Origin of the sequence: Klebsiella sp. P1927, assembly GCF_018204675.1 — a bacterium.
Classification (GTDB): domain Bacteria; phylum Pseudomonadota; class Gammaproteobacteria; order Enterobacterales; family Enterobacteriaceae; genus Klebsiella; species Klebsiella pneumoniae.
Window position 1 is genome coordinate 4,300,107 of sequence record NZ_CP073377.1, and the last position, 114,463, is coordinate 4,414,569.

General features: G+C 57.6%; 107 protein-coding genes, 3 tRNA genes, 1 pseudogene and 1 other annotated feature (2 of these 112 only partly in view). Of the genes and pseudogenes, 44 read left to right on the forward strand and 67 right to left on the reverse strand.

The features are described from left to right. The 5 genes from araA to rluA all read left to right on the forward strand — a co-directional run. Nucleotides 1-763, forward strand: partial view of an L-arabinose isomerase gene (gene araA / locus KB892_RS21560; protein WP_002888357.1) — the 3' portion only. 740 nt of this gene lie to the left of the window's left edge; the window shows 763 of its 1,503 coding nt (coding positions 741-1,503); its start codon lies off the left edge, out of view; it ends in the stop codon at nt 761-763. Between the two features lie 137 nt (nt 764-900). After that, nucleotides 901-1,596, forward strand: coding sequence for an L-ribulose-5-phosphate 4-epimerase (gene araD / locus KB892_RS21565; RefSeq protein ID WP_002888353.1), 696 nt, complete (start codon nt 901-903; stop codon nt 1,594-1,596). A 175-nt stretch (nt 1,597-1,771) separates the two neighbouring features. Further along, a complete protein-coding gene (polB, locus tag KB892_RS21570) occupies nt 1,772-4,129 on the forward strand; it encodes a DNA polymerase II (protein WP_002888349.1) in 2,358 nt (785 codons plus the stop codon). 187 nt (nt 4,130-4,316) lie between these two features. Continuing rightward, on the forward strand, nt 4,317-7,223 hold the full coding sequence (gene rapA, locus KB892_RS21575; RefSeq protein WP_004151368.1) for an RNA polymerase-associated protein RapA: 2,907 nt from the start codon (nt 4,317-4,319) through the stop codon (nt 7,221-7,223). Between the two features lie 12 nt (nt 7,224-7,235). Continuing rightward, entirely contained in the window at nt 7,236-7,895 is a 660-nt protein-coding gene (rluA, locus tag KB892_RS21580) for a bifunctional tRNA pseudouridine(32) synthase/23S rRNA pseudouridine(746) synthase RluA (RefSeq protein WP_002888348.1), read from the forward strand. A gap of 74 nt (nt 7,896-7,969) precedes the next feature. Here the strand turns inward: rluA and citX are convergent, their stop codons facing one another. Continuing rightward, nucleotides 7,970-8,509: a citrate lyase holo-[acyl-carrier protein] synthase gene (gene citX, locus KB892_RS21585; protein ID WP_002888347.1), complete on the reverse strand. Its 540-nt coding sequence runs from the start codon at nt 8,507-8,509 to the stop codon at nt 7,970-7,972. A gap of 179 nt (nt 8,510-8,688) precedes the next feature. Then, nucleotides 8,689-10,053 (reverse strand): 2-hydroxycarboxylate transporter family protein, encoded by a 1,365-nt coding sequence (locus tag KB892_RS21590; RefSeq protein ID WP_002888345.1) that lies wholly within the window; start codon nt 10,051-10,053, stop codon nt 8,689-8,691. Nucleotides 10,054-10,377: 324 nt separating this feature from the next. Between KB892_RS21590 and KB892_RS21595 the strand changes: the two genes are divergently transcribed. Both KB892_RS21595 and KB892_RS21600 read left to right on the forward strand, forming a co-directional pair. Continuing rightward, complete coding sequence (locus KB892_RS21595) at nt 10,378-12,003, forward strand: ATP-binding protein (RefSeq protein ID WP_002888340.1); 1,626 nt, start codon at nt 10,378-10,380, stop codon at nt 12,001-12,003. Then, on the forward strand, nt 11,993-12,691 hold the full coding sequence (locus KB892_RS21600; protein ID WP_002888337.1) for a response regulator: 699 nt from the start codon (nt 11,993-11,995) through the stop codon (nt 12,689-12,691). The genes KB892_RS21595 and KB892_RS21600 overlap by 11 nt, the downstream gene beginning before the upstream one ends. A gap of 32 nt (nt 12,692-12,723) precedes the next feature. Here the strand turns inward: KB892_RS21600 and djlA are convergent, their stop codons facing one another. Then, nucleotides 12,724-13,551 carry a co-chaperone DjlA gene (gene djlA / locus KB892_RS21605; protein WP_002888332.1) on the reverse strand — a complete coding sequence of 276 codons (828 nt, stop codon included), beginning with the start codon at nt 13,549-13,551 and terminating at the stop codon, nt 12,724-12,726. Nucleotides 13,552-13,794: 243 nt separating this feature from the next. Between djlA and lptD the strand changes: the two genes are divergently transcribed. From lptD to apaH, 6 genes are read left to right on the forward strand one after another with little or no spacing between them, the layout of a single operon-like run. Next, nucleotides 13,795-16,143 carry an LPS assembly protein LptD gene (gene lptD / locus KB892_RS21610; RefSeq protein ID WP_004147026.1) on the forward strand — a complete coding sequence of 783 codons (2,349 nt, stop codon included), beginning with the start codon at nt 13,795-13,797 and terminating at the stop codon, nt 16,141-16,143. A gap of 54 nt (nt 16,144-16,197) precedes the next feature. Beyond that, on the forward strand, nt 16,198-17,484 hold the full coding sequence (surA, locus tag KB892_RS21615) for a peptidylprolyl isomerase SurA (RefSeq protein WP_002888329.1): 1,287 nt from the start codon (nt 16,198-16,200) through the stop codon (nt 17,482-17,484). 5 nt (nt 17,485-17,489) lie between these two features. Beyond that, nucleotides 17,490-18,479 (forward strand): 4-hydroxythreonine-4-phosphate dehydrogenase PdxA, encoded by a 990-nt coding sequence (gene pdxA / locus KB892_RS21620; RefSeq protein ID WP_002888327.1) that lies wholly within the window; start codon nt 17,490-17,492, stop codon nt 18,477-18,479. Next, entirely contained in the window at nt 18,476-19,297 is an 822-nt protein-coding gene (gene rsmA, locus KB892_RS21625; protein ID WP_002888324.1) for a 16S rRNA (adenine(1518)-N(6)/adenine(1519)-N(6))-dimethyltransferase RsmA, read from the forward strand. Before pdxA ends, rsmA begins: the two co-directional genes overlap by 4 nt. Before the next feature lie 2 nt (nt 19,298-19,299). Continuing rightward, entirely contained in the window at nt 19,300-19,677 is a 378-nt protein-coding gene (gene apaG / locus KB892_RS21630) for a Co2+/Mg2+ efflux protein ApaG (RefSeq protein ID WP_002888323.1), read from the forward strand. A 4-nt stretch (nt 19,678-19,681) separates the two neighbouring features. Then, nucleotides 19,682-20,530 carry a bis(5'-nucleosyl)-tetraphosphatase (symmetrical) ApaH gene (gene apaH / locus KB892_RS21635; RefSeq protein WP_002888321.1) on the forward strand — a complete coding sequence of 283 codons (849 nt, stop codon included), beginning with the start codon at nt 19,682-19,684 and terminating at the stop codon, nt 20,528-20,530. 255 nt (nt 20,531-20,785) lie between these two features. Here the strand turns inward: apaH and folA are convergent, their stop codons facing one another. The 12 genes from folA to citC all read right to left on the reverse strand — a co-directional run bounded on the left by folA (nt 20,786) and on the right by citC (nt 34,945). After that, entirely contained in the window at nt 20,786-21,265 is a 480-nt protein-coding gene (gene folA, locus KB892_RS21640; RefSeq protein ID WP_002888320.1) for a type 3 dihydrofolate reductase, read from the reverse strand. Nucleotides 21,266-21,438: 173 nt separating this feature from the next. Continuing rightward, a complete protein-coding gene (gene kefC / locus KB892_RS21645) occupies nt 21,439-23,304 on the reverse strand; it encodes a glutathione-regulated potassium-efflux system protein KefC (RefSeq protein ID WP_004145992.1) in 1,866 nt (621 codons plus the stop codon). Then, entirely contained in the window at nt 23,297-23,830 is a 534-nt protein-coding gene (gene kefF, locus KB892_RS21650; protein WP_002888068.1) for a glutathione-regulated potassium-efflux system oxidoreductase KefF, read from the reverse strand. Before kefF ends, kefC begins: the two co-directional genes overlap by 8 nt. Nucleotides 23,831-23,961: 131 nt before the next feature. Beyond that, nucleotides 23,962-24,195, reverse strand: a complete 234-nt coding sequence (locus KB892_RS21655) for a YgdI/YgdR family lipoprotein (protein ID WP_002888059.1) — start codon at nt 24,193-24,195, stop codon at nt 23,962-23,964. Between the two features lie 169 nt (nt 24,196-24,364). Continuing rightward, the gene (gene carB / locus KB892_RS21660) at nt 24,365-27,589 is read right to left on the reverse strand and encodes a carbamoyl-phosphate synthase large subunit (protein ID WP_002888056.1); all 3,225 of its coding nucleotides are present in this window, start codon (nt 27,587-27,589) and stop codon (nt 24,365-24,367) included. 17 nt (nt 27,590-27,606) lie between these two features. Continuing rightward, nucleotides 27,607-28,755 carry a glutamine-hydrolyzing carbamoyl-phosphate synthase small subunit gene (gene carA, locus KB892_RS21665; protein WP_002888051.1) on the reverse strand — a complete coding sequence of 383 codons (1,149 nt, stop codon included), beginning with the start codon at nt 28,753-28,755 and terminating at the stop codon, nt 27,607-27,609. A gap of 457 nt (nt 28,756-29,212) precedes the next feature. After that, nucleotides 29,213-30,034: a 4-hydroxy-tetrahydrodipicolinate reductase gene (gene dapB / locus KB892_RS21670; protein ID WP_004151369.1), complete on the reverse strand. Its 822-nt coding sequence runs from the start codon at nt 30,032-30,034 to the stop codon at nt 29,213-29,215. A gap of 228 nt (nt 30,035-30,262) precedes the next feature. Then, nucleotides 30,263-31,171, reverse strand: a complete 909-nt coding sequence (gene citG / locus KB892_RS21675; RefSeq protein ID WP_004151370.1) for a triphosphoribosyl-dephospho-CoA synthase CitG — start codon at nt 31,169-31,171, stop codon at nt 30,263-30,265. Between the two features lie 18 nt (nt 31,172-31,189). Next, nucleotides 31,190-32,716, reverse strand: coding sequence for a citrate lyase subunit alpha (gene citF, locus KB892_RS21680; protein ID WP_004151371.1), 1,527 nt, complete (start codon nt 32,714-32,716; stop codon nt 31,190-31,192). Nucleotides 32,717-32,726: 10 nt separating this feature from the next. Beyond that, nucleotides 32,727-33,596 carry a citrate (pro-3S)-lyase subunit beta gene (gene citE / locus KB892_RS21685; RefSeq protein WP_004151372.1) on the reverse strand — a complete coding sequence of 290 codons (870 nt, stop codon included), beginning with the start codon at nt 33,594-33,596 and terminating at the stop codon, nt 32,727-32,729. Next, nucleotides 33,593-33,886 (reverse strand): citrate lyase acyl carrier protein, encoded by a 294-nt coding sequence (gene citD, locus KB892_RS21690; protein ID WP_004151373.1) that lies wholly within the window; start codon nt 33,884-33,886, stop codon nt 33,593-33,595. The genes citE and citD overlap by 4 nt, the downstream gene beginning before the upstream one ends. A 30-nt stretch (nt 33,887-33,916) precedes the next feature. Next, entirely contained in the window at nt 33,917-34,945 is a 1,029-nt protein-coding gene (gene citC, locus KB892_RS21695) for a [citrate (pro-3S)-lyase] ligase (protein ID WP_004151374.1), read from the reverse strand. Between the two features lie 256 nt (nt 34,946-35,201). Between citC and citS the strand changes: the two genes are divergently transcribed. From citS to KB892_RS21725, 6 genes are all read left to right on the forward strand, one after another. Further along, nucleotides 35,202-36,542 (forward strand): citrate/sodium symporter CitS, encoded by a 1,341-nt coding sequence (gene citS / locus KB892_RS21700; protein ID WP_004151375.1) that lies wholly within the window; start codon nt 35,202-35,204, stop codon nt 36,540-36,542. 146 nt (nt 36,543-36,688) lie between these two features. Further along, entirely contained in the window at nt 36,689-36,940 is a 252-nt protein-coding gene (locus KB892_RS21705; protein WP_004151376.1) for an oxaloacetate decarboxylase subunit gamma, read from the forward strand. Between the two features lie 15 nt (nt 36,941-36,955). After that, nucleotides 36,956-38,740, forward strand: coding sequence for a sodium-extruding oxaloacetate decarboxylase subunit alpha (oadA, locus tag KB892_RS21710; protein ID WP_004151377.1), 1,785 nt, complete (start codon nt 36,956-36,958; stop codon nt 38,738-38,740). A 15-nt stretch (nt 38,741-38,755) separates the two neighbouring features. Further along, entirely contained in the window at nt 38,756-40,057 is a 1,302-nt protein-coding gene (locus tag KB892_RS21715) for an oxaloacetate decarboxylase subunit beta (protein WP_004151378.1), read from the forward strand. A 171-nt stretch (nt 40,058-40,228) separates the two neighbouring features. Then, nucleotides 40,229-41,857, forward strand: coding sequence for a citrate sensor histidine kinase CitA (locus tag KB892_RS21720; RefSeq protein ID WP_004151379.1), 1,629 nt, complete (start codon nt 40,229-40,231; stop codon nt 41,855-41,857). Beyond that, on the forward strand, nt 41,850-42,554 hold the full coding sequence (locus KB892_RS21725; protein ID WP_002887992.1) for a citrate response regulator transcription factor CitB: 705 nt from the start codon (nt 41,850-41,852) through the stop codon (nt 42,552-42,554). The genes KB892_RS21720 and KB892_RS21725 overlap by 8 nt, the downstream gene beginning before the upstream one ends. 5 nt (nt 42,555-42,559) lie before the next feature. On the opposite strand, the gene KB892_RS21730 is transcribed toward KB892_RS21725, so the two are convergent. Beyond that, on the reverse strand, nt 42,560-43,189 hold the full coding sequence (locus KB892_RS21730) for an alanyl-tRNA editing protein (RefSeq protein ID WP_002887990.1): 630 nt from the start codon (nt 43,187-43,189) through the stop codon (nt 42,560-42,562). A gap of 92 nt (nt 43,190-43,281) precedes the next feature. Here KB892_RS21730 and KB892_RS21735 point away from each other — a divergent pair, with 92 nt between their 5' ends. Further along, nucleotides 43,282-44,211, forward strand: a complete 930-nt coding sequence (locus KB892_RS21735) for a LysR family transcriptional regulator (RefSeq protein ID WP_002887987.1) — start codon at nt 43,282-43,284, stop codon at nt 44,209-44,211. On the opposite strand, the gene KB892_RS21740 is transcribed toward KB892_RS21735, so the two are convergent. The 8 genes and pseudogenes from KB892_RS21740 to KB892_RS31690 form a co-directional block, all read right to left on the reverse strand. Further along, nucleotides 44,159-44,524 carry a DUF805 domain-containing protein gene (locus KB892_RS21740; RefSeq protein ID WP_002887984.1) on the reverse strand — a complete coding sequence of 122 codons (366 nt, stop codon included), beginning with the start codon at nt 44,522-44,524 and terminating at the stop codon, nt 44,159-44,161. The genes KB892_RS21735 and KB892_RS21740 overlap by 53 nt on opposite strands. A 30-nt stretch (nt 44,525-44,554) precedes the next feature. Further along, nucleotides 44,555-45,469, reverse strand: coding sequence for a ribonucleoside hydrolase RihC (gene rihC / locus KB892_RS21745; protein WP_002887981.1), 915 nt, complete (start codon nt 45,467-45,469; stop codon nt 44,555-44,557). Between the two features lie 66 nt (nt 45,470-45,535). Continuing rightward, a complete protein-coding gene (gene ispH, locus KB892_RS21750) occupies nt 45,536-46,486 on the reverse strand; it encodes a 4-hydroxy-3-methylbut-2-enyl diphosphate reductase (protein WP_002887979.1) in 951 nt (316 codons plus the stop codon). Nucleotide 46,487: 1 nt separating this feature from the next. Then, a complete protein-coding gene (gene fkpB, locus KB892_RS21755; RefSeq protein WP_002887976.1) occupies nt 46,488-46,937 on the reverse strand; it encodes an FKBP-type peptidyl-prolyl cis-trans isomerase in 450 nt (149 codons plus the stop codon). A gap of 115 nt (nt 46,938-47,052) precedes the next feature. Next, the gene (gene lspA, locus KB892_RS21760; RefSeq protein WP_002887973.1) at nt 47,053-47,553 is read right to left on the reverse strand and encodes a signal peptidase II; all 501 of its coding nucleotides are present in this window, start codon (nt 47,551-47,553) and stop codon (nt 47,053-47,055) included. Next, on the reverse strand, nt 47,553-50,369 hold the full coding sequence (gene ileS / locus KB892_RS21765) for an isoleucine--tRNA ligase (protein ID WP_002887972.1): 2,817 nt from the start codon (nt 50,367-50,369) through the stop codon (nt 47,553-47,555). Before ileS ends, lspA begins: the two co-directional genes overlap by 1 nt. Nucleotides 50,370-50,412: 43 nt before the next feature. Next, a complete protein-coding gene (gene ribF / locus KB892_RS21770) occupies nt 50,413-51,351 on the reverse strand; it encodes a bifunctional riboflavin kinase/FAD synthetase (protein WP_002887969.1) in 939 nt (312 codons plus the stop codon). A gap of 7 nt (nt 51,352-51,358) precedes the next feature. After that, nucleotides 51,359-51,564: pseudogene (locus tag KB892_RS31690) on the reverse strand (DUF2575 domain-containing protein); the annotation flags it as partial. A 116-nt stretch (nt 51,565-51,680) separates the two neighbouring features. Here KB892_RS31690 and rpsT point away from each other — a divergent pair. Then, nucleotides 51,681-51,944 carry a 30S ribosomal protein S20 gene (gene rpsT / locus KB892_RS21775; RefSeq protein ID WP_002887965.1) on the forward strand — a complete coding sequence of 88 codons (264 nt, stop codon included), beginning with the start codon at nt 51,681-51,683 and terminating at the stop codon, nt 51,942-51,944. A gap of 119 nt (nt 51,945-52,063) precedes the next feature. On the opposite strand, the gene nhaR is transcribed toward rpsT, so the two are convergent. From nhaR to dnaK, 4 genes are all read right to left on the reverse strand, one after another. Next, nucleotides 52,064-52,960 (reverse strand): transcriptional activator NhaR, encoded by an 897-nt coding sequence (nhaR, locus tag KB892_RS21780; protein WP_002887961.1) that lies wholly within the window; start codon nt 52,958-52,960, stop codon nt 52,064-52,066. Nucleotides 52,961-53,014: 54 nt separating this feature from the next. Then, nucleotides 53,015-54,190 (reverse strand): Na+/H+ antiporter NhaA, encoded by a 1,176-nt coding sequence (gene nhaA, locus KB892_RS21785; RefSeq protein WP_002887958.1) that lies wholly within the window; start codon nt 54,188-54,190, stop codon nt 53,015-53,017. Between the two features lie 177 nt (nt 54,191-54,367). Further along, nucleotides 54,368-55,501 carry a molecular chaperone DnaJ gene (dnaJ, locus tag KB892_RS21790; RefSeq protein ID WP_002887955.1) on the reverse strand — a complete coding sequence of 378 codons (1,134 nt, stop codon included), beginning with the start codon at nt 55,499-55,501 and terminating at the stop codon, nt 54,368-54,370. Between the two features lie 87 nt (nt 55,502-55,588). Next, complete coding sequence (gene dnaK / locus KB892_RS21795; RefSeq protein WP_004146997.1) at nt 55,589-57,505, reverse strand: molecular chaperone DnaK; 1,917 nt, start codon at nt 57,503-57,505, stop codon at nt 55,589-55,591. A gap of 385 nt (nt 57,506-57,890) precedes the next feature. On the opposite strand from dnaK, the gene KB892_RS21800 reads away from it, so the two are divergent. The 3 genes from KB892_RS21800 (at nt 57,891) to satP (ending at nt 59,703) form a co-directional block, all read left to right on the forward strand. After that, on the forward strand, nt 57,891-58,295 hold the full coding sequence (locus tag KB892_RS21800) for a DUF2541 family protein (RefSeq protein ID WP_002887909.1): 405 nt from the start codon (nt 57,891-57,893) through the stop codon (nt 58,293-58,295). A 27-nt stretch (nt 58,296-58,322) separates the two neighbouring features. Then, a complete protein-coding gene (gene msyB / locus KB892_RS21805) occupies nt 58,323-59,048 on the forward strand; it encodes an acidic protein MsyB (RefSeq protein WP_002887906.1) in 726 nt (241 codons plus the stop codon). A gap of 88 nt (nt 59,049-59,136) precedes the next feature. Then, nucleotides 59,137-59,703 carry an acetate uptake transporter gene (gene satP, locus KB892_RS21810; RefSeq protein ID WP_002887905.1) on the forward strand — a complete coding sequence of 189 codons (567 nt, stop codon included), beginning with the start codon at nt 59,137-59,139 and terminating at the stop codon, nt 59,701-59,703. Between the two features lie 62 nt (nt 59,704-59,765). On the opposite strand, the gene KB892_RS21815 is transcribed toward satP, so the two are convergent. The 3 genes from KB892_RS21815 to tal all read right to left on the reverse strand — a co-directional run bounded on the left by KB892_RS21815 (nt 59,766) and on the right by tal (nt 62,830). Next, the gene (locus tag KB892_RS21815; protein WP_002887901.1) at nt 59,766-61,070 is read right to left on the reverse strand and encodes an MFS transporter; all 1,305 of its coding nucleotides are present in this window, start codon (nt 61,068-61,070) and stop codon (nt 59,766-59,768) included. A 119-nt stretch (nt 61,071-61,189) separates the two neighbouring features. Then, the gene (gene mog, locus KB892_RS21820; RefSeq protein ID WP_002887898.1) at nt 61,190-61,777 is read right to left on the reverse strand and encodes a molybdopterin adenylyltransferase; all 588 of its coding nucleotides are present in this window, start codon (nt 61,775-61,777) and stop codon (nt 61,190-61,192) included. Nucleotides 61,778-61,876: 99 nt separating this feature from the next. Continuing rightward, the gene (gene tal, locus KB892_RS21825) at nt 61,877-62,830 is read right to left on the reverse strand and encodes a transaldolase (RefSeq protein ID WP_002887897.1); all 954 of its coding nucleotides are present in this window, start codon (nt 62,828-62,830) and stop codon (nt 61,877-61,879) included. 202 nt (nt 62,831-63,032) lie between these two features. On the opposite strand from tal, the gene KB892_RS21830 reads away from it, so the two are divergent. Both KB892_RS21830 and yaaA read left to right on the forward strand, forming a co-directional pair. Continuing rightward, on the forward strand, nt 63,033-64,463 hold the full coding sequence (locus KB892_RS21830) for an alanine/glycine:cation symporter family protein (protein WP_002887871.1): 1,431 nt from the start codon (nt 63,033-63,035) through the stop codon (nt 64,461-64,463). Between the two features lie 77 nt (nt 64,464-64,540). Then, on the forward strand, nt 64,541-65,314 hold the full coding sequence (yaaA, locus tag KB892_RS21835) for a peroxide stress protein YaaA (protein WP_002887869.1): 774 nt from the start codon (nt 64,541-64,543) through the stop codon (nt 65,312-65,314). A 68-nt stretch (nt 65,315-65,382) separates the two neighbouring features. Here yaaA and KB892_RS21840 read toward each other — a convergent pair whose 3' ends face one another. The 7 genes from KB892_RS21840 to yjjY form a co-directional block, all read right to left on the reverse strand. After that, nucleotides 65,383-65,760: a hypothetical protein gene (locus tag KB892_RS21840; protein WP_002887866.1), complete on the reverse strand. Its 378-nt coding sequence runs from the start codon at nt 65,758-65,760 to the stop codon at nt 65,383-65,385. Nucleotides 65,761-66,075: 315 nt separating this feature from the next. Further along, nucleotides 66,076-67,356, reverse strand: a complete 1,281-nt coding sequence (gene thrC / locus KB892_RS21845) for a threonine synthase (RefSeq protein WP_002887863.1) — start codon at nt 67,354-67,356, stop codon at nt 66,076-66,078. Between the two features lie 3 nt (nt 67,357-67,359). Continuing rightward, the gene (gene thrB / locus KB892_RS21850; protein ID WP_002887853.1) at nt 67,360-68,289 is read right to left on the reverse strand and encodes a homoserine kinase; all 930 of its coding nucleotides are present in this window, start codon (nt 68,287-68,289) and stop codon (nt 67,360-67,362) included. 1 nt (nt 68,290) lies between these two features. After that, nucleotides 68,291-70,753, reverse strand: a complete 2,463-nt coding sequence (gene thrA, locus KB892_RS21855) for a bifunctional aspartate kinase/homoserine dehydrogenase I (RefSeq protein WP_002887848.1) — start codon at nt 70,751-70,753, stop codon at nt 68,291-68,293. 25 nt (nt 70,754-70,778) lie between these two features. Next, nucleotides 70,779-70,896: a sequence feature (Thr leader region), on the reverse strand. Beyond that, complete coding sequence (gene thrL / locus KB892_RS21860) at nt 70,835-70,903, reverse strand: thr operon leader peptide (RefSeq protein WP_004222578.1); 69 nt, start codon at nt 70,901-70,903, stop codon at nt 70,835-70,837. (Overlaps the previous feature by 62 nt.) A 211-nt stretch (nt 70,904-71,114) precedes the next feature. Then, entirely contained in the window at nt 71,115-71,801 is a 687-nt protein-coding gene (locus KB892_RS21865; protein WP_002887846.1) for a tRNA/rRNA methyltransferase, read from the reverse strand. Nucleotides 71,802-72,197: 396 nt separating this feature from the next. After that, nucleotides 72,198-72,338 carry a YjjY family protein gene (gene yjjY, locus KB892_RS21870; protein ID WP_004146984.1) on the reverse strand — a complete coding sequence of 47 codons (141 nt, stop codon included), beginning with the start codon at nt 72,336-72,338 and terminating at the stop codon, nt 72,198-72,200. A gap of 95 nt (nt 72,339-72,433) precedes the next feature. Here yjjY and arcA point away from each other — a divergent pair, with 95 nt between their 5' ends. Then, nucleotides 72,434-73,150 (forward strand): two-component system response regulator ArcA, encoded by a 717-nt coding sequence (gene arcA, locus KB892_RS21875; protein WP_002887843.1) that lies wholly within the window; start codon nt 72,434-72,436, stop codon nt 73,148-73,150. 62 nt (nt 73,151-73,212) lie between these two features. Here arcA and creD read toward each other — a convergent pair whose 3' ends face one another. Genes creD through creA form a run of 4 tightly spaced genes read right to left on the reverse strand, consistent with a single transcriptional unit; the run spans nt 73,213 to nt 77,231 of the window. After that, entirely contained in the window at nt 73,213-74,571 is a 1,359-nt protein-coding gene (gene creD, locus KB892_RS21880; RefSeq protein ID WP_002887826.1) for a cell envelope integrity protein CreD, read from the reverse strand. A 60-nt stretch (nt 74,572-74,631) separates the two neighbouring features. Next, the gene (creC, locus tag KB892_RS21885; RefSeq protein WP_002887823.1) at nt 74,632-76,056 is read right to left on the reverse strand and encodes a two-component system sensor histidine kinase CreC; all 1,425 of its coding nucleotides are present in this window, start codon (nt 76,054-76,056) and stop codon (nt 74,632-74,634) included. After that, a complete protein-coding gene (creB, locus tag KB892_RS21890; protein ID WP_002887820.1) occupies nt 76,056-76,745 on the reverse strand; it encodes a two-component system response regulator CreB in 690 nt (229 codons plus the stop codon). The genes creC and creB overlap by 1 nt, the downstream gene beginning before the upstream one ends. 12 nt (nt 76,746-76,757) lie before the next feature. Continuing rightward, nucleotides 76,758-77,231, reverse strand: coding sequence for a protein CreA (gene creA, locus KB892_RS21895; protein WP_002887814.1), 474 nt, complete (start codon nt 77,229-77,231; stop codon nt 76,758-76,760). 209 nt (nt 77,232-77,440) lie between these two features. Here creA and robA point away from each other — a divergent pair, with 209 nt between their 5' ends. After that, on the forward strand, nt 77,441-78,310 hold the full coding sequence (robA, locus tag KB892_RS21900) for an MDR efflux pump AcrAB transcriptional activator RobA (RefSeq protein ID WP_002887812.1): 870 nt from the start codon (nt 77,441-77,443) through the stop codon (nt 78,308-78,310). Here the strand turns inward: robA and gpmB are convergent. Further along, a complete protein-coding gene (gpmB, locus tag KB892_RS21905) occupies nt 78,307-78,954 on the reverse strand; it encodes a 2,3-diphosphoglycerate-dependent phosphoglycerate mutase GpmB (protein WP_002887811.1) in 648 nt (215 codons plus the stop codon). The genes robA and gpmB overlap by 4 nt on opposite strands. Nucleotides 78,955-79,067: 113 nt before the next feature. On the opposite strand from gpmB, the gene yjjX reads away from it, so the two are divergent. After that, nucleotides 79,068-79,583, forward strand: coding sequence for an inosine/xanthosine triphosphatase (yjjX, locus tag KB892_RS21910; protein WP_002887810.1), 516 nt, complete (start codon nt 79,068-79,070; stop codon nt 79,581-79,583). On the opposite strand, the gene trpR is transcribed toward yjjX, so the two are convergent. After that, on the reverse strand, nt 79,570-79,899 hold the full coding sequence (trpR, locus tag KB892_RS21915) for a trp operon repressor (RefSeq protein ID WP_002887809.1): 330 nt from the start codon (nt 79,897-79,899) through the stop codon (nt 79,570-79,572). The two genes, yjjX and trpR, sit on opposite strands and share 14 nt — an antisense overlap. An 88-nt stretch (nt 79,900-79,987) precedes the next feature. Next, nucleotides 79,988-81,925: a murein transglycosylase gene (sltY, locus tag KB892_RS21920; protein ID WP_002887806.1), complete on the reverse strand. Its 1,938-nt coding sequence runs from the start codon at nt 81,923-81,925 to the stop codon at nt 79,988-79,990. A 228-nt stretch (nt 81,926-82,153) separates the two neighbouring features. Between sltY and ettA the strand changes: the two genes are divergently transcribed. Continuing rightward, nucleotides 82,154-83,821 (forward strand): energy-dependent translational throttle protein EttA, encoded by a 1,668-nt coding sequence (gene ettA, locus KB892_RS21925; protein WP_002887805.1) that lies wholly within the window; start codon nt 82,154-82,156, stop codon nt 83,819-83,821. A 93-nt stretch (nt 83,822-83,914) separates the two neighbouring features. Here ettA and nadR read toward each other — a convergent pair whose 3' ends face one another. Genes nadR through serB form a run of 3 tightly spaced genes read right to left on the reverse strand, consistent with a single transcriptional unit; the run spans nt 83,915 to nt 87,532 of the window. Then, entirely contained in the window at nt 83,915-85,147 is a 1,233-nt protein-coding gene (gene nadR, locus KB892_RS21930) for a multifunctional transcriptional regulator/nicotinamide-nucleotide adenylyltransferase/ribosylnicotinamide kinase NadR (RefSeq protein WP_002887802.1), read from the reverse strand. Between the two features lie 21 nt (nt 85,148-85,168). Then, a complete protein-coding gene (gene radA, locus KB892_RS21935) occupies nt 85,169-86,551 on the reverse strand; it encodes a DNA repair protein RadA (RefSeq protein ID WP_002887800.1) in 1,383 nt (460 codons plus the stop codon). Between the two features lie 9 nt (nt 86,552-86,560). Further along, entirely contained in the window at nt 86,561-87,532 is a 972-nt protein-coding gene (serB, locus tag KB892_RS21940) for a phosphoserine phosphatase (RefSeq protein WP_002887797.1), read from the reverse strand. 104 nt (nt 87,533-87,636) lie between these two features. Here serB and KB892_RS21945 point away from each other — a divergent pair, with 104 nt between their 5' ends. Both KB892_RS21945 and lplA read left to right on the forward strand, forming a co-directional pair. Next, entirely contained in the window at nt 87,637-88,284 is a 648-nt protein-coding gene (locus KB892_RS21945; protein ID WP_002887794.1) for a YtjB family periplasmic protein, read from the forward strand. After that, nucleotides 88,284-89,300: a lipoate--protein ligase LplA gene (gene lplA / locus KB892_RS21950; protein ID WP_002887791.1), complete on the forward strand. Its 1,017-nt coding sequence runs from the start codon at nt 88,284-88,286 to the stop codon at nt 89,298-89,300. The genes KB892_RS21945 and lplA overlap by 1 nt, the downstream gene beginning before the upstream one ends. A gap of 80 nt (nt 89,301-89,380) precedes the next feature. Here the strand turns inward: lplA and deoD are convergent, their stop codons facing one another. From deoD to KB892_RS22015, 13 genes are all read right to left on the reverse strand, one after another. Next, on the reverse strand, nt 89,381-90,100 hold the full coding sequence (deoD, locus tag KB892_RS21955) for a purine-nucleoside phosphorylase (protein WP_002887789.1): 720 nt from the start codon (nt 90,098-90,100) through the stop codon (nt 89,381-89,383). Nucleotides 90,101-90,202: 102 nt separating this feature from the next. Further along, nucleotides 90,203-91,426, reverse strand: coding sequence for a phosphopentomutase (gene deoB, locus KB892_RS21960; protein ID WP_004151380.1), 1,224 nt, complete (start codon nt 91,424-91,426; stop codon nt 90,203-90,205). Nucleotides 91,427-91,478: 52 nt separating this feature from the next. After that, the gene (deoA, locus tag KB892_RS21965; RefSeq protein ID WP_002887787.1) at nt 91,479-92,801 is read right to left on the reverse strand and encodes a thymidine phosphorylase; all 1,323 of its coding nucleotides are present in this window, start codon (nt 92,799-92,801) and stop codon (nt 91,479-91,481) included. 113 nt (nt 92,802-92,914) lie between these two features. Beyond that, entirely contained in the window at nt 92,915-93,694 is a 780-nt protein-coding gene (gene deoC, locus KB892_RS21970; RefSeq protein ID WP_002887784.1) for a deoxyribose-phosphate aldolase, read from the reverse strand. A 416-nt stretch (nt 93,695-94,110) separates the two neighbouring features. Beyond that, nucleotides 94,111-95,388: a NupC/NupG family nucleoside CNT transporter gene (locus tag KB892_RS21975; protein WP_002887781.1), complete on the reverse strand. Its 1,278-nt coding sequence runs from the start codon at nt 95,386-95,388 to the stop codon at nt 94,111-94,113. A 130-nt stretch (nt 95,389-95,518) separates the two neighbouring features. Further along, nucleotides 95,519-96,313 (reverse strand): metal-dependent hydrolase, encoded by a 795-nt coding sequence (locus KB892_RS21980; RefSeq protein ID WP_002887780.1) that lies wholly within the window; start codon nt 96,311-96,313, stop codon nt 95,519-95,521. Next, nucleotides 96,310-97,383 carry a patatin-like phospholipase family protein gene (locus tag KB892_RS21985; protein ID WP_004146038.1) on the reverse strand — a complete coding sequence of 358 codons (1,074 nt, stop codon included), beginning with the start codon at nt 97,381-97,383 and terminating at the stop codon, nt 96,310-96,312. The genes KB892_RS21980 and KB892_RS21985 overlap by 4 nt, the downstream gene beginning before the upstream one ends. A gap of 153 nt (nt 97,384-97,536) precedes the next feature. Continuing rightward, nucleotides 97,537-97,698 carry a DUF1328 domain-containing protein gene (locus KB892_RS21990; RefSeq protein ID WP_002887716.1) on the reverse strand — a complete coding sequence of 54 codons (162 nt, stop codon included), beginning with the start codon at nt 97,696-97,698 and terminating at the stop codon, nt 97,537-97,539. 129 nt (nt 97,699-97,827) lie between these two features. After that, nucleotides 97,828-98,448, reverse strand: a complete 621-nt coding sequence (gene osmY, locus KB892_RS21995; protein ID WP_004146042.1) for a molecular chaperone OsmY — start codon at nt 98,446-98,448, stop codon at nt 97,828-97,830. 219 nt (nt 98,449-98,667) lie between these two features. Further along, on the reverse strand, nt 98,668-100,257 hold the full coding sequence (gene prfC / locus KB892_RS22000; RefSeq protein ID WP_002887711.1) for a peptide chain release factor 3: 1,590 nt from the start codon (nt 100,255-100,257) through the stop codon (nt 98,668-98,670). A 90-nt stretch (nt 100,258-100,347) separates the two neighbouring features. Further along, complete coding sequence (gene yjjG / locus KB892_RS22005) at nt 100,348-101,025, reverse strand: pyrimidine 5'-nucleotidase (protein ID WP_002887708.1); 678 nt, start codon at nt 101,023-101,025, stop codon at nt 100,348-100,350. Nucleotides 101,026-101,039: 14 nt separating this feature from the next. After that, nucleotides 101,040-101,486: a ribosomal protein S18-alanine N-acetyltransferase gene (gene rimI / locus KB892_RS22010; RefSeq protein ID WP_002887706.1), complete on the reverse strand. Its 447-nt coding sequence runs from the start codon at nt 101,484-101,486 to the stop codon at nt 101,040-101,042. Then, nucleotides 101,455-101,868: a DNA polymerase III subunit psi gene (locus tag KB892_RS22015; RefSeq protein WP_002887701.1), complete on the reverse strand. Its 414-nt coding sequence runs from the start codon at nt 101,866-101,868 to the stop codon at nt 101,455-101,457. The genes rimI and KB892_RS22015 overlap by 32 nt, the downstream gene beginning before the upstream one ends. Before the next feature lie 102 nt (nt 101,869-101,970). On the opposite strand from KB892_RS22015, the gene rsmC reads away from it, so the two are divergent. From rsmC to KB892_RS22035, 4 genes are all read left to right on the forward strand, one after another. After that, on the forward strand, nt 101,971-102,999 hold the full coding sequence (gene rsmC / locus KB892_RS22020; RefSeq protein ID WP_004177499.1) for a 16S rRNA (guanine(1207)-N(2))-methyltransferase RsmC: 1,029 nt from the start codon (nt 101,971-101,973) through the stop codon (nt 102,997-102,999). A gap of 171 nt (nt 103,000-103,170) precedes the next feature. Continuing rightward, nucleotides 103,171-103,257 (forward strand) — tRNA-Leu (locus tag KB892_RS22025). A 28-nt stretch (nt 103,258-103,285) separates the two neighbouring features. Further along, nucleotides 103,286-103,372 (forward strand) — tRNA-Leu (locus KB892_RS22030). A gap of 31 nt (nt 103,373-103,403) precedes the next feature. After that, nucleotides 103,404-103,490 (forward strand) — tRNA-Leu (locus tag KB892_RS22035). Between the two features lie 21 nt (nt 103,491-103,511). Here the strand turns inward: KB892_RS22035 and KB892_RS22040 are convergent. Continuing rightward, nucleotides 103,512-103,751 carry a DUF1435 domain-containing protein gene (locus KB892_RS22040; RefSeq protein WP_002887654.1) on the reverse strand — a complete coding sequence of 80 codons (240 nt, stop codon included), beginning with the start codon at nt 103,749-103,751 and terminating at the stop codon, nt 103,512-103,514. A 70-nt stretch (nt 103,752-103,821) separates the two neighbouring features. Here KB892_RS22040 and KB892_RS22045 point away from each other — a divergent pair, with 70 nt between their 5' ends. The 3 genes from KB892_RS22045 to fhuF all read left to right on the forward strand — a co-directional run bounded on the left by KB892_RS22045 (nt 103,822) and on the right by fhuF (nt 105,957). Then, entirely contained in the window at nt 103,822-103,992 is a 171-nt protein-coding gene (locus tag KB892_RS22045; RefSeq protein WP_004221147.1) for a hypothetical protein, read from the forward strand. Between the two features lie 23 nt (nt 103,993-104,015). Further along, nucleotides 104,016-105,062: a GGDEF domain-containing protein gene (locus KB892_RS22050; protein WP_002887653.1), complete on the forward strand. Its 1,047-nt coding sequence runs from the start codon at nt 104,016-104,018 to the stop codon at nt 105,060-105,062. 106 nt (nt 105,063-105,168) lie between these two features. Continuing rightward, nucleotides 105,169-105,957 (forward strand): siderophore-iron reductase FhuF, encoded by a 789-nt coding sequence (fhuF, locus tag KB892_RS22055; protein ID WP_002887652.1) that lies wholly within the window; start codon nt 105,169-105,171, stop codon nt 105,955-105,957. A gap of 49 nt (nt 105,958-106,006) precedes the next feature. Here the strand turns inward: fhuF and KB892_RS22060 are convergent, their stop codons facing one another. Continuing rightward, a complete protein-coding gene (locus KB892_RS22060; RefSeq protein ID WP_002887650.1) occupies nt 106,007-107,350 on the reverse strand; it encodes a PTS cellobiose transporter subunit IIC in 1,344 nt (447 codons plus the stop codon). A 338-nt stretch (nt 107,351-107,688) separates the two neighbouring features. Here KB892_RS22060 and KB892_RS22065 point away from each other — a divergent pair, with 338 nt between their 5' ends. Beyond that, nucleotides 107,689-108,147: a YbaK/EbsC family protein gene (locus KB892_RS22065; RefSeq protein ID WP_004151383.1), complete on the forward strand. Its 459-nt coding sequence runs from the start codon at nt 107,689-107,691 to the stop codon at nt 108,145-108,147. Nucleotides 108,148-108,152: 5 nt separating this feature from the next. Here the strand turns inward: KB892_RS22065 and bglJ are convergent, their stop codons facing one another. The 4 genes from bglJ to pobA form a co-directional block, all read right to left on the reverse strand. Further along, nucleotides 108,153-108,827 (reverse strand): DNA-binding transcriptional activator BglJ, encoded by a 675-nt coding sequence (gene bglJ, locus KB892_RS22070; RefSeq protein ID WP_002887647.1) that lies wholly within the window; start codon nt 108,825-108,827, stop codon nt 108,153-108,155. Beyond that, a complete protein-coding gene (locus KB892_RS22075) occupies nt 108,788-109,510 on the reverse strand; it encodes a helix-turn-helix transcriptional regulator (protein WP_002887645.1) in 723 nt (240 codons plus the stop codon). The genes bglJ and KB892_RS22075 overlap by 40 nt, the downstream gene beginning before the upstream one ends. Nucleotides 109,511-109,775: 265 nt before the next feature. After that, on the reverse strand, nt 109,776-110,657 hold the full coding sequence (locus KB892_RS22080; RefSeq protein ID WP_002887643.1) for a helix-turn-helix domain-containing protein: 882 nt from the start codon (nt 110,655-110,657) through the stop codon (nt 109,776-109,778). Between the two features lie 16 nt (nt 110,658-110,673). Next, on the reverse strand, nt 110,674-111,858 hold the full coding sequence (gene pobA / locus KB892_RS22085) for a 4-hydroxybenzoate 3-monooxygenase (RefSeq protein ID WP_004151384.1): 1,185 nt from the start codon (nt 111,856-111,858) through the stop codon (nt 110,674-110,676). Between the two features lie 279 nt (nt 111,859-112,137). On the opposite strand from pobA, the gene KB892_RS22090 reads away from it, so the two are divergent. From KB892_RS22090 to dnaC, 4 genes are all read left to right on the forward strand, one after another. Continuing rightward, on the forward strand, nt 112,138-112,914 hold the full coding sequence (locus KB892_RS22090) for a threonine/serine exporter family protein (RefSeq protein WP_002887636.1): 777 nt from the start codon (nt 112,138-112,140) through the stop codon (nt 112,912-112,914). After that, entirely contained in the window at nt 112,905-113,378 is a 474-nt protein-coding gene (locus tag KB892_RS22095; protein ID WP_002887631.1) for a threonine/serine exporter, read from the forward strand. The genes KB892_RS22090 and KB892_RS22095 overlap by 10 nt, the downstream gene beginning before the upstream one ends. A gap of 102 nt (nt 113,379-113,480) precedes the next feature. Then, nucleotides 113,481-114,020, forward strand: a complete 540-nt coding sequence (gene dnaT, locus KB892_RS22100) for a primosomal protein DnaT (protein ID WP_002887624.1) — start codon at nt 113,481-113,483, stop codon at nt 114,018-114,020. Nucleotides 114,021-114,022: 2 nt separating this feature from the next. Further along, nucleotides 114,023-114,463, forward strand: partial view of a DNA replication protein DnaC gene (gene dnaC / locus KB892_RS22105; RefSeq protein WP_002887623.1) — the 5' portion only. The gene runs 297 nt beyond the window's last position; only the first 441 of its 738 coding nucleotides appear in the window; its start codon is at nt 114,023-114,025; its stop codon lies off the right edge, out of view.

Consider the following 114,463-nt stretch of genomic DNA (forward strand, 5'->3'; position numbering starts at 1 on the left):
CGAGAAGCGCCAGAACGTGCTGGACGCCGCGCGCATTGAGCTGGGGATGAAACGCTTCCTCGAACAGGGCGGTTTCCACGCCTTTACCACCACCTTTGAAGATCTCCACGGCCTGAAACAGCTCCCGGGTCTCGCCGTACAGCGCCTGATGCAGCAGGGCTACGGCTTTGCCGGCGAGGGCGACTGGAAAACCGCCGCTCTGCTTCGCATCATGAAGGTGATGTCAACTGGTCTGCAGGGCGGCACCTCCTTTATGGAGGATTACACCTACCACTTCGACAATGGTAACGATCTGGTGCTCGGCTCGCACATGCTGGAAGTGTGCCCGACGATCGCCACCGTCGAGAAACCGATCCTCGACGTTCAGCCGCTGGGCATCGGCGGCAAAGCGGATCCAGCGCGCCTGATCTTCAATACTCAAACCGGCCCGGCGATCGTCGCCAGCCTGATCGACCTGGGAGACCGCTTCCGTCTGCTGGTCAATACCATCGAAACCGTCCCAACGCCGCACGATCTGCCGAAGCTGCCGGTGGCCAACGCCCTGTGGAAAGCGCAGCCGGATCTGCGTACCGCGTCGGAAGCCTGGATCATCGCCGGCGGCGCGCACCATACCGTCTTCAGCCATGCGCTGAACCTCGACGATATGCGCCAGTTCGCCGAGCTGCATGATATCGAGCTGACCGTCATTGACAACGATACCCGTCTGCCGTCCTTCAAGGACGCGCTGCGCTGGAATGAAGTGTATTACGGTTCAAAACGCTAAGAGGCTGTCCCCTCACCCTTCCCCTCTCCCCGTTGGGGAGAGGGGACCGACCGGGCGCCATGCCGCCTTTCTCCCTCTCCCGCCGGGAGAGGGTCGGGGTGAGGGATACCCGACTCGCCTGCTATTCGGAGCACACTATGTTAGAAGATCTTAAACGCCAGGTGCTGGAAGCTAACCTGGCCCTGCCAAAGCATAATCTGGTGACCTTAACCTGGGGCAACGTCAGCGCCGTCGACCGCGAGAAAGGGGTGTTCGTGATCAAACCCTCCGGCGTGGATTACCGCGTGATGACCGCCGACGATATGGTGGTGGTCAGTCTGGAGAGCGGCGAAGTGGTAGAGGGTAATAAAAAGCCCTCGTCGGATACCCCGACCCATCGCCTGCTGTATCAGGCTTTCCCGACGCTGGGCGGCATTGTGCATACCCATTCGCGCCACGCCACCATCTGGGCGCAGGCCGGGCAATCTATTCCCGCGACCGGCACTACCCATGCCGACTACTTTTATGGCCCGGTGCCCTGCACCCGGTTAATGACCGATGCGGAGATCAACGGCGACTATGAGTGGGAAACCGGCAACGTGATTGTCGAAACCTTCCGCCAGCAGGGAATCGACCCGGCGCAGATGCCCGGCGTGCTGGTCCATTCCCACGGCCCGTTCGCCTGGGGCAAGAACGCCGAAGACGCGGTGCATAACGCCATCGTGCTGGAAGAGATCGCCTATATGGGGATTTTCTGCCGCCAGCTGGCGCCGCAGCTGCCGGCTATGCAGCAAACCCTGCTGGATAAGCACTATCTGCGTAAGCACGGGGCCAAAGCCTACTACGGCCAATAATCACCCTGCTCGCGCTGCGCTTAGCAGGGCCAGGGCTCTGCGCCATCTGGTAGCCTGGATAAGGCACAAGCCGCAATCCGGGGCAACATTAGCGCCGAACACCTGTATAAAACCCCAGCACCCTTCATGAAACCAGGCTATAATCAGGCCTGGTTTTTTATCGGCGAGAATACCCGTGACCCAGCCACGAGCAGGATTTTTACTCACCCGTCACTGGCGGGACACTCCGCAGGGCACCGAGCTCTCCTTCTGGCTGGCCACCGACGACGGTCCGCTGCAGGTCACCCTCCCGCCGCAGGAGTCCGTCGCCTTTATTCCCGAAGCGCAGCGGGCGCAGGCTGAACGGCTGCTGCAGGGGGAGAAAGGGCTCCGCTTCGCCCCGCTGGCCCTGAAAGATTTCCACCGTCAGCCGATTGTTGGCCTCTACTGCCGCGCCCATCGCCAGTTGATGCGTCTGGAGAAGATGCTCCGCGACAGCGGCGTCACCGTTTACGAAGGCGATATCCGCCCGCCGGAGCGCTATCTGATGGAGCGCTTTATCACCGCCCCGGTGTGGGTGGAAGGCGAAACGCGCGGCTCGCAGCTGGTCAACGCACGCATGAAGCCGAACCCTGACTATCGTCCGCCACTGAAATGGGTGTCGCTGGATATCGAAACCAGCCGCCACGGCGAGCTGTACTGCATCGGTCTGGAAGGCTGCGGCCAGCGGGTGGTCTACATGCTGGGCCCCGAACCGGAAACGCCGCCAGACGTCGACTTCGAGCTGGTCTTCATCGCCAGCCGTCCCCTGCTGCTGGAAAAGCTCAACGCCTGGTTTGCCGAACACGACCCCGACGTGCTGATCGGCTGGAACGTAGTGCAGTTCGATCTGCGCGTTCTGCAAAAGCACGCCGAACGCTATCGCATCCCGCTGCGGCTCGGCCGCGGCAACAGCGAGCTGGAGTGGCGTGAGCACGGCTTTAAGAACGGCGTCTTTTTCGCCCAGGCCAACGGGCGGCTGATTATCGACGGCATCGACGCGCTAAAATCGGCGTTCTGGAATTTCTCCTCCTTTTCGCTGGAGGCGGTGGCCCGCGAGCTGCTGGGAGAAGGCAAAGCCATCGACAACCCATGGGATCGGATGGATGAGATCGATCGCCGCTTTCATGAAGACAAACCGGCGCTGGCCATCTATAACCTGCAGGATTGCGAGCTGGTGACGCGGATCTTCCACAAAACGGAGATCATGCCGTTTTTGCTCGAACGGGCGACGGTCAACGGTCTGCCCGCCGACCGCCACGGCGGCTCGGTCGCCGCCTTCAGCCATCTCTATTTCCCGCGCATGCACCGCCTGGGCTACGTGGCGCCGAATCTCGGCGACGTACCGCCGCAGGCGAGCCCCGGCGGCTACGTTATGGACTCCCGCCCCGGCCTGTATGACTCGGTGCTGGTGCTGGACTATAAAAGCCTGTATCCGTCGATTATTCGTACCTTTTTAATCGATCCGGTCGGCCTGATTGAAGGGCTGGCGCAACCCGATGACCAGCACAGTATCGAGGGCTTCCTCGGCGCCCGCTTCTCGCGAGATAAGCACTGCCTGCCGGGGATTGTCAGCCAGATCTGGCACGGCCGGGATGAAGCCAAACGCCAGCACAATAAGCCGCTCTCTCAGGCGCTGAAGATCATTATGAACGCCTTTTACGGCGTGCTGGGGACCAGCGCCTGCCGCTTCTTCGACCCGCGTCTCGCCTCGTCGATCACCATGCGCGGCCATGCGATCATGCGCCAGACCAAAGCGTTAATTGAAGCCAAAGGCTATGACGTTATCTACGGCGATACCGACTCCACCTTCGTCTGGCTGAAGCGCCCGCACAGCGAAGCCCAGGCGGCGGAGATCGGCCGCGAGCTGGTCAGCCATGTCAACGCCTGGTGGGCGCAGGAGCTTAGCAAAAGCCAGCTTACCAGCGCCCTGGAGCTGGAGTATGAAACCCACTTCTGCCGCTTTTTAATGCCGACGATCCGCGGCGCCGATACCGGCAGCAAGAAGCGCTATGCCGGGATGATTCAGGAGGGCGATGCCCAGCGCATGGTGTTTAAGGGTCTGGAAACGGTGCGTACCGACTGGACGCCGCTGGCCCAGCAGTTTCAACAGGAGTTATACCTGCGCATCTTCCGCAACCAGCCGTATCAGGATTATGTGCGGGAGACTATCGCCAGGCTGATGAACGGCGAGCTCGACGAACAGCTGGTTTATCGCAAACGCCTGCGCCGGCCGCTGGCGGAGTATCAGCGCAACGTACCGCCGCACGTGCGCGCCGCCCGGCTTGCCGATGAACACAACCTGAAGCTTGGGCGGGCGCAGCAGTATCAGCAGCGCGGCACCATCAAATACGTCTGGACCACCAGCGGCCCGGAGCCGGTGGATTACCAGCAGTCGCCGCTCGATTACGATCACTATTTAACAAAGCAGTTGCAGCCGGTGGCGGAAGGGATCCTGCCCTTCGTCAACGATGACTTTGCTACAATAGTGACAGGACAGTTGGGGCTATTTTGATTTTTTGTCACCCATTCCACGGGCACGAAAGCCTAAAAATGAAGCGTGAGGAGAACGTGACGAACGTTCTGCCATCCAGTAATATAGCGCCCTTTCCATTCCTGGCCCCAATTTTGACGCATCTCCGATTGTTCATGGAGATGATCAACTATTGCCTGCAATTAAAGAACTAAAGAGCCGAACATATATGCCTTTTACACTTGGTCAACGCTGGATTAGCGACACAGAGAGCGAACTAGGATTAGGGACGGTGGTAGCGCTGGATGCGCGCATGGTCACTCTCCTTTTCCCCGCCATCGGCGAAAACCGTCTGTACTCTCGCAACGATTCCCCGATCACCCGCGTAATGTTTAACCCGGGCGACACCATCACCAGCCATGAAGGCTGGCAGCTCCACGTTGACAAAGTGAATGAAGAGAACGGGCTGCTGTCCTACACTGGCACCCGCCTGGACACCCAGGAAGCGAACGTCACCCTGCGTGAAGTGCTGCTCGACAGCAAACTAGTATTCAGCAAACCGCAGGACCGCCTGTTCGCCGGCCAAATCGACCGCATGGATCGCTTTGCCCTGCGCTACCGCGCGCGCAAGTTCCAGAGCGAACAGTACCGCATGCCGTGGAGCGGCCTGCGCGGCCAGCGCACCAGCCTGATCCCGCACCAGCTGCATATTGCCCACGATGTGGGCCGTCGTCACGCGCCGCGCGTCCTGCTGGCCGATGAAGTGGGCTTAGGTAAGACCATTGAAGCCGGGATGATCCTGCACCAGCAGCTGCTCTCCGGCGCCGCCGAGCGCGTGCTGATCGTGGTCCCGGAAACCCTCCAGCACCAGTGGCTGGTGGAGATGCTGCGCCGTTTCAACCTGCGTTTCTCGCTGTTCGACGACGAGCGCTACGCCGAAGCGCAGCACGATGCCTACAATCCGTTCGAAACCGAACAGCTGGTGATCTGCTCTTTAGACTTCGTGCGTCGCAGCAAGCAGCGCCTGGAGCACCTGTGCGACGCCGAGTGGGACCTGATGGTGGTCGACGAAGCGCACCACCTGGTGTGGAGCGAAGAGGCGCCGAGCCGTGAATATCAGGCTATTGAACAGCTGGCTGAGCGCGTGCCGGGTATCCTGCTGCTGACCGCGACGCCGGAACAGCTGGGAATGGAGAGCCATTTTGCGCGCCTGCGTCTGTTGGATCCGAACCGCTTCCACGATTTTGAACAGTTTGTCGAAGAACAGCAGAACTACCGTCCGGTGGCCGACGCCGTCGCGCTGCTGCTGGCGGGCAACAAGCTGAGCGATAGCGAACTCAATACCCTGGGCGATCTGATCGGCGAGCAGGATATCGAGCCGCTGCTGCAGGCCGCCAACAGCGATCGCGAAGATGCCCAGGCCGCGCGCCAGGAGCTGATCTCGATGCTGATGGACCGCCACGGCACCAGCCGCGTGCTGTTCCGTAATACCCGTAACGGCGTCAAAGGTTTCCCGAAACGCGAGCTGCACACCATTCGTCTGCCGCTGCCGACCCAGTACCAGACGGCCATCAAAGTGTCCGGCATTATGGGCGCGCGCAAAACCGCGGAAGAGCGCGCGCGCGACATGCTCTATCCGGAGCAGATCTATCAGGAATTTGAAGGTGATACCGGTACCTGGTGGAACTTCGACCCGCGCGTCGAGTGGCTGATGGGCTACCTGACCAGCCATCGCTCGCAGAAGGTGCTGGTAATCTGCGCTAAGGCCGCCACCGCCCTGCAGCTGGAGCAGGTGCTGCGCGAGCGCGAAGGCATCCGCGCCGCGGTGTTCCATGAAGGGATGTCGATTATCGAACGCGACCGCGCCGCGGCGTGGTTTGCTGAAGAAGACACCGGCGCCCAGGTGCTGCTGTGCTCCGAGATCGGCTCCGAAGGACGCAACTTCCAGTTCGCCAGCAACCTGGTGATGTTCGACCTGCCGTTTAACCCGGATCTGCTGGAGCAGCGTATCGGTCGTCTCGACCGTATCGGCCAGGCGCACGATATCCAGATCCACGTTCCGTACCTGGAAAAAACCGCGCAGTCGGTGCTGGTGCGCTGGTATCACGAAGGGCTCGACGCCTTCGAACATACCTGCCCGACCGGTCGCACCGTCTACGACAGCGTGCACGATGAACTGATCAACTATCTTGCGGCGCCGGAATCCATCGACGGCTTTGACGATCTGATCAAATCCTGCCGCCAACAGCATGATGCCCTGAAGGCGCAGCTGGAGCAGGGCCGCGACCGTCTGCTGGAGATCCACTCCAACGGCGGCGAGAAAGCCCAGGCCCTGGCGGAGAGCATCGAAGAGCAGGATGACGACACCAGCCTGATCGCTTTCTCGATGAACCTGTTCGATATCGTCGGCATCAACCAGGACGACCGCGGTGAAAACCTGATCGTCCTCACCCCTTCCGACCATATGCTGGTGCCGGATTTCCCGGGCCTGCCGGAAGACGGTTGCACCATCACCTTCGAACGTGACGTGGCGCTGTCGCGTGAAGATGCGCAATTTATTACCTGGGAACACCCGCTGATACGCAACGGTCTGGACCTGATCCTTTCCGGCGATACCGGCAGCAGCACCATTTCCCTGCTGAAGAACAAGGCGCTGCCGGTCGGCACCCTGCTGCTGGAGCTGATCTATGTCGTCGAAGCGCAGGCGCCGAAGCAGTTGCAGCTCAACCGCTTCCTGCCGGCGACCCCGGTTCGCATGCTGCTGGATAAAAACGGCAACAACCTCGCCGCGCAGGTGGAGTTCGAAAGCTTCAACCGCCAGCTGAGCGCGGTCAACCGCCATACCGGTAGCAAGCTGGTCAACGCGGTGCAGCAGGACGTTCACGCGATTCTGCAGCAGGGTGAAGCGCAGATCGCCAAAGCGGCGCAGGGGCTGATCGACGCGGCGCGTAACGAAGCCGATGAAAAGCTGACGGCGGAGCTGTCGCGTCTGGAAGCGCTGAAGGCGGTGAACCCGAACATCCGTGACGACGAACTGGCGGGGATCGAAAGCAACCGTCAGCAGGTGATGGATGCGCTGGCGCAGGCCGGATGGCGTCTGGACGCGCTGCGTCTGATCGTCGTCACTCACCAGTAACGGAACGCGAACATGGCGATGGAAAACTACAATCCGCCGCAGGATCCCTGGCTGGTGATCCTGTATCAGGATGAGCACATCATGGTGGTCAACAAGCCGAGCGGCTTGTTGTCCGTCCCCGGTCGTCTTGAGGAGCATAAAGACAGCGTGATGACGCGCATTCAGCGCGACTTCCCGCAGGCCGAATCGGTGCATCGCCTGGATATGGCCACCAGCGGCGTGATTGTGGTGGCGCTGAATAAAGCCGCCGAGCGTGAACTGAAGCGTCAGTTCCGCGAGCGCGAGCCGAAGAAGCAGTACGTCGCCCGCGTCTGGGGCCATCCGCAGCCGGCGGAAGGCCTCGTGGATTTACCGCTGATTTGCGACTGGCCGAACCGGCCAAAGCAGAAGGTGTGCTATGAAACCGGCAAAGCGGCGCAAACCGAATATGAGGTGCTGGAGTACGCAGAAGATAACACCGCCCGCGTGCGCCTGAAGCCGATTACCGGACGGTCGCACCAGCTGCGCGTGCATATGCTGGCGCTGGGGCATCCGATCCTTGGCGACCGCTTCTATGCCACGCCGGAGGCGCTGGCGATGGCCCCGCGCCTGCTGCTGCACGCCGAGACGCTCACCATCACCCATCCTGCCTACGGCAACGCGATGACCTTTCGCGCGCCGATCGACTTTTAACGCTCATACTTCGAGTTGCATGCGGGTTGGCTGCGTGCAACTCGGATTAGTGAGGATACAGAAAACAATCCCGATTAATCGCGGGCGAACCACGCGTCAATCATCTGCTCAACGCGGGCGACGACGAGATCGGTGTCGTGACGACGGCTGCGCGCACAGGCGTGCGCCGGCTCATCGCACAGCAGGCAGCGGCGCTGCGATTCGCCCAGCGACTGGCGTCCCACCAGCCCGTTCTGCGGACAGATTACATCGATATCCCACAGGCGTCCCAGCGGATGGCTCTGCTCCAGCGTACTGCACATCGCTTTGATTTCGCTGGCCGGATGCGCTACGCACCACAGCGCTTCTGGCCCGGTCGGCAGCCATAGCACCTGACGATCCAGCGTTTGCCAGCGGTGCTTCCACAGCAGCTGATCGCAGGCCTGGAGGGCAACGCCCATCATATTGCGATAGCGAATGCTGTCCTTCACCGCCCCCGGGGTCACCAGGGTCAGGGAAATAACAGGCTGCTGATAATGGGCCAACCAGTCGGCCTGGCGGGCTGCACGCTGCTCTTTCGCCGCCAGCAATGCGTCGATGCTGACGCCCGCCTGGGCGGGAGTATCCACTGACATTAATTCCTCTCCTACATATGATAAATACGACAGCGCCTGGACTGTCATGATGATGGTTGCGATAGCCGATCGCGCGCTGATTGTAACGCTAAATGCGGAGCATTTAGGATACAGAACGCAGATATTTTCGGCGTTCTGTAGCGGAAAATAGCAGATTTATCGCTGAGCGTAGCGTTATATCACGCCAGATAGTGGCTGAGGAACAGCAACCCCAGCGAGACATTTATCGCCCCGCCGATGCGGGTAGCGATCTGCGCGAACGGCATCAGGCTCATGCGGTTGCCGGCGGTCAGGATCGCCACATCGCCGGTGCCGCCCTGCCCGCTCTGGCAACAGGAAACAATCGCCACATCGATCGGGTGCATCCCTATCTTTTTACCAACCAGGAAACCGGTCGCCACCAGCGCGGAGACGGTACTGACGATCACCAGCAGGTTGGTTAAAGTGAAGGCGTTTACCAGTTCCTGCCACGGGGTGATCGCCACGCCGACGGCAAAGAGGATCGGGTAGGTGACCGCGGTGCGGAAGAATTTATACACCATCTGCGACCCCTCCTGCAGACGCGGAGACACCACGTTAGCCAGCTTTAACAGCACCGCGAGGAACAGCATGCCTACCGGCGCCGGCAGACCAATCAGTTTGTGGCCGAGCATCCCCATCATATACAGCAGTACCGCCAGCAGCGCGCCGGAGGCGAGGGTCCCAACGTCGGTCTTACCGCTCACGCCTTCGCTCTCGCTGAGGCTGCGGGTTTCATGGCTGCGGTTCGGCATCAGTTGCCCTTCGCCGGTCAGATGCGGGAAGCGCTTGCCGAGCTGGTTGAGGCAGCCGGAGATGACGATCGCCGTCAGGCTGCCAAGCATCACCATCGGCAATACCCGGCCCAGGGCCACGCCCTGCTCCATATGCATCAGCGCGGCATAACCCATTGACAGCGGAATCGCCCCCTCTCCCACGCCGCCGGCCATAATCGGCAGCACGATAAAGAAGAATACCTGGAACGGCTCCATGCCCAGCAGCGTGCCGACGCCGATGCCCACCAGCATGCCGACCACTTCGCCGCACAGCATCGGGAAGAAGATCTTCAGAAAGCCCTGAATCAGCGTGGTGCGGTTCATACTCATGATGCTGCCGACAATGATGCAGCAGATATAGAGATAGAGGATGTTAGTGGATTTATAGAATTTGGTCGTGGATTCAATAACCACGTCAGGCAGCAGACCATAGTGGACCAGCGCGGAAGGAATAAAGGTGGCGCAGATCGCCGCCGCACCGAGTTTCCCCAGCACCGGGAGGCGTTTACCAAACTCGCCGCAGGCGAAGCCAAAGAAAGCCAGGGTGGCCACCATCACCACGATATCGCTCGGCAGTTTGCCGCCAAGGCAGTCGAGGGCAATCAGTCCTCCGGCCAGCAGAAACAGCGGCAGCGGGACGATCCCCACCTTCCAGTTATCCATAATATGCCACCAGCGCTGCTTGAGCGTGGTTTTCGGCGTATCGATCGGTTCAAGGGTTGCAGAGAATGCATTGTCTGTGGTGCTCATAAATTCAGCCCTGTCGTTATTATTCATTTTCAGCGTAAAGGGACAGCGGCGTCGTTAATGTGAAGCTTCCCAGATTAAAAAAGAAGTTTTAATGGTCACTATGGTTTTTATGGTTTTTATTCGCTGAACTGCCCGGGAGTGATATATCTCTGATTTATGACTGTGGTTTTTATGGTTTTTATTTCCCGCCGGCCGCCTATTTCCGCCGCGACCGCTGGCGGCAGCCCGCGCCTGCGCCGCTGATCACAACTTTCCCTTAACATTTACGTCACGTGACAGAAAAATGATAGAGTGCCGCTATGGTTAATACGTCGTCCGGGGCCTATGAAATTATCTTTTCAATATAAGCTGTTTATTTCTCTGGTCGCTTTTTTCTCGGTCCTTTTTATCGCGCTGGGCATTTATTATTATTTTGACGCCAGCCGCCAGCTTTATCAGGAGATGAGCGCCCGGGCCAAAATACAGGCCGAAGAGATAGCCCTGATGCCGAATTTACGTCAACAGGTCAGCCGGCACGACCCACAGGCGATTCAGGCGTTTATGCAGCAAATCGCCGCCCATAGCGACGCCAGCTTTATCGTCATCGGCGACCGTCAGGGAGTTCATCTGTTTCATTCCGTCCATCCGGAGTGGGTTGGCACCCGACTGGTCGGCGGCGACAACCAGGCGGTACTGGAAGGGAAATCCATCACCACCATTCGCAAAGGCGGCCTCGGGGTCTCGCTGCGCAGCAAAACGCCCATCGTTGATGACGCAGGGCGAGTGATCGGTATTGTCTCCGTCGGCTACCTCACCAGCTATCTCGACAGCATTACTCTGACTAAAGTGATCAATATTTTTATCGCCGCCGTCCTGCTGCTCATCGCCCTGTTTATCTTCTCCTGGTACTTTACCCGCAGTATCAAGAAGCAGATTTTTTCGCTCGAGCCGCGGGAAATTGGCCTGCTGGTTCGCCAGCAAAAGGCGATGATGGAGTCGATCTTTGAGGGGGTGATCGTCATCGATCGCCAGCGGCGTATTGAGGTGATAAACCATGCCGCCCGCAGCCTGCTGGGGCTCAGCCAGCCCGCCCGCCAGCTGCGCGGTCAGTCGATCGACAGCGTCATTTCGCCGCAGCCCTTTTTCGCCAGCGGCGACATGCTCGAACGCGATACCCACGATGAGCTATGCCGCTTCAACCAGTTGACCGTGCTCGCCAGTCGGGTGCGCATTATGCTGGAGAATACCCTGCAGGGCTGGGTGATCACATTCCGTGACCGCAATGAAATCAATGCCCTCACCGCCCAGCTGAGCCAGGTGAAGCGCTATGTCGACAATCTGCGCATCATGCGCCACGAGCAGCTCAACCGGATGACTACCCTCTCCGGCCTGCTGCATATGGGCCATTATGACGAAGCGATCCGCTATATTCAGGCCCAGTCGGAACATGCTCAGGAGCTACTGGATTTTATCTCCTCGCACTTCCACTCGCCGACGCTATGCGGTCTGCTGCTCGGCAAAGCCACCCGCGCCCGCGAAAAAGGCGTGGCGCTGAGCTTCGACCCGGCCTGCCGCATCGACCGCCCCCTGCCGTCACTAATGGAATCCGAGCTGATCTCCATCATCGGCAACCTGCTGGATAACGCCATCGAAGCCACGCAGCGTGCCGAGCTGCCGCATGAGCCGGTTGAAGTCCTGATCCAGCTCAACGCCCGGGAGTTGATTATCGAAGTGGCCGACCGCGGCGTCGGCATCCGCCCCGATATCCGCGAGCGCATTTTTGAACGCGGCGTCACCACCAAAACCCGTGGCGATCACGGCATTGGTCTGTATCTTATTGAACATTATGTCACTCAGGCGGGCGGCACCATCGAAGTCGCCGATAACGCGCCGCGGGGAACGATCTTCACCCTATTTATCCCGGCCGACGCGCACGCCTGTCCGCAACCGGAGGCCCACGATGCATCATGACCTGGTCGATGTGCTAATCATTGAAGATGAGAGCGAACTGGCGCGCCTGCACGCCGAGCTTGTGCAAAAACACCCGCGACTGCGGCTGGCAGGCATGGCGGCCTCCCTCGCCCAGGCGCGGCAGCTGCTTCACGCCACGCCGCCGCAGCTGGTGCTGCTGGATAACTATTTACCGGACGGCAAAGGCGTCACGCTGATGACCGACCCGGCGCTGGCGACCAGCCAATGCTCGGTGATCTTTATCACCGCCGCCAGCGATATGGAAACCTGCAGCCAGGCCATCCGCAACGGCGCCTTCGACTATATCCTTAAGCCGGTATCATGGAAGCGGCTGAGCCAGTCGCTGGAGCGCTTTATCCAGTTCTACGATCAGCAACGAGAGTGGAAAATCGTCGATCAGCAAAACGTCGATTCCCTCTATCAACTGCAGGCGAAGAACTATCGCGTGGATAGCGGCAGCAAGGGGATTGAAGAGAAAACGCTGGCGCTGGTGCAGGGACTGTTTAGCGACCGGGAAGCGCACTGTTTTTCCGTTGATGAAGTGGTCAGCGCCGCCGGGCTCAGCAAAACCACCGCCCGTCGCTATCTGGAGCACGGCGTTGAGACCGGTTTTCTGGAAGTGGAGATGCTGTACGGAAAAATTGGCCATCCGCGGCGGCTGTATCGCCGCGCTAAGGTCAAAAGTTAAAACCCCTCGCCGGACGGGAGGGGCTGGAAACGTCAGAAGCCGCGCTGCTCTTTGATCAGCTCCCAGGCCTTCTGGATCTCCTGGGCCTTCTGTTTGGCCATCTCCATCATCTCCGGCGGCAGACCTTTCGCTACCAGCTTGTCCGGATGATGTTCGTTCATCAGCTTGCGATAGGCGCGCTTCACCGTCGCCGCGTCGTCGGTCGGTTTTACTCCCAGCACATTGCAGGCATCTTCGAGGGTCGGCCCACGCTGCGCCTGCTGCCAGCCGGCGTTGCCGCCATGCTGGCCATAAGAGCGCTGCTGCGAACCGCCGCCAAACTGGGCGCCGCCCTGCATCATCCGCAGGAATTGATCGAACTGGGCGCGGGAGATGCCGAGCTCGTCGGCAATGACGAACAGCACTTCCCGTTCGTTAGGATGCAGTTCGCCATCAGCGAACGCCGCCTGCAGCTGAATTTCCAGAAACATCCGAATCAGATCGAAACGGCCAAAGCAGACGCTGCGCAGCTGACGCATTTTCTCGCGCAGGGGATAGTTGTCGGCCTTACCGTCGCGAAACGCCTGCTGCGCCGCGGTGCGCGAGGCGCCATGCAGGTTCATGCGATCCATTAGCACATTGGCGACATGAATATCCGCTTCGGTAACGCGGCCCTTGGATTTGGTCAGGTGCCCCATCACTTCGAAGGTGGTGGAAAAGAAGAGCGACTGACGCTCCTGCTGATTGGCGAAGAGATTTAACCGGCGGCTGCGCGCCCGGTCAAACATATGGCCGACCAGAAAGCCAAGCACCACGCCCCAGAACCCACCACCCATCAGCAAAGCCACTGCCACGCCAATCACTTTACCCAAATACTGCATAGACTCCCCAACTGTTTATCGCCGTTAAGCTCGAATATGACCGCACGTTACCCGGCACTCGCGCCTCGGTCAATTGTGGGACATAGCCTATAATTTGCTTTATCATACTCGTCATTCAACAGGGTGCCTAACGCTCGGGCTCGAAACGGGCAGGATTAACACTAGCGTGATAATGTTGAGTAAGTTAGGCTCTGACCGTTTGCAAGCCGCTGTCACAAGATGATGGAACAATAAATACAACGTATGAAAAAACGTATTCCCAGCCTCCTGGCTACGATGATTGCCAGCGCCTTGTATAGCCAACAAGGCCTCGCTGCCGATCTCGCAACGCAATGTATGCTTGGCGTGCCAAGCTATGATCGTCCGCTCGTGGAAGGTCGTCCTGGCGATCTGCCGGTGACGATTAACGCCGATCATGCGAAGGGCAACTACCCGGACAACGCCGTCTTTACCGGCAACGTCGATATTAACCAGGGGAATAGTCGCCTCCGCGCCGACGAAGTTCAGCTGCACCAGCAGCAGGCCGCGGGCCAGGCGCAGCCGGTGCGCACGGTGGACGCGCTGGGCAACGTGCATTACGACGATAACCAGGTGATCCTCAAAGGGCCAAAAGCCTGGTCGAATCTGAATACCAAAGATACCAACGTCTGGCAGGGCGATTATCAAATGGTCGGACGCCAGGGACGCGGCACCGCCGACCTGATGAAACAGCGCGGTGAAAACCGCTATACCATTCTCGAAAACGGCAGCTTTACCTCCTGTCTGCCGGGCTCCGACACCTGGAGCGTCGTCGGCAGCGAAGTTATCCACGATCGCGAAGAGCAGGTTGCCGAGATCTGGAACGCCCGCTTCAAGCTTGGCTCTGTGCCGATTTTCTATAGCCCCTACCTGCAGCTGCCGGTGGGCGATAAGCGTCGTTCAGGCTTCCTGATCCCGAACGCGAAATACAGCACCAAAAACGGCGTGGAATTCTCCCTGCCGTACTACTGGAACATCGCGCCAAACTTCGATGCCACCATTACTCCGCACTATATGAACAAACGCGGCGGCGTGATGTGGGAAAACGAGTTCCGCTATCTGACCCAGCTCGGCAGCGGCTTAACTGAATTCGACTACCTGCCGTCGGATAAAGTCTACGAAGACGACCACTCGAGCGACAGCAACAGCCGCCGCTGGCTGTTCTACTGGAACCACTCAGGGGTTATCGATCAGGTATGGCGTCTGAACGCTGACTACACCAAGGTCAGCGATCCTGACTACTTCAACGACTTCAGCTCGAAATATGGTTCCAGTACCGATGGCTATGCGACGCAGAAATTCAGCGCCGGTTACGTCAACCAGAACTTTGACGCCACGGTATCGACCAAACAGTTCCAGGTCTTTGACCGCGAATCGAGCAACTCCTATTCGGCTGAGCCGCAGCTCGACGTCAACTACTACCAGAATGATGTCGGTCCGTTCGATACCCATCTCTATGGACAGGTTGCCCATTTTGTTAACTCGAATAACAACATGCCGGAAGCGACCCGCGTTCACTTCGAACCGACGATCAACCTGCCGCTGTCCAACGGTTGGGGCAGTCTGAATACCGAAGCCAAGCTGCTGGCGACTCACTACCAGCAGAGCAACCTCGATAAGTACAATGCCGCCAACGGCACTGACTATAAAGAGTCCGTCAGCCGCGTAATGCCGCAGTTTAAAGTCGACGGCAAAATGGTCTTTGAACGCGACCTGCAGGAGGGATTCACCCAAACGCTGGAACCGCGCGTGCAGTATCTGTACGTGCCGTACCGCGATCAGAGTGAAATCGGCAACTACGACTCCACGCTGTTGCAGTCGGATTACACCGGTCTGTTCCGCGACCGTACCTATAGCGGTCTGGACCGCATCGCGTCGGCTAATCAGGTCACCACCGGGCTCACCTCGCGCGTGTATGATGCCGCCGCGGTGGAACGTTTTAATATTTCCGTTGGTCAAATCTACTATTTCACCGAGTCACGCACCGGTGATGACAACATCAACTGGGAGAACAACGATACCACGGGTTCACTGGTCTGGGCCGGCGATACCTACTGGCGCATTGCCGATGAATGGGGTCTGCGCGGAGGGATCCAGTACGATACGCGTCTGGATAACGTTGCCACTGGTAACGGCACCATTGAATACCGTCGCGATGAGAACCGCTTAGTTCAGCTTAACTATCGTTACGCCAGCCCGGAATATATTCAGGCCACGCTGCCGTCATATTCCACCGCGGCACAATATAAACAGGGTATTTCGCAGGTGGGGATGACCGCCAGTTGGCCGATTGTCGATCGCTGGTCCGTGGTCGGGGCCTACTACTACGATACTAATACCCGGAAAGCAGCAAACCAGATGTTGGGTGTGCAGTATAACTCCTGCTGCTACGCCATCCGTCTTGGCTACGAACGTAAAGTCAACGGCTGGAACAGCAACGACAACGGCGGCGAGAGCAAATACGATAACACCTTCGGAATCAATATCGAATTGCGCGGTCTGAGCTCTAACTACGGCCTCGGCACCCAGCAGATGCTGCGCTCGAACATTTTACCGTACCAGAGCTCCCTGTGATGCGGCTGGTTTACAACATCATCCGCATTTGCGGTTAATCGAAATGGAAAAAGTATGAAGAACTGGAAAACGCTGCTTCTCGGTATCGCCATGATCGCGAATACCAGTTTCGCTGCCCCCCAGGTGGTCGATAAAGTAGCGGCCGTCGTCAATAATGGCGTCGTGCTGGAAAGCGACGTCGATGGTTTGATGCAATCGGTTAAGCTCAATGCTGGTCAGGCTGGCCAACAGCTGCCGGATGACGCCACCCTGCGCCATCAAATCCTCGAAAGACTGATCATGGACCAGATCGTGTTACAGATGGGGCAGAAGATGGGCGTGAAGATCTCTGACGACCAGCTCGATCAGGCTATCGCCAACATCGCCAAACAAAATAATATGACCTTGGATCAGATGCGCAGCCGTCTGGCCTATGAAGGCATCAACTACAACACCTACCGTAACCAGATCCGTAAAGAGATGCTGATTTCGGAAGTGCGTAACAATGAAGTGCGTCGTCGCATCACCGTGCTGCCGCAGGAAGTGGAAGCGCTGGCGAAACAGATCGGCGACCAGAACGACGCCAGCACCGAGCTCAACCTGAGCCACATCCTGATCCCGCTGCCGGAGAACCCGACCTCTGATGAAGTCGCCGCGGCCCAGGAGCAAGCAAACTCCATCGTTGAGCAGGCGCGCAACGGCGCCAACTTCGGCAAACTGGCGATCACCTACTCCGCTGACCAACAGGCGCTGAAGGGTGGCCAGATGGGCTGGGGCCGTATCCAGGAGCTGCCGGGCATTTTCGCTCAGGCGTTAAGCACGGCGAAGAAAGGGGATATCGTCGGTCCGATTCGTTCCGGCGTTGGTTTCCACATTCTGAAAGTCAACGACCTGCGCGGTGGTACCCAGAATATCTCCGTTACCGAGGTTCACGCCCGTCATATTCTGCTGAAACCGTCGCCGATCATGAACGACGCCCAGGCTCAGGCTAAGCTGGAACAGATCGCAGCCGAGATTAAGAGCGGGAAAATCACGTTTGCTCAAGCGGCGAAAACCTATTCGGAAGATCCGGGCTCGGCAAACCAGGGCGGTGATTTAGGCTGGGCCACGCCGGACATCTTTGACCCGGCGTTCCGCGATGCGCTGATGCGTCTGAACAAAGGGCAGACCAGCGGACCGGTGCACTCTTCCTTTGGCTGGCATCTGATCGAACTGCTGGATAGCCGTCAGGTCGACAGAACCGACGCCGCGCAGAAAGATCGTGCTTACCGCATGCTGATGAACCGCAAATTCTCTGAAGAAGCGGCAACCTGGATGCAGGAACAGCGCGCCAGTGCGTATGTTAAAATTCTGAGCAACTAATATCGATGCCTGAAACCCGTAAAGTTGTTATCACTCCCGGCGAACCCGCCGGGATTGGCCCTGACCTGGTCGTGCAGCTTGCCCAGCGCGACTGGCCAGTTGAGCTGGTGATTTGCGCCGATGGCGCCCTGTTAACTGACCGAGCCAAGCGGCTCGGTCTTCCTTTATCTCTCCTCCCTTACGATCCCGCGCAACCTCCTGTTCCTCAGCGCGCCGGTACCCTGACGCTGCTGAACGTGCCGCTAAACGTCCCGGCGGAGCCCGGCGTGCTGAATGTGCAAAACGGCGCCTACGTAGTGGAGACGCTGGCGCGCGCCTGCGACGGCTGCCTTAGCGGCGAGTTTGCGGCGTTAGTGACCGGCCCGGTGCATAAAGGCAACATCAACGACGCCGGTATCGCCTTTACCGGTCATACCGAGTTCTTTGAAGAGCGCGCGAAGGCCAGCAAAGTGGTGATGATGTTGGCGACCGAGGAGCTGCGGGTGGCGCTGGTCACCACCCATCTGCCGTTGAAAGCCATCAGCGAAGCGATTACCCCCGAGCTACTGCGCGAGATCATCACCATTCTCGATCACGACCTGCGCACGAAATTTGGCATTGCCCAGCCGCATGTGCTGGTTTGCGGGCTTAACCCGCACGCTGGCGAAGGCGGCCATATGGGAACAGAAGAGATAGACACCATCATTCCGGTGCTGGAAGAGATGCGCGCAAAGGGGATGAACCTCAGCGGTCCGCTGCCGGCAGACACCCTCTTTCAGCCGAAATATCTTGATCATGCCGATGCGGTACTCGCGATGTACCACGATCAGGGCCTGCCCGTGCTAAAATACCAGGGCTTTGGCCGCGGCGTGAACATTACGCTCGGTTTACCTTTTATTCGTACCTCCGTCGACCACGGCACCGCACTGGAATTAGCGGGCCAGGGAAAAGCGGACGTCGGCAGTTTTATCACGGCGCTTAATCTCGCCATCAAAATGATTGTTAATACCCAATGAATAATCGAGTCCATCAGGGCCATTTAGCCCGTAAACGCTTCGGGCAGAACTTCCTCAACGATCAGTTTGTGATCGACAGCATCGTCTCGGCGATTAACCCGCAGAAAGGCCAGGCGATGGTTGAAATCGGCCCCGGCCTGGCGGCCCTGACCGAGCCGGTCGGCGAACGCCTTGACCAGCTGACCGTCATCGAACTGGACCGCGATCTGGCGGCTCGCCTGCAGACGCATCCGTTCCTCGGTCCAAAGCTGACCATCTATCAGCAGGATGCGATGACCATGAACTTTGGCGAACTGGCGGAGAAAATGGGCCAGCCGCTGCGCGTCTTCGGCAACCTGCCGTACAATATCTCGACCCCGCTGATGTTCCATCTGTTCAGCTATACTGATGCCATTGCCGATATGCACTTTATGCTGCAGAAGGAAGTAGTGAATCGTCTGGTTGCCGGACCGAACAGTAAGGCGTATGGTCGGTTAAGCGTGATGGCGCAATATTATTGCCAGGTGATCCCGGTACTCGAAGTGCCGCCGAGCGCGTTTACCCCGCCGCCTAAGGTCGACTCCGCGGTGGTACGCCTGGTGCCGCACAGCACCATGCCGTATCCGGTCAAAGAGATCCGGGTGCTGAGCCGCATCACCACCGAAGCGTTCAACCAGCGCCGCAAGACTATCCGCAACAGTCTCGGCAATCTGTTCAGCGTGGAAGTGCTGACCGAGCTGGGCATCGACCCGGCCATGCGCGCCGAAAATATTTCCGTGGCGCAGTACTGCCTGATGGCCAACTGGCTGTCTGACAATCTGCCAACGAAGGAGAGCTAACCATGATTCATTCGCCCCGGGTGTGTGTCCAGGTACAGAGCGTCTATATCGAATCGCAGTCTTCCCCGGAAGAAGAGCGCTACGTCTTCGCTTACACCGTCACCATTCGCAACCTGGGGCGGAGTCAGGTTCAGCTGCTTGGCCGCTACTGGCTCATCACTAACGGCCACGGTCGTGAGACTGAAGTTCAGGGTGAAGGGGTGGTCGGCGAGCAACCGCATATTCCCGCCGGCGGTGAATATCAATATACCAGCGGCGCAGTGATTGAAACGCCGCTGGGAACCATGCAGGGTCATTATGAGATGATCGATATCGACGGCGCGCCGTTCCGTATTGAGATCCCTGTTTTCCGTCTCGCAGTTCCAACGCTCATTCATTAAAACAATGTCAACATACCTTATTGGCGACGTTCACGGTTGCTACGATGAACTGATCGCATTATTAGCGCAGGTTGAATTCGATCCGCGGAGAGATACGCTGTGGCTGACCGGCGATCTGGTGGCCCGAGGCCCGGGATCGCTGGAGGTCCTGCGCTATGTCAAATCTCTGGGCGACAGCGTACGACTGGTGCTGGGCAACCATGACTTACACCTGCTGGCGGTCTTTGCCGGTATCAGCCGCAACAAGCCGAAGGATCGTCTGAAACCACTGCTGGAAGCGCCGGATGCCGATGAGCTGCTCAACTGGCTGCGTCGCCAGCCGCTGCTGCAGGTGGATGAAGAGAAAAAGCTGGTGATGGCCCACGCCGGCATTACCCCGCAGTGGGATCTGGAGACCGCCCAGCAGTGCGCGCGCGATGTTGAAGCAGTGCTCTCCAGCGACTCCTATCCTTTCTTCCTCGATGCCATGTACGGCGACATGCCGAACCACTGGAGCAACGAGCTGAGCGGCCTGGCGCGCCTGCGCTTTATCTCTAACGCCTTTACCCGCATGCGCTACTGTTTCCCGAACGGCCAGCTGGATATGTATTCGAAGGAAGCGCCCGAGGACGCCCCGGCGCCGCTGAAGCCGTGGTTTGCCATTCCCGGCCCGGTCAGCAATGCCTACAGCATTGCCTTTGGCCACTGGGCTTCGCTGGAGGGACGCGGCACGCCGGAGGGGATTTACGCCCTGGATACCGGCTGCTGCTGGGGCGGGGAACTCACCTGCCTGCGCTGGGAAGATAAGCAGTACTTCACCCAGCCGTCAAACCGGCAGAAAAGCCTCGACGAAGGCGAAGCCGTCGCGTCCTGACTCTTCCCGGATAGCGGCGCGTTGCGCCTTATCCGGGCTACCTGCGGCGTCGTTTTGTCGGGTGGCGGCTAACGCCTTACCCGACCTACGTTTATGTGCTATTTGTCGCCCCGGGGAGCGCTTCAGAAAGAAGACGAAGCCCGCGACGGGAAACATGACGAGATACTGAGTGCGCCATCGTCGCGCAATTCATGCAAAAGAAAACCCCGGTCACGCCAGACGCGACCGGGGTTTTTTTATCGCTATCCTGCCCGCTTAACGGCGTTCGAGGATCTCAAAGCAGTAGCTATGGGAGTTCTGCGCGTCGGCGTCATGAAACTCGCTGAACACCGACTCCCATTCGTCCGGATCGTAATCCGGGAAATGGGTATCGCCTTCCACTTCCGCATCAATATGGGTCAAGTAGAGCTTCTGCGCTTTCGGCAGGAACTGCTCATACACCCGGCCGCCGCCGATCACCATAATCTCTTCCACATCGCCGCAGGCGGCAATTGCTTCTTCTACGGAGGAGACCCACTGCACGCGATCGTCGCTGCCGGGTTTGCTGCTGATCACGATATTTTTACGCCCCGGCAATGGGCGCCCAATGGATTCCCAGGTCAGACGCCCCATCACCACCGGCTTATTTAACGTGTTGCGTTTGAACCAGGCGAGATCGGCAGGCAGGTTCCATGGCATGGCGTTTTCCATACCAATGACGCGATCTACCGCTAACGCCGCAATCAGACTGATCATTCATTCATTCCCGAGTGCAAAAAATTGTCGCCACTATACGGAAAGCGTACAACTTCGTCGACTGGCCGGAGGGTAAAGAATAAGAAAATTTTCTGATTTGCTGGCAAGCCCACGTTCACACCGTGGGCCGCCAGAAGAGGATCCAAACGAAAACAAAATGTTACTGGTCAGCCTCAGGCTGAGGGCTTATTTTCCGGCTCATCGGCAATATCCCCGGTGTGCCTGCCCTCTTCCGTACCCTGCCAGCCATGACGCTGCACCAGCGACAGATGATGACGATCTTCGTTGATGATGCCGGTCAGCATATCGCTGGTCCGCTTGAAGACCGCCACCCGCGACGCGGCATCGTTTTCCGCCATCGCCACCATCTCTTCGACCATCTGCAGGTTGAATCGACGGAACAGATCGGCCCGCTCGCGCGCTTCATAGGCGCCGAGCCCCAGCGCCTCCAGCGTCATTCGGCCGGACTTCAGCGCCGCCTCGAAGGTTTCACGCTCCGGGGCCTCGACGCCAGCCTGGCGCAGCTGAATGTAATGATCGACATCGCGGGCGCGGGAGATGATCTGCAGATGCGGAAAATGCTCTTTTACCCTCGCCACCAGCTCCAGGCTGACGTGCGGATCGTCAATGGCATTGATCAGCACTTCCGCCTTTTCGGCCCCGGCCGACTCCAGCAGATCGACCCGGGTGGCATCGCCGTAGAAAACCTTCATATCAAATTTGCGCAGGGTATCGACATGGTCCGGGTCATGATCGAGGATCACCATCTTCACCCCGCTCGAGAGCAGCAATCGCCCGGCAATCTGCCCGAAGCGGCCAAAGCCGGCGACAATCACCCGCGGCTGCTCTTCATCAATCTCGTCAGCATCACGCGCCTGGCCGCTGGACGATTTCTCCAGACGGGTCAGCAGCACCAGCAGAATGGGGGTTGCCGCCATCGACAGGGCCACCGCCAGGGTCAACGCTTTTGCCCATTCGCCGTCCAGTACATCCGCCATCCGCGCGGCGCCAAACACCACAAACGCGAACTCACTCCCCTGCCCCAGCAGCACCGCAAACCAGCGGCGCTGGGCGCGCGGTACGCCAAGCGGCCTGGCGATAAGCCACAGCATCAGCATTTTTATCGCCAGGAAACCGACCAGCAAAATCACAATACGCAGCGGATGGGTGACCAGGGTGCCGAAATCAATCGACATGCCGACGCCGATAAAGAACAGCCCCAACAGCAGTCCTTTAAACGGCTCAATATCACTCTCCAGCGCATGACGATATTCGGAGCTGGCCAGCAGCACCCCGGCGAGAAACGCCCCCATCGCCATCGACAGCCCCACCTCTTCCAGCAATAAGCCAAAGCCGAAGACCAGGAACAGGGCCACGGCGCTGAACACTTCGCGCAGGCCGGAACGGGCGACAAAGCGCAGCAGCGGCCGGGTCAGATAGCGCCCAAGGACCACCACCAGCGCCAGCGCTGCGGCCACTTTCAGCGCGGAGAGGGCAAAAGCCATCAGCGAGGTGGCGCCGCCGCTGGCCGCCAGCAGCGGGATCATCGCCACCAGCGGGATCGCGGCGATATCCTGGAACAGCAGCACCGCGAAGGCGCTCCGCCCCATCTGCGACACCGTCAGATTGCGCTCATTCATCGCCTGCATAGCAATGGCTGTGGAAGAAAGCGCCAGAGTCATACCAATCAGCTCGGCCACCTGCCAGCGCAGGCCCAGCAGCATGCAGAACAGGCCGATCAACACCCCGCAGGCCACCATCTGCAGTGCGCCGCCGCCAAACACCGAGGCGCGCAGCTTCCATAAGCGCTGCGGATCGAGCTCCAGACCAATGACGAACAACATCAGCACCACGCCAATCTCGGCAAAGTGCAGAATCGCCTCGGCATCGGTCACCAGCCGCAGCGCCCACGGGCCGATAATACAGCCGGCGATGAGATAGCCCAGCACTGACCCCAGCCCCAGACGGACGGCGATGGGCACAATCAGCGCCGCGGCGCCGAGGTAAATCAACGCCTGTATCAGCGTATGGCTATCCATTCTGGTGTGCCTCCTGCCAGTCGATTAAGCGTTGACGATAGCGGCGGGCCTGCGCCTGCAGCGTTTCATCATCGCAGATAAAGGTGCAGTGCATAGCGAACGGCGGCAGCCATTTCATCCCGCAGTAAAGCGCAGTTGCCTGCAGAGGCTGCGCCAGCACCGGGAAACCGGGAAACGAACCGATATCAAAGTGGCTTTCACCGCCGCCGGTAGTGACCGCCCACATCAGCGATTTACCGCGCAGGGCAATACCGTTGTGACCATAGGCCCAGCCGTGCGACAGCACCTTGTCCATCCACAGCTTGAGCAGCGGCGGTACGCTATACCACTGCATAGGATGCTGCCAGATAACCAGATCGGCACGGGCCAGCGCCGCCTGCTCGGCGGCGACATCGATATTAAAGTCGGGATAGAGTTGATAGAGGGAGCGTATCTCTACGCCTTCAAGCGTCCCTGCCTGTTCAAGCATTCGCTTATTCGCATGAGAATGCTGCGGATAAGGATGCGCATAAATTATCAGAATCATTGATTGGCCTGCGTTTGCTCTTGTCGTAATCAGCAAGAGTGTAGACAGTTAAGCGAACCGCTTACAATGATAACTGTGATTTATGTCGCGATGGCTTACGCAACGCGCGCCCTGAGGGTTAACGTCAGGCCTTAGTTATCCAGCTCGTCCATGGACTTCACCTGGTCGCGGTTAATCTGCTCCACGCGGCCGGTTTCGGCATTTTTGTATGAGACAAGGCCGGTGTCATCATCCACCTGCGGTTTGCCGCTGGTGACAATGGTCTTGCCGTCGGTGGTTTTGATCGACTGATTCGATGAGCAGCCGGCCACGAACATGATTGCCGTCGCTGCCAGTGCGGATGCCACCAGAATATTGTTCCGCATTGTATCCTCCTGTCTTTTCATCAATAGGTATCGTTATGGTGCTAACTATAGTTAGCCTGACCCGACAGGGGGTTAAAAGCAGAACTCTCTGAAGATGGCTGCGGCCCAAAAAAATAGGCTGACGATGTCGTCAGCCCAGGATTGTTGCTATCCGGCCAGGCCGGGAAGCTTATTTAGTGATTTGCGCGTGCATTTCCTGAACCGAAATCACCTTCTCGGTGGCGTCAGCGTTCAGCGCCATCGCGGTGGCAAAGCCGCCGTTCAGGGTGGTGTCGTAATGCACTTTGTACTGCAGCGCGCTGCGGCGAATCAGCTTGGAGTCTTCAATCGCCTGGCGACCTGCGGTGGTGTTGATGATGTAGGTATATTCGCCATTCTTGATGCGGTCCTGAATGTGCGGACGACCTTCATGCACCTTGTTCACCAGACGCGGGTTAATGCCCGCTTCACCCAGCACAATCGCCGTACCGTGAGTCGCATCCAGCTCGAAGCCAAACTTCAGCAGCTTCGCCGCCAGGTCAACCACGCGCTCTTTATCGCCTTCGCGGACGGAGAGCAGCGCGCGACCCTGTTTCTTCATGGTCGAGTTGCTGCCCAGCTGCGCTTTGGCGAACGCTTCGGCAAAGGTGCGGCCGACGCCCATCACTTCCCCGGTGGAGCGCATTTCTGGCCCTAACAGCGGGTCAACGCCCGGGAATTTATTGAACGGCAGGACCACCTCTTTCACCGAGTAGTACGGCGGGATGATCTCTTTGGTCACGCCCTGCTGCGCAAGAGTCTTACCGGCCATCACGCGCGCCGCCACTTTCGCCAGCGGGACGCCGGTGGCTTTGGAGACGAACGGTACGGTACGCGCCGCACGCGGGTTGACCTCAATCAGATAAACTTCGTTATCTTTCACCGCGAACTGGACGTTCATCAGGCCGCGAACCTGCAGCTCGAAGGCCAGCTTCTGCACCTGCTCGCGCATTACATCCTGAATCTCTTTGCTCAGGGTGTAGGCCGGCAGGGAACAGGCGGAGTCGCCGGAGTGGACGCCTGCCTGCTCGATATGCTCCATGATGCCGCCAATCAGCACCATTTCGCCATCGCAGATGGCATCGACATCCACTTCAATCGCATCGTCGAGGAAGCGATCCAGCAGCACCGGCGCGTCGTTGGAGACGCTGACCGCGGTCTGGAAGTAGCGGCGCAGATCCTGCTCGTCATAGACGATCTCCATCGCCCGGCCGCCGAGCACATAAGACGGACGCACCACCAGCGGGTAGCCAATCTCTTTCGCTTTCTCTACCGCCTGCTCAATGGCGGTGACGGTGGCGTTCGCCGGCTGCTTCAGCTTCAGACGGTCAACCGCGTGCTGGAAGCGCTCACGGTCTTCCGCCCGGTCGATAGCGTCCGGACTGGTACCGATAACCGGCACGCCGGCAGCTTCCAGGGCACGAGCCAGTTTCAGCGGGGTCTGGCCGCCGTACTGGACGATAACGCCTTTTGGCTTCTCGATGCGCACGATTTCCAGCACGTCTTCCAGGGTCACCGGCTCAAAATACAGACGGTCGGAGGTGTCGTAGTCGGTAGAGACGGTTTCCGGGTTACAGTTGACCATGATGGTCTCGTAACCGTCCTCGCGCAGCGCCAGCGAGGCGTGTACGCAGCAGTAGTCGAATTCGATACCCTGACCGATACGGTTCGGGCCGCCGCCGAGGACCATGATTTTATCGCGGTCAACGGACGGGTTGGACTCACACTCTTCTTCATAAGTGGAGTACATGTAGGCGGTATCGGTAGCAAATTCCGCAGCGCAGGTGTCCACGCGCTTGTAGACCGGGTGCAGGTCATACTGGTCGCGCAGCTTGCGGATTTCCGCTTCCCGCACGCCCGCCAGCTTCGCCAGACGCGCATCGGCAAAGCCTTTACGCTTCAGGGTGCGCAGGAAGTCAGCGTCGAGGCCGTTGATGCCCACTTCCGCCACTTTCTCTTCCAGACGGACCAGCTCTTCAATCTGTACCAGGAACCAGCGGTCGATGTTGGTCAGGTTGAAGACGCCGTCAACCGAGAGGCCCGCGCGGAACGCGTCAGCGATATACCAGATACGCTCAGCGCCGGCATCTTTCAGCTCGCGGCGGATTTTGGTCAGCGCTTCCGGGTCGTCGAGGCTCACTTTCGGGTCGAAGCCGGTAGCGCCCACTTCCAGACCGCGCAGCGCTTTCTGCAAGGATTCCTGCTGGGTACGGCCAATCGCCATCACTTCGCCGACAGACTTCATCTGGGTGGTCAGACGGTCGTTGGCGCCGGCGAATTTTTCGAAGTTAAAGCGTGGGATTTTAGTGACCACGTAGTCAATGGACGGTTCAAAGGAAGCCGGGGTGCGGCCGCCGGTGATGTCGTTCATCAGCTCGTCAAGGGTATAACCTACCGCCAGCTTGGCTGCCACTTTAGCAATCGGGAAGCCGGTGGCCTTAGAGGCCAGCGCCGAGGAGCGGGAGACGCGCGGGTTCATTTCGATAACGATCAGGCGACCGTTTTTCGGGTTGACCGCGAACTGCACGTTAGAGCCGCCGGTTTCGACGCCGATTTCACGCAGCACCGCCATCGAGGCGTTACGCATGATCTGGTACTCTTTGTCGGTCAGGGTCTGCGCCGGGGCAACGGTGATGGAGTCACCGGTGTGGATCCCCATGGCGTCGAAGTTTTCGATGGAGCAGACGATGATGCAGTTATCGTTCTTATCGCGCACCACTTCCATCTCGTACTCTTTCCAGCCGATCAGCGATTCATCGATCAGCAGTTCGTTGGTCGGAGAGAGATCCAGGCCGCGTTCACAAATTTCTTCGAACTCTTCGCGGTTATAGGCGATACCGCCGCCGGTGCCGCCCATGGTGAAGGACGGACGGATGATGCACGGGAAACCAACGTCGGCGGCAACCGCCAGCGCCTCTTCCATCGTGTGGGCGATACCAGAGCGCGCGGTGTCGAGGCCGATTTTTTTCATTGCGATATCGAAACGGCGACGGTCTTCGGCTTTATCAATCGCATCGGCGGTGGCGCCAATCATGGTCACGCCGAATTCAGCCAGGACCCCCTGACGCTCCAGCTCGAGCGCGCAGTTCAGCGCCGTCTGGCCGCCCATGGTCGGCAGCACCGCATCCGGGCGCTCTTTTTCGATGATTTTACGCACCACTTCCCAGTGAATCGGCTCGATGTAGGTGGCATCGGCCATTTCCGGGTCGGTCATGATGGTCGCCGGGTTAGAGTTCACCAGGATAACGCGGTAGCCCTCTTCGCGCAGCGCTTTACAGGCCTGGGCGCCGGAGTAGTCAAACTCACACGCCTGACCGATAACAATCGGGCCCGCGCCCAGAATCAGGATACTTTTTATGTCTGTACGTTTTGGCATTGCTCTTTTACTCCTGATTATTTCGCGGACTGACGGTAGAGCTCAATTAACTCGATAAAGTGGTCGAACAGCGGCGCGGCATCGTGCGGCCCCGGGCTCGCTTCAGGGTGCCCCTGGAAGCTGAACGCCGGTTTGTCGGTACGATGGATCCCCTGCAGGGTGCCATCGAACAGCGACTTATGGGTCACGCGCAGGTTGGCCGGCAGCGTCGCCTCATCTACGGCGAAACCGTGGTTCTGGGCAGTGATCATCACCACGTTGTTATCAATATCTTTCACCGGGTGGTTGCCGCCGTGGTGGCCGAACTTCATCTTAATGGTCTTGGCACCGCTCGCCAGCGCCAGTAGCTGATGGCCAAGGCAGATGCCGAATACCGGAATATCGGTCTCAAGGAATTTTTCAATCGCCTCGATAGCGTAATCGCACGGCGCCGGGTCGCCAGGGCCGTTGGAGAGGAAGATACCGTCCGGATTGAGCGCCAGCACGTCCGCGGCGGAGGCCTTCGCCGGCACCACCGTCAGGCGGCAGCCGCGGTCAACCAGCATTCGCAGGATGTTGCGTTTCGCGCCGAAGTCATATGCCACAACGTGGAACGGCAGCTCGCTTTCCGCTTTCGCTTCCGGCAGGTCGCCCGCCAGGGTCCAGCTACCTTGCGTCCAGCTATAGGTTTCTGCGGTGGTCACTTCCTTCGCCAAGTCCATGCCGTTCAGGCCCGGGAACGCTTTCGCTTTTTCCAGCGCCAGCTGGGCATCCGGGCTGTCGCCCGCGATGATGCAGCCGTTCTGCGCCCCTTTCTCACGCAGCAGACGCGTCAGCTTGCGGGTATCGATATCGGCAATCGCCACGATGTTATGGCGCTTCAGATAAGAAGAGAGGTCTTCAGTACTGCGGAAGTTGCTGGCAATCAGCGGCAGGTCGCGAATAACCAGACCCTGCGCATGTACCTGAGAAGATTCTTCATCGGCGGCGTTGGTGCCGACATTACCAATATGAGGATAAGTAAGAGTGACGATTTGGCGGGAATAGGAAGGATCAGTGAGGATTTCTTGATAACCGGTCATTGAAGTATTGAAAACGACTTCCCCAACCGCCGTGCCGGTTGCCCCGATGGCCCGACCGTGAAACTGGGTTCCGTCTTCCAGAACCAATAGCGCTGACTTAATCAAAACATCCTCCAGAGAATATCCACTCACTTTATTTGCATATTAATTCATAAACACGATCTGAATCAATGCAAATCTGTTGCCCGCAGATTTTTGGCAAACGGCGGCATTCTGGAGAGATGTCGGATAAAAGTCAACTTAAAGCGGAGATTTTTAATGTCATTTTACGCCACTGGTGCGTAACCCGTGATTTTTACGCCAAAAAGATCAATAAACCTGGCTGAGAAAACGCTTGCGGATGTGGAAGAGTGTAAAACAGAGCGATGCTCGGCAAAAAAGTGGACCAAATGGTCAAAATTTACATTTCATTCACTAAAAAACACGCTAATATTGTATTTTTTACGCATTACACTTAAAACATACGCCATAATTCGCAAAAATAAAAAAGGGCAACAAAATATTGCCCTCTGCATCAATAACTTATTGATAGCAATAACCACATCACGATGGGTAATAATCGTTATAAACTATTCAGATCCAGCACATCACGCATATCAAACAGGCCATTTTTCTTGCCTTTCAGCCACAATGCTGAACGAACAGCGCCATTTGCAAAGGTCATGCGGCTGGACGCTTTATGGGTGATTTCAATACGCTCACCGATGTCAGCAAACATTGCCGTATGCTCCCCGACGATATCCCCCGCGCGAACGGTCGCGAAGCCGATGGTGCCCGGGACGCGTTCGCCAGTGTAGCCTTCACGACTGTAGACCGCGCAGTCCTTGAGATCTTTGTTCAATGCCCCGGCGATCGCTTCGCCCATCGCCAGCGCGGTGCCTGACGGCGCATCCACTTTATGCCGGTGGTGCGCTTCGATAATTTCGATGTCGGTATAGTCGCCCATCACCTTTGCCGCCTTCTCCAGCAGCTTCAACAGGACGTTGACGCCAACGCTAAAGTTAGCGGCGAAGACAATGGCAATGTCCTGCGCGGCATCGCGAATCGCCTGTTTGCCAGCGTCGTCAAAACCGGTGGTGCCGATGACCATCCCTTTGCCGTGCTCGCGGCAAAACGCCAGATGGTTCAGCGTGCCTTCCGGGCGGGTAAAATCGATCAACACGTCGAAATCATCTTTTACCGCCGCCAGGCTGCTCTGCACCGCGACGCCCGCTTTGCCGGCGCCCGCCAGCTCGCCGGCGTCGCTGCCCACCAGGCTTGACCCTTCGCGCTCCAGCGCCGCGCCCAGCGCCACGCCTTCCATCTGCAATGCAGCCTGAATTAACTGGCGTCCCATCCGGCCGCCCGCGCCGGCGATGGCCACGCGGATTTGTGCATCATGCATAGCTATTCTCTTTTGTTAACATTACGTAAATTGTTTTCAGAGTAACCAGCCCGTCAGCGGGCCGCTACTCAAAAACGCCGATAATTAGAAATTTATGACAAACGGCGGACGATATCAGTAAAAACTATACGATTGTGCCGCGATTCCGTGTTTACCGGATGACAACCGGGAAGGCTAATGATGGTGCCTTCGCCCGTACAGTGCGGGCGAAGGCGGTTTTGCAGTGGGTTACAGCGGGAAAAGCGCGCCGGCGGGAAACGCGGATAAAAACCAGGTCACCGCCAACAGATCGGCGCTGCCGCCAGGGCTGAGATGGCGGGCAATCAGCTCATCGTCAAACTGTCGCAGCGCCTCCAGCCCGCCGTCCGCCAGCACGCCGCCCTGCCACAGCAGTCGCTGCGCCTCCTGCTGGACAAAGTTCAGCCCGGCAAGCCCGCCGCGCGAGACCAGGTTGGTGTCATCATTCCACGCCATCAGATGCAGCAGGGTTTGCAGTAGCGCCAGATTACTGTCGCCGGTCTCTTCCATCATGCGGGTAAAGACTGGCATGGCCTGGGTACGCACCGTCAGGAAACCGCTCTCCGCCTCGCCGCGGGCCCCGGAGAGACCATAGCGTAGAAAATGAGCCTCGCCTTTACTGAGCCGTTCCCCGCCAGCAGAAGACAACTCCTGCATAACCATGCCGCGACAGAAGCGCGCCACCTGGTCGCAAAGCCGGTGCTGCTCTATCGGCTCACCTTTCGACACCAGCCTGCCCGCCGCCGCGCTGAGCAGGCCAAAAGCGAAGATCGCCCCGCGATGGGTATTCACCCCGCCGGTGGCCTCCAGCATATCGTTCTCACAGGCCATCCCTACCGGGCGCAGCATCATCAATACATGCTCCGGCGCGACCGCCGCAGTATCGTGGCCCATGATGAAAAATTTCTCCATCCACGGAGCCACCACCGCGGTGCTGGCCTCAAACGAGGCCAGATCCATATCCCAGTGCGCGCCAGCGTTACGAATATCCACCAACCCGGGCTTTGGGGTCAGGCGAACTTCGGTCAACAGCGCGCGCTCTACCGCGCTGACCACCTCTTCGGCACTCAGTGGCTTCACGCGCCGCACACGCGCAGGATTAATTAACACGTCGCTCATGGCCTTTCCCCTCTGCGTTTAGTCGCTGTTTTTCACCTGATGAATCACATCGATGACCGAACCGTCGCGATAGCGCACCACCGCCACCACCCGATCGGTGAATTCGATCGGCTGCGGCTTGCCAGTCAACAGCTCAGCACGCTGCTGCAGTTCCTCAATGGTCATCAGCGGAATGCCTGCGCTGCGCAAATTGTCGATCAGGTCCTGACGTGCCGGGTTGACCGCAATGCCGTGGTCAGTGACCAGCACATCCACGCTGGCCCCCGGCGTGACGCGGGTCAGCACCTTTTCCACGACGCAGGGAATACGGCCGCGAACTAACGGCGCGGTAATAATGGTCAAATCCGCACCGGCGGCGGTATCGCTATGGCCACCGGACGCCCCGCGCAGCACACCGTTAGAACCGGTCATCACGTTAACGTTAAAGTCGATATCAATTTCCAGCGCGCTGAGCATCACCACGTTTAAGCGCTCGCAGGAGGCGCCTTTGGAGCCCGGGCTGGCATACTGATTGGTGGAGATCTCGACATGGTTCGGGTTCTGCGCCAGCGAACGCGCCGCGTCGCCATCGAAGGACTGGGTATCGAGCAGCGTTTTGATCAACCCTTTTTCGTGCAAATCGACCATCGTCCCGGTGATACCGCCGAGGCCGAAGCTGGCGGTAATGCCGTTACGGCGCATTTTATCTTCAAGGAAGCGAGTTACTGCCAGCGAGGCGCCGCCGGTACCGGTCTGCAGCGAGAAACCCTCTTTAAAGTAACCGGAGTGCTCAACGACTTTCGCCGCCTGGCGGGCAATCAGCAGCTCGCGCGGGTTGCTGGTCAGACGGATGGCACCCGCGGTAATTTTTTGCGGATCGCCGACTTCATCTACCTGGACTATCAGATCCACCTGATCCTGGGCAATACTGGCCGGATAGTTAGGATAATCCACCCACTCTTCGGTCAGCAGCACCACGCATTTAGCGTGCTCGGCATCGACGCGCGCGTAGCCCAGCGAACCGCAGCGTGATTTACCGCTAAAGCCGTTGGCGTTGCCAAACTCATCGCAGCAAGGAACGCCGAGAAACGCGACATCAATCGACAGCTCGCCGCTTTGAATCAGCTGTACGCGACCGCCGTGGGAGTGGATCTGCACCGGGTTTTCCATTAAACCGGCGGAGATCTCCTCGCCCAACTTGCCGCGCAGGCCGGAGGTGTAGATCTGGCGGATCACGCCATTTTTAATATGCTCGATCAGCGGCCAGTGGGCGTCGATCAGCGAACTGGATGCCAGGGTGAGATCGCGAAAACCCATTTCCGCCAGCTTCGCCACTACCATATTGACGACTTTGTCACCGCCGCGAAACGCGTGGTGAAACGAGATGGTCATGCCGTTTTGCAGGCTGGAGCGACGGATTGCCGTTTCCAGCGAATCGCAGATTTTGCGCTGGCGCTTTTCGCTCTCACTCGCCAGCCAGGGACTTTTCGCCGTTACGCCGGCATAAGGTGTCAGTCCATTCGGCATCACGTACTGCTGATTAAGCATTGCTACTGTCTCTTTCATCTTATTCCCCTTAATCACGAATACCGGAAGCCGAGAGCGCCACCACTTTGCGAGCATGGTCGATAATCGGTCCATCGATCATCTTGCCGTTCAGCGATACCACACCCAGACCTCGCGTTTCGGCTTCTTCCGCCGCGGCAATCACTTCCAGCGCGTGATCGACCTCTTTGCGCGTTGGGGCATAGACCTGATGCAGGAGTTCAATTTGTCGTGGGTTAACCAACGATTTGCCGTTAAAGCCGAGGTTTTTGGCCAGATTCGCTTCCGCCAGGAAGCCCTCTTCATTATTGATATCCGACCACACCACGTCATAGGCGGCGATGCCGGCAACGCGGGCGGCATGCAGTACAGCGCAGCGGGCGTAGAACAGTTCAGTACCGTCGCCGCGGGAGGTGCCCATATCCATCACGTAATCGAAGGCCGCCAGCGCGATCGCCGCCAGACGCGGGCTGGCACGGGCGATTTCCACCGCGTTCACCACGCCCAGCGCCGACTCGATCGCCGCCATTAACTTGGTGCTGCCCACTTCCCGGCCGCACTCGCGTTCAATCCGCTCAACATGCGCTTCCAGCTCATGGATATCTTCTTTGCTGTCGGTTTTCGGCAGACGCACCATATCCACGCCCGCGCGGACTACCGCTTCAAGGTCGGCAAGACCGAACGGCGTATTCAGCGGGTTAATGCGCACCACGGTTTCGATATCCTGATACAGTGGATGCTGCAGCGCCTGATACACCAGCAGACGAGCGGTATCTTTCTCGCGCAGCGAAACGGCATCTTCCAGGTCGAACATCACCGCATCAGCGCCGTAGACGAATGACGTGCTTAACATGGCGGCATTGGCGCCAGGGATGAACAACATACTGCGACGTGGTTTCATAGCTGGCTCCATTGTAATTGGGTCTGTTGCGCCGCGCGCAGCGCCGCGGCCTGTACGCGAGCTCGCAAAACACATTCCAGCGCGCCTTTATCATCGACCACCACGTTGGCCTGTTTCACGCCAAGCTGAGCCAGCGTTTCTCTCACTACCTGCTCAATCGCAGCGCCAAACTGTTGTTTCACAATGCTGTCGATTTCCAGCTGAATGCCCGGCTGCGCCGCCGGTCCAATCCTGACCATCACATCGCTGGACTCCAGCGTGCCGGCCAGGGCGTCAATCTTCATTTCCATAGGGGAAAATCCTTAGTTAGGGCATAAAAATCAGGCGGTTTGATGTTCGCTCTCCGCCAGTTGCATCAGAAAAGAGAGGGTCCCCGGCGGCACCAGCGCCGCGACCGCCTGCCAGTTGCGCTGTCGATAGAGTTCGCGCACTCGGGAGGCCGACACGGGTCCACCATTTTTTTCGATTCGCGCAAGCTCAACTACTTCAATGGGCGGCGCGTCGCCTGGCGCTTCCAGTAGTGACTTCATGCGCTGGTTGTAATTACGGGTCAGGGGACACAGCGGCTCGGTGCCGACAAAGCGTTGGGTAATCTGCAGCGCCGGGGCCAGGCGCTCGCGGAAGAGCTGCAGGTCAATCTGGCTGTGGCAGTCATCAACCACCCCCTGCTCTTTCAGGAAATAGCCGGGGAACGTCGCCCGCGAGATCAGATACGCCGAACCGGGATGCAGCGTCACCTTATCGATGCCGGTAATCCCCTGTTCAATGAGTTTGAAGCGATCGTGATAGGAAAAGCAGGACGCATCTTCTTTGACCACAAACAGATGCAGCCAGTCGCACTGGCTGGCCGCCTGTTCTACCAACCAGCGGTGGCCGAGGGTGAAGGGATTGGCATTCATCACGATAGCGCCGATTTTTCTTCCCGGCTGACGGTACATCGCCAGCTGTCGGCAGTAACGAGTCAGCCGTTCGCGGCTATTTTCCATTAGCACGGCGCGGTCGCCCGCCTGGGCTATCGGCCAGAAGCCGGCGCCGGAAAATAACGCGGCATTGCAAGGTTTAGTGAACAAAAACAGTTCGCTGCGCCCCAGCTCATAGGCCAGCGTCAGGAGCTCGGTCAGTAATTTAAGGCTCAGCCCCTCCCCCTGCAGCGAGGGATCGATGGCGATGCATTTCAGCACATTGCCGGCGATAGCACCGCAGCCGACCAGCCGCTGCTGATACTCGGCGATAATCGCCATTTCGCAGTCGGCCTCTAACGACAGTTGATGCTGGCGGAGAAACCGATCGATCGCCTCTCGCCGCGGTTTATCTTTTAATAGCTGAACGCGTTTTAATATCAGTGTCATTTTTTAGCGCTTCGTCATTTCAAAACGAACTGTATTTCGCCAGCGTTCGGCTATGGATTCTTGTATTTAAGTCACAGTTTTTCTCGTGGCTTAATTGGCTTTATGGTTTTTATGTTGTTAATTAATTCAGAATCATAAAAACAATTAAATTAATAAAAAACACGAGTATTCAGTGAAGATAATCACACCTTACCCCTGGGTCTATTTATTACTATGCGCCGGTCTTACTACTCCATCAATAAACAGGGTAACGTTTATGACTAACATGAGTCAGGCTCCGGCGACGGAGAAAAAGGGCGTTAGCGATCTGCTGGGATTTAAAATCTTCGGCATGCCGCTCCCCCTTTACGCATTTGCGTTAATTACACTATTACTTTCACATTTTTATAACGCATTACCCACCGATATCGTCGGCGGCTTTGCCATCATGTTTATTATCGGCGCTATATTCGGGGAAATTGGCAAGCGCCTGCCAATATTCAACAAATATATCGGTGGCGCTCCGGTGATGATTTTCCTGGTGGCGGCTTATTTTGTCTATGCCGGTATTTTTACGCAGAAAGAAATCGATGCTATCAGCAACGTTATGGATAAGAGTAACTTCCTTAACTTATTCATCGCGGTATTAATTACCGGAGCAATTCTGTCGGTAAACCGCCGCCTGCTGCTGAAATCACTGCTCGGCTATATTCCAACTATCCTGATGGGCATTGTCGGCGCGTCTATTTTTGGCATCGCTATCGGCCTGGTGTTCGGTATTCCAGTGGATCGCATCATGATGCTGTACGTCCTGCCGATCATGGGCGGCGGCAACGGCGCGGGCGCGGTCCCCTTGTCGGAGATTTACCACTCCGTCACCGGTCGTTCTCGCGAAGAGTATTACTCAACCGCTATCGCTATTCTGACCATCGCTAACATCTTCGCCATCGTCTTTGCCGCCGTCCTCGATATCATCGGCAAAAAACACACCTGGCTGAGCGGCGAAGGGGAACTGGTGCGTAAAGCCTCGTTCAAAGTGGAAGAAGATGAGAAAGCGGGACAAATCACCCATCGCGAAACCGCCGTCGGTCTGGTGCTGTCCACTACCTGCTTCCTGCTGGCCTACGTCGTGGCGAAGAAAATTCTGCCCAGCATTGGCGGTGTGGCTATTCACTATTTCGCGTGGATGGTGCTGATCGTCGCCGCGCTGAACGCCTCCGGGCTGTGCTCACCGGAAATCAAAGCCGGTGCTAAACGCTTGTCTGATTTCTTCTCCAAACAGCTGCTGTGGGTGCTGATGGTCGGGGTCGGCGTCTGCTACACCGACCTACAGGAAATTATCAACGCCATCACCTTCGCTAACGTTGTTATCGCCGCCATTATCGTTATCGGTGCGGTGCTCGGCGCGGCGATCGGTGGCTGGCTGATGGGCTTCTTCCCAATAGAATCGGCCATCACTGCAGGCCTGTGTATGGCCAACCGCGGCGGCTCCGGCGACCTGGAAGTTCTCTCTGCCTGTAACCGTATGAACCTTATCTCTTATGCGCAAATCTCCTCCCGTTTGGGCGGCGGTATTGTGCTGGTCATCGCCAGCATCGTGTTCGGCATGATGATTTAACCCATACGCACGATGGCACGTTGAACTGACAGGTGAAGAACGAATCAGGGTCCCATCCCGGGAGCGGCAGAGGGAAATCCACCCTGCTCCTTAGCCAGAAACCTTGTCAGACAGCGCGTCATCGTGCCCCTATTTGAGATGTATAAATGACTGACAATGCCGTCCTGTTAGGCGAAGGCTTCACCCTGATGTGTCTCGGCATGGGCTTTGTGCTGGTGTTCCTGCTGCTGCTCATTTTCGCCATCCGGGGAATGTCCCTCGCCGTCAACCGCCTGTTTCCTGAGCCGCCTGCCGCCCCCAAACCGGCGCCGGCCGCCGTCGCGCCCGCCGACGATTTCGCCCGCCTGAAGCCGGCGATTGTCGCCGCCATTCACCACCATCGCCGTCTTCACCCTTAATTCACGGAGGAATTCATGACCGTTGCCATTACCGATGTCGTCCTGCGCGACGCCCACCAGTCCCTGTTCGCCACCCGTCTGCGTCTCGACGATATGCTGCCCGTTGCCGCTCAGCTGGACGACGTCGGCTACCGCTCGCTGGAGTGCTGGGGCGGCGCCACCTTTGACGCCTGCATCCGCTTCCTCGGCGAGGACCCGTGGGTCCGCCTGCGCGAGCTGAAAAAGGCGATGCCCAAGACCCCGCTGCAGATGCTGCTCCGCGGCCAGAACCTGCTCGGCTACCGCCACTACGCCGACGACGTGGTGGAGCGCTTCGTCGAGCGCGCCGTCAAAAACGGCATGGACGTCTTCCGCGTCTTCGATGCCATGAACGACCCGCGCAACATGCAGCCCGCCCTGCAGGCGGTCCGCCGCCACGGCGCCCACGCCCAGGGTACGCTTTCGTACACCACCAGCCCGGCGCACACCCTGCAGACCTGGCTCGACCTCACCGAACAGCTGCTGGAGACCGGCGTTGACTCCGTCGCCATCAAGGACATGTCCGGCATTCTGACGCCGCATGCCGCCTTTGAGCTGGTCAGCGAAATCAAGAAGCGCTATGACGTCACCCTGCACCTGCACTGCCACGCCACCACCGGGATGGCGGAGATGGCGCTGCTGAAGGCCATTGAAGCCGGGGTCGACGGCGTGGATACGGCGATTTCGTCCATGAGCGCCACCTATGGCCACCCGGCCACCGAAGCGCTGGTGGCCACCCTCGCCGGCACGCCGTACGACACCGGCCTCGATATCCACAGGCTGGAGAGCATCGCCGCCTACTTCCGCGAGGTGCGCAAAAAATACCACGCCTTCGAAGGCCAGCTGAAGGGCACCGACAGCCGTATCCTCGTCGCCCAGGTGCCGGGCGGGATGCTCACCAACCTTGAAGGCCAGCTGAAGCAGCAGAGCGCCGCCCACCGTCTGGATGAAGTACTGGCGGAAATCCCCCGCGTGCGCGAGGACCTCGGCTTCATCCCGCTGGTGACCCCGACCTCGCAGATTGTCGGCACCCAGGCGGTGCTCAACGTGCTGGGCGGCGAGCGCTACAAAACCATCGCGAAGGAGACCGCCGGTATCCTGAAAGGCGAGTACGGCCGCACCCCGGCCCCGGTGAACGCCGCCCTGCAGGCGCGGGTGCTCGACGGCGCCGACCCGGTGACCTGCCGCCCGGCCGACCTGCTGAAGCCGGAGCTGGCGCAGCTGGAAGCGGATGTGAAACGCCAGGCACAGGAGAAGGGCATCACGCTTGCCGAAAACGCCATCGACGACGTGCTCACCGTGGCGCTGTTCCCGCAACCCGGCCTGAAGTTCCTCGAAAACCGCCACAACCCGGCGGCCTTTGAGCCGGTACCGCAGGCGGAAGCCGCGCAGCCAGTGGCAAAAGCAGAAAAACCTGCCGCCTCCGGCGTCTACACCGTGGAGGTGGAAGGCAAAGCCTTTGTGGTCAAAGTCAGCGACGGCGGTGACGTCAGCCAGCTGACGGCGGCTGCTCCGGCTCCTGCTCCTGCTCCTGCCTCTGCACCCGCCGCTGCCGCCCCGGCCGGCGCCGGTACCCCGGTGACCGCCCCGCTGGCGGGCACTATCTGGAAGGTGCTGGCCAGCGAAGGCCAGACGGTGGCCGCAGGCGAAGTGCTGCTGATTCTGGAAGCCATGAAGATGGAAACCGAAATCCGCGCCGCGCAGGCCGGGACCGTGCGCGGTATCGCGGTGAAAGCCGGTGACGCGGTGGCGGTCGGCGACACCCTGATGACTCTGGCGTAAGGACGAGGAGCGGAAATGGAAAGTCTGAACGCCCTGATCCAGGGCATGGGGCTGATGCACCTCGGCGCCGGCCAGGCGGTGATGCTGCTGGTCAGCCTGCTGCTGCTCTGGCTGGCGATTGCGAAGAAGTTCGAGCCGTTACTGCTGCTGCCGATTGGCTTCGGCGGCCTGCTCTCCAATATTCCGGAGGCCGGGCTGGCGCTCACCGCCCTGGAGAGCCTGCTGGCCCACCACGACCCGGCGCAGCTGGCGGTGATTGCCGCGAAGCTCCACTGCGCGCCGGACGTCCACGCCATTAAGGCGGCGCTGGCCCTGGCCCTGCCGTCGGTGCAGGGGCAGATGGAGAGCCTCGCGGTGGACATGGGCTACTCCGCCGGGGTGCTGGCCATCTTCTATAAGGTGGCGATTGGCTCGGGCATCGCGCCGCTGGTCATCTTTATGGGCGTCGGAGCGATGACCGATTTCGGCCCGCTGCTGGCTAACCCGCGCACCCTGCTGCTGGGGGCGGCGGCGCAGTTCGGGATCTTCGCCACCGTGCTCGGGGCGCTGACGCTGAACTACTTCGGCATCATCAGCTTCACCCTGCCGCAGGCGGCGGCCATCGGCATCATCGGCGGCGCCGACGGCCCGACGGCGATTTACCTGTCGGGCAAGCTGGCGCCGGAGCTGCTGGGGGCCATCGCGGTGGCGGCGTACTCCTATATGGCGCTGGTGCCGCTGATCCAGCCGCCGATCATGAAGGCGCTGACCACGGATAAGGAGCGGAAGATCCGCATGGTGCAGCTGCGCACGGTGAGTAAGCGGGAGAAGATCCTCTTCCCGGCGGTGCTGTTGCTGCTGGTGGCGCTCCTGCTGCCGGACGCCGCGCCGCTGCTGGGGATGTTCTGCTTCGGCAACCTGATGCGCGAGAGCGGCGTGGTGGAGCGGCTGAGCGATACGGTGCAGAACGCGCTGATCAACATCGTCACCATCTTCCTCGGGCTGTCGGTGGGGGCCAAGCTGGTGGCGGACAAGTTCCTGCAGCCGCAGACGCTGGGGATCCTGGTGCTGGGGGTGATCGCCTTCTGCGTGGGGACCGCCGCCGGGGTGCTGATGGCGAAGCTGATGAACGTGTTCAGCCGGCACAAAATCAACCCGCTGATCGGCTCGGCGGGGGTGTCGGCGGTGCCGATGGCGGCGCGGGTGTCGAACAAGGTGGGTCTGGAAGCGGACGGGCAGAACTTCCTGCTGATGCACGCGATGGGCCCGAACGTGGCGGGGGTGATCGGCTCGGCGATCGCCGCCGGGGTGATGCTCAAGTACGTGCTGGCGATGTAGGCCGACATCCTTCCCGGAGGTGTGGCTGTCGCCCCACCTCCGGGCTGATTTGATACCCACTCTTGGCATGACGGGGCCGGGCACATGTCTGAAATTTTCTGTTCTGTGCTCCACCTGTCGGCGCCGGGGGCGCAAAACGGGGAGAATAACAATTTAATGTCTATCTACCCAATGTATACCCGAAAAATCACCCACTGGTTTGCCAGGCGATCGTTTCAGAATCGCATCTTCCTGCTGATCTTATTCACCTCGACGATCGTCATGCTGGCGATGTCATGGTATCTGACAGACATTACCGAGGAGCGTCTGCATTATCAGGTCGGGCAACGGGCGCTGATTCAGGCGATGCAGATTTCGGCGATGCCGGAGCTGGTGGAGGCAGTGCAGAAACGCGATCTCGCCAGAATCAAAGCCCTTATCGACCCCATGCGTTCGTTCTCCGACGCCACCTACATCACCGTCGGTGATGCCAGCGGCCAGCGCCTCTATCACGTCAATCCTGATGAAATCGGCAAATCGATGGAAGGCGGCGATAGCGATGAGGCGTTGATAAACGCTAAAAGCTACGTGTCAGTGCGCAAAGGCTCGCTGGGATCGTCGCTGCGCGGTAAATCGCCGATTCAGGACGCAACCGGCAAGGTGATCGGCATTGTGTCGGTAGGCTATACCATTGAGCAACTGGAAAACTGGCTCAGCCTGCAGATAAGTTCGCTGCTGATCCCGATGGCCATCATGTTACTGCTTCTGCTCTTTTGCGCCCGCCGCTTCTCACTGCATATCAAAAAACAGATGCTCAATATGGAACCCCAGCAGCTGTCACAGCTGTTGATCCAGCAAAGCGTGCTGTTTGAATCGGTGTTCGAAGGGCTTATCGCCATCGACTCCGATTATAAAATCACTGCGATTAATCAGACTGCGCGTCGCCTGCTCAATTTGAGTCAGCCGGAACCGACGCTTATCGGCAAACGGATCAGCAGCGTTATCTCGCAGGAGGTCTTCTTCTACGATGCGCCACAGACCAATAAAAAAGACGAGATCGTTACCTTCAATCAGATCAAAGTGATCGCCAGCCGGATGGCGGTGATCTTAAACAATGAGCCACAGGGCTGGGTGATCAGCTTTCGCAGCAAAGACGATATCAACACCCTTAGCCTGCAGCTTAGCCAGGTACAACAATATGCCGATAACCTGCGCGCCGTACAGCATGAGCATCGCAATCTGATCTCCACTATCGCCGGTCTGCTGTTTCTTAAACGCTATAACCAAGCGCTGGAACTGATCCAACAGCAGTCGGAAAGTCACCAGAAGGTGATCGATTTTATTGCACGCAATTTCCAGGACAACCACCTGGCCGGGCTGTTGATCGGCAAATATTACCGGGCCAAAGAGCTTGGACTTGAGCTGATTTTCGATCCGGCCTGCTTCGTTGATAGATTACCTACCGCCCTTTCGCACAACGAATGGATCTCGATCGTGGGGAATCTACTTGATAACGCCTACAATGCCAGCCTGCGTCAACCGCAGGGTTCAAAACAGATCGAATGCCTGATCAACAGTGATGGCCAGGAGGTGATCATTGAGATCGCCGACCAGGGATGCGGCATTGACGAGGCGCTGCGCGATCGGATCTTCGAGCGCGGCGTCACCAGCAGCGCCAGCAAAGATCATGGTATCGGACTCTGGCTAGTACGCAGCTACGTGGAACAAGCAGGCGGCAGTATCGTCGTCGAAAATAATATTCCTTTTGGCACCATTTTTACGCTTTATATCCCCCTGACCCGAGATGAACATCATGGATAGCATCACTACTCTTATTGTTGAAGACGAACCTATGCTGGCGGAGATCCTGGTGGATAACATTAAACAGTTTCCCCGGTTCGACGTCATTGGTATTGCGGATAAGCTTGAGAGCGCCAGGAAACAGCTCAGACTGTATCAACCGCAGCTGATCCTGCTGGATAATTTTTTACCCGACGGCAAAGGTATCGATCTGATCCGCCATGCAGTCAGTACACATTACAAGGGACGGATTATCTTTATTACCGCGGATAATCACATGGAAACCATCAGCGAAGCGCTGCGTCTTGGGGTGTTTGATTACCTGATTAAGCCGGTGCACTATCAGCGCCTGCAGCACACGCTGGAGCGCTTTGCCCGCTATCGAAGCTCGCTGCGCTCCAGTGAACAGGCCAGCCAGCTCCATGTCGACGCGCTGTTTAATATTCAGGCCCGGGAACAAACGGAACCCGCCAGCGCACCACTGCGCGGGATCGATGAAAGCACCTTTCAGCGCGTGCTCCAGCTGTTTGCCGACCCGACGGTGGTGCATACCGCCGACTCGCTGGCCCGTATCCTCGGCAGCAGCAAAACCACCGCTCGCCGTTATCTGGAACAAGGAGTGAAGAACGACTTTCTGGAAGCGGAAATCAGCTACGGCAAGGTTGGCCGACCTGAGCGTATCTATCACGGCAAGCAGACCTATCCTGAGCAGAGATAAAACGCTTACGCCAGGGTGTAGCTGACCACCAGCTGCCCCTTCTTCATCTTAATCTGACTAATGACAATGTCGCCCAGCTCCGCCAGACGGGCGACGTGGGTGCCTCCGCAGGGATAGGCTGGCAGCTCGCCGAATCCCACCTTGCGCATGCCATCAGCGAACGTCACCTGACGCGGTAAGTCCTGCGCCTGCCATGCCTTCACTAGCGCCAGTAGCGCACTGGCGTCCGGCAGCGCGGCGCTATTCCTGCTGGCAAAGGTTATCCGCCCTTCGCCGGGCCAGTGGTGCGCTTTCACCGGTTGCCAGCCAAGCTGTTCGCCCGCCAGGCCAAGCAGGTGGCCGGCAGAATGCAGACGAGCATGCAGCTGTCTCGCGGAGGCATCAATTTTCATCTCCACTTCACCGAGGGGAAGGGGTTGCGACAGAATATGCAGCACCCTTTCGCCGCGCACAACCACCGTCTCAACCACCTGCCCGGCAATCCATCCACGGTCCGCCGGTTGACCGCCCCCTTGCGGGTGAAACAGCGTCCGATCCAGTTCGATGGCGTAACGGCCATCCGCTTCTGCAGTGCAGGCAATGATCTGGGCGCGCCCGTCGGTAGCATCGCTGGTGTAATAAACCCGTTCAGTCATAGTGATTCTCCTCTCTGTCCGCCCAGTATATTATTAATGCCGACAGCGATAATCCCACCACCCGCCAATGCACTCTTGCTCCGGGAGCACAAATGAATCTGAACCTCCTGCCCGACCTCGCTCTTTTCGTTCAGATAGTCGACCAGGGCAGCTTCTCCGCCGTCGCCCGCCAGAACGGCATTACCCCTTCAGCCGTTAGCCGCAGCGTTTCACGGCTGGAGCGAGAGATGGGCTGCAAACTGCTGCAGCGTACCACCCGCAAGCTGCGTCTTAGCGATGCCGGGGAAACGATATATCAGCATGCCCAGCAGATGCTGGAAGCGGCGCGACAGGCAATGGATTCCGCAGGCAGTCGCCAAACGGTCGCCCAGGGAAAGCTGACGCTCAGCGTCCCGAAAGCCGTCGGCCGCTTTGTGATCCACCCGCTGATGATGGCGTTTTTCCACCGCTACCCGCAGGTGGACGTCTGCCTGCGGCTGGAAGATCGCCCTCTCGATTTTATCGATGACGGTATTGATCTGGCGCTACGCATCACCGATACCCCCTCCCCCGGCCTGCATGGCAAACCGCTGATGCCAATCAGGCACGTTATCTGCGCCACTGAGGCCTATTTACAGCAGCACGGTACGCCGTACACGCCGCAGGATCTGCGCGCGCATAGCTGCATTAGCCTTGGCGAAACGCCCGCCGATGCTCGCTGGAAGTTCCGTCGGGAAGGCAAAACAGAAACGGTGCAAACCTACGGGCGGTACGCCGCCAACCATACCGCCGTACGCCTCGACGCGGTCAGACAGCATTTAGGGATCGGCAGCCTGCCGCTGTTCACCGCCCGTGAGGCGCTGGCGAACGGCGACATCGTGCAGGTGTTGCCCGAGTGGGAATTTATCAGCAGCTACTCAGGCGACCTGTGGCTACTGTGGGCGGGAGATAAGCATATGCCCGCCAGGATGCGGGCGATGATCGATTATCTCAGCGAGACGGTGCCGGCGCTGAGCGCAGGCAGCACAGAGCCAGCGAAATAATTGCAAACCACGGAATGATAACCCCCAACACAAACCAGATCCCGGAGCGGCCGATATCATGCATCCGCCGGCAGCCTACAGCCAGCAGGGGGATCGCCATCAACAGCAGCCAGAGCGCGGCAAAGGGAATGACAACAAAACTGAGGATGCCGTATTGAGGGTTAACGCTGGTTGCCAGACACCAGGCCGCCAGCGGCGCGGTGGCGATCAATACATTGGTGAGAAAAAACGTCCAGAACTGCCGTCGACTGGCGCGTCCGCTAAAGTTAAAGGTCTCTTTCCAGCCGCTCAAATACGCCTGTCCATAGGTCATTGCTTCTCTCCTTGAAAATCGAGTGATATATCACGGCGCCAGGGCAATCACCTCCGCCGCCCAGCGCTGAAACCCTTCGACGTCGATATCCAGCGCCACCTGGGCGTTCGCCGGCTGGCCCAGTCGTCCTTCGATATCCACCACCGTGGTGCCGGCGGTCCAGGTCCCCTGCGTCTCCACCGCCACAAAGCACGGCTGGAGAGTGAACAGTTCCGGGCGGGCCAGCCACGCAATAGCGCACAAGTCGTGCATGCGCAGACCGCTGCTCATGCTGCCGCTGCGATAGTGGCTAAACAGCGCATGGAGCATTTTACCGGTCTGGTTCAGCGTCGGCAGCGTCGCCAGATAATCCGCCGCCAGCAGCGCCCGGTTGGTGACGTCCAGCCCGCACATCACAATCTCCAGCCCGCTGTGGAACACTTTCGCGGCGGCTTCCGGGTCGATAGCGATATTGAATTCCGCATTCGGCGTGAAGTTGCCGCGGCCCGCCGAGCCGCCCATGATCACCAGCCGGCGAATATTAAACACGCATTCCGGGTACTGGGTCAGCAGCAGCGCTATATTGGTCAGCGGGCCAATCGCCACCAGGGTGATCGGCTCGGCAGCATGCATAAGCGCATCACGGATCGCCTGGAAGGCCGGCTTCGCCAGCGGTTGACGTTGATGCTCAACAAAGTCATACCCCTCCATGCCGGATTCGCCATGCACCGAGGCGGCGTCGCGCAACGGACGCACCAGCGGCATCGACGCCCCCTGCGCCAGCGGTACATCGGCATTCCAGAAATGCAGCAATTGCAGCGCGTTACGGGTCGTCTTCTCCACCGAGACATTGCCCGCTACGGTGGTCATCAACTGCAGATCCAGCTCAGGCGCGAACAGCGCCGCGGCAATGGCGGCGGCATCGTCGATGCCCGGATCGGTATCAAGAATGATTGGTAAGCGCATGGTTTCTCCCTAAAAAAATGCCAGACGTTAAGTCTGGCATCTTCTCATACTGCTGGAGGAAAGAACTTACTCTACTTCACGGACATCCACACGCAGCTCTTTCGGCACTTCAAAGACGATATTCTCTTCCCGGCCTTCCAGCGGCACGGCTTCGCCGCCGCCCAGCTCCTGCAGGCGGGTAATGACGTTCTGCACCAGAATATCCGGCGCCGACGCGCCCGCCGTCACGCCGACGCAGGCCGCATCCTTGACCCACGCTTCCTGGATATCGGAGGCGTCGTCAATCAGGTAAGCCGCCTTACCCATCCGCTGCGCCAGCTCGGCGAGGCGGTTAGAGTTGGAGGAGTTTTTCGACCCGACCACCAGCACTACGTCAGCCTGCTCCGCCAGCGCGCGCACGGCTTCCTGACGGTTAGTGGTGGCATAGCAAATGTCGTCTTTGCGCGGGCCGACGATTTTCGGAAAACGCGCGCGCAGGGCGTCAATCACATCCGAGGTATCGTCGACGGAGAGCGTGGTCTGGGTCATAAACGACAGCCGGGCGTCATTTTTCACTTCCAGCTTCAGCACGTCTTCCGGCGACTCGACCAGGTACATCCCCCCTTGCGGGTTGTTGTACTGTCCCATGGTGCCTTCGACTTCCGGATGGCCGGCATGGCCAATCAGAATCGACTCTTCGCCGCGGCGGCTGGCGCGGGCGACTTCCATATGGACTTTGGTCACCAGCGGACAGGTGGCATCGAACACCGTCAGGTCGCGGCTCTTCGCTTCGTTGCGTACCGCCTGCGACACGCCGTGGGCGGAGAAAATCAGGATCGCGCCGTCCGGCACTTCGCTGATCTGTTCGATAAAAATGGCGCCACGCTTGCGCAGGCTATCCACCACATAGCGGTTGTGCACCACTTCATGACGAACATAGATCGGTGCGCCATACAGCGTCAGCGCGTTTTCTACAATGCTGATAGCGCGGTCAACGCCAGCGCAAAAACCGCGCGGGTTAGCCAACAGGATCTGCATGTTACTCCTCCAGCGCCGGATCGATCTCCAGCACTTCAATATCAAAATGAACAGTGCGCCCGGCCAGCGGATGGTTGAAGTCAACGGTGATGGAATCGCCGTTCACTTCGCGGATCACGCCAGGCATTTCGCTGCCATCCATTGCGGTAAAGAGCATAATCGCGCCGATCTCCGGCTCGCCAGCGTCGATAAACTCGCGGCGAGAGAAATACTGAATCAGGTCCGGGCTGGGTACGCCAAAGGCGGCGTCAGGCTCCAGCGAAAAGGCCTTTTTCTCCCCCTCTTTCAAACCGAGAAGCTGTTGCTCCAGCCCTTCAGACAAAGAGGTGTCGCCGAGGCGAAACAGCGCCGGTTTGCCGTTGCTGCGGGTGGACTCGGCAGTGGAGCCGTCGTCCAGTTTCAGAGTGAAGTGCACCAGTACCGCGCTGTTGCTCTGTACGGATTTAGACATGCAAATTGCTCGCTTGTTTAGGTCACCTGGTGCCCGGCGGCATTACGCTTACCGGGCCTACGGGAGCCAAAAATTCTGTAGGCCGGGTAAGCGTCACGTCACCCGGCATTGAGATTTACGCCTGCTCTTTCACAGTCGGTTTCGGCAGGAAGCCTTCCAGCACAATCAGCGCTGCGCCGATGCAGATCGCGCTATCGGCGAGGTTGAAGGTGGCAAAATGCCAGTCGCCGACGTAGAAGTCGATCATATCGACCACAAAGCCATGCCACAGGCGATCGAACAAGTTGCCCAGCGCGCCGCCGATAATCAGCGCGTAGGCAATATTGTTCAGCTTTTGCGTCGCCTTCGAACGGTACATCAGCACCGTCAGCACCACGCAAATGCCGATCGCGATCCCGGAAAAGAACCAGCGCTGCCAGCCGCCGCTGTCGGCGAGGAAGCTAAAGGCCGCGCCATAGTTGCGGGCATAATGCAGATTAAGCGACGGGAACAGCGGAACCGTCTCCCCCAGAGCGAAGTTCTGGAGGATCAGGAATTTGCTGCCCAGATCGATAATCAGCACGGCTACGACCACCCACAGCCAGCGTAGCCCCGTTGAACAGATCGATTTACTCATCAGGCGAATTTACGTTGCTCGCCGTCACCGGCGACGTTGCTCACACAGCGTCCGCAGATTTCCGCGTGTTCCGCCACCTTGCCGATATCGGTGGTGTAATGCCAGCAGCGCGGGCATTTCTCACCTTCAGCTTTACTCAATGCGACTTTCAGCCCTTTGAGCAGTTCGCTTTGCTGCGCATCAGCGGACGCGCTCGCATAGTCTGCGACGTTCGCCCCGGAGGTCAACAGGACAAATCGCAATTCATCGCCCAGCGCATTGAGCTTAGCCGCCAGATCGGCATCAGCATACAGCGTGACTGCCGCTTCCAGCGAGCCGCCGACTTTCTTATCCGCACGCGCCTGCTCGATCACCTTGTTGACTTCGCCACGCACCTTCAGCAGCTCATCCCAGAAATCGTCGTTCATCGCTTCGTCGTCGGCCAGGCCGAACAGACCTTCATACCACTCGCCGGTGAAGACATATTTCTCACGCTCGCCCGGCAGATAGCCCCAGATTTCATCTGCGGTGAAGGACATGATCGGCGCCATCCAGCGCACCAGCGCTTCCACGATATGGAACAGCGCGGTCTGACAGCTGCGACGCGCCACGCTGTCCGCCTTGGCGGTGTACTGGCGGTCTTTGATGATGTCGAGGTAGAACGAGCCCATCTCGATGGAGCAGAAGCGCATCAGGCGCTGCACCACTTCATGGAAGTCGTAGGATTCGTAGGCTTTCAGGATATCTTCCTGTGCCGCCTGCGCGCAGCCGACCGCCCAGCGGTCCAGCACCACCATCTCTTCCGGTTTAACCATGTCTTTCACCGGATCGAAACCGTTAAGGTTCGCCAGCAGGAAGCGCGCGGTGTTACGGATACGACGATAGCTGTCCGCAGCGCGTTTGAGGATCTCGTCAGAGACCGCCATTTCGCCGGTGTAGTCGGTGGAAGCCACCCACAGGCGCAGGATATCGGCGCCGAGCTTGTTCATCACGTCCTGCGGGCTAACGGTGTTGCCGATAGACTTGGACATTTTGCGGCCCTGACCGTCGACGGTGAAGCCGTGGGTCAGTACCTGACGATATGGCGCTTTGCCTTTCATCGCCGTGGAAATCATCAGCGAGGACATGAACCAGCCGCGATGCTGGTCAGAACCTTCCAGATACATATCGGCGGCGTGACCGGCGAATTCCGGACGCACGTCAACCACGGAAGAGTGGGTCGACCCGGAGTCAAACCAGACGTCGAGGGTATCAGGCACTTTCTCGTAGCTGTCGGCGTCATCGCCAAGAATGTCGCGGGAATCGAGATCCCACCACGCTTGGATGCCGTCAACTTCAACGCGTTTTGCCACTTCTTCCATCAGCTCAAGGGTACGCGGGTGCAGTTCATGGGTTTCTTTATGCACGAACAGCGACATCGGCACGCCCCAGGTGCGCTGACGGGAGATACACCAGTCAGGGCGGTTAGCGACCATCGATTCGATACGCGCCTGGCCCCAGTCCGGGATCCACTGCACGCCTTTGATCTCTTTCAGCGACTGCGCGCGCAGGCCTTTCTGATCCATGCTCACGAACCACTGCGGAGTGGCGCGGAAGATGATCGGCGACTTGTGGCGCCAGCAGCATGGATAGCTGTGCTGCAGTTTCTCAACGTGTAACAGCGCGCCACGCTCACGCAGCATCTCAACGATGATGTCATTGGCTTTGAAAACATTAATGCCGTCCAGGGACGGCCAGGTGCCAGGCAGGTAAGCGCCGTCCGGGCCAACCGGGTTGGCGATTTCCAGACCGTATTTCTGGCTGATGGTGTAGTCGTCCGGACCGTGGCCGCCAGCGGTATGCACCGCACCGGTACCGGCATCCAGCGTCACGTGGTCGCCAAGGATCGCCGGCACGTCGAAATCGAGGAACGGATGCTTAAAGCGCATCAGCTCAAGCTCAGAACCTTGTACCGCCGCCAGAATAGTGTAGTCCGTCGCGCCAACGCGCTTCATTACGCTCTCAACCAGGTCTTTCGCCAGGATCAGCGCCTGGCCGTCAACCTGCACCAGCGCATAGTCGAACTCAGGAGACAGAGAGATAGCGCGGTTGGCCGGCAGGGTCCACGGCGTGGTGGTCCAGATAACCAGCGACACCGGACCGTTGACGTCGGCTACGCCGAATTTCGCCAGTACCGCGGCTTTGTCTACCGCGTGGAACGCGACATCGATAGACGGAGAGGTTTTGTCGTAATACTCCACTTCCGCTTCCGCCAGCGCGGAACGGCAGTCTACGCACCAGTGCACCGGTTTGGCGCCTTTATGCAGGTGGCCATTACCGATGATTTTGCCCAGCGCGCGGATGATGTTGGCTTCGGTTTTGAAGTCCATGGTCAGGTACGGATGCGACCAGTCGCCCAGCACGCCGAGACGGATAAAGTCTTTACGCTGGCCATCGATCTGCTCGGCGGCATATTCGCGGCACTTAGCGCGGAATTCGGCAGCGGTAAATTTCTCACCCGGCTTGCCGTATTCCTGCTCCACTTTCAGCTCGATCGGCAGACCGTGGCAGTCCCAGCCCGGAACGTAAGGCGAGTCATAGCCCGTCAGTCCTTTGGACTTAACGATAATGTCTTTCAGAATCTTGTTTACCGAGTGACCAATATGAATGCTGCCATTCGCATAAGGAGGGCCATCATGCAGAATGAAGGTTTTTTTGCCTTTTTTGGCTGCACGAATGATGCCGTACAGGTCATCATCGGTCCAACGCGCCAGCATTCCCGGTTCGCGTTTGGCGAGGTCGCCACGCATAGGGAACCCTGTTTCCGGCAAATTCAGGGTCGATTTATAGTCACTCATCAGATTCTCGGTTCCGTATTTCGGTTTGATAAACACCAGTGGCTCAGGCCTGGCTGGTCAGCCCAAATAATTCGCGGGCCGTTAACTCATCACGTGCGATTTGCGCCTTCAGCTCGTCCAGCGACGCAAACCGCTGCTCGTTACGTATCTTTTTACGCAGTATTACATTGATATGGCGACCGTAGAGGTCCATTACAACGTCCAACAGATGTACTTCGAGCTGCTGACGCACGCCCGCAACCGTTGGACGGGTGCCAATATTGGCGACGCCCGCTATCGGTTTGTCGCCCAGCCCTGTCACTTCTACCGCATAGACCCCTTTAACCGGGGAAACCTGACGACGCAGCGGTAAGTTCGCCGTCGGAAAACCTATGGTTCGGCCTAGTTCATCACCATGCACGACGCGTCCGGAGATGCTAAACGGATGGCCGAGCAGCGTCTCCGCCAGCAGGAGATCGTCATCGGCCAGCGCCTGGCGTACCGCCGTGCTGCTGATTCGCACCCCGCCTTCGCAGAAGGTTTGAGTGCTGGTGACGTCGAAGCCATATTCCGCCCCCGCCTTTTGTAATAACAAGAAATCCCCCTGGCGACCAGCGCCAAAGCGGAAATCGTCACCAACGGCGAGGAACTGCACGCCCAGGCGACGCACCAGCAGTTCACTGATAAAATCCTGCGCGGTTAGCGCGGCGAACCGGCGGTCAAAGCGAACGCACAATACATAGTCAACCCCGCTTTCAGCCAGATAGCCCAGCTTTTCACGCAGGCGGGTCAATCGCGCCGGGGCTTTATCAGCGGCAAAGAGCTCCAGCGGCTGGGGTTCAAAAATCATCACCACGACCGGTAAACCGCGCTGGCGGCCCTCTTCGCGCAACCGCTGCAGCAGCGCCTGATGCCCACGATGCACGCCGTCGAAATTACCAATGGTCAGCACGCACCCGTGCGGGGCCTGACTGAGATTATGTATGCCGCGTATCAGCTTCATGTCTGGCTCAAAACAGTGAAAATCGTCCGAGTATACCTTGTACAACTGTCAACGTTAACCAGCGATTGCACCTCGGCAACGAAAGTTCTCAGGAATTCATTCACTCAGCGCGAGAAAGCGGGAAAACTGGCCGCGCCCGGCGATTTTTATGGTGGAAAAGCTGTATTCGCCTGCAACAAGCTGGTAGAATCTTGCGCCATCACTACGTAATGAAGCGCTGTGGTGTTAAACGGCGCTTATTTGCACAAATCCATTGACAAAAGAAGGCTAAACGGGCATATTCCTCGGCCTTTGAATTGTCCATATAGAACACATTTGGGAGTTGGACCTTGGCTAATATCAAATCAGCTAAGAAGCGCGCCGTTCAGTCTGAAAAGGCTCGCAAGCACAACGCAAGCCGTCGCTCTATGATGCGTACTTTCATCAAGAAAGTATACGCAGCTATCGAAGCTGGCGACAAAGCTGCTGCACAGAAAGCATTTAACGAAATGCAACCGATCGTGGACCGTCAGGCTGCTAAAGGTCTGATCCACAAAAACAAAGCTGCGCGTCATAAAGCAAACCTGACTGCACAGATCAACAAACTGGCTTAATCGCCTGCTTGCTGAACTTTGTTAAAGAAACCCGCGAAAGCGGGTTTTTTTATGCCTATCATCTTCCCCCGGTAGCGCACGCTGGCGCGATCTGAGCCACGCCAGCCCACGCCTTCCGGCTATCGGGGTTCGGTGAACAGCGACGAATAATCGCGATTACAGATACGCTGTACCGCCGGGTGCTGAATCATTCGTTCAGCGAAAATAGCGTGATATTCCTCCATCACGCTATCCATACGGCCAATTTCGACAATCGATTCATCATGGTAGAAATCATGCGCGTAGAGCGTCGGCGCGACAAATATCGCATTATGTGCGGCGCCGAAGGCTTTCATGAGCGCCGCGTCGTCAAACTCGCCGAGGATCTCCACCTTCAGGCCCTGCACGTTAATCCAGTTCAGCAGCTTACGTCCCAGCATCGATCGCCGACCGGGGATCAGCAGCCGCCGCTCTTCGAGGCAGGCCGGGAACGGCTTCGTCGGCGCCGGATTCATGCACCAGAAGCTGACGCTGCACTCGCCGATCTTCACCGAAAATAGCCCTTCCTGCTGCGTCGAGTCGATCGGGCAGTCAGAGATAATCATGTCGAGCTTATGCTGGCTCAGCTGCTCCAGCAGCAGCTCATGAGTGGATTCAAAACAGCGCAGATGAATCTGCTCGCTCTCAACGACGGCGGCATCCAGCACGCCGCTGACCAGCCGTTTCGAGAGCGCATCGGCCACGCCGACGTCAAACAGCAGGTTCGACTCTTTGCGATAGTTGACGATGTCGAGCATCTCCTGGCTGAGGGTAAACATCCTGTCGGCATAGCGAAAAACCAGCTCCCCCAGCTCGCTCGGCTCAAGCCCCCTTCCCTTTCGCTTAAATAATTTCCCCTGCAGGCGCTCCTCCAGGGCTTTGATCTGCCCGGTAATGGTCTGCGGCGTCAGAAACAGCGCCTCCGCCGCGCCCACGACGGACCCTTCTTTATACACGTGCCAGAAGTAGTACAGATGATTGTAGTTAATATGTGACATGCTTCTCTCCCTGATAATGTCCAGGAGAGCCTGGCGGGCTCTCCTGCAGAAAGGTTATACCGCGAGGCGAGTATCCGTCACGCGCTGACGCAGTATGAGGTAGCCGACGACCGCTGATAGCACTGAGCCGATCAGAATGCCAAGCTTGGCCCAGTTGATCAACGCGGGATCCACGCTGCCAAAGGCCAGGGTGGCGATGAAAATCGACATCGTAAAGCCAATCCCGCACAGGATCCCCACCGCCATAATTTGCTTGCAGGTGGTTCCCTCCGGCAGCGAAGCCCACTTCAGCTTCAGGGCCAGCCAGCAGAACAGGCTAATCCCCAGCGGCTTACCGATAAACAGGCCAGCCATAATGCCCAGCGGCAGGAGCGACGTCAGCCCGGCAAGGGTGACCCCCTGCAGTGAGACCCCCGCGTTCGCGAAGGCAAACAGCGGCAGGATCATAAACGCCACCCACGGGTGCAGGACATGCTCAAGCGCTTTGGCCGGCGACTTGCCATGCTTTTCTTCGAGCGGGATCATAAAGCCGACAATCACCCCGGCAAGGGTTGCGTGAACGCCAGACTTCAGCACCGCCGTCCACAGCACCGCGCCAACCAGAATATAGATCCCGGTACGCCGCACGCCGCTCAGATTCAGGGCCACCAGCACCGCGATCGCCGCCGCCGCCACGCCCAGCGAGAGCATGGACAGGTCGTGGGTATAAAACAGCGCGATAATCACGATAGCCCCGAGGTCATCAATAATCGCCAGCGCCATCAGGAAAATCTTCAGCGCCGTCGGGACCCGGCTACCTAACAGCGCCAGCACGCCGAGGGCAAAGGCAATATCCGTCGCCGCCGGGATCGCCCACCCTTCTCTGGCGACAGGATCCTGGGCGTTAAAGGCCAGGTAGACCAGCGCCGGGACGATCATCCCGCCCAGCGCGGCTATCACCGGGAAGACCGCCTGACGGCGGCTCGCCAGCGAGCCCTGAATCAGCTCACGTTTGACCTCCAGGCCAATCAGCAAAAAGAACACCGCCATCAGGGCATCATTGATCCATAACAGCATGTTCTTGTTGATCTCCAGCGCGCCCACACGCAGCTGTACTGGCGTATCAAGGAAGGAGTGATACAGACCGCTGGTCACGCTGGTATTGGCCATCACCATCGCCAGCGCGGCGGCGATAATTAAGACAATGCCGCCGGAAGCATCGCTACTAAAGAATCGTTGCAGATGTTTCACTTTTACTTTCATCCTGTTGGTGAATAACTCGATAAAAGCATAATACACATACTGATAACTCGAAAAAATCAGATTTAAGTTGCGCTAATATTCGCTTTTTACGAGTTAAAGGGGAGTTCTAAGGCGAAAAAAAGCCCGGGCAGCAAAGGCCCGGGCCGGATATCAACAAAGGCGGAATTAGCGGGTCAGGTCGTCGAAGAACTTCTTCACGCCGTCAAAGAAGCTTTTCGAACGCGGGCTGTTGTTTTCCCCGGTCGGACCGCCGAAGCTCTCCTGCAGCTCTTTCAGCAGCTGCTTCTGCTTCTCATTCAGCCCCACCGGCGTCTCCACCACCACGCGGCACAGCAGATCGCCCTGCGCGCCGCCGCGAACGGATTTCACGCCTTTTCCACGCATGCGGAACAGCTTGCCGGTCTGGGTTTCACCTGGAATTTTCAGGTTCACGCGGCCGTCGAGCGTTGGGACCTCGATCTCACCGCCCAGCGCCGCCATGGTGAAGTTGATCGGAACTTCGCAGTACAGGTTATTGCCTTCACGCTCAAAGATAGCGTGCTGCTTCACCTGAACCTGAACGTACAGATCGCCTGCCGGCGCGCCATGTTCGCCGGCCTCGCCTTCGCCCGCCAGACGGATCCGGTCACCGGTATCCACGCCCGCCGGAATTTTAACCGACAGGGTTTTGGTTTTTTCTACGCGGCCATGGCCATGACATTTATTGCAAGGATCTTTAATTAGCGTACCGCGTCCCTGGCAGTGCGGACAGGTCTGCTGTACCGCAAAAAAGCCCTGGCGCATCTGCACCTGGCCCGCGCCATGACAGGTCGGACAGGTCTGCGGTTTGCTGCCGGCCTTGGCGCCGCTGCCGTGGCAGACGTCGCACTCTTCCAGCGTCGGAATACGGATCTCTTTAGTGACGCCGCGCACCGCTTCTTCCAGCGTCAGCTCCATGTTGTAACGGAGATCGGCGCCGCGTGCCGCGCGCTGACGACCACGTCCGCCACCAAAGATATCGCCGAAAACATCGCCAAAGATATCGCTGAAGTCGGCACCGCCGCCAAAACCGCCGCCGCCGCCCATGCCGCCCTGTTCGAAGGCCGCGTGGCCGTACTGATCGTAGGCCGCACGCTTCTGGGCATCAGTCAGGATTTCATACGCTTCTTTGATTTCTTTAAATTTGGCTTCAGCCTCTTTATCACCCTGGTTGCGGTCCGGGTGATATTTCATGGCCAGGCGCTTATAAGCCTTTTTGATTTCACGCTCTTCCGCTGTTTTGGAAACGCCTAAAATCTCGTAGTAATCTTGCTTTGCCATCGGTGTTTTTCAGCCCCTTAACATGCGTGCACGGGCGGAGAGGAAACCTCTTCGCCCGTGCCAGTGTTTTACCCGTTCAAAGGGCGATTATTTTTTATCTTTCACTTCTTCGAACTCAGCGTCGACAACATCGTCGTCTTTCGCGTTGCTCGCCTGAGCGTCAGCGGAACCCGCCTGCTGCTGAGCGTGCTGCTGCTGAGCAATTTCCATCAGCTTCTGAGAAGCCTGCGCCAGCGCCTGCATTTTCGCTTCGATATCCGCTTTGTCTTCGCCTTTCAGAGAAGATTCCAGCGCGGTCAGCGCAGACTCAATGGCAGTTTTGTCGTCAGCCGGCAGTTTATCGCCTGCTTCTTCAACCTGCTTACGAGTGCTGTGCAGCAGATGGTCGCCCTGGTTGCGGGTCTGTACCAGCTCTTCGAACTTACGGTCAGATTCGGCGTTAGCTTCTGCTTCGCGAACCATTTTCTGAATTTCTTCTTCATTCAGACCGGAAGACGCTTTGATGGTGATCTTCTGCTCTTTACCGCTGTTTTTGTCTTTCGCGGAGACGTGCAGGATACCGTCAGCATCGATGTCGAAGGTCACTTCGATCTGCGGCATGCCGCGCGGCGCCGGGTTAATACCATCCAGGTTGAACTGACCCAGAGATTTGTTATCAGACGCGCGTTTACGCTCACCCTGCAGCACATGGATGGTTACCGCAGACTGGTTGTCTTCAGCGGTAGAGAACACCTGGCTGTGCTTGGTCGGGATGGTGGTGTTTTTGCTGATAAGCGCAGTCATCACGCCGCCCATGGTTTCGATACCCAGCGACAGCGGGGTTACGTCGAGCAGCAGAACGTCTTTCACATCGCCAGTCAGTACACCGCCCTGAACGGCAGCACCGATCGCCACGGCTTCATCCGGGTTAACGTCTTTACGCGGTTCTTTACCAAAGAACTCGGCCACTTTCTTCTGCACCATCGGCATACGAGTCTGACCACCAACGAGGATCACGTCGTTGATATCGGAAACGGACAGACCGGCATCCTGCAGAGCGACTTTCAGCGGCTCGATGGAACGGTTAACCAGGTCTTCTACCAGGCTTTCCAGTTTCGCGCGAGTCACTTTGATGTTCATGTGTTTCGGACCGGTCGCGTCTGCAGTGATGTACGGCAGGTTAACGTCGGTCTGCTGAGCAGAAGACAGTTCAATCTTCGCTTTCTCAGCGGCTTCTTTCAGGCGCTGCATGGCCAGCGGGTCGTTGCGCAGGTCAATCCCCTGATCTTTCTTGAACTCATCAACGAGGTAGTTGATCAGACGAGTATCGAAGTCTTCGCCGCCCAGGTGGGTATCACCGTTGGTCGCCAGAACTTCAAAGGTTTTTTCGCCATCAACTTCGTCGATTTCGATAATCGAGATATCGAAAGTACCACCACCGAGGTCGTAAACCGCGATAGTACGGTTGCCCACTTCTTTATCCAGACCGTAAGCCAGCGCGGCCGCGGTTGGTTCGTTGATGATACGTTTAACTTCCAGACCGGCGATACGGCCGGCATCTTTGGTTGCCTGACGCTGCGCATCGTTAAAGTAAGCCGGTACGGTGATAACCGCTTCAGTTACCGGTTCACCCAGGTAATCTTCAGCCGTTTTCTTCATTTTCTTCAGCACTTCAGCAGAGATCTGCGGCGGTGCAGTTTTGGTGCCTTTCACATCCAGCCATGCGTCGCCATTGTCTGCGGCAACAATTTTGTATGGCATGATAGAAACGTCACGCTGAACTTCTTCGTCCTGGAAGCGGCGGCCAATCAGGCGTTTAATCGCAAACAGGGTGTTTTGCGGGTTTGTCACTGCCTGACGTTTAGCCGGCTGACCAACCAGAGTTTCACCATCCTGGGTATAGGCAATGATAGAAGGCGTGGTGCGATCGCCTTCGGCGTTCTCCAGCACGCGTGCAGTAGTGCCATCCATAATCGCTACACAAGAGTTGGTAGTACCCAGGTCGATACCAATAATTTTACCCATCTAAACGTCTCCACTAAAAATTCGATCAACATGTGGTTGTGAACCTGTAATAAGGGCGAAACGTGCGGTTTCAACTGCCCAGACATCATTTTTTTTCAGGTTCTTCACTGCGGTTGACTACAAGATGGGGTCGCCCACTCCGGCATCAAGGGGCAAGCATAAAAATTTTTTGCCTCGGATTCGCACAGGGCTACGGATGACTTGCCGAACAAGGTTGTTGGATGGCAAAAACGACGGCGAAATATACATACAAAAAACGGATTAAAATAGGAAATACATTCATAATATCATTGACATAACCCGCAATACTTGCGCGCTAAAAGCCCCGTTTTCGCAGTGATAAACTTCCCCGCCATCGCACTTCGCTTATTCAGGGGACAAATTAATGAAATCGCTATACCGGCTTTCCGTAGGGCTTATCCTCGGCGTGTCATTTATCACCTCGGCGGCCGCTAACGACCATAAAATTCTCGGCGTGATAGCTATGCCGCGCAATGAAACCAACGACCTGACGCTGACGCTCCCCGTCTGCCGGGTGGTCAAACGCATTCAGCTCAGCGCCGACCGCGGCGATGTACAACTCTCCGGGGCGACGGTCTACTTTAAGGCCAGCCGCGGCGCCAGCCACACGCTGAACGTCCCCGCCGGGATCAAAGAGGGCAGCACCACCGGCTGGATCAACATCAATAGCGATAACGACAACAAACGTTGCGTGAAGAAGATCGCCTTCTCCGGCCACACGGTGCACTCCTCAGATATGGCATCACTGAAAATTATCGGCGATGACTAATGTCGCCCCTGCCCGAGAGAAAACGTTATGCATATTAATTACCTGGAGGATGACGATCTCGCCTTTCTGCCTGAGTGCAGCGAGGCGCATCTGGAAGCCTTTACCCGCATTCTGACCCACGGGGAAAATGGCAAACCCCGTCTCTCCAGCACGCTCCTGCGCAACGAGACATTTTTAGCGATGGAGGGGCACCCGGAGCGTTATCGCCGCAACTGGCAGCTAATCGCCGGTGAGCTACAGCATTTTGGCGGCGATAGCATCGCCAACACGCTACGCCGCCATGGCAAATTTTATCGCGCGATCCTGCTGGATGTATGTAAACGACTGAAAGCGAAGGTCGACAAACAGCTGTCGACGCCGCAGATCGAGCAGCAGTTGCTGGCGCATTTTCTGCAGCACAGCTGGAATAAACTGAACGCGGAGCAAAAAGCGCAGTTTCTCGCCGCGGTGGAGTGCCGGAGCCATGAGCTGGACAGCCTGATGGCTCATCTGCTGAGGCATCGCAAGCTAAGCGAAGGCGTCACTTTGTTGCTGGACGAACGCTTAACCGCCATCCTGCGCACGCACGCCGCGGTGAGCGTCATCGGTCATGGCCTGGTGCGCGGCGCCGGGCTGAACAGCGTGAAAGCGGTGAGCGGCAGCGCCTACCGGGTCACCATCCCCGCGGTCCTGCATATCGCCTGTTTACGGCAAATGCTCCAGCCGCCGTCAGACACCGCGGAAATTGGTGAAAAATACCCCGCCAGATCATAGACAGCCCTTCAGCGCCTCATTATTATGCCGCGCCCCGCCGCCAAGTCGCGGGGTAATGCTTCCCTTTTAATGATAATTTTGAGGAATTATGGGCAACACTAAGTTGGCTAATCCGGCACCGCTGGGCCTTATGGGCTTCGGCATGACCACTATTCTGCTTAACCTGGCGAATAGCGGCCTGTTCGCATTCGATGTAGCTATCCTGGCGATGGGGATTTTTTACGGCGGCATTGCGCAAATTTTTGCCGGCCTGCTGGAATACAAAAAAGGCAACACTTTTGGCTTAACCGCTTTTACCTCCTACGGCAGCTTCTGGCTGACGCTGGTGGCGATTCTTCTGATGCCGAAAATGGGCCTGGCAGACGCGCCAAACGCGCACTTCCTCGGTATGTACCTCGGCCTGTGGGGCGTCTTTACCCTGTTTATGTTCTTTGGCACCCTGAAGGCAGCCCGCATGCTGCAGTTTGTCTTCCTGAGCCTGACCGTACTGTTCGCGCTGCTGGCGATTGGCCATTTGGCCGATAACGAAGGCATTGTGAAGGTAGCCGGCTGGGTCGGCCTGATTTGTGGCGCCAGCGCTATTTACCTGGCGATGGGTGAAGTGCTGAACGAACAGTTCGGCCGCACCGTGCTGCCGATCGGCGAACCGCGCTAATCTTCCGCCGCCGTCCGGTCACAGGGCGGCGGCAGGTCATTATCAGCATCAGCTAGCCATCGTTAACGCTGCAGCTCCCCTTCCGGCATCCCCGTCGGCGCCGTCAGCTCCTGACGCAGCCAGATACCTAATCCCAGCCCCATCAGCGACAGGGCCAGCACATACCAGGCCGGCGCCATCGGCGACACCCCCATCAGCATGGTGACCGCAATCGGCGTCAGGCCGCCAAAGATCGCGTACGACAGGTTGTAGGAGAAAGAGATGCCGGTGAAGCGTACTTCCGCCGGGAAGGCCCGCACCATCACATAGGGCACCGCCCCCACCACGCCGACGCACAGCCCCACCGTACCGTAGAGCAGAAACAGCCGCTGCGGGCTGGCGCCGGCAAGATGGTAAAATGCCCAGCTGGCAACCGCCAGCAGCAGGCTGCCGACGATAAAAGTGCGGCTGGCGCCGAAGCGGTCCGCCGCCAGCCCGGCGAGCAGACAGCCGATGCACAACATAATGGTGGCGATGCTGTTGGCCTGCAGGGTAATGGCCGGCGCAAAACCATAGTGCTTCTGCAGCCAGACCGGCGACATCAGGATCACCACCACCACGCCAGCCGACAGCAGCCAGGTCAGCAGCATAGAGATCACCACCGCCTTCTGGTGCTTGAGCGCCACCGCTTTTACCGGCAGCTCCTGCGCCAGCGCTTTGCGCTGCTGCATCTCAAGAAAAATCGGCGTCTCCTGCAGCCAGCGGCGCAGATACATCGCTATCAGACCAAATACGCCGCCCAGCAGGAAGGGGATCCGCCAGCCGCCGTCGTGGATCCCCTGCGGCGTCAGACTGGTATTGATAAGCGTGGCCACCACCGACCCCAGCAGAATGCCAACCGTCAGGCCGGCCGTCAGCGTGCCGCAGGCGATACCAATGCGTTTTTCCGGGACATGCTCAGCGACAAACACCCAGGCGCCTGGAACTTCACCGCCGATCGCCGCTCCCTGCAGAATACGCATCAGCAGCAATAGCAGCGGGGCGATGATACCTACCGAGCTATAGGTCGGTAGCAGACCGATCGCCAGGGTTGGTAGCGCCATCAGCAGGATGCTGAGGGTGAACATTTTCTTGCGCCCCACCAGATCGCCAAAGTGGGCCATGATGATGCCCCCCAGCGGACGCGCCAGGTAACCGGCGGCGAAAATGCCAAAAGTTTGCACCTGGCGCAGCCATTCGGGAATATCCGCAGGGAAGAAGAGCTCGCCGACGACGGCGGCGAAGAAAACGAAAATGATAAAGTCATAAAACTCCAGCGCGCCGCCCAGGGCGGCCAGCGTCAGCGTTTTATAATCCTGGCGGTTGAGCGGTCGGTTTACATATGACATAACGCAATTTCATCCTGAGGTGTGCAGCGTGTTTTATAGTGTGTAAAGTAAACAGCACTATATCGTAAATAAAACGGCACACCATTAGCGATGCAGGTTATATCAAAAATGCATCAAATTCAGGATAAAGTTTCGCGTCTGGCACTCTTGGGACGAAAAGCTTCTACTACACGGCCATCGGTTTCCACATAAGGCCCTTCAAGCAACTGTACACAATAAGGTACACTTGCGAAAATACCGTGCACCAGCACGTTGCCGTCAGCATCTTTCACCCCTTCCAGAGTCTCCTGAATTGCTTTCGGTTGCCCGGGAAGGTTGAGGATCAGCGCCTGCTTGCGGATCACACCGACCTGCCGGGAAAGGATAGCCGTCGGCACAAAGTGTAGGCTAACCTGGCGCATTTGCTCGCCGAAGCCCGGCATCTCGCGATCGGCGATCGCCAGCGTTGCGTCGGGCGTCACATCGCGACGCGCAGGGCCGGTTCCGCCGGTGGTCAGCACCAGATGGCACCCCATTTCGTCAACCAGTTCGCACAGCGTTTGCTCAATGATGGCCTGCTCATCCGGAATCAGACGGGTTTGCAGCTCGAAAGGGGTGGTCAGGGCACGTGCCAGCCACTCTTCCAGTGCCGGGATGCCTTTATCCTGATAGACGCCGCTGGAGGCGCGATCGGAAATGGAAACTAAGCCGATTCGTAAGGTATTCATGGTTATTCCGTTCAAACTGTGGCGTTAAACGAAATGATACACTGCCGGAGGCGGGACAGACAGTGTAATGTGGCCGACGGGCGTCGGCCACCTGCGCGATTACAGCAGTTCGTCGATCATTTTTTCCAGTTTTTCCTGGTCGATCGCAAACTTACGGATACCTTCCGCCAGTTTGTCTACCGCCATCGGATCCTGGTTATGCTGCCACAGGAACTCAGATTCGGTAATACGCTCCGGACGCGCTTTCACTTCACCGGTATATACCAGCTTACGCTCAACGGCGCCTTCGCTTTCGGACAGCTCTTTCAGCAGCGCCGGGGCGATGGTCAGGCGGTCACAGCCAGCCAGTTCCAGAATTTCGCCAACGTTACGGAAGCTTGCGCCCATCACGACGGTTTCATAGCCGTGCTGCTTGTAATACTCGTAGATTTCGCTGACGGAAACCACGCCCGGATCTTCTGCCGGTGCGTACTCTTTCTTGTCGGTGTTGGCTTTGTACCAGTCGAGGATACGGCCAACGAACGGCGAAATCAGGAAGACGCCCGCTTCGGCGCAAGCGCGAGCCTGAGCGAAGGAGAACAGCAGCGTCAGGTTACAGTTAATGCCTTCTTTTTCCAGCTGTTCAGCGGCGCGAATGCCCTGCCAGGTGGAGGCCAGTTTGATCAGAATGCGATCGTTGCTGATGCCCGCGTCGTTGTACAGCTTGATGATGCGCTTGGCTTTCGCGATAGACGCTTCGGTGTCATAGGAGAGACGTGCGTCCACTTCGGTGGAGATACGGCCCGGGATCAGTTTCAGAATTTCGAGACCGATGTTCACCGCCAGCTTATCGGAAGCATCGAGGATCTGCTGCGCGCGATCGCTGCTCTGGCTACGAGCCCAGGCGACAGCGTCGTCAATCAGCTTACGGTACTCAGGGATCTGAGCCGCGCCGAGAATCAGGGAAGGGTTAGTGGTGGCATCCTGAGGCTGATACAGCTTCATTGCCGCAATATCTCCGGTGTCAGCGACGACAGTGGTGTACTGACGCAGAGAAGTTAATTTATCCGTCATGATATATTTCTCTTAAACAGCAGTTAAGGGGATGTAACCGGTCTGCCCAGATGATAACACGCTGCCGGGTCAGCGCAACCGCCGTCGAGAGAAGAGCGCAGAGTGTGATAAACTATGCAGATTAATTTGCTGAAAGCGAAAGGATTGTCACTTAATTGGTAACGCTTACACTGGCGTGCCGGCATGGACAAGAGGATGTTTAATGCCTGATTTTCTCTCATTTATCAATGAAATACTCTGGGGCTCAGTGATGATTTATCTGCTACTGGGCGCCGGTATCTGGTTTAGCTGGCAAACCCGGGGTATTCAGTTTCGTTACGTGCGCAAATTCGGCCGCAGTCTAAAAAAAAGCCTGCACCCGCAGCCGGGTGGTTTAACGTCCTTTCAGGCGCTCTGTACCAGCCTTGCCGCCCGGGTCGGCAGCGGCAATCTTGCCGGGGTGACGCTGGCGATCGCCGCCGGTGGGCCCGGCGCCGTATTCTGGATGTGGGTTTCCGCCCTGCTCGGCATGGCCAGCAGCTTTGCTGAATGTTCCCTTGCTCAGCTGTATAAAGAACGCGATAGCCGCGGACAGTTTCGCGGCGGCCCGGCCTGGTACATGGCGCGCGGGCTCGGCATGCGTTGGATGGGCGTCCTGTTTTCGATCCTCCTCCTGCTGGCCTATGGTTTTATCTTCAATACCGTGCAGGCTAACTCCGTGGCCCATGCCTTGCGCTATGCGTTCGATCTGCCGGCGGCGGTCAGCGGCGGCGTGCTGGCCGTTGTCGTTTTGCTGGCGATCCTCCGTGGTTTACGCGGCGTGGCGCGTCTGATGCAATGGATCGTTCCCTTTATGGCGCTGTTGTGGATCGCCACCAGCCTGCTCATCGGCCTGTGGCACATCACCGCCCTGCCGACGATTTTCGCCACCATCTTTCGCTGCGCCTTCGGCTGGCAGGAGGCCGCCGCCGGCGCGGTGGGCTACACCATCAGCCAGGCGCTGACCAGCGGCTTCCAGCGCGGCATGTTCTCCAATGAAGCAGGGATGGGCTCTTCGCCTAACGCCGCCGCGGCCGCCGCCTCCTGGCCGCCGCACCCGGCGGCGCAGGGGATCGTGCAGATGATTGGCGTGTTTATCGATACTATTGTGATCTGTACCGCAAGCGCGATTATCGTCATGCTGGCGCCGCGGCCCGACAATGAATATACGCTCAACGGTATTCAGGACTTGCAACACGCGATGAGCGTGCTGGTCGGCGGCTGGGGAGCGGGTTTTATCGCCCTCATCGTGCTGCTGTTCGCCTTTAGCTCTATCGTAGCCAATTACGTGTACGCGGAAAATAATCTGGTCTTCCTGCGCCTGGATAAGCCGCGCTATATCTGGGGGCTGCGAATACTCACCGTCCTGATGGTGCTGTTGGGGACCATGGTTAGCCTGCCTGTCGTCTGGCAGAGCGCGGATATCATCATGGCGCTGATGGCGATGACCAACCTGACGGCCATTCTGCTGCTCTCCCCGACGGTGCGGATTATCGCCAGCGATTATCTGCGTCAGCGGCGGCTGGGTATCCAGCCGACTTTCGATGCCACTCGTTACCCGGATATTGACCAACAGCTGGCCCCGGGCGCCTGGAATGAATTGCCGCGCGAATAGCGCGGCAATTGCAGCTATCGATCCCACCATGCACTTTTTTTGTTAGAATTCGTCGAAATTACCTGCAAGGACTGGATATGCTGATTCTGATTTCACCTGCTAAAACGCTCGATTATCAAAGCCCGCTGGCAACGACTCGCTATACCCAGCCCGAACTCCTCGAGTATTCTCAGCAGCTTATCGGCATCGCCCGTAAGCTGAGCGCACCGCAAATCGGCAAGCTGATGAGCATTAGTGACAAGCTGGCGGATCTAAACGCCACCCGCTTCCACGACTGGCACCCTGACTTTACGCCGCAAAATGCCCGCCAGGCGATCCTCGCCTTTAAAGGCGATGTCTACACTGGCCTGCAGGCAGAGACACTCACCGAGGACGACTTTGACTTCGCCCAGCAGCATCTGCGCATGCTCTCCGGGCTGTATGGCGTGCTGCGCCCGTTAGACCTGATGCAGCCCTACCGCCTGGAGATGGGGATCCGTCTGGAAAATCCGCGCGGCAAAGATCTGTACCAGTTCTGGGGGGATACCATTACCGAGAAGCTGAATCAGGCGCTGCGCGACCAGGGCGACGATATCGTCATCAACCTGGCTTCCGATGAATATTTTAAATCGGTGAAAACGCCAAAATTGCAGGGTCAGCTGATCAAGCCGGTATTCCTCGATGAGAAGAACGGCAAATTCAAAGTGATCAGTTTTTATGCGAAGAAAGCCCGCGGCCTGATGAGTCGCTACATTATTGAAAACCGCTTAACCCAGCCGGAGCAGCTCAAAGCCTTTAATAGCGAAGGCTATTTCTTTGATGCGGATGCCTCAGAGAAAGGCGAACTGGTGTTTAAACGCCACGAGCAGTAACACGTTACGGTAATAAAAAAGGGGAATTATTCCCCTTTTCAATATAATTAAGCAGATTATTACTTATTTTAACGCACCCAGTTTTCCACCACGCCTTTTTCATCGAAGAAAATCATCAGCGAGTTCGAATCTTTTTGGCTGGACTTATCGACCGCATCGGCAGCTTGCGATGCCCCGGTTACCGGGATCATGGAACCCGCGAGGCTGACCAGGTTGATCCCTTTATCTACTGAATAATACCAGCTCTCTTTACCCGACGCCGTCACCGTCGTATGACCAGAATCCGGGGCACCAAAATACTGACGAACCTCGGCCTTGGTGGTTTTTCCGACAATGAGATGTTGTTTCAGATAGGCTGGCGTTAATTTATCTTCATTACCGCCAATCGTTGTCCCGGAGCAGCCTGTTAAAGCGAACACCACCAAAAAAAGAGATAAAATACGCATGTTTCCTCCTTGAAAACCTTGTGCATTAACAATGCATCTATAACAAATGATATCTATAGCTGCTTCATAATAAAATCAGCAGCATAAATATAAGCAGCATGAAATAATAAATAAAAAAGATAATCCAGTGGAATTATCCGGCAAAGATGACAATCCGTAAAAGAGTTTGCAATAAAAGCAGTGCGCTGACAATAAAACAGTGTGGGGAATTTTATGGAGAGAAATTTTGCTGATATGGAAAAAGTGCGTTAAATATAAAAACCGGGCAATAGCTGCCCGGTTTGGTCGATCATGTTGCCGATATTATTGCCTGGCTTAGCCCATCATCAGCTTACGCAGCGCGGCGAAATCCGCCGGCAGGTTGTGAGACAGCAGCGGCAGGTCGGCGCGGTCGGCCAGCTCCTTCGGCAGCGGCAGAGTCTCCTGCAGGATCTCCTCCACGCTCTCTTTGAACTTCGCCGGATGGGCGGTGCCGAGGAACAGGCCGTACTCTCCCGGCTGCAGCTGATCGCGCAGCGCGCGCCAGGCAATCGCCGCATGCGGTTCAGAGATGTAGCCGATGGCCTTCAGCTCGCGCATCGCTGCTTTGGTGGTCTCATCATCGACCGCGGCATAGCCCAGCTCGCTGAGACGCCAGATTTTACGGCGGAACAGCTCTTCAACGCGCGGCCAGTTGTTCGGCTGGCTGACGTCCATGGCGTTGGACAGCGTCGCCTGGGTGGCTTTTGGCGCCCACTCGCCGCCCTGCAGATAGCGCGGAACGGTGTCGTTGGCGTTGGTGGCGGCGATAAAGCGCTTGATCGGCAGCCCCAGCGACTTGGCCAGCAGACCGGCGGTCAGATCGCCGAAGTTGCCGCTCGGCACGGAAATCACCAGCTGATTGCGGGCTTCCTGCGGCAGCTGCGCCGCCGCTTCGAAGTAGTAACAGATCTGCGCCAGCAGGCGGCTGATGTTGATGGAGTTAGCCGAGTTGAGACCCAGCGTCGCCTTCAGCTCTTCATCGTCAAACGCCTGCTTCACCAGCGCCTGGCAGGCATCAAAGTCGCCATCAATCGCCACGGTTTCAATATTGCCGCCGAGGGTACAGAACAGCTTCTCCTGCAGCGGACTGATCTTGCCGCGCGGATAGAGGATCACTACCTTGACGTTCGGCAGGCCGTAGAAAGCATGCGCCACCGCCGCCCCGGTGTCGCCAGAGGTCGCGGTGAGGATGGTGACCGGCTTATCGCCTGCGATGTGGGTCAGCATCTGCGCCATAAAGCGGCCGCCGAAATCCTTGAACGCCAGCGTAGGGCCATGGAACAGCTCCAGACAGCCGACATCTTCCTGAACCTTGCTTACCGGCGCCGGAAACGCAAACGCCGCGCGCACCCGCTGCTGCAGGACATCCTGCGGGATCTCATCGCCGATAAAGGCGGATAAAATTTTGGCGCTACGGGTGACAAAGTCCTGCGCCAGCATGTCGTCGATTTCAGTCAGGCTGAATTCCGGCAGATCGTGCGGAAAGAACAGGCCCTGATGCTTGCCAAGTCCCTGGGTGACGGCCTGCGCAAAGCTGACCTGCTCGTTATGATCTTTTAAGTTATACAGTTTCATTGGTTATCCCACTACGCGTGCGCCCGCCGTGTCCAGCCGGCAAATATGAACAAAGCCTTCCTGATTCTGCAGATAGTGCGCGCCAAGCCAGTCGGCGACGCGCTGTGCGGTATCCGGTTTATCACACAACGCGAACAGCGTTGGGCCAGAGCCGGAGATGCCGCAAGCCTGGGCGCCCATCTCCATGGCCGCCTGACGCGCTTCGCTAAAGCCCGGCAGCAGTTTGGTTCGGTACGGTTCGGCAATCACATCTTTCATCAATTTTGCCGCCAGCTGCGGCTGGCGGGTGTAGCAGGCGTGAATAAAGCCCGCGAGGTGGCGACCATGGGCGATACAATCCTGGCGGCGATACTGCGCCGGCAGAATCGCCCGCGCTTCAGCAGTAGAGACTTTAATCCCCGGATAGGCCAGCACCCACAGCCACTCATCAAACCCGGGCACCTGCTGACTGATAATCCCATTCTCTTCGATCATCAACTGCATGCCGCCAAGATAGCACGGCGCCACGTTGTCGTAGTGAATGCTGCCGGAGATACGCCCTTCCATCTCTCCCATCAGCGCCAGCATGCGCGTCTCGTTCAGCGGCTTGCCGCAGAACTCGTTCATGGCCACCAGCGCAGCGACCACCGAGCAGGCGCTGGAACCCAGCCCGGAGCCAATCGGCATGTTTTTTTCCAGCGTCATCGCCACCGGCACCGTCTTGCCGATCTCCCGGCAAAAGCTTTCCCAGCACTGGTAAACAATGTTCTCCTGCGGCGCCGTCGGCAGTTTGCTGGCGAAGCGTCCAAGATTCTGCAGGCTAAATTGCTCCGCCGCTTCGACAGTGACGTTGTCGCCAAGCAGCGTGCCATCGACCGGCGTGACCGCCGCGCCCAACACATCAAACCCGACGCTCATATTGGCACTGGAAGCCGGGGCATATACTTTGACCATCTTAAACTCCTAACTTCCAGGACAGGGTGCGCAGCAGGTCGGCGAATACGCCGGCCGCCGTGACGTCGTTCCCGGCGCCATAGCCGCGCAGCACCAGCGGCAATGGCTGATAATAATGGCTATAAAAAGCCAGCGCGTTCTCACCATTCTTAACTTTGAACAGCGGATCGTTGCCGTCAACCGCGGCTATTTTTACCCGGCAGGTACCATCCTCTTCGATGTTACCGACGTAGCGCAAGACTTTACCTTCATCGCGCGCCTTAGCAACCCGCGAGGCAAAACCATCATCCAGCGACGGCAGGCGGGCCATAAAGGTCTCGACATCGCCGCTGGCGTCGAAGTCCGGCGGCAGCGCCGACTCGACGATAATGTCCGCCAGCTCCAGTTCACGCCCGGTCTCGCGGGCCAGAATCAGCAGTTTACGCGCCACATCCACCCCGGATAAATCGTCGCGCGGATCCGGCTCGGTATACCCCATCTCACGGGCCATCGCCGTCGCCGCGGAGAAACTCACCCCCTCGTCCAGCTTGCCGAAGATAAACGACAGGGAGCCGGACAGGATCCCGGAGAAATGGCGCAGCTCATCGCCGGCGTTGAGCAGGTTCTGCAGGTTCTCAATCACCGGCAGGCCCGCGCCAACGTTAGTGTCATAGAGGAACTTACGCCGCGAGCTGCTGGCCGCATGGCGCAGCTGGTGATAGTAATCCAGCGAAGAGGTATTGGCCTTTTTGTTCGGCGTCACCACATGGAAACCTTCGCGCAGGAAGTCGGCATACTGATCGGCGACCGCCTGGCTGGAGGTACAGTCGACGATCACCGGATTGAGCAGGTGGTACTCTTTCACCAGGCGGATCAGGCGGCCAAGATTAAACGGCTCTTTCGCCTCCGCCAGTTCCGCACTCCAGTTTTCCAGATTCAGGCCATGCACGCTGGTCAGCAGCGCCTGAGAATTGGCTACACCGCAGACGCGCAGATCGATATGTTTGTTCTTCAGCCACCCCTGCTGGCGCTTGATCTGCTCTAGCAGCGCGCCGCCGACGCCGCCGACGCCGATGACAAACACTTCAATCACCTGGTCGGTGTTGAACAGCATCTGATGGGTCACGCGCACGCCGGTGGTGGCGTCGTCATTGCTGACCACTACCGAAATTGAGCGCTCGGAAGAGCCCTGGGCAATCGCCACGATATTGATATTGGCGCGGGCCAGTGCCGCAAAGAATTTCGCCGAGATACCGCGCAGGGTACGCATTCCGTCGCCCACCACGGAGATGATCGCCAGACGCTCCATAATCGCCAGCGGCTCCAGCAGCCCCTCTTTCAGCTCCAGATAAAACTCATCTTCCATCGCCCGTTTGGCACGTGCGCAGTCGCTCTGCGGCACGCAGAAACTGATGCTGTACTCCGAAGAAGATTGAGTGATCAACACCACCGAGATGCCGGCGCGGGACATGGTGGCGAAGACGCGGGCCGCCATGCCGACCATCCCTTTCATCCCCGGCCCGGAGACGTTGAACATCGCCATGTTGTTGAGGTTAGAGATGCCTTTCACCGGCAAATCGTCCTCGTCGCGGCTGGCGCCGATAAGCGTTCCCGGCGCCTGTGGGTTGCCGGTATTTTTAATCAGGCATGGGATTTGGAACTGGGCGATAGGGGCGATGGTGCGCGGGTGCAGCACTTTCGCGCCAAAGTAGGAGAGCTCCATCGCCTCCTGATAAGACATCGATTTCAGCAGGCGCGCATCCGGCACCTGACGCGGATCGCAGGTGTACACTCCGTCGACATCGGTCCAGATTTCGCAGCAGTCAGCGCGCAGGCAGGCGGCCAGTACCGCAGCCGAGTAGTCGGAGCCGTTACGTCCCAGCACCACCAGCTCGCCTTTCTCATTGCCGGCGGTAAACCCGGCCATCAGGATCATATGGTCTGCCGGGATCTGGCTGGCGGCAATGCGGCGGGTGGATTCGGCGATATCGACGGTGGATTCCAGATAGTGACCCACGGCGAGCAGTTTTTCGACCGGGTTAATGACACTGACTTTATGTCCACGGGCTTCCAGCAGACCCGCCATGATGGCGATGGAGAGCTTTTCGCCGCGGCAGATCAGCGCGGCATTGACGCTGTCCGGGCACTGACCCAGCAGGCTGATGCCGTGCAGAACATGCTTAATCTGAGCAAATTCCTGCTCCACGAAGGCTTTTAACTGGGCAAGCGGGAAAGCGGGCTGGGCGTCGGCAAGGCCCTGAAGAAGTTCGGCAAAAATGCGTTCGGCGTCGGCAATATTGGGGAGGGCATCCTGGCCGCCAATGGTCTTTTCAATCATCGCTACCAGGTGGTTAGTGATCTTCGCCGGGGCAGACAGGACCGTCGCTACCTGCCCCTGCCTGGCATTACTCTCCAGAATATCGGCAACCCGCAGAAACCGTTCCGCATTTGCCACTGATGTACCGCCGAACTTCAACACTCGCATGGTTCTTACCCCTTGATCTCTTGTCAAAAAAAAAGCCCGCACTGTTCAGGTGCGGGCTTTTTTCTGTGTTTCCTGTACGCGTCAGCCCGCACCGTTACCTGTGGTAATGGTGGTGGTGATAATGGTGGTAATCATGCCGATGCGATTCATGGATGTTGTGTACTCTGTATTTTTATCTGTCTGTATGTCCTGCCTATATTGGTTAAAGTATCTGCCGTCTTAAGTCAATGAATTTCTCAATTTGCCCCATTTCAGCAGGCTTACGTATTTTCCCGCTGCCGTGAGAAAAAACATCCAGATCAGCGGAAAACCAGCTCATAGAACAGCGTACACATCCATAAATAAAAAATATGGCAGAGTTTTATTCTGGCAGGTTTTTTTCAATATCATGCAGCAAACGATGCAACATTGCCGTGTCGCGCTGCTGCAGCAGGCCCAGCCGTTGCGACAACCAGTCGGCCAGTTTGGCATCATCCTCAACGCCCAAACGCGAAAGTAACGCCAGGGTACGAGTACGTAAGGCCTGCAGCTGATGATGGTCTGCCGCAGCGGCGGCGGGCGCCGTTTGTTGCATTAGCGATGCTAATTGATAACAGTAGACCATCACCGACTGGCCGAGATTCAGCGACGGATAATCCGCAGCCATCGGCACACCGGTCAACACATCAGCCAGCGCCAGCTCCTCATTGGTCAATCCGGCGTCCTCACGACCAAATACCAGGGCAGTATGGTTCATCCACTGCGCCTTCTCCTCCAGCAGCGGCAACAGCTGCTGCGGCGTGGCGTAATAGTGAAAACGCGCGCGGCTGCGGGCGGTGGTGGCGACGGTAAAATCAACGTCATGCAGCGCCTCGGCAAGGGTGGGATAGGTGGTGATACCATCGAGGATGTCGCCTGAGCCATGCGCCACCCAGCGTGCCGGCGGCGCCAGGTGGGCTTCGCTATCGACGATCCGTAGTTCGCGAAATCCCATGGTTTTCATCGCCCTGGCGGCAGCGCCGACGTTCTCGGCCCGGGCAGGACCGACTAAAATAATCGTTAAACGCATTGCGGTTTCTTTCTCTCTCTCAGGCGTTATCGAGGCGCAGCGCCCCCCATTTTACGCGGTGAAAATTTACAAATTTGCAACAAAAATCACTAAAATTGCGTTTTCTTACCCATAAAAAAATCTAAACTGTTCTCAGGAGGCCGTGACAAGGAGTATGTTAACAGAACCCATTTATCCATATGATGGGCAATGCAATTTCATCTGATGCATCGTTTCAGGCTTTGGATTCACTGTATTTATTAATTTATCCACGCAACTAGTTGAGCCTGGTAAAGATTGTGACTATAAAGAGCATGGCGATGCAATGATTTCACAAGACTGTTAACGTGCTACAATTGAACTTGATATATGTCAACGAAGCGTAGTTTTATTGGGTGTTCGGCCTCTCTTAGCCTGTTATGTTGCTGTTAAAATGGTTAGGATGTCAGCCGTTTTTGACACCGTCGGGTCCAGAGGGAAAGTACCCACGACCAAGCTAATGATGTTGTTGACGTTGATGGAAAGTGCATCAAGAACGCAATTACGTACTTTAGTCATGTTACGCCGCGCATGTTAATTTGCGACATGCAGCAGGCAGGTCAGGGACTTTGGTACTTCCTGTTTCGATTTAGTTGGCAATTTAGGTAGCAAACATGCAGACCCCGCACATTCTTATCGTTGAAGACGAGTTGGTAACACGCAACACGTTAAAAAGTATTTTCGAAGCAGAAGGTTACGATGTATTCGAAGCGACCGATGGCGCGGAAATGCATCAGATCCTGTCTGAAAATGATATCAACCTGGTGATCATGGATATCAACCTGCCGGGTAAAAATGGTCTTCTGCTGGCGCGCGAGCTGCGCGAGCAGGCAGACGTCGCGCTGATGTTCTTAACCGGCCGCGACAACGAAGTGGATAAGATCCTTGGCCTCGAAATCGGCGCTGACGACTATATCACTAAACCGTTTAACCCGCGTGAACTGACTATCCGCGCGCGCAACCTGCTCTCCCGTACCATGAACCTCGGTACCGTGAGCGAAGAGCGTCGCAGCGTGGAAAGCTACAAGTTCAACGGCTGGGAACTCGATATCAACAGCCGTTCCCTGGTTAGCCCGAACGGCGAACAGTACAAGCTGCCGCGCAGTGAATTCCGCGCGATGCTGCACTTCTGCGAAAACCCGGGCAAAATTCAGTCTCGTGCCGAACTGCTGAAGAAAATGACCGGTCGCGAGCTGAAGCCGCATGACCGTACCGTTGACGTGACCATTCGTCGGATTCGTAAACACTTCGAATCCACTCCGGATACCCCGGAAATCATCGCTACCATTCACGGTGAAGGCTACCGTTTCTGTGGCGATCTGCAGGAATAATACGATTTATTCCGCAGCCATGATGCGAAAACGGCGCCCCAGGGGCGCCGTTTTTTATGCCGTCACTCTTTCCAGAGACGCAGCTTATCGTCATCGGCAGCCGGTGTCGGAGGCACTGTGCCTTTCGGCAGCGATAACGCATACCAGTCCACGCGACGGGTCAAAAACATCAGAACGCTCAGCGCCAGCGCCAGCACCCCGGTACCCAGCAGCAGCGCGCTATCCTCAGAATGCAACAGAAACCACATCACGCCATCCAGCAGCAGTAGCGCGGCGACAAACAGCAGGCTGTTACGCCATCCTCTGAGCACCGCCTGAAGGTAGATCCCATTCATCACCGCGCCAGACAGGCTGGCCGCCAGCCAGGCGGCGGTAAAACCAATGTGCTCTGAGAGCGCCAGCAGCACCAGGTAAAACAGCACCAGCGATAAGCCCACCAGCAGATATTGCATCGGATGCAGGGGGCGACGGGTCAGGCTCTCGAACACGAAAAAAGCCATAAAGGTCAGCCCGATTAACAGGATGGCATATTTTGTCGCCCGATCGGTTAGCTGGTACTGGTCGGCAAGGGACATCACATCGGCACTGAACGCCGGCAGTCGCGACCACGGGATCTCCATATCATCCTTGAAATAGCTCCCCATATCGTTGGCGAACCAGCTGCTTTGCCAGTGGGCGCGATAGCCGGCAGCACTCACTTCCCGTTGCGTTGGCAGGAAGCTGCCGAGAAAACCGGGATGCGGCCAGTTACTGGTCAGCTGCAGCTCGCTGTTACGCCCGAGCGGCACCAGTGAAAACTCACCCGTCCCGTTCAGATCGAGTGAAAAGGCAATCTCAAGCGGCTTGTTGTCCTCCGCCAGCGCAGGCATTGGCATATGAATACCTGCGCCATCGCCGCTTATCCCCAGCCCCGGCTCCACGCTTAATACGTTACCGTTGACCTCCGGGGCATGGATGGCGCCAATGCCGCGGGCATCGCCGACGCTCACCACCAGCCGCGGCTGGCCTAAGACGATATTCGTTTTTCTCAGCGCCGCCAGACGCAGCGGATCAAACGAGGCCTTAATCTGCAAGACGTTATGCCAGACCTGGCCGCTGTAGATACCCACCCTCCTCGACTCCACGGTCTGCTTGCCGGCGACCGCCAGCGACTCCGGCAGCCAGTAATACACCCAGCTCCGCTGATAGTTGACCTCTTTTTGGTTCTCCATGCGGGTCAGGGTCTCGGTTATCGGAATAGCGATCAGCGGTCCGGCGAGTTTTTGCGAGCCGCTGGTGCTTTGCTCAATGGCGTCCACCACTTCGTTACGATAATCCGCTCGCTCATTAATAAGCTCCCTGACCATCATTAACGGCAAAGATAGCAGCACAATACAGCCTATTAACGTGGTGATTTTCCAGAATAACGGTGATTTCAACATAGCCTTTCTCCCTATCGTGATGGCCTCACAATAGGACGGCTGTGTGGGGAGAATTTGAAGCTATGTGAAGGGACGGTGAAGTCGCAGCGTGGCGACCACGCCGCCTTCGGGCCGATTGTGCAGATTGATATCGCCGTGATGCAGGCGCGCGACTTCACGAACGAACGCCAGCCCAAGGCCGCTGCTCTTATGGCCGTCTTCGCGCGGCAGCGAATAGAATCGCTCAAAGATTCGTTCCAGGGCATAGTCCGGAATACCGCACCCGTTGTCGATAACGCTCAATTGCACCTCTTCATTTCGCTTCTCCGCAGCCAGGGCGATCTCACCGCCCTGGGGGGTAAAGTCAATCGCGTTGTCGAGCAGATTACCCAGCGCCTGGGCCAGCAGCTCGCCATCGCCATTGACCAGCATCCCACTCTCCCGCCAGCGCAGGGTGATAGCTTTCGCCGCCAGAGCGATGTTGCGCTCCTCCGTCAGCCGTTGGTATAGCGCATCTATCGACACCGGATGCTGCTTTATCTCCAGCCGGCTTTCCAGTCTCGCCTGCTGGAGCAGCCGCTCCACCAGCAGTTGCATCCGGGTGTTTTGCGCGAGGATATTATCAGTAAACCGCGCCGCTACCTCAGGCGGCGGCCCTTCGCGCAGGATCTCCGCCGCGCCGCGGATGGCCGCCAGCGGGCTTTTCAGTTCATGGGTCAGGTCATAGACATAGTTTTCGATGGCATTCTTACCTTCGAGCTTTACCCGCATGCTCTCCAGAGCCTGGGCCAGCTTGCGCAATTCGCTGCTGCCAACCTCCGGCAGCGGCAGCGGGCGCTCAGCGGTCACCGAGTCCGCATAGCGCACCAGCTTGCCGATAGAGAAATTGATCCACCAGACGACGCCGCCGCCAATCAACAGCGCAATGCCCAGCAGGGCGCCGCCGGCCCAGAGGATCCGCCGCTCGCTGCGCTTAATGACCGGCGTCATCGCCAGGTTGGGTTTACCGACGCTCAGCACGCCGATAATCCGCCCCTTATCCATCACCGGCGCGGCGATATACATCACCGAGCTGGCTTCATCATGCGGATCGCTGCGCGTACTGCGCGCGCCGTACTGGCCGCGCAGGGTGAGCCAGACATCGTTCCAGCGCGAATAGTCCTGCCCTGTCGCCTGCCCGCTGGAGTCAAACACCACCTTGCCCCGGGCATCGGTCAGATAGACGCGGTACTCATTACGTACCTTTTTAATTCCGCCAATATTGGCGTTGAGCGGCTGCTGGTTGAGCTGGTGAAAGGCCTGCGCCAGCCTGCCCTGCTGCGGGTTTGCCGCCAGCAGATCCTCACGCGCCAGCGCCGCCAACAGGGTAGCGGTATCATTGAGGGTCCCCTCTGTCGCCCGGCGCACGCCCGGCTTCACTTCCTGGACAAAGATCGACAGCACAAACCACGCGGCGATCGCGACGATAAGAAAATAGCCCAGCAGCAGGCGCATGCCGATGCGCATCAGCCGCGCCCCAGGCTGTAGCCCATACCGCGATGGGTATTGATTGGCGCCTTTTCAGGATTCACAGCCCGCAGCTTAGCGCGCAGGGTTTTGATATGGGTATCGACGGTACGGTCGAGGCTTTCCCAGGCATCGATCCACACCAGCTCCATCAGCTGCTGACGGGAGAAGACGCGACCGGGCGCGTGAAGCAGGGTTTTCAACAGCAGAAATTCGTAGCGCGTCAGATTCAGCGGCTGGCCGAACCAGCTGATCGCCGCCGCCTGCTCATCGAGCACAAACTCGCCGACGCGTACCACCGGCGATGGCGCGGCAAACTTCTGCAGCCGCCGCAGCACGGTTCGCACCCGCGCGCAGACTTCGCGTGGTGAAAACGGCTTGGCGATATAATCGTCAGCGCCGATTTCCAGCCCCAGCAGCTTATCGACCTCGTCGCTACGCGCCGTCAAAAACAGCACCGGCAGCGCCGGATAACGCGTCAGCAGACGCCGACAGAGCTCGAAGCCGCTGATATCCGGCAAGCCGACGTCGAGGATGGCGACATCTGGCGCCTGATGCGCCGCCGCCTCCAGCGCGGGCAAACCGCGGCCAAAGACGCTGACCTGGAAGCCCTCCTGCTGCAGCATGTAAACCAGGGTATCAGCGATACTCTGTTCATCCTCAACTAACCAAATCCGTGGCTGCTGCATGCGCACTCCCGTTTATTTATTCCATGGCATGATCGGCACGGCGCTGATGGCGTTCTTCGGCGAGCCATCAACCACTTTATCCGAGTAGGTCAGATAGACCAGCGCATTGCGCTTCGCATCATAGAAACGCACGACCTGCAGTTTTTTAAACACCAGCGAGGTGCGCTTCTGGAACACCACGTCGCCCTGGCTTTTACCGTTTTTGATTTTGTCCGTTAGCTCAATCGGCCCGACCTGCTGGCAGGAAATCGCCGCGTCAGAGGTATCTTCCGCCAGCCCCAGCCCGCCTTTGATGCCACCGGTTTTCGCCCGGCTGATATAGCAGGTCACGTTCTGTACATCCGGATCGTCAAAGGCTTCGACGACGATTTTGTGATCCGGCCCTAACCATTTGAAGACCGTATCCACGGAACCAATCTGCTCCGCCTGAGCCAGCTGGCTACCGGCCAGCAGGAGCAGCCCCATCGCAAACTTCTTGTATTTCATATTGTTACCATTATTAAAAAATATAGCTGAGTGATTATCACGCACTTAGCAGAAAAGGTTTATAGATCACAGCTTTACAAAATTATCGTTCAAATCCCCTGACCTACCGCATTTAAAAGCAAAAAAAACACTGAATGCTAAAACATCAAAAAATGCTATTATCCGCTACTTTAATATCAGGCACCTGTGTTTAAGGATGGGGACATTTTATGGATCAAGCAGGGATTATTCGCGATCTCCTTAGCTGGCTGGAAGGTCACCTGGATCAGCCGCTTTCTCTGGATAATGTGGCGGCGAAGGCAGGTTATTCCAAGTGGCATTTGCAGCGAATGTTTAAGGATGTCACCGGCCATGCCATCGGTGCCTATATTCGCGCGCGCCGCTTGTCGAAATCTGCTGTCGCATTACGCCTGACCGCCCGTCCAATCCTTGATATTGCGCTGCAGTACCGTTTCGACTCCCAGCAGACCTTCACCCGAGCGTTTAAGAAACAATTCTCGCTGACGCCGGCGCTCTACCGCCGCTCGCCGGACTGGAGCTCGTTCGGTATGCGCCCGCCGCTGCGTCTTGGCGAATTTACCCTGCCGAAACATGAGTTTATCACTCTGCCCCCTACTCAGCTGCTTGGCGTGACCCAGAGCTATACCTGTAAGCTCGAGGAAATCTCCGATTTTCGTAACCAGATGCGGGTCCAGTTCTGGCGAGACTTCCTCGGCAACTCACCGTCAATCCCCCCGGTGCTCTACGGGCTGCATGAGCCGCGTCCGAGCCTGGAAAAAGACGATGAGCAGGAAGTATTCTATACCACCGCGCTGACGCCGGAGATGGCTAACGGCCACCTGCAGCATGCCCATCCAGTGACCCTGGAGGGCGGCGAGTATGTCATGTTTACGTATGAAGGGCTGGGTACCGGTCTGCAGGAATTCATCCTGACCGTCTACGGCACCTGCATGCCGATGCTGAACCTGACGCGTCGCAAGGGGCTGGATATTGAACGCTTCTACCCTGAAGATGAAAGCCGGGATCAGGCCACGCCGATTCAGTTGCGCTGCGAGTATCTGATCCCGATCCGCCGTTAACGCTGCAGCTCGTCCATTGCGGGGGCGTCAAGATGCGAGACGTCGCCCGCCGTTTCCACCACCCAGCCGGAAGCCAGCCACGGGCTTTGCTGATAGTCGACGCGCGAAATAGAGCAGTTGCGCAGCCGCAGACGACGCTCAGCGTACGCCGGCAGCCCTAATATCGTGCTCACCAGGCAGCCCAGCGCGATCCCATGACTCACCAGCAGCGGCCGGCTACCGGCGGGTAATTCCAGACAGGATGCCAGCGCCGCATGCATACGCTCGCTGAGCTCCTGCATCGATTCGCCCTGCGGAATACGACCGTCCGGTGTGCCGTTGACCAGCTGGCGACGCCAGCCTTCTTCTTCTTCGCTGAGCGAGTCGATATGGCGCTTCTCCAGCACCCCCATATCCAGTTCGCGCAGGCGCGCATCGGCGATCACGCTGCAGCCGCAGGCTTCGGCGATAATTTCTGCTGTGCGGCGGGTTCGCCCCAGATCGCTGGTAATGATATGGGTGATCCCCAGCGTTCTGGCGCGCTCGCCCACCTGCCAGGCCTGGCGCTCACCATGGGCGGTCAGCGGGCTGTCGGACTGACCCTGAATACGTCGCTCGGCGTTCCACTGCGTTTCACCGTGGCGAACAAGGTATACTTGTAACATGCTTTTTTTCCGTTCTGGACTCGTTATCAACCGCTTTCGGGCATTACCGCCTGCCCTCGGGGTGATTTAGAGTATACTGCGATGACGTTAGTTTATTCTGAGTTGTTTTGATTATGCACCATGTTGTCTCAGCGACCACTAATCCCGCCAAAATTCAGGCAATTCTGCAGGCTTTTGACGAGATTTTCGGCGAAGGATCCTGCCACATTGAGTCCGTCGCCGTCGAGAGCGGCGTGCCGGAACAGCCCTTCGGCAGCGAGGAAACGCGCGCTGGCGCACGAAATCGCGTCGCCAATGCGCGCCTTGCCCAGCCAAATGCCGATTTCTGGGTAGCCATCGAAGCCGGTATCGACGATGACAGCACCTTTAGCTGGGTGGTCATCGAAAGCGCCAGCCAGCGCGGAGAAGCGCGCTCAGCCACGCTGCCGTTGCCTGACGTTATTCTTGAGCAGGTTCGCGCTGGCGAAGCCCTCGGCCCGGTCATGTCGCAGTATACCGGCATCGATCAGATCGGTCGTAAAGAGGGGGCGATTGGGGTTTTCACCGGCGGCAGATTAACCCGCAGCAGCGTTTACCACCAGGCGGTCGTGCTGGCGCTAAGCCCGTTCCATAACGCTATTTATCGCTAGCCAGCAGCGTCTGCTCCAGCCACTGGCGCAGCTCTACCGGCGCCGATTTCAGGCTGTTCGACCCGCGGGTAATGGTCGCAATTCCGGCGCCGAGCTCATTTTTCAGCTCACGCTGGCTCATCTCGCCGCGCAGCAACTCTTCGATAATGCGCACCCGGGTACCCAGGGCTTCGCGCTCGTCGGGCGTCAGCATCAGCTGCAGCAACGGCAGATGCAGATCCTCAGCATAGGCCTGCTGAAGCAGGGCAACAAAGCGCAGCCACTCCTGATGACGTTGTTCGGCAACGGCCGCGGAATAGGGAGATTGTTGGGTCATATCGCGCCACCATATTGAGACGGGCAGCTTACGCTGCCCGTCGAATGTACTCTTCAACGAGTACAAAGCATAACATACTTCCCGGCGATCAGTAACGCTGGCGCCACTCCGCATCGCTGAGGATCTTATCCTGCTGCCCCATAAAGTAGCGGTAGTAGGCGTCATAGGAGAGGACATTCTTCACGTAGCCGCGGGTTTCCGAAAACGGAATACTCTCGACAAACGCCACGGCGTCGATCCGTCCGGCGCTGTTCCCCTGCCAGCTGCGTACCCGGCCCGGCCCGGCGTTATAGGCCGCTGAGGCGTAGATACGGTTATTGCCGAACTGCTGATAAACGTACTGCAGATAGCTGGTGCCGATGTTGATGTTGGTTTCCGGATCCAACAGCTGCGACGGGCCGCTGTAGCCGGGAATGCTGAACATACTGACGGTATGCGTCGCGGTGCCCGGCATAATCTGCATCAGTCCGCTGGCGCCGACCGGCGAGCGCACTTTCGGGTTCCAGGCGCTCTCCTGACGGGCAATCGCCATCGCGTAGCTCTGCGGAATATCTTTGCCGCTAACATAGCGGGCAAACAGGTCGTTATAGGCCAGCGGGAAACGTTCTTCCAGCTGATCCCACAGCTTACCGGCGATCGTCGCCTGCACGCTCAGATCCCACCAGTGCTGATCGAAGGCATAGCGCGCCAGCTGCGCCTGCTGGGATTTGGTGCGACTAGTGACCAGGTTGGCCCATTCGGTGCGCGCGGTGTTATCCATATTCCAGTACATCAGCTCACGTACCCGCGCCATCTCCGGCCCGGAGGCCAGCGCCGGATCGATGGTGCCCGAGGCTTTATCGATGCGGAAGGTATACTCCTCGCCAAGACGCTGCGCGGCGACCATCGGGTAGAAGCCTCGCTGTTGCATCAACGAGCGAAGGATCGCCTGCGCCTCCTCATCCCTGCCGCGCTCCAGCAGCAGATCCGCCTGCCAGTAGCGCCATTCGTCTTTCTCTTTCGCCTCCATCGGCAGGCGCGCCAGCCAGGTGTTGAGGCCATGGCGATCGCCCGTCCCCAACGCCATCCGTACCCGCCGCTCCACCAGCGGCGTGGACTGCGAACGCATGATTGCGTCATCGCGCCAGATGGCCTGCTCTTCGGTTACATCGCTACCCATCAGGCGCCAGGCGACAATATCGCGCAGTTCCTGGGTCTGATCCTCATTGAGCTGCTGAGCCTGTACCAGCGAAGGGATCATCAGGCGGGCATTTTCCACGTCCTGGCGGGCGACGCTGGCGAAGGCGACGGCGGCCATCTGACGGGTAAAGTCCGTCGCCCCGGTGGTGCGGGCGAAGGTGAGGACGCTGTTTGGATCGTTAGCCAGGGCGACCACGGCGCTGGCGATGCTCTGGTAGTTGGCGGGCATTTGCTGGGCCAGCGATTTCACCAGCCCGATATTGCCGGCCTTCATCGCCAGGCGGATCCGTTCGAGATATGCCAGCGGATCCTGCTGACCGGAGTCGCGCCAGGCGCTGAACAGCGGTTCACAGGCGCCGGGCTGATTCTTGCCCGTCAGCCACAGCTCTTTCGCCCCGCTCCAGGCCTCCTGCGACTGTCCCACGCTCAGCTTGGCGTAGTAATAGTTGCACTGCGCCTCGGTGCTGGTCGGCTTATCCGGGCTAAACGCCAGCAAGCCGCGCCAGTCGCTGCGCCGGGCCAGTTCATTCACGAAGCGCGAACGTAATGAACGCGCAGGGGGCAGCGTCGGATTGGCGTCAATAAAGTTTTTCACCACCAGCGCCGGCTGGTTCATCAGATCGTCGGTGATCTGTCGGTACTGCAAATAGGGATACAGGGGATAGGTGCTTAACGTGGGCATCAGCTGGTCGACTACATCCATCTGCCGGTTATCCCACGCCTGCTTAATTTGTGCGTAGCGGCTGCGCTGTTCATCCAGTGAATCCGCATGCGCCAGCTGACTCAACGTCAACAAACCAACGCTGGCAGCCAAAAGATGCCACGTCATTTTTTTGGCTTTTTCCACAAGCTCTTCCTCTTTCCGGTGCATTTTCGCAGCATCGTGCCGCTTAAAAACCCCTGCCGGTTCGGCAGGCGGCTTTACTTATGCTAATCAGACAACGCTAAACGCGCCATGTCCTGGACATTTTTTTACGCTTCTGTGAATCCTGTCGCCTCGCTGGGATTAGCGCGCGAAAAAGGCTACACTTCGGCTTTGAACTATCTATCAAAATAGAAAGAGGCGAAGTCCAACGTGGCTCAATTCGTTTATACCATGCATCGTGTCGGCAAAGTGGTTCCGCCGAAACGTCATATTTTGAAAAATATCTCCCTCAGCTTTTTCCCTGGCGCGAAAATCGGTGTGCTCGGTCTGAACGGCGCCGGTAAATCTACCCTGCTGCGCATCATGGCCGGTATCGACACCGAGATCGAAGGTGAAGCGCGTCCGCAGCCCGGCATCAAAATCGGCTACCTGCCGCAGGAGCCGCAGCTCAACCCGGAGCACACCGTGCGCGAGTCCGTGGAAGAAGCGGTCGCCGAAGTGGTTAACGCGCTGAAGGGGCTGGACGAAGTCTATGCCAAATACGCCGAGCCGGATGCGGACTTCGATAAGCTTGCCGCACAGCAAGGCAAGTTCGAAGAGATTATCCAGGCGCACGACGGCCACAACCTGAACGTCCAGCTGGAGCGCGCGGCCGACGCCCTGCGCCTGCCGGACTGGGATGCGAAAATCGCTAATCTTTCCGGTGGTGAACGCCGCCGCGTCGCGCTGTGCCGTCTGCTGCTGGAAAAACCGGATATGCTGCTGCTCGACGAACCGACCAACCACCTCGACGCCGAGTCCGTCGCCTGGCTGGAACGCTTCCTGCACGACTTCGAAGGCACCGTGGTGGCGATTACCCACGACCGTTACTTCCTTGATAACGTCGCCGGCTGGATCCTCGAGCTTGACCGCGGCGAAGGTATTCCGTGGGAAGGCAACTACTCCTCCTGGCTGGAGCAGAAAGACCAGCGTCTGGCGCAGGAAGCTTCTCAGGAAGCCGCACGCCGCAAATCTATCGAGAAAGAACTCGAGTGGGTTCGCCAGGGCGCGAAAGGCCGTCAGTCTAAGGGCAAAGCCCGCCTGGCGCGCTTTGAAGAGCTTAACAACGTTGAATATCAGAAACGTAACGAGACTAACGAACTGTTCATTCCGCCAGGCCCGCGTCTGGGCGATAAAGTTCTGGAAGTCAGCCATCTGCGCAAATCTTACGGCGACCGCGTTCTGATTGACGATCTGAGCTTCTCGGTACCGAAAGGCGCTATCGTCGGCATCATCGGTCCGAACGGCGCGGGTAAATCCACCCTCTTCCGCATGATGTCCGGCCAGGAACAGCCTGATTCCGGCACCATCACCCTGGGTGAAACCGTTAAGCTGGCTTCCGTCGATCAGTTCCGCGACGCGATGGACAACAGTAAGACCGTGTGGGAAGAAGTGTCTGGCGGCCTGGATATCATGAAGATCGGCAACACCGAGATGCCGAGCCGCGCCTACGTGGGCCGCTTTAACTTCAAAGGCGTCGACCAGGGTAAACGCGTTGGCGAGCTGTCCGGCGGTGAACGTGGTCGTCTGCACCTGGCGAAACTGCTGCAGGTCGGCGGTAACGTCCTGCTGCTCGATGAACCAACCAACGACCTGGATATCGAAACCCTGCGCGCGCTGGAAAACGCCCTGCTGGAGTTCCCGGGCTGCGCGATGGTTATCTCGCACGACCGCTGGTTCCTTGACCGTATTGCCACCCACATTCTGGATTACCAGGATGAAGGTAAGGTTGAGTTCTTCGAAGGTAACTTTACCGAGTACGAAGAGTACAAGAAACGCACTCTCGGCGCCGACGCGCTGGAGCCGAAGCGAATCAAGTACAAACGTATCGCGAAATAAAACGCAAAAAGGCAACGCAAGTTGCCTTTTTTAATGTTTGCTCCCTCTCCCATTGGGAGAGGGTTGGGGTGAGGGCTACAGCCCGCAGAGCACCTACCCCTGCTCGCCCATCAGCTGTTTCACCAGCTCGACGCAGCGCAGGAACCGGGCATCGTAGTCCGACTCCTTCACATGGACGAATTCGATCTCGTTCTCTTTCAGCAGCGATACCAGCAACGACTGAAACTCTTTACGATCCACCGAGCTTCCAAGACTGCGCAGTCCATCGGCCACCCACGGGGTATTGTTCTCCAGCAGGATCACCAGGTCGAAGCGGTATTCATCAATCAGCGCCTGCACAAACGGGTGCTCACGTCCCTCGTACTTCAGACAGAAGGCCTGAGTGCTGACGAAGTCGGTATCGATGAACGCCACCTTGTTGGCATATTTCACCGCAAAATCAATATACTGCGCATGCCCAAGGGCAATTTTATCGTAATCCGAATACTGGAGCGCCATCTCATCGCCGCCGAGATGCGAAAAAACATAATCCCGGCCATATTCCCAGGCGCTGGTGGTATTGAAGATATTGGCGAGTTTATTGACCAGCGTCGATTTACCGCTCGACTCGCCGCCGAGGATCGCCACCGTCCGCACAAAGAACGGTTTCACTTCCGTCGGAATATATTCCCAGTAGCGGAACGGGTTCTCGCGGATCTGCCCGCCGCTAATATTCATAAAGGTCCGCTTAGGATCGATAAGCACCGTCTCGATCCCCAGATGCTCAAGGTACTGCGGCGCATCGGCCTCTTCCGAGGTATAGATCCGGTTCGGCTCGATCCCTTTTTCGCTCATAAAAGCGCGGATCCCATGGCTCCAGACGTCCCAGCCGTGCGGATAGGGCTCCATCCCCTCTTCATTGAAGGCGTGGATGCGAATATTCTTCTGATATTTAAAGGTTTGCAGCAGCCAGCGCAGGCGGTCAGGCACCGTCGGCTGTTGCGACATGGCGCTCTCTTCAAACAGCTCGCGGTCGCGGGTATCGTCATAGCCCATAATGATATGCAGCTCATCGACCTGGCTACAGGCGCGCTGTATCAGGTAGATATGCCCGGTATGCAGCGGGTAAAACTTACCAAACACCACGCCGACGCTTTTCTGTCGGCGGGGAAACTCCAGCCCGAGGAAACGATGCAGCGCTTCAAGCTTCTGCGCGCTCGGGCTTTTGATTTTGGCATTCAGCAGCTGGCTAAGATACCCCTTGGTCATTCCGCTGGCTTCCGCCACCTGCTGCAGGGTACAGCCTTTCTGCTTAATGGCGCTTTTTAAATAGTCAAATGACGACATCGCTAATCTCCTTTTAACTTATTATAAGTCGTCAAAAACGCTTAGCGCGTCTGAAAGCTTTTTCACGCCAAAGATTTGCATGCCTTCCGGCACTTTTTTCGGCACATTGGCCGCCGGGACGATGGCGCGGCGAAAGCCGTGCTTCGCCGCTTCGGAGATACGCTCCTGACCGCTCGGTACCGGGCGAATTTCCCCGGCCAGCCCCACTTCGCCAAAGACCACCAGATCCTGCGGCAGAGGACGGTCGCGCAGGCTGGAGACCATCGCCAGCAGCAGCGCCAGGTCGGCGCTGGTTTCCGTGACCTTCACCCCGCCGACCACATTGACGAAGACGTCCTGATCGGCCATCTGTAGGCCGCCGTGACGGTGCAGCACCGCCAGCAGGATCGCCAGACGGTTCTGTTCCAGCCCCACCGCAACGCGGCGCGGGTTGGACATCATCGAGTGATCGACCAGCGCCTGGATCTCCACCAGCAGCGGGCGGGTCCCTTCCCAGACCACCATCACCGAGCTACCGGAGGTGATTTCATCTCCCCGGCTGAGGAAGATAGCGGACGGGTTGCTCACTTCGCGCAGGCCCTGCTCGGTCATGGCGAAGACGCCCAGCTCGTTCACCGCGCCAAAGCGGTTTTTATGGCTGCGCAACGTGCGGAAGCGGGAGTCGGCATCCCCGTCCAGCAGCACCGAGCAGTCGATACAGTGCTCCAGCACCTTCGGACCGGCCAGCGAGCCGTCTTTGGTGACGTGGCCGACCATCACAATCGCCACGCCGCGAGTTTTAGCAAAGCGCGTCAAATAGGCCGCGGTTTCCCGTACCTGGGCGACGCTGCCCGGCGACGACTGCACGTCGGCCATATGCATCACCTGGATGGAGTCGATCACCATCAGCTGCGGCTTTTCTTCATCGGCGATCTGACAGATCTGCTCAATGCTGGTTTCCGAGAGCATGTTCAGGTTGGCCGTTGGCAACCCGAGACGATGGGCGCGCATCGCCACCTGCTGCAGGGACTCCTCCCCGGTGACGTACAGGGTTTTCATCCCTTCCGCCAGTTTGCAGAGGGTTTGCAGCAGCAGCGTCGATTTGCCCGCGCCGGGGTTGCCGCCAATCAGGATCGCGCTGCCCGGCACTACGCCGCCGCCCAGCACGCGGTCGAATTCTTTAAAGCCGGTGGAGAAACGCGGCAGCGCCTCCAGGCTGATATCTGACAGCTTCTGCACCTTCGACACGCCGGCGTTACCGGCATAGCCTGAAAGACGCTCGTTTCTCGCCACCTGCGGCGACGCGGCGATGCGCATCTCGGTGATGGTGTTCCAGGCATGGCAGGCGCTGCACTGCCCCTGCCAGCGCGGATAATCCGCACCACATTCATTACAGACAAATGCGCGTTTTGGAGCTTTCGCCACGTTTACCTCTTACTTTTGGTTCATGCTGCCCGAGAGAATACAGAATACCCCCATCAGGTCAGCGTGGCGGATAGTCACTTCCGCCTGTTCATTCACTTTGGGCTTCGCGTGATAGGCGATGCCAAGCCCTGCTGCCTTAATCATCGGCAGGTCGTTGGCGCCATCGCCGATAGCCACGGTTTGCGCCGTTGGGATCTCATACTTTTCCGCCAGCTTGCGCAACGTATTGGCTTTATATTTCGCATCGACGATATCGCCGAGCACGTTGCCGGTGAGCTTGCCGTCGCGGATCTCCAGCTCATTGGCGAATACCGCGTCGAGATGCAGTTTGTCGCGCAGATACTCGGCAAAGAAGGTGAAACCGCCGGAGGCGATCGCCACTTTCCAACCCAGCGTTTCCAGCTTGAGCACCAGCTGCGCCAGGCCCGGCATCAGCGGCAGCGCGTCGCGAACCTGCAGCAAAATACTGGCATCGGCGTCTTTCAGCGTCGCCACGCGCTGGCGCAGGCTGGCGGTGAAGTCCAGCTCGCCACGCATCGCCCGCTCGGTCACTTCCGAGACCAGCTCGCCGGTGCCGGCCAGTTTCGCAATCTCATCGATGCATTCGATCTGAATCGCCGTGGAGTCCATGTCCATCACCAGCAGGCCCGGGGTGCGCAAATGGGGAATTTTACCCAATGGCGCGACGTCCAGCCCCGCCTCATGCGCCAGTCGCGTCGTACGGGGAGTCAGCGAACCGGCCAGACGGATCACCTGGTAATCCTCGACCACCCAGGAGGCAACGATCACTAACGCGGCGCCCAGCTCACGCTGCCACGCCGTCAGCCGACGTTTATCCAGACCGCGACCATACAGCAGCCAGCCGCTGCGCCCGGCGTGATAATCCAGCGGCATGACCTCGTCGCCGCTCAGGGAAAGCGGCAACCCAGGCCACAGGGAAACGTCTTCAGGCAGGTCGCACCAGGTCAAACTGTTAGGCATTACGGCTCCACATCTCTTCATTCAGGCGAGGAAAATAACGCATGAGGCTACCTTGTAACCAGCGCTTCTGGCAACATTAAGCTGCAAATTTTCAAAGGTGGAATATGGTTCGCGCAAAACTGAAATTCCGGCTGCATCGTGCGGTCATTGTTCTTATCTGTCTCGCCCTACTCGTCGCGCTGATGCAGGGCGCTTCGTGGTTCAGTCAGAACAGTCAGAAACAACGCAATCCGCAGCTGGAAGAGCTGGCCCGCACGCTGGCGCAGCAGGTGGTGCTGAATCTCGCGCCGCTGATGCGCAGCGAGACGCCTGACGAGAAGCGCATCAATCAGCTGTTGACCCAGCTAACCCATAACAGCCGCGTCCTGGACGCCGGCGTATATGACGAACAGGGCGACCTGGTGGCGCGCTCTGGCGAAAGCGTCGAGGTTCGCGACCGGCTGGCGCTGGATGGTAAAAAAGCCGGCGGCTACTTCAACCAGCAGATTGTCGAACCGGTGCCAGGAAAAAACGGCCCGCTGGGCTACCTGCGTCTGACCCTCGATACTCATACCCTGGCGACCGAGGCGAAGCAGGTGGATAATACCACCAATATCTTACGCCTGATGCTGTTACTGTCCCTGGCTATCGGCGTGGTGCTGACCCGCACGCTGCTGCAGGGCAAACGCACCCGCTGGCAGCAATCGCCCTTCCTGCTCACCGCCAACAAGCCGGTTGAGGATGAAGACGATGAAAAGAAAGGAAATCTATAATGTCCACATTGCGCCTCCTGCTCTCTGACTCTTACGACCCGTGGTTCAACCTGGCGGTCGAGGAGTGCATTTTCCGCCAGATGCCCGCCACCCAGCGGGTGCTGTTCCTGTGGCGCAATGCCGATACCGTGGTCATCGGCCGCGCGCAGAACCCGTGGAAGGAGTGTAATACCCGCCGCATGGAGGAAGACCATGTGCGGCTGGCCCGTCGCAGCAGCGGCGGCGGCGCGGTGTTCCACGACCTCGGCAATACCTGCTTTACCTTTATGGCAGGCAAACCGGAGTACGACAAAACCGTCTCCACCGCTATTGTGCTGGCGGCGCTTAATTCACTCGGCGTAACCGCCGAAGCCTCCGGGCGCAACGATCTGGTGGTCAAAACCGACAGCGGCGACCGCAAAGTCTCCGGCTCCGCCTATCGTGAAACCATGGACCGCGGTTTTCATCACGGTACCCTGCTACTCAACGCCGATTTAAGCCGTCTCGCCAACTACCTCAACCCGGACCAGAAAAAGCTGCAGGCTAAAGGCATTACCTCGGTGCGCGGACGGGTGGCGAACCTGGTTGAGCTGCTGCCGGGCATTACCCATCAGCAAGTTTGCGAGGCGATCCAGGAAGCATTCTTCAGCCATTACGGCGAACGGGTGGACGCCGAGGTGATCTCCCCGGACAACACGCCGGATCTACCAAATTTTGCTGAGACCTTCGCCCGTCAGAGCAGCTGGGAGTGGAACTTCGGCCAGGCGCCGGCCTTCTCTCATCTTCTGGACGAGCGCTTTCGCTGGGGCGGCGTTGAGCTGCATTTTGACGTCGAAAAAGGGCATATCACCCGCGCGCAGGCCTTTACCGATAGCCTGAACCCGGCGCCGCTGGAGGCCCTGGCGGCACGCTTAGTCGGCTGTCAGTATCGGGCAGAAGTATTACAGCAGCAGTGCGAGGCGCTGGTCGGCGATTTCCCGGAGCAGGAAGCGGAACTGAAAGAACTGTCGGCGTGGATTGCCGGCGCAGTGCGCTGATAAAAAAAGCCCGCTGCGCTTAGCGGGCCTGGAAAACCGTAGGCCGGGTCAGACGAAGCCGCCACCCGGCACAACAGCTCTTACTCTTTATCGCCCAGCAGCACGGATTCCAGCGCGATTTTGATCATGTCGTTGAAGGTCGTCTGACGTTCAGCGGCAGTGGTCTGCTCGTGGGTACGGATGTGGTCGGAGACGGTGCAGATGGTCAGCGCTTTCGCGCCGAACTCCGCCGCCACGCCGTAGATACCCGCCGCTTCCATTTCCACGCCCAGAATGCCGTATTTTTCCATCACGTCGAACATGGACGGGTCCGGCGTATAGAACAGGTCTGCGGAGAAGATGTTGCCGACGCGCGCGTCAACGCCCAGCGCTTTCGCCGCGTCTACCGCATTACGCACCATGCCGAAATCGGCAATCGCCGCAAAATCATGGTCTTTGAAACGCAGACGGTTCACTTTAGAGTCGGTGCACGCGCCCATGCCGATCACCACGTCACGCAGTTTGACATCTTCACGCACCGCGCCGCAGGAGCCCACGCGGATGATTTTCTTCACGCCGAAATCGGTGATCAGCTCTTTGGTGTAGATAGAGCAGGACGGGATACCCATCCCGTGGCCCATCACGGAGATTTTGCGGCCTTTATAGGTACCGGTGAAGCCCAGCATGCCGCGCACGTTGTTCACTTCACGCACGTCTTCGAGGAAGGTTTCTGCAATGTGCTTCGCGCGCAGCGGGTCGCCCGGCATCAAAACGACGTCAGCGAAATCGCCCATTTCTGCGTTAATGTGAGGAGTTGCCATCTTCAGTTCCTTTTACATTGTTGTTTTTGCCGGGTGGCGGCTACGCCTTACCCGGCCTACAAATCGTAGGCCCGGATCGCTGTGCGCCACCGGGCAATGACCTCAGAACATGGCTTTGCCATATTCCATGTCAGACGTACCAAAGTATTTCGCAATAGTCTGGCCGATGTCCGCGAAGGTTTCACGGTGACCGAGCGAACCTGGTTTCACTTTCGGGCCGTACACCAGCACCGGGATATGCTCGCGGGTGTGGTCAGTACCAGTCCAGGTCGGGTCGCAGCCGTGGTCGGCGGTGAGGATCAGAATGTCGTCTTCACCAACCAGCTCCATCAGCTCCGGCAGACGGCGGTCGAACAGCTCCAGACCCGCCGCGTAGCCAGCGACGTCACGACGGTGGCCCCAGGAGGAGTCAAAATCGACGAAGTTAGTGAAGACGATAGTCTCGTCGCCCGCTTCCTTCATCTCTTTGATGGTCGCGTCGAACAGCGCGTCCAGCCCGGTGGCTTTCACTTTCTTAGTGATACCGCAGTTGGCGTAGATATCGGCGATTTTACCCACGGACACCACGTGGCCGTTTTTCTCGTCGACCAGCTTCTGCAGCACGGTCGGCGCCGGCGGCTCTACCGCCAGGTCGTGACGGTTACCGGTACGCTGGAAGTTACCGGCTTTGTCGCCCACGAAAGGACGAGCAATCACGCGACCAATGTTATAGCCGCCTTCGGTCAGTTCTTCACGCGCGATTTCGCACAGCTCATACAGCTTGTCGAGGCCAAAGGTCTCTTCGTGACAGGCGATCTGGAACACCGAGTCAGCGGAGGTATAGAAGATCGGTTTCCCGGTTTTCATATGCTCTTCGCCGAGCTGATCGAGGATCACCGTCCCGGAGGAGTGGCAGTTGCCGAGATAGCCCGGCAGGTTGGCGCGTTTCACCAGCTTATCCAGCAGCTCCTGCGGGAAACTGTTTTCCTGGTCGCTGAAGTAGCCCCAGTCAAACAGCACCGGCACGCCGGCGATTTCCCAGTGGCCGGACGGGGTATCTTTACCGGAAGAAAGTTCATGCGCCCAGGCATAGGCGCCAATCACTTCGGCATTGCCATCCATACCCGCGGCAATTTTACCGGTGGAGCCTTCATGCGCTTTCACCAGACCCAGACGGGTCAGGTTCGGTAAATTCAGCGGGCCTTTGCGGCCGTGGTCAGCCTCGCCTTTGGCGCAGGCTTCTGCAATGTGGCCCAGCGTATCGGCGCCGACGTCGCCAAAGCGGTCTGCGTCTTCCGTTGCGCCAATCCCAAAGGAGTCCAGCACCATGATAAATGCACGTTTCATCTTGTTCTCCATACATCTTGCGCTGCAAAAAAGCGATCAGATCAGTATATCGCTATTCAGTGATACGGCGATAGACTGTCGGTGTAATTTCCGGGGCTTTATCGTCCAGTTTAATGGCCGCTTTGACCGCTTTCGCGGCCTCCTGCCAGCTGTTCTCGTCTTTGGCATGGATCACCGCCAGCGGACGCTGTCCGTCGACGCGGTCACCCAGACGCGCCATCTCGGTAAAGCCAACGCTATAGTCAATGGTGTCCGATGCCTGACGGCGGCCGCCGCCCATAGAAACCACTGCCATGCCCAGCGCGCGAGTATCCATCGCGCTGATAAAACCTTCGGTATCAGCATAGACTGCTTTGCTCAGCATCGCCGTCGGCAGATAATTAGCATAATTCTCGACAAAGTCGCTCGGCCCTTTCTGCGCCGCGACCATGCGGCCAAACACTTCCGCCGCTTTACCGTTATCCAGCACCGCCTGCAGCTTCGCGCGCGCCTCGGCATCGTCCGCCGCCAGCTTGCCGGAGATCAGCATTTCCACACACAGCGCCATTGTCACGTCGAACAGGCGCGGGTTGCGGTATTCGCCGGTCAGGAACTGCACCGCTTCGCGAACTTCAACGGCGTTGCCGGCGCTGGAGGCCAGTACCTGATTCATATCGGTCAGCAGCGCGGTGGTGCGCACGCCGGCGCCGTTGGCGACACCCACGATCGCTTCGGCCAGCGCGGCAGAGAGTTCATAAGTCGGCATAAACGCGCCGCTGCCGACTTTGACGTCCATCACCAGCGCATCCAGCCCTTCCGCCAGCTTCTTCGCCAGAATCGAGGCGGTAATCAGCGGGATGGAGTCCACCGTCGCGGTAATATCGCGGGTGGCATAGAAACGTTTGTCGGCCGGGGCAAGGGAGCTGGTCTGCCCGATAATTGCCACGCCAACATCTTTAATAATCTCGCGGAAGCGGTTGTCGTCCGGGAAGATATCGAAGCCCGGGATCGCTTCCAGTTTGTCCAGCGTACCGCCGGTATGGCCGAGGCCGCGGCCGGAGATCATCGGTACGTAACCACCGCAGGCGGCCACCATCGGCCCCAGCATCAGCGAAGTGACATCCCCGACGCCGCCGGTAGAGTGTTTATCGACGATCGGACCGTTAAGGTTGAGGCTTTTCCAGTCCAGAACGGTACCGGAATCCCGCATCGCCATGGTCAGCGAAACGCGCTCCGGCATAGACATATCGTGGAAGAAGATGGTCATCGCCAGCGCGGCGATCTGCCCTTCAGAGATAGTATTGTCGCGGATGCCGTTGATGAAAAAGCGGATCTCTTCATCGCTTAATGCCTGACCATCACGTTTTTTACGAATAATTTCTTGTGCGAGAAACACGGTAACCTCCCAAAGAGAATAAATTGCCGGATGACGGCGCGAGCGCCTTATCCGGCCTACAGGCATCAATTCGTAGGCCGGATAAGCGCAGCGCCATCCGGCAAATCAAGGGATTAGTAGCTGCTGGCGCTCTTGCCGTCGCCGTGACCCAGGGCTTTCAACAGGCTAGCCAGCAGGCTGGATGCGCCAAAACGATAGTGACGAGAATCGGCCCAGTCGGCGCCGAACAGTTCATCAGCGATCGCCAGGAACTGCTGCGCGTCTTCCGCGCTGCGCACGCCGCCCGCCGGTTTGAAGCCAACGGTTTTCTCAACGCCCATATCGCGGATCACTTCCATCATGATGCGCGCGCTTTCCGGCGTGGCATTCACCGGCACTTTACCGGTCGAGGTTTTGATGAAATCGGCCCCGGCTTTGATAGAGATTTCAGACGCTTTACGGATCAGCGCTTCTTCTTTCAGCTCACCGGTTTCGATGATCACTTTCAGCAGCACGTTAGCCGCCGCACAGGCTTCCTTACAGGCTTTCACCAGCTCGAAACCGACCTGCTCGTTGCCGGCGATCAGCGCGCGGTACGGGAAGACCACGTCCACTTCATCTGCTCCGTAAGCGATCGCCGCGCGGGTTTCCGCCAGCGCAATGTCGATATCGTCATTCCCGTGCGGGAAGTTGGTGACCGTGGCGATGCGAATATCCGGCGTCCCCTGCTCATTCAGCGTTTTACGGGCGATCGGGATGAAGCGCGGGTAGATGCAGACCGCCGCGGTGTTACCCACCGGCGTTTTCGCCTGATGACACAGGGCAATGACTTTCTCATTGGTGTCGTCGTCATTCAGAGTGGTCAGGTCCATCAGTTTTAACGCGCGCAGGCTGCTTGCTTTTAAATCAGTCATTTCATACTCCGCCGGCGTCATGCCGGATCAATAGTTTGTTCACCTTGCGAGTCTGTTACTATTGTAACATTCGCTCGTCGTTACACTTCGACATTCATCACAGTTAATGAAAACTACTTACTAATTTGCATTACTGTAACGTGATTAAAATCACAAATTAGCACTCAATACCGCAGCAATTATCGTTAGTCCCCTCTTAAGCATAATCGATACTATACCGCCGATGAGAATGTGATAATTCTAACACACAATAACAGGTACACTCGATAGCGTGGCGCACATTTTGCCCAACTTACGGGCAATAAAAACGCTACAAATTGAAATATAAACCTTTTTTCAAAAAAGAGAGTGGTGATGGAATTATCACATTTACAGCAACACCAGCGGCACGGTGGCCGCTGGTTCAGGAGACAGGCTTACAGGGCGAGAAAAACCCCAGCGATGGTGGCGCTCATCAGGTTGGACAGCGTCCCCGCCGCTACCGCACGTAGCCCAAGCTGAGCGATATCCTGCCGCCGGTTGGGCGCCATTCCCCCGAGTCCGCCAATCAGAATGGCGATCGATGACAGGTTGGCAAAGCCGCACAGCGCGAAAGAGATAATGGCTTTGGTGTGATCTGAAATGACCTGCAGCCCGGCCGCCGCCACTTCGGCATCTGCCTTTAAATATTCGCCAAAGTTCATGTAGGCCACGAACTCGTTAATGATCAGCTTCTGGCCGATAAACGACCCCGCCACCGTCGCTTCGTGCCACGGCACGCCAATCACCCACGCCAGCGGTGAGAAGATCCAGCCGAGGATCATCTGCAGCGACAGCTCAGGATGGTTAAACCAGCCGCCGACGCCGGAGAGTATGCCGTTCAGCAGGGCGATCAGCGCAATAAACGCCAGCAGCATCGCGCCGACGTTGAGCGCCAGTTGCATACCAGACGCGGCGCCGGAGGCGGCGGCATCCAGCACGTTGGCCGGTTTATCCGCGTCAGCGCTTTGGCTGTCATGAGCCGGGTTATCGTCCGGTTTTTCCGTTTCCGGTACGATAATTTTGGCAAACAGCAGGCCTCCCGGCGCCGCCATAAACGACGCGGCAATAAGGTACTCCAGCGGAACGCCCATCTGCGCGTAGCCCGCCAGTACCGAGCCCGCCACCGAGGCCAGGCCGCCGCACATGACCGCAAACAGCTCCGAGCGGGTCATGGTGGCGATATAAGGACGCACCACCAGCGGCGCTTCGGTCTGACCAACGAAGATGTTCGCTGTAGCCGATAGCGATTCGGTACGTGAGGTCTTCAGCACTGCCCGCAGCGCGCCGCCGAGAATGCGAATGACCAGTTGCATAATGCCCAGGTAGTAAAGCACGGCAATCAGCGACGAGAAGAAGACGATCACCGGCAGCACGCGCAGGGCAAAGACGAAGCCGCCGCCGCCAAACACCTCGAACATTTTATCGGAGACCAGCCCACCGAAGATAAAGCTGATCCCTTCGTTACCATAGGCGATTACGCTGGCGACGCCATTCGACATCGCTAGCAGCGCCGAGCGCCCGGCCGGTACATATAATATCAATGCGCCGATACCCACCTGGATTATCCAGGCGCCGAGCACGGTGCGCAGGTTAATGGCTTTTCGGTTATTGGAGAGCAGCACAGCAATGGCCAATAGCGCCACCATGCCGATAAGTCCCATGAGGATTTGCATACAGATTCCCTGTGTTTTTGATAGTCCAGTACTAACCGCGTGATTATATCGGCCTGAAACTATCCTGCCCGTCTGGCTTCACACATTTTAAGCAAATCAATGATATGGATGGACAATTATGAGAAATCGATCACCATACAGAGGCCGGGGGAAGGGAAAACAAGGCGAGCGTATTGTGCATGATCCCTTCTTCTATGGCTGCCGGCGACTCCGGACGCAGTTCACACAGCGCCTCAAATACCCGTGCAGCTTGTTCCGGTCGATTGGGCTGTCCCTGAAAGCCATTTAGCGGCATATCCGGCGCATCGGTCTCCAGCAGCAGAGCGGAAAGCGGCAGACGCGCCATCACTTCACGGGTTTTACTGGCGCGGGGATAGGTAATGGTGCCGCCAACGCCGATCTTATAGCCAAGCTGAACGAAGCGCTCGGCCTGCTGCAGGCTGCCGGCAAAGCCATGGATGACTCCGGTACGCGGCAGGGCATGTTTTTTCAGCAGCATCGCCAGCTTATCGTGGGTGCGTCTGGAGTGGAGGATCACCGGCAGATCGTAACGCTTCGCCAGCCTCAGCTGCGCTTCCAGCAGCGCCTGCTGACGATCAAACTGCGGATCGTCGCGATAAAGATCGAGGCCAATCTCTCCCACCGCCACCAGTTTAGGCGGCCGCTGCGCCATCAAGGCTTCCAGCTGCGCCAGTCCCTCATCAGTATGCTCTTCGATGACGATCGGATGCATACCCAGCGCGGCGTACAGCGCTTCGTGCTGAGCTGCCAGCGCCAGCACGCGGCTAAAACGCTCAGCAGAGATGGCTGGAACGATAATTCGCCCGACGCCGGCCTGCGCCGCACGCGCCAGGCTGGCGACCTCATCTGCCGCGAAGGGGGGAAAATCAAAGTGACAGTGGGTATCGATAAAACGGTGCGTCACGCCAGATCCTCATGATCAAAACTGGGGTCATTCGCCTGGGGCGCAGGAATGATGGTCGCCTGGGGCGCTTCATTGGCCACCGGCACCGGCGGCACCACCACCGGCGCGGGCCGGGCAATACGCGGCGCGTGGCGCAGCAGCGGCGGCTGGTCGGCCAGTAGTTTACCCACCGTTGCCAGGAAATAACGGCCGCACTGGCGCCCGGTTTTGTAGTCCTCCAGCAGCGCCGGTAGTCGGCTGCCAAGCGCCATGCTGCGCAGCGGCCGCTGCGGATAGATTTCGAAGATCCGCAACTTACCCGGCGGTTTCTCGATGAACTGCTGGATGGCGCGGTAGGTGGTTTCGTGATGATGCACCAAATTGACCAGCGGTTGCAGACTACTCTCTCCCAGCCAGCGCTCCATCCGCTTGAACCACTGCGGGGTATAAAACATCTGCGAAGGGACGGTACGGATCACCACGATGGTCTGGGCGCCGCGGCGGGCCGCCTCCTGCACCGGGATCGCATCGCTGACGCCGCCGTCTAGGTAGCTAACGCCGTCGAGCAACACGCCGCTGCGATAAAAGCCGGGGATGGCGCTGGAGGCGCGGATCAGATCCAGCCACGTTTGCGGCGTCGGCGAAAAATAGCTGGCGGAGTAATCGTCACCGCGGCAAGCGCATAGCCACAGCTCTTTGCCCAACGCGAACTGCGCTTCGGCATAGTTCATGGCAAGCGGCATTTGCTGCGAAGTGGCCTCAACCAGCCAGTCGAGATCGATAAGGTTGCCGCCGCGCACAAAGCGCATCGGATCGAAAAACTGGCGTGAAGTGGTGTAGCGGGTGATAACTTTGCGGGCATAGCCTTGCTGATTACACATGTAGGCGGAGAGGTTTTGCGCGCCGGCGGAAGTACCCAGCATCAGGTCAAAGGGGTTAAATCCGGCGCGCATAAATTCGTCCAGCACCCCGGCAGTAAAAATCCCTCGCTGTCCTCCGCCTTCGCATACCAGCGCCAGCTTGCCTGGTCGGAAGGGTTTAACCGCCAGCGGGGCGATATTGCCCAGCGTGACGGGAATGCGTTGCCCCACCCTGCTTTCCTGTTCGATTGATCTTCTCCTGACAAGGTAACGCAATTTGCCCGCCGCTTAAACCGCGAAAGCCAGTCCTCAGGACTGGCTTTGTGTAAGATGACGTGTCAGTAAAAATGCTTAGGCTTCAGTATCGCCCGCATCGCGGGCCGCCTAAGGACGTCTGCGTCCTGTAAACAGGCTCACCAGGAACAAGATAATCCCGACGACAAAGACGATTTTCGCTGCGCCAGCGGCCGTACCCGCCAGACCACCAAAGCCCAGAGCCGCAGCAATTAATGCAATGACCAGAAAAATAATTCCCCATCGAAACATACTTTTCTCCTTACCATAATGGACGGTGAACAGCGGTTTGCGCACCCTTTCTGTATAGCTCATCGCTCAGTGGATGCTGCTATTCGTTCGGCAACCTTGGCCAGACAACACTTTTGTTAATAACTCGGTTTACTTAACGCTAAGATCGTTGCGCACGCTTTTCACACCGGAGACCGCTTTCGCAATCTCTGCGGCACGCTCCGCCTGCGCCGCGGAAGCCACCGTACCGGTCAGATGTACCGCGCCGGCGTTGGTTTCGACTTTCACATTGCGCGAAGGGACAATGTCATCCGCCAGCAGCTTGGCTTTCACTTCGCTGGTAATGGCGGTATCCCCGGCATAGCCTTTCAGCGTCGCCGTCTCGCTCGATGATTTATGATGGACCGTCAGCTTGTCGTTAACGTGTGAGACGCCTTTGACCTCTTTCGCTACGCTCAGTGCCTGACTTTTCTGTTCAGCACTGGTGACGTCGCCGCTGAGGGTGACCACTTTATTCTCCGTTTTCACCGAAATATCGCCGGAGTTAATATCTTTATGGTCGATCAGCGCCGCTTTTACCCGTGCGGTAATGGTACTGTCGTCCATAAAATCGCCGACTTTGTTAATCGAATTATCTACCGCCTCTCCCGCATTGCTGGCAGCCGACTTCGCACTGTCTACCGTTGTTTTTTCCGTCTCTGCCGAGGCGTTCAACGCGGCTAAGCCTAAGAAGAGCGCCAGCAACATATTGGCATTCTTTAGTCTGGTCATCGTTATGTCCTCGTTTTTTCACCAGCGCTGGCGTCTTATCGCAGTGAATTACGCCAGCATTTTTAAAAACACGAATTAAATATAGTAGACAGACGAAGGGGTTGCGGAGGATATGGATAAAAAACAGACGAATTAGCGGTGTTTTAAGAACTTTCCAGAAGGAAGGGAACGGGGGCGTAATCAGAAAAAAGCGCGGCCTGCGCCGCGCTTCGTCAGGGATTAGTGCTCGCGCGTTTTGCGGAACACCACGTCAGGGTAACGCTCCTGCGTCAGGTTCAGGTTGACCATTGTCGGGGCGATGTAGGTCAGGTTATCGCCGCCATCCAGCGCCAGCTGAACTTCATTTTTCCGCTTGAACTCTTCGAACTTCTTCACGTCAGTAGATTCAACCCAGCGCGCGGTGGCCACGTTGACCGATTCGTAAATCGCTTCCACGTTGTATTCGCTTTTCAGACGCGCTACCACCACGTCAAACTGCAGCACGCCGACGGCGCCAACGATCAGATCGTTATTAGCGATCGGGCGGAAGACCTGGACCGCGCCCTCTTCAGAGAGCTGAACCAGCCCTTTCAGCAGCTGTTTCTGCTTCAGCGGATCCTTCAAGCGAATACGACGGAACAGTTCCGGCGCGAAGTTCGGAATACCGGTGAACTTCATCATCTCGCCCTGGGTAAAGGTATCGCCAATCTGAATGGTGCCGTGGTTATGCAGGCCGATGATATCGCCTGGGTACGCTTCTTCAACGTGCGAGCGATCGCCCGCCATAAAGGTCAGCGCGTCGGAAATCACTACGTCCTTGCCGATACGCACCTGACGCAGCTTCATGCCCTTTTCATATTTGCCGGACACCACCCGCATGAAAGCCACGCGGTCGCGGTGTTTCGGATCCATGTTGGCCTGAATTTTAAACACGAAGCCGGTGAATTTCTCTTCCGTGGCGGTGACTTCACGCGTGTCGGTGTTGCGCGGCATCGGCGCCGGGGCCCACTCCACCAGGCCATCCAGCATATGGTCAACGCCGAAGTTACCTAACGCGGTTCCGAAGAAGACCGGGGTGATTTCCCCGGCCAGGAACAGATCTTTGTCGAACTCATTCGACGCCCCCTGCACCAGCTCCAGCTCGTCACGCAGCTGCTGCGCCAGGTCTTCCCCCACCGCCGCGTCGAGATCCGGGTTGTTGAGCCCCTTCACGATACGCACTTCCTGGATGGTGTGGCCTTTACCGGTCTGATACAGGTAGGTTTCGTCTTTGTAGAGATGATAAACGCCTTTGAACAGCTTGCCGCAGCCGATAGGCCAGGTAATCGGCGCGCAGCCGATTTTCAGCTCGTTCTCGACTTCATCCAGCAGCTCCATCGGATCGCGGATATCACGGTCAAGTTTGTTCATAAAGGTGAGGATCGGCGTATCGCGCAGACGGGTGACTTCCATCAGCTTACGGGTCCGATCTTCGACGCCTTTTGCCGCGTCAATCACCATCAGGCAGCAGTCCACCGCCGTCAGGGTACGGTAGGTATCTTCGGAGAAGTCTTCGTGCCCCGGGGTATCCAGCAGGTTCACCAGGCAGTCATGATACGGGAACTGCATTACCGAGGTGGTGATCGAGATACCACGCTGCTTTTCCATCTCCATCCAGTCGGATTTCGCGTGCTGGCTGGAACCACGACCTTTTACTGTACCGGCGGTCTGAATCGCCTGTCCGAACAGCAGCACCTTTTCGGTGATGGTGGTCTTACCGGCATCCGGGTGAGAAATAATGGCAAAAGTGCGGCGTTTGGCCACCTCTTGCAGATAAGGAGACAACGTCATAATTAATCTTCTAAGTAAACGCGGCCATGGGCCACGCATGTGGAATACGAAAAATTGCGGCTATTTTACCCATCAACGGGGGGGAGGCAATCAGTGTTTACACAGGAGCTGCTCCAGTTCGCTTAACGAGGTCACCGTCCAGTCCGGCTCGAGGTCCGCTGGCAGCTCGCGCTGATGCGCATTGAGCCAGCAGGTCGCCAGTCCGGCGTTCACGCCGCCGCGAATATCCGACTCGGCGGTATCGCCGACCATCAGCACCCGCGAGCGCGGTGGGTTACCCGCCTGCGCCAGCGCATAATCGAAAATACGCGCGTCCGGCTTGGCGACACCCACCTGTTCAGAAATAATCAGCAAATCAAAGTGATCGCGTAAACCTGTCCGCTCCAGACGAGTCTGCTGCAGCGAGGTAAAGCCGTTGGTGATGATGCCCATTCTGACCTTGCCCTGCAGCGCGTTGAGCAGCGAGACCGCGCCCGGCAACGGGGCACAGATTTCCGCCATCGCATTCATAAACGCGTCGTTGAGTTCCCCGGGCGGCACATTCAAACGTCCCGCCCAGCTATCAAAACGCTGATGCTGTAATTGTAGCGAGGTGATGGCGCCGTTTTGGTAATCCACCCATAGCGGCTTGTTCACGGCCTGATAGTCCTGAAAATCTTCGGCGGTAAAGGTCACGCTGTAGTCGAGAAACATCCGCTGCAAGCCGCTGAAAGAATCAAACGTAAACAGCGTTTCATCGGCATCAAAGAAAATCCAGTCCCATTTCATCGTATCACCTTGTGTTACATACTAATTGGCAGAGCCATAATAATGGCGTCTTCGCGTCCGTCGGCCGTAGGATAGTAGTTGCGGCGGATGGTTGCCTCATTGAAACCTACGCTCTCATACAGCGCGATGGCGGCAACGTTGGATGCTCGCACCTCCAGCCACAGCGTGACGACGCCGAGTTTTTCGACTTCATCAATGACATGCTCCAGCAGCGCTCGCCCCAGGCCGCGGCGCTGGTACGCGGGATCGACGGCGATATTGAACAGCGTCGCCTCATCCAGTACCACTTGCGTAATGGCGAAAGCCGCCATTTCGCCATCTACCGACAGCTGATAGTTGCGATAGCGCTCCCCCTGGTTACTGGCCAGAGTCTGTTCGCTCCACGGGAAAGCGTGGGCGCGTTTTTCGATGTGCCAGGCTTTGGTTAAATCAGCCGTGCTGAGGGTAGAAATCGTGTTCATGTGCGCAGATTTGTTGCCAGAGCGCCCTGCGAGCCGGCGCGCTGGTCTGGAGTTCATCAAAAGCGGGGGTGGACACCTGGGCGCCCGCCAGCGGCAGCGACGCCTCTGTGCCCAACCGCCAGCTGTTGCAGCGGCTGTCCTGCGGCAGCATCGCCACCCGATCCGGAGTCAGCTGCAGGACCTGATCTGGCGTCACGGCCAGCGCGCGTAATATGTCGCCAATCAGCGGCTCTGTCAGCGACGGCGGGGTTTCCGCCACCATCACCAGACGAATATGTTCAGGAAGCGAGATAGCGATTTCGCCCTGCAACGCCCCCGGTCGGCGCAGCGACCACTGGGTAATGCCCAGCTGCTGTAATTGCCAGTCTCGTCGGGATGTCATAGCGAAACACTCCTGTTAAACAAGCGCGCAATATAGCAAATCCGTCGTATCTGCGCCAACAAACTACTATAATCGGCGCCAGTCTTAATGAAGGAGTGTTTCATGTCCGCTTTTACCCCGGCAAGTGAAGTCTTGCTGCGCCACAGTGATGATTTCGAGTCCGCCCGCGTTCTGTTTGCCGGTGACCTGCAGGATGACCTGCCTGCGCGTCTGGATACCGCGGCCAGCCGCGCCCACACCCAACAGTTCCACCACTGGCAGGTCCTCAACCGCCAGATGGGTGACACCGTCCGTTTTAGCTTAGTGGCTGAGGCCGCTGACGTCGCCGAATGCGACACCCTGATCTACTACTGGCCAAAGAACAAACCAGAGGCGCAGTTCCAGCTGATGAACCTGCTCTCTCTGCTGCCGGTGGGAAGCGACATTTTCGTCGTCGGTGAAAACCGCAGCGGCGTCCGCAGCGCGGAGCAGATGCTGGCTGAATACGCGCCATTAAACAAAGTGGATAGCGCCCGCCGCTGTGGCCTCTATCATGGCCGTCTGGAAAAGCAGCCGACCTTCGACGCCGACGCATTCTGGGGCGAATACACACTGGATAATCTGACGATTAAAACCCTGCCGGGCGTCTTCAGCCGCGACGGTCTGGACGTCGGCAGCCAGCTGCTGCTCTCCACCCTCGAGCCGCATACCAAAGGGAAAGTGCTCGACGTCGGCTGCGGCGCGGGCGTGCTGGCCGCCGCGCTGGCCAGCCATTCACCGAAAGTGCGCCTCACCCTGTGCGACGTCAGCGCCCCGGCGGTCGAAGCCAGCCGCGCGACGCTTGCCGCCAACGGCCTGGCTGGCGATGTGTTTGCCAGCAACGTCTTCTCCGAGGTCAATGGTCGCTTCGACATGATCATCTCCAACCCGCCATTCCATGACGGCCTGCAGACCAGTCTCGAAGCCGCCCAGGCGCTGATCCGCGGCGCGGTTCGCCATCTGAACAGCGGCGGCGAGCTGCGCATTGTCGCCAACGCCTTCCTGCCGTATCCGCAGGTGCTGGATGAGACGTTCGGCTTCCATGAGGTGATCGCCCAGACCGGGCGCTTTAAGGTCTATCGCACCATCATGACCCGTCAGGCGAAAAAATAATCGTCTTTTCACGCCGGCGGCCCGCTCCTGGTACCGCTGGCGCTTCCCGCGGGCAAATCCGCCCATTTTTGCAGCAATCGATACAACCTGCATAATTAACTATTGACGTGTCGCCGAAAACCACTAGAATGCGCCTCCGTGGTAACGATACTTTCAGAGTATCGATGGTATGCGAAGGTGGCGGAATTGGTAGACGCGCTAGCTTCAGGTGTTAGTGTCCTTACGGACGTGGGGGTTCAAGTCCCCCCCCTCGCACCATAATCCACGAAGATATTGCTCGCACTGGGCGAAGGTGGCGGAATTGGTAGACGCGCTAGCTTCAGGTGTTAGTGTCCTTACGGACGTGGGGGTTCAAGTCCCCCCCCTCGCACCAACGAGGCAATATCTCAAAGAAAGAATACTGTGCGAAGGTGGCGGAATTGGTAGACGCGCTAGCTTCAGGTGTTAGTGTCCTTACGGACGTGGGGGTTCAAGTCCCCCCCCTCGCACCAATATTCTTCCCTCTCCCGGCATTATCCTCTCAGTTTAATATCCACAATCATCAGCATTATTCCGCCGATCAACGCGACACACGATGGCAGCAGGATAAAATGGCGCAATTGACGATGCCAGATCATCGCCGCGGACATCAGCATGCCCACCGCGACCAGTACCCGCCATACGTCAGCCGACACTCCGGCATACCCGAGAGCGACAATTAGCGCGCCGGGAATCATCACTCCCCAGCCGCTTCCTAATGCTCGCTGCAGCATGGTTTCACCTCTCACAACGATAATGATAACCAATATCATATGATAATCTTTATCATTTGTCATTTGCGACGTGCTCTGCCCCTTTTTCTTTACGTTCGCGGTAATGACATACATTCATGAAGGTGATAAATTAAGCGGATTATCGATATATATTAAATATTTTGCTTATTTTGCAAATAACCTTTTTTTGCACATTGTTATCAGACTCTTCATTTTTGGCTTTCATCATTTTGAAATTTAACGACTAATAATGATTCTTCCGATATGACTGCACAAACCTGGCGAGCACACTACGCACAAAAATATCAATATTCCTTACGGCTTTTTTTACTGCTTAATTTCATTTCTTCCTCGCTGTCGCTGGTCACCCCCCTATTTACGGTAGTTCGTTTTACGCTGCCCTGCGCCCTGATCGTCGTCTGCAGCGGGCTGCTGCTGCTCTGGCACTGGAAATGGCCGCAATCGAAAATAAATATTCCCACTATCTCGTTGTTATTTGGCATGCTATGGGCATGGCACGTAGTGACAAAAGCGATGCTATTGACACCGCCGCATTTTAACTATCTGGTGATCGCCCTATTAAGCATTCTGTTTATCGGCACCATCGCTTTTTCCAATAATATCACTGCCTTTACCCTCCACTCTTTACCAACTTTCCTTGCCTGCCTGATAATGGCGGAGGGGGAACAATGGTTGCGTATGACTTACTGCTTTATGCTGCCTATAGCCGGTATTACCCTGCAAAATATTATCCAGAAGCGCAGCGATGCCTTTACGCAGGGTTTAATGGATAAACTGATGCATGAACGCAATACGCTCAACGATCTCAGTATGCTCGATCCCCTGACCGGTTTGTATAATCGCCGCGGACTGCAGAACCGCCTCGATACCCTGCTGGCGCTGGACGGCGACAACCACTACGTGCTGCTCCTCGATATCGATCACTTCAAGGCCTATAACGATCACTATGGTCATATGATGGGTGACCAGGCGCTTATTCGCGTCTCTGCTGCCATTCGCAACGCTGTACGCTCACGCGATATTGTCGCCCGCTTTGGTGGAGAGGAGTTTATGGTGCTGCTGACCAATAGCAGCGAAGAAACGGCCTGGAAGACAGCCGAACGTATACGTCAGCGGGTCTATGACCTGAAGATCCCGCATATGTTTAATGAAAGCGTCGCCACCAACGTCACCATCAGTATTGGCCTGACGCCGCTCATTAATGACAACATTGAACAAGCGCTGGCGCGCGCCGACGGCGCACTCTATGAGGCCAAAAATAAAGGCCGCAACATTATTCTTGCCAGTTGACCTGCGCGCGCTGCGACATCGCGGCGCCGATAAAAGCCTTGCCATGCCGCCTGCAAGCAACTAATATCAGTAATCATTATCATTTAGATTTGTATCTGGAAATCGAATGGCCTGGCGTTCCCTTCCTCTCAGCGATGAACTTATCTGGCGGGCTCCTTTGCCGACGGCTGAGCATGCCCTGGCGGAGAGTATTCGGGAAAAAATCGCCACCCTGCGCCCACACCTGCTTGATTTCCTGCGACTTGACGAACCCGCCCCACGGCACGCGTTAACGCTTGCCGAATGGTCGCAACCCATCGCCTTGCGCTCCCTGCTGGCCACCTGGTCCGATCATATCTATCGTCATCAGCCGACGCTGCCTCGGGAACAGAAGCCTCTGCTCTCGCTCTGGGCGCAATGGTATATCGGTCTGCTGGTGCCGCCGCTGATGCTGGCGCTGCTCAATGAACCGCAAGGCCTCAGCCTGGCGCCAGAACATTTCCATGTCGAGTTTCATGAAAGCGGCCGGGCGGCCTGCTTCTGGATTGATGTGCATAGCGATGCCGACATCGAGAGGCTTTCACCGCAGGCGCGAATGGATGCCCTGGTAACGCGCACCCTGCAGCCGGTTGTTGAGGCGCTGGCAGCGACGGGCGAAATCAATAGCAAACTTATCTGGAGCAATACCGGCTATCTGATTAACTGGTATCTTGGGGAAATGCGCGCGCTGCTGGGTGATGAGCGGCTTGCCGCGCTACGTCAGCACTGTTTTTTTGAAAAACAACTCGCCGATGGCCAGGATAACCCGCTGTGGCGAACGGTGATGCTGCGTGAAGGGCAGTTAGTCCGACGCACCTGCTGTCAGCGCTATCGCCTGCCGGATGTCCAACAGTGCGGCGACTGTACGCTTAAATAATTACCACTTACCTGAAAAGTAACGGGCGGCCTTTACCGCCCGTTGCTATTTATGCGGTCTGTTGACTCTCCTGCTCCGCCCGCTCGGCCTCTTCCGCTTCCTGAGCAAGCAGCTGTTTCTCATATACCTTAAAGAATGGGAAGTAGATGATTGCCGACACGCAGGCCAGAACAATGACCAGAATCGCCGCCCGGAAATCCCAGCCCAGCGCCCAGGCGCCGCCAATTGGCGCCGGCGCCGTCCATGGTACGACGGAGATGACGCGGCCAATCAGATCCAGCTTCATTGCCGCCCAGGCCAGCACCGCGTTCACCATCGGCGCCAGCAGGAACGGAATAAAGAACACTGGGTTCATGACGATAGGCGTCCCAAAGATCACCGGCTCGTTGATATTGAACAGGCTTGGCACCACGCTCAAACGACCAATGGAGCGCAAATGCGCTGAACGGCTGCGCAGATAACAGAACACCAGTCCCATGGTCGCCCCGGAACCTCCGACCACGATAAAGAAGGTCCAGAACGCTTCCATAAAGATATGCGGCAGAGGCGCGCCTTGGGCCAGCGCCTGCTGGTTCATACCGAGGTTAGTCAGCCAGAACATCTGCAGCATCCCGGACACGATCGCCGCACCGTGGATCCCGGCAAACCACAGCAGGTGGCCGATCAGCACCGCCAACAGAATTGCCGGCAGAGAGTCGGCTGCCGAAACCAGCGGCTTGAAAATGGCCATAATGGCCTGCGGGATCAGCATGTCAAAATGGTGCTGGATAAACAGGCTCAGCGGATAGAGCGTCAGCACGACCACCAGCACCGGGATCAACAGATCAAACGAGTTTTTGATCATCGGCGGAACCTGGTCCGGCAAGCGGATCCCAATGTTGTGCGCTTTCAAGAAACGCATCATCTCCACGCAGTAGATCGCCACCAGAATGGCGGTAAAGATCCCGGTCCCCCCGAGGCTATCCACCGGCAGCGTGCCATTGGTTTTCGGCGCGGCAATCAGCAAAAAGGCCATGATCGACAGCATTGCGCACATAAAGGGATCGAGCTGATTGGATTTCTCGTAATGCTTACCGAGGTTATAGGAGATTGCCGCGCAGATGTAGATCGACATGATCCCCATCGTCATATCAAAGGGGGTCAGAATACGCCCCTCAAACTCTTTCGCCAGATCCAGCCAGGCGCGGGCAAAACCCCAGGTGGTATCCGGTGAGAACGGTGGATAAGCAAACACTAACAGGAACGATCCGACGATCATAAACGGCATCGCTGAGATAAATCCGTCACGGATAGCCATGACGTGGCGCTGCGACGAGATCCGCCCTGCTATGGGGCTTATGTAATTTTCTACAAAGCGAAATATCAAATTAAACGCAGCATGGTTAGCAGACATAGTAGCCCTCCTGACAGGCTATTGATACTGGCCCAACAACGATTACCCTGCCGTTACGATGACCGCTTTTTGACGCAGCAGGCCGCTGGCGGATTGTGCAACCGGCTATACTGCTCATGAGGCAACGATTCATACACGGCTCTTTTGTTATAAATAAAAGGAGAAGTGACTGTTCCAGTATTCATCTCAATGCAGATAACCGCAACCGGTTACAGTAACCGGTTACGGCGATTGTGAAGGAGATCGACAAAATAGAAAGAATCTGGATTGTCCGCGCTGATATTTACACTCCGCCAGGCTTGTGACAGATTTAACCAGGCTTAAATCAGGAGAATCCAATGAGTCTGCAGTCTGTACGGCAGTTTTTTGCCGAACACGCCCCCGATATCGAAATTATTGAGTTAAATCAGAGTACCGCCACCGTCGCACTTGCCGCTGCCGCACACAACGTTGAGCCGGGGCAAATTGCCAAAACGCTGTCGCTCAAGATCAAAGATAAGATTGTACTGATCGTCGCCAGGGGCGATGCGCGGCTGGATAATAAAAAGCTGAAAGAGACCTTTGGCGCGAAAGCACGCATGCTAAGCAGCGATGAAGTGGTTACCTGGACCGGTCATCCGGTCGGCGGCGTTTGCCCGTTTGGTCTGGAAAATCCGCTGGCAGTCTACTGCGACGTCTCTCTCAGACATTATCAGGAAGTACTACCCGCAGCGGGAGCCATCCATAGCGCGGTTCGCATTGAACCAGAACGCATGGCGCAGCTCACCGATGCAACATGGGTAGATGTGTGTTTATAGCCGCATTACGCTACCTGTTTAACGGCGCTTGTCGTACTATTGAGCGGTAAATGCAACAGGATATCCGCCGCGTTTAATAAACCAATGTCTGAGCGAACTCCGAGCTTGGTCATGGCGTTAAACTTATGCGCGCGGATCGTTTTAATATTCCGGTTGAGCTGTATCGCAATATCAGAAAGCGAATATCCCCACGACATATACCGAAGGATGGCGTGCTCCGTCGGGCTTAGCGGATCGTTGCACGCCTCTCTGTCGCAAAATTGTTCGCTGCCGCTGAGATGATGATTGTCCAGTAGCTGCAGCAAACGCTCCTGTAGCCCGCGTCGCGGCGCGGATTTATTCAGTATGCCGTGCAAACAGGCCGGCATAAGATGGCCGATCAGGTGCATTTCACTTTCATTATTAGCCAGAATAATCGTTTGGACTTCCGGCCGGCACCGCGCCATTTCATGAACAAAGAGCAGACTCTCGGCTCGTGAAGAACGACTTCCCGAAAGAGAAAAAATAATGGTTGACCAGGGAAACGGTATTTCCGCCGCCCTGAGCATACTGACATTTTTAAACAGATGAATATGATAACGGCGATTATCTTCACGACTAAAGATATAGCGCCATGCCATTTCCGTCATCACGCATTTTTCTACGATGGCGACATGGCGGGTTGTACTATTTTTTTCCATTCCATTTGCTCCCCGTAAGCTGAATTGATATTCAGCTCTTGCATTCCCTGCGCGCTGTTGATCCAGGCATACATTTCAGCGTTGCTGCGTAGCGATAAGCGACGCATTGCGCTGTTTTTCTGCGCGCTGATCGTCTTATTACTCTTTTTCAACAGCGCGGCGATCTGGTTTATTCCCCACCCCTTCGCCAGAAGGCGCAGAACTTTACGCTCTGAAAGAGTGAGCATCGCCGCAGAGTGGTAGCTTGCGAAATCGCTGTCCTCATCCCCGGCAAACAGCGTACGGCTAATCTGTTCAGCCGCACGGCTACCGGCGCAAATCACCTCAATCAGCCGGTTAACCGGCTCGCTCTCGGAGATCAACGAGCTTTCAGGACGAATTAATAGCTCAACGGCCAACGGATAGAGGCTGTCGCTGACCATAAAAACCCAGTGAATATCACGGTACTGAGTCATGAGGGAGTAATAACGCTCGCAGACGGCTCGGGGGTGCGCAATCTCGCCGGAGATATCCGCGACAACCAGCACCGCCCGCCGCAGTTGTAAAAGGGTGAGCTCATCATGAGAACGACAAAAACTCAGTTCGTAATCAGGGAGGTTCTCATTGAAGATCACCTTTAACCCTGATTGCATGACGGGAATTTTACTAATAACGACGCCAAACTTACCTTGTCCTGGTAACATAACACCTCCGCTTCCTGTCGAAGTTCCTTCGCTTGCCTGCAAACGATCGGCGAGCGACTTTATCGCCATATCATTTCCTGGATGAATATTAAAATCATATTCATGGCCTGCGCACACGATATACGTAACGACCGAACCGTGGTCATACCGTGTAAAATATTATTGCCGTGTATACTTGCGATTAATATTAACACAGACGTTCCTGCGCCAATAAATTAGAAAAGATAAAAACATTATTTAGCAAAAATAATTTCAGTACTGAACATTATGAAGCATTATCTTTAATTGTTTCTCTAAATGCTTTGGGTGACATACCGCTATAGCGACGGAAAAAACGCGAAAAATAGGCTGCATCGCTAAACCCCAAATAATCAGAGAGTTGTGTAATCGTCATGCGGGTGTACTGCAGATTGCGTCGCGCTTCAAGCATCAACCGCTGATGCAATACTCCAAGAGCGCTACAGCCATAAAACTCACGACATAAATAATTTAAGTGCGTAACCGACAGTCCAATCAGCTTCGCATACTCCGCCAACGGGAGATGCTGTCGGTAGTGGCTCTCGATAAGGCGGGCGAAGTGGCGCATCATGCTGCGCTTCCGCTCCGCTTTATCTTCCGCGGGGGACGCGGGATGGCACTGTCGGTTCAGCCAGACCAACAGCGTCCCCAGCAGCGAATAGAGCATCATTTCTCGCGCATCGTGCTCTTCGCAGTACTCCTCGCGAAGCGCTGAAAACAGCGTATGCATGCGCCCGCGAGAACGGCCCACCGGCACACACTGCGGCACGCTAAGCACATCCAGAGGGCGACCGAACTGATTTTCAAACCGGCTCAGCAGCGGCAGCGCCAGAGAGAGCACAAACCCTTGCGTCCCGGGTGAAAAATTAAACCCGTGAATACAGAGGGCGGGAACCACCTGGATGCAGGACTCCGTCATCACCGCGGTGGCGCCTTCAATTTCGATCTCCGCCCGCCCCTGATGCAGATAGAGAAGCTGGACCATTTCCGCATGCTGATGGACGCGAATATGCCACTGATACAGGCTGCTGCGCTGTAAAATCGACTCACAGTGCAGCAGGTCCGGCGTCGGCCAGCCGCACTCTTCGCCATACAGCTTAAATACGGGCACAGTTTGAACGAACGGCATGATGACTCCTCTTAATTCAGGCGACACGCTCCATGGGCAAGCCCACGTAGTTTTCCGCGATGGTGGTCAGCCCGGCGCGCGAGCCCAGATAGTAGCGGCGGTCGGCGGCCTGCATTTTAGCGTCGAACGCGTTCTGATCCGGAAAATCATGCAGCAGGCGGGTCATAAACCAGCTAAAGCGTTCCCCTTTCCAGACCCGATCCAGCGCCAGTTGCGAGTAGGCCGCCAGCAGATCGCTGCGGCCACGATGGTAGTATTCGCGCAGAATCCGCCACAGATAGTTCACGTCCGATGCCGCCAGATTTAATCCTTTCGCCCCGGTTGGCGGAACGATATGCGCCGCATCCCCCACCAGGAACAACCGCCCATATTGCATCGGCTCCACGACGAAGCTACGCAGGGGGGCAATGCTCTTCTCAAGTGCGTGACCAGTCACTAACCTGGATGCCAGCTCCTCCGGCAAGCGGCTTTTCAGCTCCTGCCAGAAGCGCTCGTCCGACCATGCTTCAACCTTATCGCTCAGCGGAACCTGCAGATAATAGCGGCTGCGAGTCAGTGAGCGTTGACTGCACAATACAAACCCCCGCTGATGGTGCGCATAAATAAGCTCCGGATTGACCGGCGGCGTATCCGCCAGCAGGCCTAGCCAGCCAAACGGCCACACGCTCTCGTAGGTCTGCAAAATGCCAGCTGGAATACTTTGCCGCGATACGCCGTGGAAACCGTCGCAACCGGCAATAAAATCGCACTCCAGACGGCAGGTTTCCCCTTCGCTGAGGTAGGTGATCGTCGGCCGGTCGCTTTTGGCGTCATGGATAGCCACCTCGCTCACGCCATAGACGATCGGCGCGCCGCTGGCGGCCCGGGCAGCCATCAGATCGCGGGTGACTTCGGTCTGGCCATAAACCATTACGCTCTTACCGTCGGTTAGCTCGCTCAGTGCGACGGGCACCCGCTGGCCGTCAAACAGAAACTCCACCCCATGATGCACCAGGCCTTCGGCATCCATCCGCTGCGCCACGCCCGCTTCGCGCAGCAGATCAACGGTACCGCTTTCCAGAATTCCCGCGCGGATGCGCCCCAGCACATACTGCGGCGTTTGACGCTCAAGGATCACGGTATGGATCCCGGCGTTGTGCAGCAACTGCCCCAGCAGCAGCCCGGAGGGGCCCGCGCCAATAATCGCGACCTGTGTCTTCATAGGGATGTCTCACTCTTGCAGGGTTAATTATTTGTATAATTTTTGTTTAATAAAAGTGCTTTTCTGCATTTTTGATAAGTCAGTGGGGAAAAAGAAGGGATGAATGGCGACAAAAATTGCACTTTTCACCAAACTGGCAAAAGTGTGGGATGCTTCAAATTCTGCCGCCCCGCAGACTGGGAATTTTTGCACATTATTTGATCCCACCCCCCTCAGCCGCCACTGCGCTTCAGGTTAAAGTATCGGCAGATACCAGGCGTCGTGAACAATAGAGGAAGTATGCAGGTTGATCGGACACAGCAGCGGGCAATCACACGTTTATGCATCCAGTGTGGTCTTTTTCTGTTACAGCACGGCGCCGAGAGTGCGCTGGTGGAGGAACTGTCAACACGTCTCGGGCTGGCGTTGGGGATGGACAGCGTTGAAAGCGCCATCTCTTCGAATGCCATCGTCCTGACCACCATTAAAAATGGCGAATGTCTTACCTCTACGCGCAAAAATGTCGATCGCGGCATTAATATGCATGTGGTGACGGAAGTGCAGCACATTGTGATCCTCGCCGAGCATAAGCTGCTGGACTATCGCGACGTCGAGAAGCGTTTTGCGCAGATCGTTCCCCTGCGCTATCCGCGCTGGCTGCTGGTGCTGATGGTGGGTCTTTCCTGCGCCTGTTTCTGCAAACTGAATAACGGCGGTTGGGATGGAGCGCTGGTCAGCTTCTGCGCCAGCACGGTAGCCATGTACATTCGCCAGATGCTGACCCATCGCTCCATGCATCCGCAGATCAACTTCTGCATCACCGCCTTTGTCGCCACCACCATCTCCGGGCTGCTGCTGCGCCTCCCGGCGTTTGCCAGCACGCCGACCATTGCCATGGCCGCCAGCGTTCTGCTGCTGGTCCCGGGTTTTCCATTAATCAATGCCGTCGCCGATATGTTTAAAGGGCATATCAATACCGGACTCGCCCGCTGGGCGATTGCCAGCCTGCTAACCCTCGCCACCTGCATTGGCGTGGTGATGGCCATGACCGTATGGGGGCTGCGCGGATGGGCATAATCTCATTTATTTTTGCGCTGGCGGAAGACATGCTGCTGGCGGCGATCCCCGCCGTCGGGTTTGCGATGGTCTTTAATGTCCCTCAGCGCGCTCTGCGCTGGTGCGCGCTGCTGGGGGCGATTGGCCATGGCTCGCGTATGATCATGATGAGCGCCGGTTTTAACATTGAATGGGCCACCTTTCTCGCCGCTCTGCTGGTGGGCAGCATTGGCATTCAATGGTCGCGCTGGTATCTGGCGCATCCGAAGATTTTTACCGTCGCCGCCGTGATCCCGATGTTTCCTGGCATCTCAGCCTACACGGCGATGATTTCCGCGGTAAAAATCAGTCATTTTGGTTATTCGGAAGAGATGATGATTTTGCTGCTGAGCAATTTTTTAAAGGCCTCTTCGATTGTGGGCGCCCTTTCGATTGGCCTGTCGATACCCGGCCTGTGGCTGTATCGTAAGCGTCCTCGCGTCTAACCCCGACGTCGCGGTTAATCCGCGACGCTCCTTCCGCGATGGCCTCTGTGCTACTATGTGCAGATCACCCCACTCTTTGCAGTTCAGAGTTGAGATAGAGTTATGTCTTCGCGAATTTTAACCTCCCATTTTAGCGGCCTGGAAGAGTTCCTCCAGCAGCACGCGGCGCTGCTGGCAAAATCGACTGACGGCACCGTTGCCGTTTTTGCCAATAACGCGCCGGCATTCTATGCGCTGACGCCAGCGCGGCTGGCGCAACTGCTGGAGCTGGAAGCCAGGCTGGCGCGCCCCGGCAGCGACATCGCGCTTGACCCGCAGTTTTTCGAGGAGCCCGCCGCGGCGCCGGTTGCGGTGCCGATGGGCAAATTTGCTATGTACGCCGGATGGCAGCCTGACGCCGATTTTCAGCGCCTGGCCGCGCTGTGGGGCATTGCCCTGAGCCAGCCGGTTACCCCCGAAGAGCTGGCCGCTTTCGTCGCTTACTGGCAGGCGGAAGGTAAAGTCTTTCACCACGTGCAGTGGCAGCAGAAGCTGGCGCGTAGCGTGCAAATCAGCCGCGCCAGCAACGGCGGACAGCCGAAGCGCGATGTGAACAGCGTTAGCGAACCCGACAGCCATATTCCGCGAGGTTTCCGAGGATGAGCATGAAAAACGTTGGCGACCTGATGAAACGCCTGCAGAAAATGATGCCGGCACATATTGAACCGGCGTTTAAAACCGGCGAAGAGCTGCTGGCCTGGCAAAAAGAGCAAGGCCGGCTGCGTTCCGAAGCGCTGGAGCGAGAGAATCGCGCGATGAAAATGCAGCGCACCTTCAACCGCTCGGGGATCCGCCCGCTGCATCAGAACTGCTCCTTTGATAACTATCGCGTCGAGTGCGAGGGGCAGATGAATGCGCTCGCCCGGGCGCGCCAGTACGTGGAAGAGTTCGATGGCAATATCGCCAGCTTTATCTTCTCCGGTAAACCGGGCACTGGCAAAAACCACCTGGCGGCAGCCATTTGCAACGAGCTGCTGCTGCGCGGGAAGTCGGTCTTAATCATCACCGTGGCCGATATTATGTCGGCGATGAAAGATACCTTCGGC

Bases quoted from the DNA above. Each gene is read 5' to 3' on its own strand.
- creB (WP_002887820.1), bottom strand. From the start codon at position 76,745: ATGCAGCAGCCACGGATTTGGTTAGTTGAGGATGAACAGAGTATCGCT.
- rihC (WP_002887981.1), bottom strand. From the start codon at position 45,469: ATGCGCTTACCAATCATTCTTGATACCGATCCGGGCATCGACGATGCC.
- KB892_RS21730 (WP_002887990.1), bottom strand. From the start codon at position 43,189: ATGACTGAACGGGTTTATTACACCAGCGATGCTACCGACGGGCGCGCC.
- thrB (WP_002887853.1), bottom strand. From the start codon at position 68,289: ATGGTCAAAGTATATGCCCCGGCTTCCAGTGCCAATATGAGCGTCGGG.
- djlA (WP_002888332.1), bottom strand. From the start codon at position 13,551: ATGCAGTATTTGGGTAAAGTGATTGGCGTGGCAGTGGCTTTGCTGATG.
- arcA (WP_002887843.1), top strand. From the start codon at position 72,434: ATGCAGACCCCGCACATTCTTATCGTTGAAGACGAGTTGGTAACACGC.
- KB892_RS21865 (WP_002887846.1), bottom strand. From the start codon at position 71,801: ATGCGTTTAACGATTATTTTAGTCGGTCCTGCCCGGGCCGAGAACGTC.
- citX (WP_002888347.1), bottom strand. From the start codon at position 8,509: ATGTCAGTGGATACTCCCGCCCAGGCGGGCGTCAGCATCGACGCATTG.
- creD (WP_002887826.1), bottom strand. From the start codon at position 74,571: ATGTTGAAATCACCGTTATTCTGGAAAATCACCACGTTAATAGGCTGT.
- ribF (WP_002887969.1), bottom strand. From the start codon at position 51,351: ATGAAGCTGATACGCGGCATACATAATCTCAGTCAGGCCCCGCACGGG.
- dapB (WP_004151369.1), bottom strand. From the start codon at position 30,034: ATGCATGATGCACAAATCCGCGTGGCCATCGCCGGCGCGGGCGGCCGG.
- thrC (WP_002887863.1), bottom strand. From the start codon at position 67,356: ATGAAACTGTATAACTTAAAAGATCATAACGAGCAGGTCAGCTTTGCG.
- osmY (WP_004146042.1), bottom strand. From the start codon at position 98,448: ATGACCAGACTAAAGAATGCCAATATGTTGCTGGCGCTCTTCTTAGGC.
- KB892_RS22060 (WP_002887650.1), bottom strand. From the start codon at position 107,350: ATGTCTGCTAACCATGCTGCGTTTAATTTGATATTTCGCTTTGTAGAA.
- yaaA (WP_002887869.1), top strand. From the start codon at position 64,541: ATGCTGATTCTGATTTCACCTGCTAAAACGCTCGATTATCAAAGCCCG.
- gpmB (WP_002887811.1), bottom strand. From the start codon at position 78,954: ATGTTACAAGTATACCTTGTTCGCCACGGTGAAACGCAGTGGAACGCC.
- rsmA (WP_002888324.1), top strand. From the start codon at position 18,476: ATGAATAATCGAGTCCATCAGGGCCATTTAGCCCGTAAACGCTTCGGG.
- robA (WP_002887812.1), top strand. From the start codon at position 77,441: ATGGATCAAGCAGGGATTATTCGCGATCTCCTTAGCTGGCTGGAAGGT.
- KB892_RS21600 (WP_002888337.1), top strand. From the start codon at position 11,993: ATGCATCATGACCTGGTCGATGTGCTAATCATTGAAGATGAGAGCGAA.
- mog (WP_002887898.1), bottom strand. From the start codon at position 61,777: ATGAATACCTTACGAATCGGCTTAGTTTCCATTTCCGATCGCGCCTCC.
- citC (WP_004151374.1), bottom strand. From the start codon at position 34,945: ATGACACTGATATTAAAACGCGTTCAGCTATTAAAAGATAAACCGCGG.
- creC (WP_002887823.1), bottom strand. From the start codon at position 76,056: ATGCGCATCGGCATGCGCCTGCTGCTGGGCTATTTTCTTATCGTCGCG.
- deoD (WP_002887789.1), bottom strand. From the start codon at position 90,100: ATGGCAACTCCTCACATTAACGCAGAAATGGGCGATTTCGCTGACGTC.
- satP (WP_002887905.1), top strand. From the start codon at position 59,137: ATGGGCAACACTAAGTTGGCTAATCCGGCACCGCTGGGCCTTATGGGC.
- yjjX (WP_002887810.1), top strand. From the start codon at position 79,068: ATGCACCATGTTGTCTCAGCGACCACTAATCCCGCCAAAATTCAGGCA.
- pdxA (WP_002888327.1), top strand. From the start codon at position 17,490: ATGCCTGAAACCCGTAAAGTTGTTATCACTCCCGGCGAACCCGCCGGG.
- KB892_RS22095 (WP_002887631.1), top strand. From the start codon at position 112,905: ATGGGCATAATCTCATTTATTTTTGCGCTGGCGGAAGACATGCTGCTG.
- KB892_RS21740 (WP_002887984.1), bottom strand. From the start codon at position 44,524: ATGACCTATGGACAGGCGTATTTGAGCGGCTGGAAAGAGACCTTTAAC.
- KB892_RS22015 (WP_002887701.1), bottom strand. From the start codon at position 101,868: ATGACATCCCGACGAGACTGGCAATTACAGCAGCTGGGCATTACCCAG.
- kefF (WP_002888068.1), bottom strand. From the start codon at position 23,830: ATGATTCTGATAATTTATGCGCATCCTTATCCGCAGCATTCTCATGCG.
- apaG (WP_002888323.1), top strand. From the start codon at position 19,300: ATGATTCATTCGCCCCGGGTGTGTGTCCAGGTACAGAGCGTCTATATC.
- trpR (WP_002887809.1), bottom strand. From the start codon at position 79,899: ATGACCCAACAATCTCCCTATTCCGCGGCCGTTGCCGAACAACGTCAT.
- prfC (WP_002887711.1), bottom strand. From the start codon at position 100,257: ATGACGTTGTCTCCTTATCTGCAAGAGGTGGCCAAACGCCGCACTTTT.
- KB892_RS22040 (WP_002887654.1), bottom strand. From the start codon at position 103,751: ATGCTGCAGCGAGCATTAGGAAGCGGCTGGGGAGTGATGATTCCCGGC.
- rsmC (WP_004177499.1), top strand. From the start codon at position 101,971: ATGTCCGCTTTTACCCCGGCAAGTGAAGTCTTGCTGCGCCACAGTGAT.
- pobA (WP_004151384.1), bottom strand. From the start codon at position 111,858: ATGAAGACACAGGTCGCGATTATTGGCGCGGGCCCCTCCGGGCTGCTG.
- tal (WP_002887897.1), bottom strand. From the start codon at position 62,830: ATGACGGATAAATTAACTTCTCTGCGTCAGTACACCACTGTCGTCGCT.
- KB892_RS21815 (WP_002887901.1), bottom strand. From the start codon at position 61,070: ATGTCATATGTAAACCGACCGCTCAACCGCCAGGATTATAAAACGCTG.
- KB892_RS22080 (WP_002887643.1), bottom strand. From the start codon at position 110,657: ATGCCGTTCGTTCAAACTGTGCCCGTATTTAAGCTGTATGGCGAAGAG.
- rimI (WP_002887706.1), bottom strand. From the start codon at position 101,486: ATGAACACGATTTCTACCCTCAGCACGGCTGATTTAACCAAAGCCTGG.
- KB892_RS21590 (WP_002888345.1), bottom strand. From the start codon at position 10,053: ATGAGCACCACAGACAATGCATTCTCTGCAACCCTTGAACCGATCGAT.
- KB892_RS21945 (WP_002887794.1), top strand. From the start codon at position 87,637: ATGGTTCGCGCAAAACTGAAATTCCGGCTGCATCGTGCGGTCATTGTT.
- ileS (WP_002887972.1), bottom strand. From the start codon at position 50,369: ATGAGTGACTATAAATCGACCCTGAATTTGCCGGAAACAGGGTTCCCT.
- yjjG (WP_002887708.1), bottom strand. From the start codon at position 101,025: ATGAAATGGGACTGGATTTTCTTTGATGCCGATGAAACGCTGTTTACG.
- KB892_RS21975 (WP_002887781.1), bottom strand. From the start codon at position 95,388: ATGCAAATCCTCATGGGACTTATCGGCATGGTGGCGCTATTGGCCATT.
- deoC (WP_002887784.1), bottom strand. From the start codon at position 93,694: ATGACTGATTTAAAAGCAAGCAGCCTGCGCGCGTTAAAACTGATGGAC.
- KB892_RS21990 (WP_002887716.1), bottom strand. From the start codon at position 97,698: ATGTTTCGATGGGGAATTATTTTTCTGGTCATTGCATTAATTGCTGCG.
- lplA (WP_002887791.1), top strand. From the start codon at position 88,284: ATGTCCACATTGCGCCTCCTGCTCTCTGACTCTTACGACCCGTGGTTC.
- oadA (WP_004151377.1), top strand. From the start codon at position 36,956: ATGACCGTTGCCATTACCGATGTCGTCCTGCGCGACGCCCACCAGTCC.
- folA (WP_002888320.1), bottom strand. From the start codon at position 21,265: ATGATCAGTCTGATTGCGGCGTTAGCGGTAGATCGCGTCATTGGTATG.
- KB892_RS22090 (WP_002887636.1), top strand. From the start codon at position 112,138: ATGCAGGTTGATCGGACACAGCAGCGGGCAATCACACGTTTATGCATC.
- KB892_RS21720 (WP_004151379.1), top strand. From the start codon at position 40,229: ATGTATACCCGAAAAATCACCCACTGGTTTGCCAGGCGATCGTTTCAG.
- KB892_RS21840 (WP_002887866.1), bottom strand. From the start codon at position 65,760: ATGCGTATTTTATCTCTTTTTTTGGTGGTGTTCGCTTTAACAGGCTGC.
- nadR (WP_002887802.1), bottom strand. From the start codon at position 85,147: ATGTCGTCATTTGACTATTTAAAAAGCGCCATTAAGCAGAAAGGCTGT.
- KB892_RS21800 (WP_002887909.1), top strand. From the start codon at position 57,891: ATGAAATCGCTATACCGGCTTTCCGTAGGGCTTATCCTCGGCGTGTCA.
- fkpB (WP_002887976.1), bottom strand. From the start codon at position 46,937: ATGTCTAAATCCGTACAGAGCAACAGCGCGGTACTGGTGCACTTCACT.
- yjjY (WP_004146984.1), bottom strand. From the start codon at position 72,338: ATGACTAAAGTACGTAATTGCGTTCTTGATGCACTTTCCATCAACGTC.
- KB892_RS21725 (WP_002887992.1), top strand. From the start codon at position 41,850: ATGGATAGCATCACTACTCTTATTGTTGAAGACGAACCTATGCTGGCG.
- deoB (WP_004151380.1), bottom strand. From the start codon at position 91,426: ATGAAACGTGCATTTATCATGGTGCTGGACTCCTTTGGGATTGGCGCA.
- surA (WP_002888329.1), top strand. From the start codon at position 16,198: ATGAAGAACTGGAAAACGCTGCTTCTCGGTATCGCCATGATCGCGAAT.
- dnaJ (WP_002887955.1), bottom strand. From the start codon at position 55,501: ATGGCAAAGCAAGATTACTACGAGATTTTAGGCGTTTCCAAAACAGCG.
- bglJ (WP_002887647.1), bottom strand. From the start codon at position 108,827: ATGGAAAAAAATAGTACAACCCGCCATGTCGCCATCGTAGAAAAATGC.
- serB (WP_002887797.1), bottom strand. From the start codon at position 87,532: ATGCCTAACAGTTTGACCTGGTGCGACCTGCCTGAAGACGTTTCCCTG.
- KB892_RS21735 (WP_002887987.1), top strand. From the start codon at position 43,282: ATGAATCTGAACCTCCTGCCCGACCTCGCTCTTTTCGTTCAGATAGTC.
- creA (WP_002887814.1), bottom strand. From the start codon at position 77,231: ATGAAATACAAGAAGTTTGCGATGGGGCTGCTCCTGCTGGCCGGTAGC.
- citE (WP_004151372.1), bottom strand. From the start codon at position 33,596: ATGAAACCACGTCGCAGTATGTTGTTCATCCCTGGCGCCAATGCCGCC.
- rluA (WP_002888348.1), top strand. From the start codon at position 7,236: ATGGCGATGGAAAACTACAATCCGCCGCAGGATCCCTGGCTGGTGATC.
- KB892_RS21830 (WP_002887871.1), top strand. From the start codon at position 63,033: ATGCCTGATTTTCTCTCATTTATCAATGAAATACTCTGGGGCTCAGTG.
- citF (WP_004151371.1), bottom strand. From the start codon at position 32,716: ATGAAAGAGACAGTAGCAATGCTTAATCAGCAGTACGTGATGCCGAAT.
- KB892_RS22065 (WP_004151383.1), top strand. From the start codon at position 107,689: ATGAGTCTGCAGTCTGTACGGCAGTTTTTTGCCGAACACGCCCCCGAT.
- KB892_RS21715 (WP_004151378.1), top strand. From the start codon at position 38,756: ATGGAAAGTCTGAACGCCCTGATCCAGGGCATGGGGCTGATGCACCTC.
- araD (WP_002888353.1), top strand. From the start codon at position 901: ATGTTAGAAGATCTTAAACGCCAGGTGCTGGAAGCTAACCTGGCCCTG.
- carB (WP_002888056.1), bottom strand. From the start codon at position 27,589: ATGCCAAAACGTACAGACATAAAAAGTATCCTGATTCTGGGCGCGGGC.
- rapA (WP_004151368.1), top strand. From the start codon at position 4,317: ATGCCTTTTACACTTGGTCAACGCTGGATTAGCGACACAGAGAGCGAA.
- KB892_RS21655 (WP_002888059.1), bottom strand. From the start codon at position 24,195: ATGCGGAACAATATTCTGGTGGCATCCGCACTGGCAGCGACGGCAATC.
- KB892_RS22075 (WP_002887645.1), bottom strand. From the start codon at position 109,510: ATGTTACCAGGACAAGGTAAGTTTGGCGTCGTTATTAGTAAAATTCCC.
- ispH (WP_002887979.1), bottom strand. From the start codon at position 46,486: ATGCAGATCCTGTTGGCTAACCCGCGCGGTTTTTGCGCTGGCGTTGAC.
- thrA (WP_002887848.1), bottom strand. From the start codon at position 70,753: ATGCGAGTGTTGAAGTTCGGCGGTACATCAGTGGCAAATGCGGAACGG.
- KB892_RS21595 (WP_002888340.1), top strand. From the start codon at position 10,378: ATGAAATTATCTTTTCAATATAAGCTGTTTATTTCTCTGGTCGCTTTT.
- nhaR (WP_002887961.1), bottom strand. From the start codon at position 52,960: ATGTCACATATTAACTACAATCATCTGTACTACTTCTGGCACGTGTAT.
- kefC (WP_004145992.1), bottom strand. From the start codon at position 23,304: ATGGATAGCCATACGCTGATACAGGCGTTGATTTACCTCGGCGCCGCG.
- KB892_RS21705 (WP_004151376.1), top strand. From the start codon at position 36,689: ATGACTGACAATGCCGTCCTGTTAGGCGAAGGCTTCACCCTGATGTGT.
- apaH (WP_002888321.1), top strand. From the start codon at position 19,682: ATGTCAACATACCTTATTGGCGACGTTCACGGTTGCTACGATGAACTG.
- lspA (WP_002887973.1), bottom strand. From the start codon at position 47,553: ATGAGTAAATCGATCTGTTCAACGGGGCTACGCTGGCTGTGGGTGGTC.
- dnaK (WP_004146997.1), bottom strand. From the start codon at position 57,505: ATGGGTAAAATTATTGGTATCGACCTGGGTACTACCAACTCTTGTGTA.
- lptD (WP_004147026.1), top strand. From the start codon at position 13,795: ATGAAAAAACGTATTCCCAGCCTCCTGGCTACGATGATTGCCAGCGCC.
- fhuF (WP_002887652.1), top strand. From the start codon at position 105,169: ATGGCCTGGCGTTCCCTTCCTCTCAGCGATGAACTTATCTGGCGGGCT.
- citG (WP_004151370.1), bottom strand. From the start codon at position 31,171: ATGAGCGACGTGTTAATTAATCCTGCGCGTGTGCGGCGCGTGAAGCCA.
- citD (WP_004151373.1), bottom strand. From the start codon at position 33,886: ATGGAAATGAAGATTGACGCCCTGGCCGGCACGCTGGAGTCCAGCGAT.
- KB892_RS22050 (WP_002887653.1), top strand. From the start codon at position 104,016: ATGACTGCACAAACCTGGCGAGCACACTACGCACAAAAATATCAATAT.
- dnaT (WP_002887624.1), top strand. From the start codon at position 113,481: ATGTCTTCGCGAATTTTAACCTCCCATTTTAGCGGCCTGGAAGAGTTC.
- citS (WP_004151375.1), top strand. From the start codon at position 35,202: ATGACTAACATGAGTCAGGCTCCGGCGACGGAGAAAAAGGGCGTTAGC.
- msyB (WP_002887906.1), top strand. From the start codon at position 58,323: ATGCATATTAATTACCTGGAGGATGACGATCTCGCCTTTCTGCCTGAG.